We start from the raw sequence: 114,320 nt of genomic DNA on the forward strand, positions 1-114,320 counted from the left end.
TTCGGCGCGACCTTGCATAGCTGTGGCACGCGCTTGGACAGGCGGTCGATATCGTGCATGCCGAATGCAACCTCGCCCTCTTGTGCGGCAGCGAGCAGATGCAGGATGGTGTTGGTCGAGCCACCCATGGCGATATCCAGCGTCATCGCATTTTCGAAGGCTTCGAAGGTGGCGATGCCGCGCGGCAGGGCAGTGGGATCTTCGCCGCCGTACCAGCGGTGACACAGTTCCACCGCCACGCGTCCGGCGCGCAGGAACAGCTGCTCGCGGTCGGCGTGCGTGGCCACAACCGTGCCGTTGCCGGGCAGCGACAGGCCCAGCGCTTCGGTCAGGCAGTTCATCGAGTTGGCGGTGAACATGCCCGAGCACGAGCCGCAGGTGGGGCAGGCGCTGCGCTCGAACTCGGCCACCTTTTCGTCGGAGGCGGTGTCGTCGGCGGCGATCACCATCGCGTCGATCAGGTCGAGCTTGTGCTCGGCCAGCTTGGTCTTGCCGGCTTCCATCGGGCCGCCGGAAACGAACACGGTGGGGATGTTGAGCCGCAGCGCGGCCATCAACATGCCGGGGGTGATCTTGTCGCAATTGGAAATGCACACCAGCGCGTCGGCGCAATGCGCATTGACCATGTATTCGACCGAATCGGCGATGATCTCGCGGCTGGGCAACGAATACAGCATGCCGTCGTGGCCCATCGCGATGCCGTCATCCACGGCGATGGTGTCGAACTCCTTGGCCACGCCGCCGACGCGTTCGATCTCGCGCGCGACCAGCTGACCAAGATCCTTCAGATGCACATGCCCGGGCACGAACTGCGTGAACGAGTTGGCGATGGCGATGATGGGCTTGTGGAAGTCGCCATCGCGCATGCCGGTGGCACGCCACAGGGCGCGGGCGCCGGCCATGTTGCGGCCGTGGGTGGAGGTCTTGGAGCGGTACTCGGGCATGGCGAATTCGACGGCTGATTGGCGAGCGGTGGCTGGCAATTAGAGCGCGTCGTGACTGTTGCTGCTGCAACCGTCACCGCACGCGCAGGGTCCGCACGGTAGCACGCACGCCGGCGTGCACCTGCAGTGCAGCGGCGGGCGCTGCCGGCATGCCGTGCAGTGACCGCTCGTGCGCCATCGCCTCGCGGGGTCCGCACGTGCGCGGCGCCTCTGCCTGTCATGTAATGCGATGTAAACGTATGCGTCCGGGCATGCAGTGGCAGGAGTGCGAACCGGCGCGCAGATCCGGGCGCTGGGGCGCGGCCACCATCGAACCGGACCGCTGCGGCCGAGGGGAGCTGCGCCGGCGAGGATCTTTCCAACGGCACCGCAGGAGGCGCCCCGATGTCCGACCATCCCTCTCCACGCCGCGTACCAGCGGCATCATCTCACTCCACCACGCCACCGGTCGCCGGCGGCATCAGCCGCCGTCGCGTGCTGCAAGGCGCGGCCGGCGCTGCGGTCGTGGCCACCACCGGCTGGGCAGGCCATGCGGCCGCGCAAAGCGCCAGCCTGCCGTTCGCTGGCCTCAACCTGTCCGGTCTGGCCTCCAATAGCTATGTGGAGAACGCCGAGATCGGCACGCATTACCGCGCCATCACTGCCCAGCACGTCGCCGCGGCGGGGAGCTGCCCGCTCTTCCGTCTGCCGACCACTGCCGCGCGCTTCACGCGTGGACAGGGTGCGCCATTGAACGAGAGCTACTGCAGGCAGGTGCAGGACGCGCTGGACAACATCGCTGCGCGCGGCAAGCGCGCCATCGTGGAGTTGCACGATTACATGCGGCTGCCGCAGCGGGTGGCGGCCAAGAGCGGTTATCGGCGCGATGCCAGCGGTGCAGTGGTCGATGCGCGTGGCAACCGTGTCGGCGACCTGGCGGCGGCCGGGTTGTGGGCCGACACCTACCCGCTGCGCAACTTCAATTACGTGGGCTATCTGGACAGTCGCGACCAACTGCTCAAGCTCTACGAATACCGGGTGATCGGCACGCCGGGGTGCACGCTCTACAACGACGCCGGCTTGCCGGATCTGTGGGCGCGTCTCGTCAACCGGTTCAAGCAGCACCCGGCGGTGTTCGGCTGGGGCGTCATGAACGAGCCGTACCAGGGCGCCGAGCGCAACGCCGATGGCAGCGTGCTGTCGATGGCCGCACATTGGCAGAAGACCGCCACCGCCTGCTCCAAGGCCATCATCGACCGCGATCGAAACCATTTCGTGTTCGTGTGTGGCAACGGCTATGCCAGCGCCCGGCGCTGGCAGGACGATTCGATGGGCCTGTTCGACATCCCGGACCCATACGATTGCATCGTGTACGAGGCGCACAACTATCTCGACAGCAATGGCAGCGGGGGCGGTAACTGGATCGGGCCCGGTGGACGCAACGAGGTGATCAAGCCGGATACCGGCATCGACATGGTCAGCCCGTTCATCGAAGCGCTGCAGCAGGCCGGCAAGCGCGGTTATCTGGGCGAGCACGGCTATCCGGCCGGCAATCGCAGCGCGGAGATCGCCACCACGCGCATGCTGGCGCACTTGCAGGCCTACAACATTCCCAGCACGCAGTGGTGCTTCGGCCCCGGGTGGCCGGACGACGACGTGCTTGGCATGAGCCGCGACGTGGGTGCGGACATCCAGGCCAAGGCCAATCTGGCGGCCGTGCAGGCGTTTTTCGACGTGCGCCTGTCCAGCTACGTTCCGCCCCGCTAGCGGGCATCGCCGCCGCTACGGGGAGGTGGCGGCGGTTTACACTGCGGCATGCACATGGACATCCCCTGCCGCGCTGGCTGCGCGGCCTGCTGTATCGCCCCATCCATCAGTTCGGCGATTCCCGGCATGCCGCACGGCAAGCCGGCGGGGGTGCCGTGCGTGCAACTGGACGGGCAGGGCCGCTGCCGCCTGTTCGGCCTGCCGACGCGGCCGGCGGTCTGCACCAGCCTGCGTCCGTCCCAGGACATGTGCGGTGCATCGCGCGCCCAGGCGCTGGCCATGTTGACGGCACTGGAGCACGCCACGCAGCCGTAGCCGCGCGCGCCTGGTACCGTCGCGCCCGCGCCAGACAGGTGCGCCGGTGCTGCGGCTCAGCCGGCGGGTGAGGCGCCCAGGTACTGATCCTTGAGCCGCACGTAATGTTGCGCGGAGTAATGCAGGCTTTCGATTTCCTTGTCGCTGAGCGTGCGCGCCAGGCGTGCAGGATTGCCCAGCCACAACTCGGCTTCGCCCACCACCTTGCCCGGGCCGACCACTGCGCCGGCACCCACAAAGCCATACCGTTTGACCGTTGCGCCATCCAGCACGCAGGCGCCCATGCCGATCAGGCACAGGTCTTCGATGGTGCAGGCATGCAGGATGGTGCCGTGGCCCACGGTGACGTCCTCGCCGATCACGGTGGGGTAGCCGGCCTTGTTGAACGGGCTGTGGTGACTGACGTGGATGATGGTGCCGTCCTGCACGTTGGTACGCGCGCCGATCTGCACATGATTGACGTCGCCGCGAATCACGGTGCCCGGCCAGACCGAGACGTCATCGCCCAGGCTCACCTCGCCGATGATGGTGCAGGCAGGATCGACGTAAACGCGGGCGCCCAGTTGCGGGGTGTGGTGCAAAAAGGAGCGAATCGGGGTCACGGCATCTCCGTCAGGTCAGCGTGCCGCCCACTGCGGACACGCTGCGGATGATACCTGCGCTGCGGTTGCCGCTGCGGCAGCGCACCGGGCTGCAGTCACCAACGCACGGATGCAATGTGTGCGAGGTGGCTGGCAGAGGTGGCCGGGTGGGCCGACGTGCAATGGAGTGTGTCGCGTCGCCAGAGATTCCAAAGCCGCGGGCAGCACGTCACGCGGTGCATCCGGAGACATCGCAGCGCTGGCCAAGTGTGTTGGCGCATTTCCGATAAGCGCACAGCGTTGCGGTCATCGGCCTTGAACCGGCAGCGCAATGGGCTAGCGTGTGCAGGCGGTCGCAAGCCACTGCGCATCGGCGATTGCACGCATCGCTGCACCGCGGTGTAGCCGGTCTCGCACACTGCGCCGTTCAACGGCCACTGCAGTGCCTTCGCCTCAGCCCTCGCTCACCACAGGACATGCCAATGCCTCAGCACACTGCATCGTTTGGGCATTTCGTGCTGGAGCGCATGACGCCGTTTCAGTGGAGGGCCGTGGCGGTGTGCGTGTTGCTGACGATGCTCGACGGCTTCGACGTGATGGCGATGGCGTTCACCGCACCGCACGTGTCGGCAGACTGGCAGCTGTCGGGCAAGCTGCTGGGCATGCTGTTCAGCGCGGGCCTGATCGGCATGGCGCTTGGCGCATTGGGGTTGGCGCCGCTGGCCGACCGCATCGGCCGTCGCGCGCTGACGCTGGCATGTCTGGCCATCCTGACCGTCGGCATGGGCATTTCGGCAGTGGCCAGCACTGCATGGCAGCTCGGGGCGCTACGGCTGCTGACCGGTCTGGGTATCGGCGGTATGTTGGCCTGCGTTGCGGTCACGGCAGGGGAGTTTTCCAGCCCCCGTTGGCGCAACACTGCCATCGTGCTGCAGGTGACCGGCTACCCGGTCGGTGCCACGCTGGGTGGCATGATTGCCGAACTGTTGATGCAGCAGTGGTCGTGGCCCGCGGTGTTCGTGCTCGGGGCGGTGGCATCGTTGCTGTGCGTGCCGTTGGTGCTTGCATTCCTGCCCGAGTCGCTGGAGTTCCTGATCATGCGCAGGCCACCCGATGCCGTCGCGCGCTTCAACGCCGTGCTGGCGCGGATGGGAATGCCGCCGCACGACGCATTGCCGCCGCTACCGCCGCAGTCCGCCACGCAGGCACAAGGCTATCGGGCCCTGTTCGACGCTGCCATGCGGCGGCACACGCTGCTGATCGCGCTTGGCTTTTTCTCGCTGATGTTTGCGTTCTACTTCGTGATCAGCTGGACGCCGAAGCTGCTGGTGACCGCCGGCGCGTCGGCCACGGACGGCGTCACGGGCGGGGTGCTGTTGAATCTTGGTGGCATCGGCGGCGGCTTGCTGTTCAGCGGGTTGGCATCGTGCGTGCGGCTGTCGCGCCTGACGATCGGGTCCCTGTTGCTGATGGGCCTGGCGATGCTGGCCTCCGGCCTGTGCAGTACGCAGTTGAGCTGGGCGTTCGCCGTCGCCTTGCTTACCGGGGCAGCGATGTTCGCTGCGGTGGGCGGCATGTACGCCATTGTTCCGATCGTCTTCAACGCTGCGGTGCGTTCGACTGCGCTGGGCTGGGCGATCGGGGTGGGGCGCTTGGGTGCGATCTTGTCGCCGTTCTGCGCCGGGGTGTTGCTGGACGCCGGATGGTCGCCGGCCATGTTGTATCTGGCCTGCAGCGTGCCGTTGCTGTTGGCCATGGTCGCCGTGCTGGCAATGCGGTTGCCCAACCGCTGAGCGGCCCGTCCACAGCCGCGTCCGGCATCACATCCGGGCCGTTCCTCGACCCGGCCGCGGGCCAAAGAAATCGTGCCATGTGCCGATAACACCGCAGACCGCCAAGTCGTGGCGAACTTTTCCTGGACATTGTGCAGACCAGCGCCGGCATGCTCAGAACCATCGACTCAGATCAACTCCGCCCCGGCATGTACGTCTACAAGCTGCTGGGCGCGTGGGTGCACCATCCGTTCTGGAAGACGTCGTTTCTGGTCGATTCCGACGATGTGGAGAAGATCCATGACAGCCGCATCGAGCAGTTGGTGATCGATACCGCGCGCGGGCTGGATGTGGAGGCGCCCGCGCCCCCTGGCGTGTCCGCCGAACCAGCCGCGCCGCCGAGCCCGGCACCTGCTGCGTCCGAACCGCCGGAGCCTGCCGCCGCGCCGCGTAGCGTGCGCACCAACAGCGTGACCGTCCAGGTCGGCATCGAAGCGGAGGTGGTACGCGCACGCCGCATCTTCGAAGACGGCCGCGACATGGTCGAGGCGATGTTCCGCGATGTGCGGCTGGGGCGCACCGTCGACACAGAAGCGGCCATGCCGCTGGTGGAAGCCATCAACGACTCGGTGCTGCGGCATCCGCAGGCCTTGATCAGCGTGGCACGGCTCAAGACCGCCGACGACTACACCTATCTGCATTCGATGGCCGTGGCCGGGCTGATGAGCGGGTTGGCGCGCCAGCTCGGCCTGCCCGAATCGCAGGTGGTGGAAGCGGCAATGGGCGGCCTGCTGCACGACATGGGCAAGGCGGTGACACCGTTGGAAATTCTCAACAAACCCGGCCGGCTCACCAACGACGAAATGGAGATCATGCGCCAGCATCCGCTGGATGGCCATCGGCTGCTGGTGGCCGGCGGCGTGCAGAACGCGGTGGTGCTGGAAATCGCGCTGCATCACCACGAAAAGATGGATGGCAGCGGCTATCCGAATCAATTGGTGGGCGAGAATATTTCGTTGATGTCGCGCATGGGTGCGGTCTGCGATGTCTACGACGCCATCAGCTCGGACCGCCCTTACAAACGCGGTTGGGATCCTGCCGAATCGCTCAAGCAAATGGCGTCCTGGAAGGGCCATTTCGACCCGGTGGTGTTCCAGGCTTTCGTGCGCCGGCTGGGGATATATCCGGTCGGCTCGCTGGTGCGGCTGGAGTCGCAAAAACTTGCGGTGGTGATCGAACAGACGCCCGATGCGCTGCTCAAGCCCAAGGTGCGCGTGTTCTATTCGGCCAAGTTGCGCAGCCACGTGTTGGTGCAGGACATCGACCTGTCGCGTCCGGACTGTCATGACCGCATCGCGCAGATGGAAAGCCCTGCCGAATGGGGCTTCCGCGATCTGGAAAAGCTCTGGCTGCCCTAGACGGGCTATACAGGCGTTGAATCGGCAGCCGCCGCGGCAATGCGCGCGGTGCGTCATGCGCGCCGATCACCGCGACACTCCTTGCACAGAAGCGCCACGCGCCCATGCGATGTGCTCGTGGTCCTGGCTGCGCCCGCGCCCGCCAGGCCCGCGAGTACACCCCGCTAGCGAACGCGACCATGCTGCGCTGCAGCTTGGCAATGTAGTTATGATCAATAACTATTCCGGAACGCAATCACTTGCCGGCCGGAACCATGTCTCAGCCTTGCCCGGATCACCGTCGCCCCCCGTCAGCCGCAGCGCCGGCCCGACGCTGCAGGCTGCGTGCGTGGCAGGGCGTCGGGGCTGACGCACCCGCGGCGCGTGCACCCGCGGCGTGCCTGTCCACATCGGCAGGCCCGGTGGCGTCTACAATGCGGTGCACGCCGTGGATCGGCGTTGCGGATGCGGCGCATTGCGCGTACCGGTCCGCCCGCTGCCCCCGTCGCGAGAACCGCCATGCCCGTCACCGCTCTTGCTGCACCCTTGCCCGACGCCGTCACCTCGGTGGATCAGGCGCGGCTGCTGCGGTTGCTGGGGTATCGCATCACCCGCACCGAGTTGATGGTGCGGCGGATGTTCCAGGAGTGCGTGGCCGCCTTCGACCTCAAGCCGGTCGACTTCTCGCTGCTGATGCTGGTGGATGGCAACCCCGGCATCAACCAGCGCCAGATCGGCGATGTGCTGCACGTGTCGCCGCCGAATCTGGCGATCGTGGTGGCCAGGCTGGTCAAGCGTCGCCTGCTGCGGCAGGTGCGTGGGCGGCAGGACCGGCGCATGCAGCACCTTTCGCTGACCGCGGCCGGTGCCGCGCTCCTGGCCGCCGCCGAGGCCGAAGTGCTGCGCATGGAACAGCAGCTCAGTGCCGTGCTCGGTTCCAGCGAAGCACCGTTGTTGCGCGCCCTGGACCGTCTGGACCGTCTGGACACGCCGTAACCCGCCTCGGTCGGCGGCCTGCCGCCCGGCAGCCATTCCCAACGAACGTTTCCACTGCACGTGCTGTGCGTCGCGCGGCGCGCGCGCTTGCCTGCCGTCGCTGATGTGGCACGCACCGCTGTTGCTTCCCAACGCTGGAGATATCTGCAGTGATTCGATCATCGGTGATGCGTGGTGCGGGTGTGGCAGCAGGCTGGCGGCTGCGCGCGTTGCTCGGCCTGGCGGCATGCCTGGCAGCGGGTGCGGCGCCTGCGCAAAGTGCGCCACAGAGCGCGGCGCTGACCAATGGCATCAATACCGGGGGCACCAGTTTCCTGGATGGCTTTACCAGCACCACGCCCGGCTTGGCGGTGGTCACCTATCTGCGGCACAACGCGCTGGATGCCATCAAGGACGCACGTGGCAACGATATCCCGGTGTTCGACAACCCGCGGATCGATTCCACCGTGTTGCTGACCCAGTTCGCTTACGTCACGCCCTATCACGTATTCGGCGGCGCGCTCGGCATCACTGCGCTGGTGCCGCTGGTCAATCTGGATGCCTCCTTCGGCCGCAACAGCATTGCCACGCTGCGTGACAATGGCGCCGGCGTGGGTGATGTGACGTTCGGGCCGTATCTGCAAATGCCACCTGTGATCCGCAACGGGCGACCGGTGTTCTCGCAGCGGTTCGAATTCGACGCCGTGGCACCGATTGGCAAGTACGACGGCAATCGCGATCTCAACCAGAGCTCCGGTTACTGGTCGCTCATTCCAAGCTACGCATTCACGGTACTGCCCACGCCCAATTGGGAACTTAGCGCACGCATCAACTACATCTACAACTTTCGCAGCGAGCGCCGTCCGAACTTGCCGCCAGGCTTCGACTTCCGCAATGGTCAGGCAGGCGATGCGGGATGGATCAACTTCGCCACCTCCTGGGAGGTGGCACCGAAGCTGCGGCTGGGCATCAATGCGTATTACCTGACCCAGTTCCGCGACAACCGCACCAACGACCAGCGCGTGCCGGACAGCCGTCAACGCGCGTTCTATGCAGGGCCGGGTGGCGTGTGGCGCTTTGATGCAAACAACATCCTGTTCGCCAACGTCTATCTACCGGTGGAGGTGCGCAATGCCGCGTCCGGCAACAATGTCAATTTCGAGTATGTCCATGTGTTCTAGCGCCGGCACGGCTGGCTCCTTTGGAGGATGGCGATGAATTTGCAGAACAAGACGATCGTGGTGACCGGCGTGGCGTCGGGCATTGGCGCGGAGGTCGCACGGCTGGCGCGGTTTCATGGTGCCAAGGTGATCGGGGTCGATCGCACGCCCGTGCAGATGACCCTGCACGGCTTTCACCAGGCCGATCTCGGCGACCCGGCATCCATCGATGCCCTGGTGAAGGCGTTGCCGGACCACATCGATGCCCTGGCGAACATTGCCGGCGTGCCGGGCACCGCGCCGCTGGATGTGGTGGCGCGGGTGAACTATCTGGGCTTGCGCCATCTGACCCAGGGGTTGCTGCCACGCATCGTGCTGGGCGGTTCCATCATCAATGTCGCCTCGATCCTGGGCGCCGAATGGCCGCAGCGTCTGGATCTGCACAAGCAGCTGGCGGCAACCGACAGCTTCGAAAGCGGCCGCGCGTGGCTGGCGGCGCATCCGGTGGCGCACGACACCTGCTACCAATACTTCAAAGAGGCCTTGATCGTGTGGACCTTGCTGCAATCGCGGCCCTGGTTCGCCGACCACGGCGTGCGCGTGAACAACGTCTCTCCGGGCCCGGTGTTCACCCCGATCCTGGGCGATTTTGCTGCCATGCTCGGCGAGGAACGTGTCAAGGCAGACGCCAAGCGCATGACCCGCCCGGCCTATGCCGATGAAGTGGCCGAGGGCATCGTGTTTCTGGCATCCGACGCAGCCCGCTGGATCAACGGCATCACCCTGCCGATCGATGGCGGGCTGGCTTCCACCACGCTGTAATCCCCACACGTTTTTAGCAGGAGGCTAGACCATGAATGCCCTTACCAGCGCAACCGCCGCTGCGACCGACTCGCCCGCGTGGCATGGCTGCATCTTCAATGGCGACTGGGTGCCCGGTCGCGGTGGCAGCGTGCCCATCCATGAGCCGGCAACCGGCGCCTTGCTGCATGAAGTGGGCAAGGCCGACCTGGCCGATGTCGCCGCTGCCATCGCACAGGCCAAGCAGGCGCAGCGTGCCTGGGCCGCGACACCGCCGCGCGAACGCGCAGCCGTCTTTCATCGTGCTGCGCAGGCGATGCAGGCACGCAGTGCCGAAGCCACGTTGCTGATTGCGCGCGAAACCGGCGGCATCCTGCCCAAGGCCCAGCGCGAGGTGGACGAATCGGTGGTGTTCTACCAGCAGGCTGCCGCAATGCCGTTGCAGGCCAGCGGCCAGATGTTGCCGACCGCATCCGGCCAACTCAGCCTTGCGCGCCGCCTGCCATTGGGCGTGATCGGGGTGATTTCGCCGTTCAATTTCCCATTGATTCTGTCGCTGCGCTCGGTGGCGCCGGCGCTGGCGATGGGCAATGCGGTCATTCTCAAACCCGACCCGCGCACGCCCTACACCGGTGGCGTGATCATCGCGCAGGTGCTCGAAGAAGCCGGCCTGCCCAAGGGCCTGCTGCACGTGTTGCATGGCGATGCGCAGATTGGCCAGGCGCTGGTGGAATCGCCGGATGTCCCGATGATTGCGTTCACCGGCTCCACGGCCGCCGGCCGCCGCATCGGCGAAATTGCCGGCCGCCATCTGAAGAAAGTCTCGCTGGAACTGGGTGGCAACAACGCGGTGATCGTGCTCGACGACGCGGATCTGGACAAGGCTGCCTCGGCGGTCGCGTTCGGCGCCTACATGCACCAGGGCCAGATCTGCATGGCAACCGGGCGTGTGCTGGTGCACCGCAGCGTGGCGCAGGCACTGACCCAACGGCTGGCCGAAAAAGCGCGCCATTTGCCGGTAGGCGACCCGGTCAGCGGCATCGTGGCATTGGGCCCGATCATCGATCAACGCCAGCTGCAGCGCGTCGTCGACATCGTCAACGATAGCGTTGCAGCCGGCGCGGTCGTGGAGGCCGGCGCCACCCATGAAGGCCTGTTCTATGCGCCGACCGTATTGTCCAACGTGCGTCCTGGCATGCGCGCGTTCGACGAAGAAGTGTTCGGCCCGGTGATCAACATCACCGTGTTCGACACCGACGACGACGCTGCCGAGTTGGCCAACCAGGGCGAGTACGGGCTGGCGGCCGGCATCCTGTCGGCATCGGTCTCGCGCGCGCTGGCCCTGGGCGAGAAGTTGCACACCGGCCTGCTGCATATCAACGACCAGACGGTGGCCGACGAAGTCGTCAATCCATTCGGCGGCACCGGTGCGTCGGGCAACGGCACCAGCGTCGGCGGCCCCGCCGATTGGGAGCAGTACACGCACTGGCAATGGCTGACGATCAAGAGCGAAGTGCCGCAGTATCCGTTCTGATCGCAATGGCTTGGGAATGGGGCGGCTGGCTCGGCCTCTCCATCGCTGTATGGATGGCGGTCACGTGCCCGGCCCTTGCCTTGGATTCTTGGTGCGGCGTTGCATCAGTTCTGGATGCAGGCAAAGGCTTCACTGGTCGAGCGCGCGGTGCCCTCGCCACGTGCAGCGTGTCCTGCGATGGTGGGCGGGCAAGGACCCTGCAGCTGGTCTGCAGAACGTTCTCCCTGCTACGCGCGCAGCGAGTGAGCGAAGTCGTTCTGCTGGTCGCTCCTACTGACCGGCCCGAAAGCGCGTCGGCGAGCAACCGGCGTGCCGTGCGAAGTAGCGACTGAAATAGGCGGCGTCGAAAAATCCAAGGCTGGCGGCAATCTGTTGCACGCTCAGGCTGGTGTAACGCAGGGTGCGGCGTGCTTCCAGCATGATCCTGCGCTGCAACAACTGCAGTGCGGAGGCGCCAGCCAGGCGCTGGCATAACGCGTTGAGGTGACCGGGCGTCAACCCGAGTTGATCGGCGTAGCGGGAAATCGGCCAGTGGGCGCGGTAGTGCTGGTCGATCAAGCCTTGATAGGCGCGCAGGTGGCGCAGCGCCGGGTCTGCCTGCGGGCTGATCGCTGCGGCATGCCGGGCCCGCTCCAGTGCCGTACGCGCCATCCAGATGACCAGCTGCGCCGCTGCGGCCTGCGCTGCGAGGTCATCGCCGATCGACCGGCGTGCGTGGTCCTGCGCAATGCTGCCAAACAACACATCCAGCCATTTGCGCGCATGCTGGGCGTGCACAACGGCTGGCGCGGCCATGACCTGTTGCAGTAACGGCGCAGCGTTCAGCGCCGTCCTGACCAGCGGCATGCACATGGTGATGACGTGGCCACGCACTGCCGGGTCGAAGGCAAAGCCATGCACGCAGAGCGGCGGAAGCCACACCACGCTGGCACCGCGCAGGCGTTGGGTGCGCCCATCCAGCTGCAGGGTGGCCGGTCCGCGCTGCACATAGACCAGTTGCGCCAAATCCTCGTGTCGGTGCGGCACGATCTGCCAGTCGTGCAGCCGGCTGCGTGCGGCAATCGATTCCCAATGCAGCAATTCGGCGGCATCGGCGTGTTGCTCGCCGTACAAGCCGAAGGCAGGGACTGCGGCAGTGTCGGGCACGGATGTGGCCATCGTCGAAAAGTCCAAGGACTGCACGCAATCATCCCTTCAACGCAGCGCTTTGGCTACCGACACTGCACGCATCGCCATCCAAGCCAGGAGCAGTGCATGCGAACGCAGGTTGCGATCATCGGCGCCGGACCATCGGGCCTGTTGCTGGGCGAACTGTTGCGGCTCGCCGGCATCGATTGCGTCATCGTCGAGCGGCAGACGCCCCAGCATGTGCTGGCGCGCATCCGCGCCGGGGTATTGGAGCAGGGCAGTGTGGAACTGCTGCAGCGCGCCGGCGTCGGCGAGCGGTTGCAGCGCGAAGGCTTGCTGCATCACGGCTTCGAATTGTCCCTGGACGGTCAGCGCGAGCGTATCGACCTGCTGCGCGGCTGCGGCCGCGGCGTCACCGTTTATGGGCAGACCGAGGTCACCGCCGATCTGATGCATGCGCGCCAGCGCAGCGGGGCACCTACCCATTACAACGCGCAGGACGTGGCCCTGTGCGATGTGGAAGGCACCACGCCTGCAGTGGAGTTCACGCAAGACGGCCAGCGCAGGCGTCTTGACTGCGACTACATCGTCGGCTGCGATGGGTATCACGGCGTCAGCCGTGCCAGCATCCCCGCCGAGCGGCTGCGCCTGTTCGAGCGCGTGTACCCGTTCGGTTGGCTCGGGGTGCTGGCCGATACGCCACCCGTGCACGAAGAACTGGTCTACGCACGTCACCGGCGCGGGTTTGCACTATGTTCGATGCGCTCGCCCACCCGTACGCGCTATTACATCCAGGTGCCGGCCAGCGCGCAGGTGGAGGCCTGGAGCGATCAGGCGTTCTGGGACGAGTTGCGTGCACGGCTCCCGCCTGCGTTGGCGGCGCAACTGGTCACCGGCGCATCGATCGAGAAGAGCATCGCACCGCTGCGCAGTTTCGTCGCCGAGCCGATGCAGTATGGCCGCTTGTTCCTGGCTGGCGATGCTGCGCATATCGTGCCGCCCACCGGCGCCAAGGGCCTGAATCTGGCGCTTGGCGATGTCGGCCTGTTGGCGCAGCTGTTCGAGCGTTGGAAGACAAGCGGCGATGCCGGTGTGCTGGAACAGTATTCGACCTTGGCCTTGCAGCGGGTGTGGAAGGCCGAACGGTTCTCGTGGTGGATGACCACCCTGTTGCACCGCTTCGATGACGAAGACGCATTCACTGCGCGGCTGCACGGAGCGGAGCTGGACTATCTGCTCGGTAGCGAGGCGGGCCGCGCGACGCTGGCGGAAAATTATGCAGGTCTCCCATTGGCCGCGCTATCGGACTGATGGCGCATTGGTGATCGCGAACTAGCAGCCGCCGCGGAGCGGATTTCTAGGTGGATATCCTGGTTCGATGTCGCCTTGGCTGCGCAAGTGCGATGCGTGCGCACACAGCGCTTCCCCAAACCGGCATGAATGATGCGCGTCAGCGCACATGCATTGCTTCCACTGCGGTCATCGCCCGCTCGACCGCGACACCCTGGGTCCATTCTGTACACGGTGCAGCAGCACGCTGGCGCTCACCACATGGGTGATGTTTTTCTCACCAACGGTTGCACAAGTGCCCAGGTGCATGCTCAGGCGGCTAGCGGGCCGGTGAACGGCACCGGTAGGGTGGCGATGACGCGTTAATGCAGCTGTGCGCACGCGCGTCTTCCCCCCGCTCAACGGACACGTTGCTGGCATCCCCGATGAGCGCACTGCCACTCTCCACCCAGGAGTACTCCATGAAGAAATTGCTCTCCCGTGCCTTGTTGCTGGTCATGCTCATCGCACCAATGGCTGCGTTCGCGCAGACCGCGGTAACGGCCAATCCCGATCATCAGAAGATGCTGCTCGGCAGCACCTGGTATGAAACTGCAAACAAGCGGCTGGTCTACGATTTCTGGCGCACCGTGTTCGAGGCTGGCCAGGTGCAGTACGCGCCGATGTACATGGACAAGAACTACATCCAGCACAATCCGAACGTGGCCAATGGGCGCGATGCGTTTATCGCCTTCCTGACCGCGTTCGTGAAGCCGACGCCGGTGCAGCCGCGGGTGCGATTGCCCTTGGTCGCCATTACCGCCGATGGCGATCTGGTCACCCTGGTGTCGGTGCGCACCTTACCCAACCCCAATAAGCCCGGCACCACGTACACCACCACCTGGTTCGACATGTTCCGGATCGAGAAGGGCCTGATCAAGGAACATTGGGACCCGGACACCATCGCCGGACGTGCCAGCACCGGCGGCCAGTAACCACCGCTGCGCACCAGGCTGCGTTGCGTGGCCCTGCGTGTGTCCTCGACGCTCGAAGATGAGCTCATCACAGCGCCCACCTCACACTGGGCGCTGTCGTGTTGCGGCACCAGTGTCAGCTGATGCGGAATCCCATCGTCGCTTCCACTGCTTGCTGCCAGCCGGCGTAGAGCCCTTGGCGCTTGTCGTCGGCCATGGCCGGTTCGAAGCGGCGATCCACGGCCCACTGTTTGGCGATTTCTTCGCGGCTGCCCCAGAACCCAGTCGCAAGCCCTGCCAGATACGCCGCACCCAGCGCAGTGGTTTCCGCGACTTCCGGGCGGAGTACCGGCACATTGAGAATGTCACTCTGGAACTGCGCCATGAAGTCGTTGGCGATGGCACCGCCGTCGGCACGCAGTTCTTTCAGCTCGATGCCGGAATCGCTTTGCATCGCGGTGAGCACGTCGCGGGTCTGGTAGGCCATCGATTCGACTGCTGCACGCACGAAGTGTTCCTTGGTGGTACCACGCGTCAGCCCGAACACCGCGCCGCGGATGTCGCTGCGCCAGTACGGCGCGCCCAGGCCGACGAAGGCCGGCACGATGTACACGCCATCGTTGTCGCCGGCACGCTCGGCATAGGCTTGCGAGTCGCTGGCCTTGCCCAGCATGCGCAAGCCATCGCGCAGCCACTGCACCACCGAGCCGGCAACGAAGATCGCGCCTTCCAGCGCGTATTCGACCTTGCCGTCAATGCCCCAGGCAATCGTGGTCAGCAAACCGGCCTTGGACGCCACCGCCTTGTCGCCGGTATTCATCAGCATGAAACAGCCGGTGCCATAGGTGTTTTTCGCCATGCCCGGTTCGAAGCAGGCCTGGCCGAACAACGCGGCCTGCTGGTCGCCGGCGATGCCGGCGATGGGCACCTGTTCGCCATAGAAGTACTGGGTCTGGGTCATGCCATAGACCTCGCTGGACGAACGCACGTCCGGCAGCATCTGCGCGGGCACGTCCAACATGGCCAGCAGTTCAGCATCCCACTCAAGCGTGTGGATGTTGAACATCATGGTGCGCGAGGCATTGGTGTAGTCGGTGACGTGCACCTTGCCGCCGGTGAGATTCCAGATCAGCCAACTGTCGATGGTGCCGAACGCCAGTTCGCCTTTCTGCGCGCGTTCGCGCGCGCCTTCGACGTGGTCGAGAATCCACTTGACCTTGGTCCCGGAAAAATACGCATCGATCAGCAGGCCGGTCTTCTCGCGCACCATCTGCTCATGCCCGGCCTCCTTGAGCTGGGTGCAGATGTCCTTGGTCTGCCGCGATTGCCACACGATGGCGTTGTAGATCGGCTGGCCGGTGGCCTTGTCCCACACCACCGCGGTCTCGCGCTGGTTGGTGATGCCGATCCCGGCGATCGCGCGCGCATCGATCTGCGCGTTGTTGAGCAGCTCGGTGATGGTGGTATAGACGCTGGTCATGATCTCGCGCGGGTTGTGTTCCACCCAACCCGGCTGCGGAAAGATCTGGCCGAATTCGCGCTGCGCCACGCCGGCCACCTTGCCCTGGCGGTCGAACAACATCGCGCGTGAGCTGGTGGTGCCTTGATCGATCGCAAGGACGTACTGCTTTTCCATCGAAGATTCCTCGAACAATGCCGGCATTGGCGCACGGCGAGAAAGGTCGGTGCAGGCGATGACGCCGCGTGGCCATCAGGGTTTGGCCACAGGTAACCTCACGCGTCGTCAGCGTGATTGTTGGCTTGGCGCAGCACCATCACAGTGGATCGAGCGGTTTGCCGCCGCCCTGCAGATGGCGCACCCGCGCCGGCAGGAATGGCAGGATCAGCCACTGATAGGCCAGCGCGCCGATCGGCCCGCCGATCAACGGGCCAACGATCGGGATCCACCAATAGTTGTCCTTGGCCGGCAACGCGGCCTCGCCCCAGCCGGCGAAATACGCGAACAGGCGCGGGCCGAAGTCGCGCGCCGGGTTCATCGCCCAGGCCTCCAGATAGCCCATCGACGCGCCCAGCGTGGCGACCAGCAAGCCGATCATCAACGCGCCGGAGTTGGCAGTGGGTGCGGCCTCGTTGAACTGCTCGGTGATGGCGAAGATGCCGAAGATCAGGAACGCCGTGATGATGATCTGGTCGACCAGTGCATGCATCGGCGTGACCGCCAGCCCCGGTGCGGTGAAGAACACCCCGGCTGCGCCGCCGGCTTCGCGGGTGAGCTGCTGCACCTGGTTGAAGTGATCGATCACCGGCCCGTACAACTGATAGACGATGGCCGCGCCCAGGAATGCGCCGACCACCTGCGCAAACCAGTAGGGCAATACCTTCTTCCAGGAAAACCCGCGGAATAGCGCCAGCGCCAGCGTGACCGCCGGATTGGCGTGCGTCCCGGACACCGAGCCGGTCACGTAGATCGCCAGTGTCACCGCCAGGCCCCAGGCGATACACACGCCCCAATAGGCGTTTTGATAAGGGCTGGGGTCGTACAGGATGTACATCGCCGCCACCGAATCGCCGAGCGCGATGATGATGAACATCGCGACCGCCTCGGAGATCAACTCACCTACGAGCTGCCGGCTCATGCGTGCATGCCCGCAAGGTCGAAGATGCTGAAAACAGCGTGCAGCGCGCTTGCTCGCGCGCAGCGGTGGTCGGTGATGCTCATCTGGGGTGCCCTCCACGTGACTTGGGTGACGCTGGCTGAAGCGCCGGAATACGTTGCCGGGCGACCCGTCCTCGCCGGCAACGCGGTGTGATCAAGCAGAAACGGCATCGCGTTGCCGGATCGGCTGCGTCTGCAGATAGTCTTCCAGGCGCTGCCGCCCAGCCGCATCAATCCGCAGGCCGAGCTTGCTGCGCCGCCACAGGATATCGTCGGCAGCCACCGCCCATTCGTGTTGACGCAGGTAATCCACCTCGGCCTGGTAGAGGTCCGCACCGAAGTGCGTGCCCAGATCGGCCAGGCTCTGCGCATCGCCAAGCAGTTGTTCGGCGCAGGTGCCGTAGTTGCGCACCAGCCGCTGCGCGGTCGCCGCCGGCAGCCAGGGGCGCGCGCGGCCGACGCGTTCCAGCAGGCTGGCGATATCGCGCTGCTCGCCGCCTGGTAATGCCTCCCCACGTGCGGTCCACGCCGGCTTGCGTGCGCCCAGCGCGTGGGTGAGCCGGTCCACTGCCTCTTCGGCGAGCTTGCGATAGGTGGTCAGCTTGCCGCCGAACACGTTGAGCAATGGCGCACCCTCGGTGACCACTTCCAGCTGGTAGTCGCGGGTCACTTCGGCTGCGTTGTCTTCGGCGTCGTCCAGCAACGGGCGCACGCCGCTGTAATTCCACACCACATCGGCGGGGGAGATCTGCTGCTGGAAATACAGGTTCACCGCATCGCACAGGTACTGCACCTCGGCAGCATCGATCTTCGGCGCGGCGGGGTCGGCTTCGTAGTCCACGTCGGTGGTGCCGATCAAGGTGAAGTCGTGCTCGTAGGGGATGGCGAACACGATGCGCCGGTCCGGTTGCTGGAAGATGTAAGCATGGTCGTGATCGAACAGCTTGGGCACCACGATATGGCTGCCCTTGACCAGCCGCAATGCGTGTTCGTGCGGCACCGAGGCCACGGTGTCCAGGAACGCCACTGCCCAGGGGCCGGCCGCATTGGCGAGCGCGCGCGCCTGCACCGTGCGGCGTCGGCCCTCGCGGTCTTCGAGCTCGGCATACCAGAAGCCGGCATCGCGCCAGGCACCGACACAGCGCGTGCGCGTGTGGATCTTGGCGCCGCGCCTGGCGGCGTCCATCGCGTTGAGCACCACCAGCCGCGCGTCCTGCACCCAGGCGTCCGAATACACGAAGCCGGTGCGCAGCGATTCCTGCAGCGGTGCACCGACCGGGTGCGTCCGCAGCGACAGCCGCCGCGAGCGTGGCAGGCTGCGCTTGCTGCCGCCCAGATGGTCGTACAGGAACAGCCCGGCGCGGATCATCCATGCCGGGCGCAGGTGCGGTTGGTGGGGCAGCAGGAAGCGCAACGGCCAGATGATGTGCGGGGCCAGCCGCAGCAACACTTCGCGCTCGGCCAGTGCCTTGCCGACCAGCGCGAATTCGTACTGCTCCAGATAGCGCAGGCCGCCGTGAATGAGTTTGGTACTGGCGCTGCTGGTATGCGCGGCCAGGTCGTCCTGCTCGCACAGGCACACCGACAAGCCACGCCCGGCCGCATCACGGGCAATGCCGACCCCGTTGATGCCGCCGCCGATTACCAGAAGATCGTACATCTCGCCCATCGGTGCCTCCGTCCGGGCGCGCTGATGAGCGAACCCAAGTTGTCATGTTCGAACATATTCGAACATCGAACCTTGCGGGGGTGTGAAGATGGACAGCTTTAGTATCAGCGGTGACGTAAGCGCGAATCGGCGATGAAAGAACGGATTAAGAGATGGCGTCCCTATCAGGCCGATGGTCTTCGGCGGCTATCGCGTAAAAACGCTCAAAAACGAACATCGAACTCAGGCGGTTGCGTCCGCGTCCGCCAAGTGCACCCGGGTACCGGCCTCGGCCAGGACGCTTGCCAACTCCTGCGGCGGCGGCCGGTCGGTGAACCAGTCGTGCACCTGGGCGAGAGCGCCCAGCCGCACCATGGCGTTGCGACCGAACTTGCTGTGATCGGCGGCCAGCAGCACGTGCCGCGAGTGCTCGATGATGGCCTGCGCCACGCGCACTTCCTGGTAATCGAAATCCAGCAGGGTGCCGTCCAGATCGATACCGGAAATGCCGATCACCCCGAAGTCCACCTTGAACTGGCGGATCAGCTCCACCGTCGCCTCGCCGGTCACGCCTTGGTCGCGCCCGCGCACCACACCGCCGGCCACGATCACCTCGAAACTGGGGTTGGCGCTGAGCATCACCGCCACGTTGAGGTTGTTGGTGATCACGCGCAGCCCGCGGTGCTGCAGCAACGCGCGTGCGACTTCTTCGTTGGTGGTCCCCAGGTTGATGAACAGCGAGGCATCGTCGGGAATGAAACGCGCCACACGTGCGGCGATGTGCTGCTTTTCGTGGGCCTGCAGCGCCTTGCGTGCGGTGTAGGCCAGATTCTCCACGCTGGAGGGCATGCTGACGCCGCCGTGATAGCGGCGCAGCACGCCGGCATCGCAGAGCAAGGTCAGATCGCGCCGGATGGTCTGCGGCGTCACCTCGAAGCGTGTGGCCAAACCTTCGACCTCGGCAAAGCCCTGCTGCCGCACCAGCGCCACCAATTGCTCCTGGCGCGGGTTCAACGCCGGCGCCGGGACCGTCCTGTAGTGAGTCGACTCCATGCGCAGATGATCGCGCATACGCGTGAGGATGCAAACACGGCGGGGTGCACGCTGAGCGCGACAGGGGCTTGCCGGCGAACATCGGCCTGAAGCGGTGCACGCGTGGCGACATGCCGGACGCGCTGCGCTGAGGCTGCACGGTTCTGGAGGCATACGATTACCCGGCAGGCTCGGCCAGGGCTCGGTAAAGATCGCCGCCTTCGGTGTGTGCGTGCTGAAGCGCCAACGAGCAGGTGGCCAGCAACGCGCGGACACGCAGTGGGTCGTGCCGATGAAACGCGGGCGCCGCAAACGCGTTGCTCGCTGAAGCCCAGTATCGACCGCAACCGCCGGACGGTGCGCAGCCGGCCGGATGCCGGCTCAGCCCAGCTTGCTGCGATAGCCGGTGTCGATGCTGATGCTGCCGCCTACCGCACGCGACACGCAGGCACAGAGCTTGCGATTCTCCCGGCGCTGCTCGTCGCTGAAGAACACGTCGCGGTGATCGATATCGGCGGAGCTGTCCAGCACGTCCACCGCGCACAGCCCGCATTCGCCACGGCGGCACTCGGCGATCAGCTCCACCCCGGCGTCGGCCAGTGCGTCCAGCATCGATTCGTTTTCAGCGACCGGCACTTCCAGGCCCAGCCCCGGCAATTTCACCACGAACGCCTGCGCCGGCACCCGCCCGCTATTGCCGAAGGTTTCGAAGTGCAGGCGCGCACGCGGCCGGCCGGCGGCGTGCCAGTGCTGGCGTACCGCCTCGAGCATGCCCAGCGGCCCGCACACATACACCTCGGCATTGGGCGACAGGCGCGCCAGTTCGGCAGCCAGATCCGGCGGGCCGGCGCTGTCGTCGCATTGCAGTTGCAAACGTTCGCCTAGCAGTGCTTCCAGCGTGTCGACATACGCCATTGCGCTGCGCGAGCGGCCGGCGTACAGCAGACGGAACGCGCGGTGGCCACGCGCCAGCCGCTGCGCCATGCCGACGATCGGGGTGATGCCGATGCCGCCGGCAATCAGCAGGATTTCCTCGCCGCTTTCATCCAGCGCGAAGTTGTTGCTGGGCGGCGACATCTCCACCACATCGCCCGGCGCAAGCGTCCACATATGCAGCGAGCCGCCGCGGCTGTCGGGCATTTGCCGCACTGCGATCTGGTAGTACCCGTCGGCACGCGGTTCGCCCACCAGCGAATACGAGCGCACATCGTCGCGACCATGCAGCTGCACACGAAAATCCACATGGCTGCCCACCTCGAAGCTGCGTGCAGCGGCGCCGGGATCGAGCACGATTTCGCGCACGCCCGGGCAGGCGTCGGCAATGCTGACGACGCGGGCACGATGCCACTGGGTGTCTTTACGCATGGAGGGCTCCGGGCAATGAGGTCTGCCGGCCGGCGCCGGCTGTGACGGCGCCGCAATGCGGCGCTGTGAGCGATGAGATGGCTGGCCGCATGCGAAGTGCTTAGCCCACCATGCGCAGCGACAGATCCTGCGCGCGTTGTTCCTGTGCGATCAGGCGGTCGATCACGCGTCGCGCCCACATCCCGCCGGCATCGACGTTGAGGTTGTAGAAAGTGTGATCCGGATGCGCATCGATGGCGCGTTGCTGCGCTTCCAGCACTGCTTCGTCTTCGCCGAACACGCCTGTCACGCCGTCGCGGGTGAGCGTGGTCAGCGACTGGTCGTGCAGCGCGTAGTTGCGCATGAATGCCCAGAAGTAATGGCAGGTGGTGTCGGTTTCGGGCGTGATGGTGTTGAGCACGTAGCCGTTGACGCCCTGGCTGCGATCGCCCTCTGGCGCACCGGTGCCGGCAATGGCCACGCCCACATCGATGGCGATGGTGGAGGGTGCCTCGAAACGTATGATCTGCCAACGATCGACCTTGCCGCGATAGTCCAGATGGCGGGCGATCTGGCTGGCCCAGAACGGCGGCGGGTCGATGTTGCGCATCCAGCGCGACACGATGACGCCGCGATCGCCATGCACCACATCGAAGGGCGCTTCGGCCACTTCGTCCTGGCCGATGCTGGAGCCGTGCACGAAGGTCTCGTGGGTCAGGTCCATCAGGTTGTCCAGCACCAGCCGATAGTCGCACTTGGCATGGATGGTGCGGCCATCGCCGGCCCAGGCCGGGTCGTGCGACCAGTGCAGATCGGGAATCAGGCGCGTATCGGCCTTGGCCGGGTCGCCCGGCCAGATCCATACGTAGCGGTGTTTTTCGGCCACCGGAAAGCTGCGCACGCAGGCCGAGGGATTGATGGTGTCCTGCGAGGGCATGTGCACGCAGCGCCCCTGCGTGTTGTAGACCAGCCCGTGATAGCCGCAGACCACGTCGTCGCCGCGCAGCTTGCCCATCGACAAGGGCACCAGCCGATGCCAGCACGCGTCTTCGAGCGCGACGACCGTACCGGCGGTGGTGCGGTAGACCACCACGTCCAGGTTGCAGAGCTTGCGCGGGCTGAGCACGTGCTTGATCTCATGGTCCCAGGCAACGGCGTACCACGCATTGAGGGGAAACAGCGGCTTGGACTGGGACATGACCGTGACTCCTGGGTGTGTAGGCAACCTGGATGCGACGCGGCGTGCGCCGGCCTGCAGCTAGTTGGCGCGCAACGCAACGCTGGCGTCTGCTTGCAAGCGAAGTTATGTATACACCGGAGACAATGTGGGCGCGCCACGGGGTTGCCGAAATTGTGCGAATATCGATTTAAATCACCGATTATCGGATTGACTGCCCTGCCGGCCGCGCCTACCGTGACCCCACGCTCGCTGTGCTGGAAGGGAACGCAATGGCCGAAATCGTCGCTCTCGCGGAAGCGATATCGCAGTTGATCGCCGATGGCGATTGCGTGGCGATGGAAGGCTTCACCCATCTGATTCCGCATGCGGCCGGGCACGAGGTGATCCGCCAGCACAAGCGCGCGCTGCGGCTGGTGCGCATGACCCCCGACCTGATCTACGACCAGCTGATCGGCGCCGGTTGCGCGGCAGCGCTGCGGTTTTCCTGGGGCGGCAATCCCGGCGTCGGCTCGTTGCACCGGCTGCGCGATGCAGTGGAACACGCCTGGCCGCAGCCGCTGCAGATTCGCGAACACAGCCACGCCGATATGGCCAATGCCTATGTGGCCGGTGCGTCGGGGCTGCCGTTTGCAGTGCTGCGCGGGTATGTCGGTTCGGATCTGCCGCGCGTCAACGACAGCATCAAGTTCCTGCAGTGCCCGTATACCGGCCAAACGCTGGCCACCTCGCCGGCCGTCAACCCCGATGTCACGGTGATCCACGCCCAGCGGGCCGACCGCCGCGGCAACGTGTTGCTCTGGGGCATTCTGGGCGTGCAGAAGGAAGCGGCGCTGGCAGCGCGCAAGGTGATCGTGACGGTGGAAGAGATCGTCGACAGCCTGGACGCGCCGCCCAATGCCTGCATCCTGCCGCGTTGGGTTGTCGATGCGGTCTGCGTTGTCCCTGGTGGCGCGGCGCCCTCGTATGCGCATGGCTACTACGCGCGCGACAATCGGTTCTATCTGGCCTGGGATACGATCGCGCGCGACCGTGCGAAGTTCCAGGCCTGGATCCAGACGCATATTCTCGACACCGACGATTTCGCCGGTTTTCAGCGCGTGTATGCACAGTCCCAGCAGCAGGTGGCCGCATGAGCGCCTACAGCACCAACGAGATGATGACGGTGGCTGCCGCGCGCCGCCTGCCCGATGGCGCAGTGTGTTTTGTCGGTATCGGCTTGCCGTCCACTGCCGCCAACCTGGCTCGGCTGACGCATGCACCGGACGTCACCTTGATTTACGAATCCGGCCCGATCGGTGCGCGCCCGCAGGTGTTGCCACTCTCGATCGGCGACGGCGAGCTGGCCGAAACCGCCGACACCGTGGTCTCCACGCCGGAGATCTTCCGCTACTGGCTGCAGGGCGGGCGCGTGGATGTGGGCTTTCTGGGGGCGGCGCAGATCGATCGGTACGCCAACCTCAACACCACCGTGATTGGCTCCTACGCTGCGCCGAAAACGCGCCTGCCCGGCGCCGGTGGCGCGCCGGAAATTGCCGCCAGCGCCAAGCGGGTGTTCATCATCATGCGCCAATCCGAACGCAGCTTCGTGTCGCGGTTGGACTTCATCACCACGGTCGGGCATCTGGACGGTGGCGATGCGCGCGCGCGCGCCGGCCTCCCCGGCGCCGGCCCGACCGTGGTCGTCACCGACCTGTGCGTGATGGAACCCGACCCCGTGACCCGCGAACTCACCGTGACCTCGCTGCATCCCGGCGCCACGCGCGAGCAGGTCAGCGCGGCGACCGGGTGGCCGATCCGGTTCGCCGCCGACCTTGCACAAACCGCGCCGCCCAGTACCGCCGAGCTGGATGCCTTGCGCGCGCTGCAGGCACGCACCGATGCAGCGCATGGTGTGCAGGCAATGGGAGCCCAGGCATGAGTGAGGTGTACCTGATCGATGGCATCCGCACGCCGATCGGCCGTTACGGTGGCGCCTTGTCCAGCGTGCGCGCCGACGATCTGGGCGCAGTGCCCATCGCCGCATTGCTGGCGCGGCAGTCGCAGCTGGAGCCGGCCGCAATCGACGATGTGTACCTGGGCTGCGCCAACCAGGCCGGCGAAGACAATCGCAATGTCGCGCGTATGAGTCTGTTGCTGGCCGGCCTGCCGTCTTCGGTGCCGGGCAGCACGCTCAATCGCCTGTGCGGCTCGGGCCTGGACGCGATCGGCACGGTAGCGCGCGGCATCCGTGCCGGCGAACTGGATCTTGCCATTGCCGGCGGCGTCGAATCGATGTCGCGCGCGCCGTGGGTGATGGGCAAGGCCGACAGCGCCTTCGCCCGCACCCAGCAGCTGGAAGACACCACCATGGGCTGGCGCTTCATCAATCCGCGCCTGCAGGCGGTCTATGGCACCGAACTGATGGGGGAAACGGCGGAAAACGTGGCGCAGCGGTACGCCATCGCGCGCGAAGACCAGGATGCGTTCGCACTGCGCAGCCAGCAACGCGTGGCGGCGGCGCAGGCAGCCGGTTTCTTCGATGCGGAAATCACCCCGGTGGCCGTGGCAGCGCGCAAGGGCGGCGATGCCTCCACGGTCGAACACGATGAAGCGCCGCGACCCAACACCACCGCCGACATGCTGGCCAAGCTCAAACCGGTGTTCCGCCAGCCCGGCACCGTGACGGCCGGCAATGCCTCCGGTCTCAACGATGGCGCCGCTGCCTTGCTGCTGGCCTCGGCGCAGGCCGTGCAGGCTCACCGGCTGACGCCGCGTGCGCGCGTGCTGGGGTTCGCCTCGGCGGGCGTGGAGCCGGCATACATGGGCATCGGCCCGGTGCCGGCCACGCAGCGCCTGCTGGCGCGCTTGCACCTGCGCATCGCGCAGTTCGATGCGATCGAACTCAATGAAGCCTTCGCTGCGCAGGCGCTGGCCTGCACGCGCGCATTGGGCCTGGCCGACGATGCCGCACACGTCAATGCCAACGGTGGCGCCATTGCGCTCGGGCATCCGCTCGGCATGAGCGGCGCGCGGCTGGCGCTGACCTTGCTGCGGCAGCTGGAGGCGGGCAACGGGCGACTCGGGCTGGCCAGCATGTGCATCGGAGTGGGGCAGGGCGTGGCGTTGGCGATCGAGCGCCTGTGAACCGGCTGTTGCAACCTCCCTCCTCCTTCCCTTGCACCCATGTTGTTCTGGTCGTCTTGTTGCCGACGGAGATTCAAGATGCGCGATCCCACCGCTGACCAACCTGCCATCGCCGACCCGCTGCTCGGCTACCGCCGCAGCCGGCCCGGGACACAGCCGGCCTACCTGCATCCGGCATACGCTTCCACCACATTGCGAGGGCCTACGCGTGATCCGATCGACCTGCCGGTCACGCTGTCGGAAGTCACCGGCCCGCGCCTGGATCGGCTCACGCTGGGCGCGCACGCGGCCGATCTCACTGCGGGGTTCAGTGGCGCGCCGCTGGGCGAGCGCATCATCGTCTCCGGCCGCGTGCTCGACGAAAACGGCAGGCCGGTCCGCCACAGCGTGGTGGAAGTGTGGCAATGCAACGCGGCTGGTCGCTACCAGCACGCTGGCGATCAGCACGATGCACCGCTGGACCCCAACTTCCGCGGCACCGGCCAGGTGCTGACCGATGAGCACGGCCGCTACAGTTTCAAGACCATCAAGCCGGGCGCGTATCCGTGGCGCAATCACTACAACGCCTGGCGGCCGGCGCACATCCATTTTTCGTTGCACGGCGATGGCATCGGGCAGCGGCTGGTCACCCAGATGTATTTCCCCGGCGACCCGCTGCTGGCGCACGACCCCATCTTCAACTGTGTCGACGATGCGCTGGCGCGCGAACGCATGGTGTCCAGTTTCGACTGGGAAAACGCCGTCAGCGAGTACGCGTTGGCCTACCGCTTCGACATCGTCTTGCGCGGTCGCAAGCAAACGGTCTGGGAGTGACACGATGAGCCTGCATGCAACGCCGTCGCAGACCGTCGGCCCGTATTACCGGCTGGGATTGGAGCCGCTGTATCGCCAACAGATCGCACCTGCGCAGGCCGCGGGCACGCATGTGCAGATCAGCGGTTGCATCTTCGATGGCGCCGGCGCGCCAGTGGCCGATGCGGTGCTGGAAGTGTGGCAAGCCGATGCTGCGGGCATCTATGCGCATGTGGCCGACGGTCGCTGCGAGGCCCACGACCCCAGCTTCGACGGCTGGGGCCGCGTGCCCACCGATGCCAACGGGCGTTTTACCTTCAGCACCATCAAGCCGGGCAGGGTGGCGGGCCCGGACGGCAAGCAGCAGGCGGCGCATCTGACGGTGCTGGTCTTCATGCGCGGCCTCTTGCGCGGGGTGTCGACGCGGCTGTATTTCGCCGACGACCCACAGCTGGGCAGCGACCCGATCCTGGCGCTGGTGCCGGCCGAGCGGCGCGCCACCTTGCTGGCCCAGCCGCATCCAGGCGGTGCGTACACGTGGGACATCCACATGCAGGGCGACGCGGAAACGGTGTTCTTCCGCTATTGATCCGCATGCCGATGTTGAAACGCCGTATGCGTAAAGGGACAGCGCTGCATCCTGCCGGCACGCGGCCACGTCCACAGGGCCACAGGCGCAGCTGCACGAGCGCCTGCTGCCGAAACATCGCCAGGGTATCTCCGGCAACAAGCAGTGCGCCGTGACGCCTCACGCACATGCATCCGGGGCAGCGCGCATCGTGGCAGGCAGGCGCACACGTGCACTCGCGTGCACGCAGCGCAAGCACGCATGGCCTCATCCACATCATCCCGGCAGTGCCAGGCGCGCCCGATGCATTGCCCTTTGGTCTAGTTGGCACCTTGGTACATCGGTGCGATGCTGCCGGCTCGCCTAGAGATGCAATGCATGAGTGCGACATCTTCGTTGTTGGGATCCTTGTTCGGCGAGCCTGCGTGCGAGGCCTTGTTCGACGATGCCGCGCGCGTGCAGGCGATGCTGCAGTTCGAATCGGCGCTGGCGCGCGCCCAGGCGCAGTGCGGGGTGATTCCCGCCGAGGCCGCGCAGGCCATTGCCGCTGCCTGCGATGTGCAGCACTACGATCTGGCCGCGTTGGCGCAGGCCACGGCGCTGGCCGGCAATCCCGCCATTCCGCTGGTCAAGGCGCTGACCGCGCAGGTGGCCGCGCACGACAACGCCGCCGCGCGCTGGGTGCACTGGGGTGCCACCAGCCAGGACGTCATCGATACGGGCATGGTGCTGCAGCTGCGCGCCGCTCTCGATCTGCTGCTGCCGCGTCTGCACGCCCTGTGCGCCGATCTGGCGGTGCTGGCCGAACGCGAGCGCAACACCGGCCTGCTCGGTCGCACCCTGCTGCAGCAGGCCGTGCCGGTCACCTTCGGGCTAAAGGTCGCCGGTTGGCTGGACGCCCTGCAGCGTGCGCAGCGGCGCCTGCACGCCTTGCGGCACGATGCCTTGGTGCTGCAGTTCGGCGGCGCGGCCGGCACCCTGGCTTCGTTGCAGGGCCGTGGCCTGGAAGTGGCGCAGGCGCTGGCGAGCGCCCTGGCGTTGCCGCTGCCCGCGCTGCCCTGGCATACCGCGCGCGACCGCATCGTCGAGGTCGGCTGCGCCTTCGGTCTGCTGGCCGGCACGCTGGGCAAGATCGGCGGCGATGTGGTGTTGCTGATGCAAACGGAGGTGGGCGAAGCGTTCGAGCCGGCCGCCGCCGGCAAAGGTGGCTCCTCGGCGATGCCGCACAAGCGCAATCCGGTCTCCAGCGTGGCAGCCGTGGCTGCGGCCACACGCGTACCGGGCCTGGTCGCCACCTTGTTCAGCGCCATGGCGCAGCCGCACGAGCGCGCAGCCGGGCAATGGCATGCCGAGTGGGACACCTTGCCGCAGATCGTCTGCCTCACCGCCGGTAGCCTGGCGCAGATGCAGCTGTGCCTGTCGGGTCTGGAACTGGATCGCCCACGCATGCAGGCGCATCTGGACAGCCACGGCGGGCTGCTCTACGCCGAGGCGGCCGTGTTCGCGCTTGCGCCACACCTGGGCAAGCCGCAGGCGCACGCCCTGGTGGAACAGGCAGCGCTGCGCGCGCAGGCGCAGCAACGGCATTTGCGCGAGGTGCTTGGCGAGCACGCGCAGGTGAGCGCGGTGCTCACGCACGCGCAACTGCAGGCAGTGTTCGATAGCGCAAGTTGGCGCGGCATGTCCTCGGTGTGGATCGACCGCGTGCTGGCTGGATCTTCTTCCTGTTGACGGTGCCTCGATGGCTTATCTCCAGTTGCCCACGCATCGCCTGCACTACCGCCTGGACGGCACCGAAGGACGCCCCTGGCTGACTTTCTGCAATTCGCTGGGCACCGATCTGCACATGTGGGACGTGCAGCTCGAAGCCTTCGCTCCGCACTACCGCATCCTGCGCTACGACCGCCGCGGCCATGGGTATTCGGAGACGCCGCCCGGCCCGTACAGCGTCGCCGACCTGGGTCAGGACGTGCTGGCACTGTGGGACGCGCTGGAGATCGCGCAAAGCGATTTCTGCGGCCTGTCGATCGGCGGGCTCACCGGCCAGTGGCTGGGCCTGCATGCACCGCAGCGCTTGCGCCGGCTGGTGGTGTGCGCCACCGCGCAGAAGATCGGCAGTGCCGCCACCTGGGAAACCCGCATCGAACAGGTGCGCAGCGAAGGCCTTCCGACGCTGATCGATGCCACGCTGCAGCGCTGGTTTACCCCCGAATTTGCCATCAGCCATGCGCAGCGCCTGGACATGATCGCTGCTGCCTTCGTGTCCACTTCGCCTGCCGGCTACATCGCCTGCTGCCAGGCGGTGGCCGATGCGGACTTCCGCGGCGCATTGGACGGGCTAAGCCTGCCGCTGCTGGCGCTGGCCGGCGACGACGACCCGGTGTGCCCGCCGCCTGACCTGCGCGAGATCGCCTATGCCGCGCCGGACGGGCATTACGCCCAGGTGCCCGGCCGCCACATCTGCAACCTGGAATCGCCGGCCGCGTTCAACCAGGCGGTGCTCGGCTTTCTTCAGGGCCAGTGAGCTTTCCCACCTTGCAAGGACACCCCATGCACGAAGACGAACGTTATCAAGCCGGCATGCGCGAACGCCGACGCGTCCTTGGCGATGCGCACGTCGACCGTGCGCTGGCCGCGCGTAGCGAATTCACCGAAGAATTTCAGGACCTGATCACCCGCTACGCCTGGGGCAGCATCTGGACCCGCGACGGCCTGCCGGCCCACACCCGTTCGCTGATCACCCTGTCGATGATGATCGCGCTAGGCCACGACGAAGAATTCAAGCTGCACGTGCGTGCGGCGCGCAACAACGGCGTCACGCCTGCGCAGATCAAGGAAGTGCTGCTGCAGGCGGCGATCTACTGCGGCGTGCCGGCCGCCAACCACGCGTTCGCGCTGGCCAGGCCGATCCTGGAAGAACAAGCGGCCGACGCCGGCGCAGCCTCGGCGGCGCAACCGCGGTAAGAGTGGTCTCCGGGCGGCGGGCAAACCGACTGCGCTCAGCGTCCGGCGCGCGTGTTCGGTACCCGGTGCGGCGGGGACCACTCGTACACTGCGGCGCCTGGTGCGCCGTCCAAAATCGCCTGCCGATTGCGCGCACACGCGTGTTGGTCGTGCTCAACCCACCGCAACCGGAGACATTGCATGCTGCATCGATTGGTCTGCCTGCTGGTGGTGTCATTGGCAACCGCGGCGCTGCACGCACAACCGCAGCCCGGCCCCGGCACCGTGTCGGCGCGGGTGCGTACCGACGATGGCCAGACGCTGACCGTGTGGTCGCGCGTGCCCGCGCAGCCACGTGGCACGATCGTGCTGGTGCACGGCCGCACCTGGAGCGCATTGCCCAACTTCGATTTGCAGGTGCCTGGCGAGCCGCGTGACGCGCGCTCTGTCCTTGCAGCGCTCGCGCAAGCCGGGTTTGCCGCGTATGCGGTGGATCTGCGCGGCTACGGCGGCAGCCCACGCGACCGCACGGGCTGGAATACGCCCGCCCGTGCAGTGGCCGATGTCCGCAATGTGCTGGCCTGGGTCGCGCAGACCCATCCCGGCCTGCCGCCGCCGGCATTGCTGGGCTATTCCAACGGCGCGCGGGTGGCGTTGCTGCTCGCGCAGCAGCAACCGCAGGCGATGTCTGCCCTGGTGTTGTTTGGCTTCCCTGATGACGTGGATGCAGCGCCCGCGCCGGCGGTTCCGGCAGATCGGCCCTTGCGCGCACCCACCACGGCCGCTGCGGCCGGTGAGGACTTCATCACCGCCAATGCGGCACCACCGGGTGTGCGTGCGGCTTACGTCGCCCAGGCGCTGGCAGCGGACCCGGTGCGCACCGACTGGCGCGCCATGGAGCAGTTCGCCTTCCACCCCGAGCAAGTCGCGACGGTGCCGGTCTTGCTGTTGCGCGGCGTCGACGACCCGATCGCCACCCAGGCAGACAACGCGCATCTCTACGCACGCCTGCGCAGCGAAGATCGCAGCTGGGTGACCCTACCGCACGCCGACCACGTGGCCCAGGTCGAAGACAGCCACGCGGCGTGGGTGGATGCGGTAGTGAGCTTTCTGCGCCGGCCGCGCTAGGAGCCGTCAACAAAAGACTGCGCGGCCGTCAGGCGGGCGTGGTCGGTGCCCGGTGCGGCATTGCAACCTCGTGCATTGCGGTTCCTGTGCGTCATCCGCATCCATCTGCCGACTGCTCGCTACGTCTTGTTTGCCGCCTGGGTCGGGACGCGTGCAACAGCAAGTGGCGATCAATTCGAACAGGCCTGGCCTGGCGCTTTGCGATGTGCAGCCTCGCATGCACGTCGGGCACGCGCGCAATGCGTGGACGCGATTGCTTTTGACCTCTGCCAGCCACCACTGCGCCACTAGCGCTTATGCAGCACAGGGGCAGGTCGGATGCCCCGCGAGCGACGCCCGCGCCAACGCAAGGTGCTGCGCTAACTCAGCAAGGTTCCCAGCCGCTGCGCCGCCTGCTTCAGCGGTTCCAGCAACTGCGTTTGCATCGTCTGCAGGCTCACCCGCCCGGCCTGGGCGCCAATGTTGAGCGCGGCGATCACCTCGCCGCGCAGGTTGCGCACCGGCACGGCGATCGAGCGCAGGCCGATTTCCAGTTCCTGATCGGTCAGGCACATGCCTTCGCGGCGCGTGCGCGCCAGCACCTCCAGCAGCGCCGAGGCCTGGGTCACCGTGCGGTCGGTCCGCGGACGCAAGGTGGTGCGTTCCAGATACGCCTGCAAGGTGTCGCCGGGCAGCGCAGCCAGCAACACCCGCCCCATCGATGTGCAGTAGGCCGGCAGCCGCGTCCCCGGGCGCAGCCCGATCGACATGATGCGCACCGTTTCCGACCGCGCAACGTACAGCAGATCGTCGCCATCCAGCACGCCCAGCGAACACGATTCGTGCAGTTGGTCGCGCAGGCCGTCCAGGACCGGCTGTGCGGCCGCGGTCATCGATGAAGACGCCGCGTACGCGCCACCGATGCCCAGCACGCGCGGCAGCAACACGTAGCCACGTCCCTGCTCGCCCACATAGCCCAGCTTGGCCAGCGTATGCAGCACGCGCCGGACGGCTGCGCGCGAGATGCCGGTTTCCAGGCTGATCTGCGACATCGTCACTTCGCGCGCATGCTGTGCGAACACGCTCAGCACCACCAGCCCGCGCCCCAGCGAGGTCATGAAGTCCGGATCGCCCTGGGCGGCGGCGATCTGCTGCATCAGCTCATGCGGCAGGCCGCGATCGCTGCCGGCCGCAACCACGGTGGCGGGACGTTTGCGGCGGCTGGAGGCGGGCTCGGGCATAGGAGTGCGGCAGCGGACAGGTCCGTGCATGGTAAGCGCTCGCGCCATGGCATGCCCCGGCTCACACTCTGTGCGTGGGCATGTAAGCGCTTCACCCTGCTTGCCGCATAATCGCCGCTGGTTTGTGACGGATCGGTGCGCTTAGTCCATGAAAACCCCCAACGGCCTGCAGCCGCTGATCGACGACGGCGTCATCGACGAAGTGTTGCGACCACTGAAGAGCGGCAAGGAAGCATCCGTCTACGTCGTGAGCGCAGGCGCCGAGATCCTGTGCGCCAAGGTCTACAAGGACATGGCGCAGCGCAGTTTCCAGGCGCGCGTGCAGTACCAGGAAGGCCGCAAGGTGCGTGGCAGCCGTCAGGCCCGCGCGATGGGCAAGGCCACCAAGTTCGGCCGCAAGGAAGCCGAAACCGCCTGGAAGAACACCGAAGCCGACGCGCTCTATCAACTGGTGGATGCCGGGGTGCATGTGCCCAAACCGCGCGGTTACTTCCATGGCGTGCTGCTGATGGATCTGGTCACCGATGACGCCGGCCACAGCGCACCGCGGCTGGGCGAGGTGGACCTGGAACCCGAGCAGGCGCGCGCCTTCCACACCAGCCTGATCGGCGATGTGGTCAAGATGCTGTCGCTGGGCCTGGTGCACGGCGATCTGTCCGAATACAACGTGCTGGTTTCGCCCGATGGCCCGGTGGTGATCGACTTTCCGCAGGTGGTCAGTGCCGCTGGCAACAATGCCGCGCGCGACATGCTGCTGCGCGATGTGCACAACCTGCGCGACCGCCTGGGCCGTTTCGCGCCCGAGCTGCTGGACACCCATTACGGCGAAGAGATGTGGGCGCTGTTCGAAAAGGGCGAACTGCGCCCGGACAGCGTGCTCACCGGGCGGTTCAAATTCGACACCCGCCGCGCCGATGTACGCGCCGTCCGTGCCTCGATCGAAGATGCGCGCCAGGAAAACCTCATTCGCCAGCAAGGCCGCGAAGCGGCTGCCGAAGACAACGACTAGGAAGCGCCAACAGGCCGCTGCGCCGGCCGCCAGGCCGCAGCAGCACCGCATTGGTTGCGATGCAGCGCAGCAAATTCACCGCGCACGCTGCAGTCATTGCGACATCGCCGAGCGGCAAATCTGCGCGTGTGCGGCCACTTTCTCCAGCAATTTTGGGCTTTTTTGCGTGCGTGTCCGGCCCACCGGCCTTTTTCGTCGGTACTGGTTAACGATTTGAATAGTGATGGTTCATAACAATCTGGCAAGCTCGACCATCGCTTATCGGAGAGTTCGTCATGTCGTTTGATCCTGATGTCGTGCGTCTGTTCGCCCAGCTTCAAGAGGCGGCGCAGCCGCCCATGGAAACCCTGCCGATCGAAGGCGCGCGCGCGATGATGCGCGCGGTGGGCGCGCAGTTCGGTTTCCCGCGCATCGAGATGGCCGAGGTACGCGATCTGCAGGCCGACGCCGCCACCGGTGCAGTGCCTTTGCGCTTGTACCGCCCCACGGGGGTCGCGGCCGGCCCGGCCCCGACCTGCCTGTTCGTGCACGGCGGCGGCGGTCTGGTGGGCGATCTGGAATCGCATGACGATGTGTGCCGGCAACTGGCGGCGCGTGCTGGCTGTCAGGTGCTGGCGATCCATTACCGTCTGGCCCCCGAGCATCCGGCGCCGGCCGGCGTGGAAGATGTCATCGCGACGTTGCATTGGTTGGTTGCGCACCCGGACACGGTCGGCGCCGATGTGCAGCGCCTTGCCGTCTGCGGCGACAGTATCGGCGGCGCCATGGCCGCGGTTGCCGCACTGGCCGCGCGCGATGCCGGCATCGCCTTGCGTTGCCAGCTGCTGGTCTATCCGCTGACCGACGCGCGCCAGGACAGCGGCGTGTATCCATCGCGCTCGCTCAATGCCGGCCTGCCACCGTTGACTGCGGCAGCGGTGGAATTCTTCAACCGCCATCTGCTGCCGGATATGGCGGTGGCCAATGACTGGCGTGTCTCGCCGATGCTGGCGCCGGATGTCGCCGGCGTTGCGCCTGCGCTGGTCGTGGTCTGCGACCGCGACATGCTGTACGACGAAGGCCGCGCCTATGCCGAGCGCCTGCGTGCGGCGGGAGTGGAGGTCACCCTGCATAGTTTCCCGGGCATGATCCACGGCTTCATCAACATGGGCAGCGTCTTGCGTGCCGCCGGTGAAACGCTGGACCTGGCGGCGTTGACGCTACGCCAGCGCCTGCTGCCCGCGATCGAACGCAGGGCCGCCTGACAGCCTGCGGCAGCCGTGCCGAGGCACGCGCTGCCGCACCTGTGGCGGTGTCACTGCAGCGTCGGGGCGTGTGTCACCGCGTGCGGGCTCGCCTCGCAAAAAGAACACCTGGGTGCAGCCGTGCGCCGGCAGCTGTGTGGGCGCCAAGGGCGCTGTGCACCACGCGAACCGTCACGGTCGTCATCGGTGGCTCGTCGGCAACCCGCAGGTCCTATCGAAACCAGTCAGCATGGCGCCGGGGTCGATTGAACGCAGCGCTTTCAACTTCGCCCTGCATTGGCCCACGCGCACGTGATGCTCAAAAATTGAAGCGGAACGTGGTCATCAGGACGTGGTTTTCCCGATCCACCGTACGCGTGTTGACGAACTGATTCAGGTAACCGACATCGGCGTTGGCAATGGCATTGAATTTCCAGTTGATGCCGACAAACACCCGGTTCTGATCGAGACCGCGTTGTGCGCCCCATCGGGTCTGATCCAGATTGACGAACACTTCGTTGAACGCCACCCACGACAATTGCGGACTGAACCCGCTGGGGCGCACCGCGCGGATCATCTGCCGCACGCGATACCCTTCATCGCTGAAGCCTTCGCGGTGACGCTGTTCCAGGCGCGTGCGGCTGGTAATGGTGATCTCGGCGATCGGATCGAATTGATATTGAAATTGCCCCCACCAGCGATTTTCGCGGTTGGATGGCTGCCCGGCCGGATGGCTGATGATGGTGTCGTAACCCATCCAGACACTGGCCTTGGGATTGAGCCGATAGAACACGGCAGGGCGCAAGATCAGTTGATCGAACTGTTCGCCTTCCTCGCGCCAGCGCGGATGCACATCCATGCTCCAGTACAGGTTTTCGACCGGCAGCTTGCCTTGCGCATAGACGCTCAGCCAGTAACGCCCGTCTTCTTCGGTCCTGGCATGCGCCGGCCAACTGCATGCCAGGGTCAACAGCAGCAGGGCGCAGGCGCTGCGAAACATCGCCGGCAATAACGTGCGAGATGCGTTCATGTGTCGAAATGTGTCGTCGTTGGCAAATCATAGCAATAACGCTTGAGTCCGCTTCGACCGTTCGGTCGGCTCAGGTCGCCTTTGCTCGCCCGCATGTTCGCTAATCGGCACACGCCATCGTTTCGCGATGACTGGCGCGCTCACTGCTGCCTTCAGAGGGATGGATGGCCCGGCGATCGCTGCCGACGGGCAGCGATCGTCGCGTCGATCACGCCACCTGGCTGCGTCGCGCGCGCTCCAGATGCACCAGCAGCAGCGAGATCGCCGCCGGCGTCATGCCGGGAATCCGTTGTGCCTGGCCGATGTGCTGGGGACGCACGCGTTCGAGTTTCTGTTGCACCTCGATCGACAGACCACGCACGCTGGCGTAATCGAACCCTTCGGGGATCGGCGTGGTTTCGTGGCGTTGCTGACGCGCGATATCATCGCGCTGGCGATCCAGATAACCTGCGTACTTGACGCTGATCTCGACCTGCTCGGCCACCTGCGCATCGTCCACGCCCGGGCCCAGGGTGGGCACCCGCATCAAGGTGGCGTAGTTGAGCTCCGGGCGCTTGATCAGATCCAGCACGTTGGTTTCGCGGCTGACCGTCACGCCCAGCGCGTCGGCCACCTCGCGGCCCAGCGCATTGCCCGGTGTGGCCCACAGCGTCGACAACCGCGCGGTTTCGCGTTGCACGGCCTCCTGCTTGGCCGCAAAGCGCGCCCAGCGCGCGTCGTCCACCAGGCCCATCGCACGGCCGACGCCGGTCAGCCGCGCATCGGCATTGTCCTCGCGCAGCTGCAAGCGGTATTCGGCGCGGCTGGTGAACATGCGATACGGCTCGGTGGTGCCGTGGGTAATGAGATCGTCCACCAGCACGCCCAGGTAGGCCTCGTCGCGGCGCGGCGACCACGCCGGCAGCCCCTGCACGTGGCGCGCTGCGTTGAGTCCGGCCAGCAAACCCTGGGCGGCCGCCTCTTCGTAACCGGTAGTGCCGTTGATCTGCCCGGCGAAGAACAGCCCGCCCACCGTCTTGGTCTCCAGCGAGGCCTTGAGCCCGCGCGGGTCGAAGAAGTCGTATTCGATGGCGTAGCCGGGGCGGGTGATGTGCGCGTTCGCAAAGCCGTGGATCGAGCGCACCAGCGCCAGCTGCACATCGAACGGCAGCGAGGTGGAAATACCGTTGGGATAGATCTCGGCCACCTCCAGCCCTTCGGGTTCGACGAAGATCTGGTGGCTGGTCTTCTCGGCAAAACGCACCACCTTGTCTTCGATCGACGGGCAGTAGCGCGGGCCGATGCCTTCGATCTGCCCCGAATACAGCGGCGAGCGGTGCAGCGCGTTGCGAATGATCTCGTGGGTCTGTTCGGTGGTCTGGGTGATCCAGCAGCTGACCTGGCGCGGATGGTCGCTGACCTGGCCCATGAACGACATCACCGGCAATGGGTCGTCGCCGGGTTGCTCGGCCATCACGCCGTAATCGAGGGTGCGCCCGTCGATCCGCGGCGGGGTGCCGGTCTTGAGCCGGTCGATCGCGAACGGGCGCTCGCGCAGGCGCGCGGCCAGCGTGGTGGCCGGCGGGTCGCCCATGCGCCCGGCCGCGTACTGGGTTTCGCCGACATGGATCTTGCCGGCCAGGAACGTACCGGCGGTCAGCACCACCGAAGGCGCTTGGAAACGCAGCCCGGTCTGGGTGATGACGCCGCGCACGCTGTCGGCTTCGGACGTGCCGTTGTGGATGATCAGGTCGTCCACTGCCGCCTGGAAGACGGTCAGGTTGGGCTGGGCCTCGACGATGCAGCGGATCGCAGTGCGGTACAGGTTGCGATCGGCCTGGCAGCGCGTGGCACGCACTGCCGGCCCCTTGGAGGCGTTGAGCGTGCGCCACTGGATGCCGGCCAGATCCGCGGCGCGTGCCATCGCCCCGCCGAGTGCGTCGATCTCCTTGACCAGGTGGCCCTTGCCGATTCCGCCGATGGCCGGGTTACAGCTCATCGCGCCCACCGTCTCGATGTTGTGGGTGAGCAACAAGGTGCGCGCCCCTGTGCGTGCAGACGCCAGGGCGGCCTCGGTGCCGGCATGACCGCCACCGATCACGATGACGTCGTAGCGATAGAAGGAGTCGGACATGGGCGTGGACCAGGAGCGGGAAAAGGAAAACGGCCGCGAAAGTATCGGCTGAAGGGCGGGCGAGGTCACTCGTTCGCTATAAATTGTGATGAAAATCACAATTTACGTAAGTGACCCTCAAGTTGGCATGTTTCGTGCGGATATCCCTACTGCACCCGTCGTGGCATTGCGACATGGGCGCAAAGGCTGGAATTGGAACAGGGGCCAGCCGCGCGTGCGATGGGGTAGCGTAAGGGTCGGTAGTCGGGGGACTGCCGACCCTTATTTTTTAAGGTTTCTGCGAAATGGAGCACGCGCCCGTTCCGCTGCAGCCTGCTTGGCAACCATCGAAACAAAAACAGAAAGCCCCGGCATGCCGGGGCTTTCTGTGTTGTAGGCGCCGATATCCGACAGGGCCGGAACAGGGGGGATCCAGATTTCCCTGTCGGACATCGACATAAGTCGTCAGTGGGGCTGGCCCGGTCAAAAAATGACGTGGCGGGTCACACAGAGCACCTAGCTTGCGGCCAATCGTCAGCTGAACGCAAGCCCCCAATGTCGCCAAGTGTGGGCCAGGTCGCAGTCAGCCTCTCACGGAATCTGTTCGCGTGTGTTGCGCGGCGCGGTTTGCCGCTGGATCTCGCGAATGACGCGCGGCGGCGCGCCGATACGCGGTGGCGGCCGCGACGGCGGCGCGCCGGTTGCCGGCGGGCGATTGGGTTGCTGCGGCCGCGAGCCGCCGGGGCGCTGCCCATTGTTGAACGAGCCGTTCGGGCGCGGCGGACGGTACTGCGGACGGCGATCGTACTGCCGGTAGTAGTAGCCGCCACCACCGCGATAGACCGGATACACAGGGTAGTCGTACAGGCCGATCGACCCGGCGCCATACCCATATGGCAAACCATACGGATTGCCGTAGAAGTACGGGGAGTAGCCGGGCGGATAGCGATACTGCACGGCAGGCGCACCACGGTAATAGCCGCCCGACCCACCGCCGGTGTAGTCGTAGGTTGCGCAGCCGCCCAGGGCCAAGAGCCCGGCGGCGAAGATCAGACGGAATTTCATGGATGGTGCCCTCCTGCAACCATGATGCCACTGTCGAACCGATGCATTGAATCGGTCCTTAATTGTGCGGCATTGCGACGCTTTGTCATCGATCCAGCATGCGCGGCGGCACTGCGTGCGACCCGTGAAGAGGAGGCGATACGTTAATCTTGCAGGCATGATCGAGACGGTCCCCCTTGCCCATTCCGACGTCCTGCAGGCCGCTGCGCGGATTGCGCCGCACTGCGCGCCGACACCGTTGCTGACATCGCACAGTCTGGACGCGCTCAGCAGTGCGCAGTTGTTCTTCAAGGCCGAGCATTTGCAGCGCAGTGGCGCATTCAAGTTCCGCGGTGCCTGCAATGCCGTGTGGTCGCTGCCGGATGAGCTGGCTGCGCATGGTGTGGTCACGCATTCCTCCGGCAACCACGGCGCGGCGCTGGCGCTTGCCGCACGCACGCGCGGCATCGGCTGCCATGTGGTGGTGCCCGAGGGCGCGGTGGCGGCCAAGCTGGCCAATATCTCCCGGAACGGCGCCACGTTGTGGCGTTGCGCGCCGACCATCGCGGCGCGGGAACAGATGTGCGCCGAGGTGCAGGCCGGCAGCGGCGCCACGCTGGTGCACCCGTATACCGATCGTGCAGTGATCGCCGGGCAGGGCACCGCCACGCTGGAGCTGCTGCACCAAAGCGGCGGGCTGGATGTGCTGGTGGCGCCGGTCGGCGGTGGTGGGCTGGCGGCCGGCGCCGCACTGGCGCTGCAATCCTCGCCGGACTGCGAGCTGGTACTGGCCGAGCCGGCCGGCGCAGCCGACACCGCGCGTTCGCTGGCGGCCGGGCAGCGGCTGGTCGATTTCGTGCCGGACACCATTTGCGATGGCCTGCGCGGCACCTTGGGCGCGCCCAACTTCGCAGTGCTGCAGCGCGCCGGGGCACAGGTGATCACGGTGGACGATGCGGCGGTCGTCCAGGCGATGCGGCTGGTCTGGCAGTTGCTCAAGCAAGTGGTCGAGCCGTCTTCGGCGATCGCCCTGGCCGCCGTCCTGGCCCAGCCGGCACGGTTTGCCGGGCGGCGGGTGGGGCTGATCCTGTCCGGCGGCAATGTCGATCTGGATGCCTTGCCTTGGGCCGCGGCGTGAGCAGGCGCTCACGCGGGCTCGGCCTGTGGGGCTGGGGCTGGCGGTTGTGCATGCTGGCGCTGATCTGGCTGGTGGCCGTGGCAGGCTGGATCGTGTGGATCGGCGACCGCGATCAGGCCGCACCGGCCGATGTGATCATCGTGCTGGGTGCGGCCGCCTACGATGCGCGCCCTTCGCCGGTGTTCGAAGAACGCATCCGGCACGCATTGGACCTGTACGCGCAGGGCTACGCGCCGCGGCTGTTGTTCACCGGTGGCTTCGGCAACGGCGCACGCTTTGCCGAATCGCAGGTGGCCCGACGCTACGCGCTGCGCCACGGCATTCCGCCGGAAGCCATCGTGATCGAAACCACCTCGCGCACCACCCGGCAGAACCTGGAACAGGCGCGCACGCTGATGGAGCGGCACGGCCTGCATCGGGCGATCATCGTCAGCGACCCACTGCACATGGCGCGCGCGCTGCGGCTGAGCCAGGAACTGGGTATCGACGCGCTGGCTTCGTCCACGCCGAGCACGCGGTTTCGCAGCTTCCACACCAGCTGGCGCTTCCTGTTACAGGAGGTGTACTACTTCCACCGCGATCTGGTGGTGCAAGGGCCGTGACCGCAGGCCTATGATGCGGCTTTCCCAGCGGGCAGGTTCGAGCATGAGCGAGACCCATCGGCAACACGCCATTGGCCTGGTGCAGGCCTACTACGCAGCATTCAACCGTGGCGATTGGGACGGCATGTTGGCGTTTCTGGCCGAGGACGTCGCCCACGACCTCAATCAAGGTCCGCGCGAAATCGGCCGCAACGCATTCGCCGCGTTCCTGCAGCGCATGAACGACAGCTACCGCGAGCAATTGCGCGATGTGGTCGTCATCGCCAACGACGATGGCACCCGGGTCGGTGCCGAGTACGTGGTGCATGGCGTCTATCACACCACCGACGAAGGCCTGCCGGAGGCCAACGGGCAGACCTATGTGCTGGTGGGCGGTGCGTTCTTCGACGTGCGCGGCGACACGATCACCCGCGTGACCAACTACTACAACCTGCAGGAATGGATTGCGCAGGTATCGCGCTGAGCGCATCGACCAGCGCTGCGTAACAGCGCACCTGGGTGCGATGAAGCGTTATCGACGACGACGCTCGCGCCCGGGTGCGCTTCTACGCGGGTAGGCGGGAATTACAGCAACACGATCCCGACCACCACCAGGATGAAGATGCTCCACTTGAGCACCTGGTACAGCGGGTTGTTGCGTTCCTTCAGCGCCTTGGCCTTGAGGCGGGCGGCGTAGAAATAGCGGAACACGCGATTGATGCCGCCGGTCTTGTCGCCTTCCTGATTGGGCGAGGCGCCGGCCGAGAGCAGGCTGCGGCCGACGAAGCGGTTCACCGCCGCCGCCCAGCGCCAACGCATCGGGCGTTCGATATCGCAGAACAGGATGATGCGGTCCTGGTCGGTGTCGTTGCGCGCGTAATGGATATAGGTCTCGTCGAACATGGTCCACTCGCCATCGCGCCAGCTGTGGCGCTGGCCGTCGACGTCGATGAAGCAACGGTCGTCGTTCGGTGTGGCCAGGCCCAGGTGCAGGCGCATGGAGCCGGCGAACGGGTCGCGGTGCGGGCGAAGTTCGCTGCCCGGCGGCAGCTCGGCGAACATCGCGGCCTTGACCGTGGGAATGGATTTCAGCAAGGCGGTGGTCTGCGGACACAATTCGGCGGCAGACGGATGCGCGGTGCCGTACCACTTCAGATAGAAGCGCTTCCAGCCACGCCGGAAGAACGAATTGAAGCCGATGTCGGTATAGCCTTCGGCAGCGCGGATCTTCTGCATCTGCTGCAACGCCACCGCTTCGTCGCGGATCAGTGGCCAGCTCGCGCGCAGCGGCGCCAGCTCGGGAAATTCCTTGCCCGGGTCGATGAACGGGGTGGTCGGCACCCGCGAACACAGGTACATCAGTGTGTTGATGGGGGCCATGAAGGTGGAATGGTCCAGCAACTGCCGGCTGAGCCGGTGCCGCACGCGACCGCGATAATGGATGTAGAGCGCCGATGCGATGAACAGCGCGATGAGGAGCCACTTCAACATGAGGGAGGCCGATTGGGGGCGGGGGGCCGCAAACGTGAGAGTGGCTGCCAAGAAACGCACGCAGCACTGCTGCGTCGTGCCGGTAGCCACCATCGAACAAGGTAAGCCGCAACGAAGGAAGTGCGGCCGGTCACTTCAGAATTCTAGCAACTGTCACCGCCGAGCCTGACCGCTGAGCAGTGGCATGGGCGCAATACGCTGTGTCTCACCGGCAGTGGATGCGCGCGGACCGGCGTTCTGCACCGCCGTTCAGTCGATGCGGCGGCGGATCGGGATGGCGCTGACCGGCACGCTGGCGACCTCATGCCCGTGTTCGCGGATGGGCGCGCCCGGCGCCGGTGCCCAGGCATGGGCGTAGATCACTTCCCAGGAGCTGGGCAGGGTGCCGTCCGGTCGCCGCAGCGGTTCGTAAGCCGCGCTGGCGGCCGCGAAGCGACCGCGTCCGGTCAGGGTGGCGCGGCGGTTGCTGAGTGCATTGGTTGCCCCCATCGCACGCAGCTCACGCATCAGTGCGGGCAGGTCGTTGTAGGTCAGGGTGAACAGGTCGCGGTCCAGCACCGGGTCGCGGAACCCGGACATCAGCAGGGCATCGCCGAATTGGGCGATCGGCGGAAAGCGGCTGACGTGCGGGGCCGGGTCGGTCTGCGCAAAGGCCTCGCGCAATTCGATCAGCGTTTCCGGGCCGAAGGTGGAGCACAGCAGCAACCCGCCCGGGCGCAGCGCGCGACGGAAACCGGCGAACACGGCCGGCAGGTCTTCCACCCACTGCAGGCACAGATTGCTGAAGATCACATCCACGCTGCCGTCGGCAACCGGTAGCGCGCGCGCATCGGCGCATACCTGCGTGAACGGCTTCCACCAGCCTGCGGCCTTGCGCGCCTGGCGCAGCATCGGCATGGCCTGATCCAGCGCGATCACCTGTGCCTTGGGCCAGCGCTTCTTGATTGCAGCGCTGGCATGGCCGGGGCCGGCGCCGACATCCAGCACCACCTTGGGCACCTGCTCGCCCAGGTAGTCGAGGGATTCGAGCAGGCGGGCTTCCGCTTCGCGTTGAAGCGCGGCGGCGGCGGTATAGGTGCTGGCGGCACGCGCAAAGGCGCGCCGGACGTGGCGGGGATCGAAAGTACTGGTCATGGCAAGGCTATTGTCGCCCCTGGCAGGGGCGGAGGGAATCGATCGGGCGTGCAAGGCGCCGCGCTAGAACGTGCCGGGATAGCTGCCGCCATCGATCAACAGATTCTGTCCGGTGATATAGCCGGCCTGCGCGCTGCACAGAAAGGCGCAGGCCGCGCCGAACTCGTCCGGCTCGCCAAAACGCGCCGCCGGAATGCCCGCACGCTTGCGTTCGGCGACCTCGTCGGCACTGCTGCCCTGTTGCTGCGCGATGGCGGCGAAGTTGCCGCGCAGGCGGTCGGTGGCGAACTGCCCAGGCAACAGGTTGTTAATGGTGACGTTGTCGGCCACGGTGCTGCGCGCAAGCCCGGCGACGAAGCCGGTGAGGCCGGCGCGCGCGCCATTGGACAGGCCAAGGATGTCGATCGGCGCCTTCACCGCGCTGGAGGTGATGTTGACGATGCGGCCGAAGCGGCGTGCGCGCATGCCATCGACGGTGGCGCGGATCAGTTCGATCGGCGCCAGCATGTTGGCGTCCAGCGCGCGCAACCAGTCGGCGCGTTCCCACTGGCGGAAATCGCCCGGCGGCGGGCCGCCCGCGTTGTTGATCAGGATGTCGACCTGCGGACAGGCCGCAAGTGCGGCGCTGCGTCCTTCCGGCGTGGCGATATCGGCAACCACGCTGCGCACCTGGCCAGCGCCGGGCAGTGCGCGCAAGGCGTCGGCGGCGTGCTCCAGTGCCTCACGGCCGCGCGCGGCGATCACCACATTGGCGCCTTCGCCGGCCAATGCACGTGCGCAGCCCAAACCCAGCCCTTTGCTTGCGGCGCAGACCAACGCCCAGCGGCCAGCGATTCCCAGATCCATGCGAGGTGTCCTCGATCAGCGATGTCGCATGATCGACGATCGGCTCATGGTACGGACGCAACGAAGCGTTGCAGCGCCTCGCTCACCTGATCTGCATGACCCAGAAACGGCGCGTGACCACCGCCGGCAATGGTGAGCGCCTGCGCGTGTGGGCTGAGCGCGGCGGCGGCATGCATGCCGGCGGCAGGCACCAGGCGATCGCGTTGCCCGGCGATCCACAGGCTGGGGCGTGCGAGTTGCGGCACGGCGCGGCGCAGATCGGTGCGTTCGAGCAGGGCGAGCCCTTGCTGCAACGCCTCCGGTGCCGGTTCGCCACGCGCGGTGAGCGTCTCGCGCAGGCTGCGCAGTTCGCTGCGTGCATGCGCCGAGCCCAGTGTGTCCAGCGCAAGAAAACGCTCCAGCGTGCCGCGATAGTCGCGCGACAACTCGATCCCGAATTGCACGAACACCTCGCGCTGGACGGCACTCGGCCAATCGTTGCCACGCACGAAACGCGGCGTGGCGGCAATCATCGCCAACCCACGCACCTGCGGCAGGGTGGCGGCCGCATGCAGCGCAAACAGCCCGCCCAGCGACCAGCCGAGCCAGACCGCCGGCGGTGTGGCGGCCGCAATTTCTGCAACCACATAGGGCAATGCCAGCGGCGTGCTGTCGTCGCGACTGAAGCCGTGCCCGGGCAGGTCGACCAGATGTAATTGATAGTGCGGCGCCAGGCGCTCCACCAGCGGTGCGAACACGCCGCCGTGCAGTGCCCAACCGTGCAGGAGAACCAGCGCAGGCCCGTGGCCGATGACATCGATATGCATGCGCGCATTGTCGCCGATTGTGGCGTGCCGGCACGCATGGTGGGATGCGCGCTGGTCATTGGAGGCACGCAGATCCGATGGTGGGTGCAGCGCCCAGGCGTCAATGCGTGGCGGCTGCACGCAGTGCGACGATCTTTGGAGCCAGCAGTGCCCATTGCGCGCGCGCATGGCCGCACCAGTGCCAGCGCGCCGGCCAGTGTCGGCGCCGTGCGCGCCGCGCCTGGATCGCCGCAGCCAGCCAGTCGGGATCGAAGCCGTCCCAGACGCCGGCCACGCTGCGCAGATTGCCGATCAGCACCGGGTGCACTTCGTACAACAACATCGTGCGCACCTGGTCCAGGGTGAAGGGCGAGGCAGCCAGGACGCGCGCGATGCCGTCGTCGTCGCAACTGCCGCTGTCCAGGTACAGCCGCGACAACGCTTCCCACACGCGACGTTGCGCCGCCGTATCCGTGCCAGGTGTCGCCAGTGGCATGTCAGTGGCCGGGTGCGATTGGATGCAGGCGCGCACCGGTTGCACGGCGGGTCCAATGCAGGCGATCCATCCCGCAATGCACGGTCAGCGCGCCGTTGTCGCCTGCCATGCAGCGGCGTCGTGCAATCGCTGCGGTGGCTGAGTGGCCCACGCGTGCTCGCATGCAGGCCAGCCACGCACTGCCGCGTGTCTCAGGCAGAGGCACGCAGCGGCTGCCGACTGACCACGTCGCGCGCCTGCACGATGGCCTCGATCAATGCCTGCACCTGCTGCGGCGTATGCAGCGCAGACAAGGTGACGCGCAAGCGCGCCTTGCCTTCGGGCACGGTGGGCGGACGAATGGCGCCAACCATGAAACCTGCGTGTTCGAGCGCAGCCGACATCGCCATCACGGTTGCTTCCTCGCCGCATAGCAGCGGCTGGATCGGCGTGTCGGAGGCCATCAGTTCGAAGCCGTACTTGCGCGCGCCATCGCGGAAGGCACCGATCAATTCGACCAGGCGCGTACGCCGCCAATCGTCGCGACGCGCCAGGCGCACGGCCGCCAGGGTGGCCGCCACTTGCGCCGGCGGCAGTGCAGTGGTGTAGATGTAGGGGCGCGCAGTTTCTGCCAGATGGCGCACCAACGCCTCTTCGCCCACCACCACCGCGCCGTAGCCACCGAGCGCCTTGCCAAGGGTGACCAACTGCAACGGCACTTCGGCCACGCCCAACCCGGCATCGGCCACGCAACCGCGCCCCTGCGGACCGAGCACGCCGACACCGTGCGCGTCGTCCACATAGAACAGCGCGTGCTGCATGCGTGCCACCAGGCTCAAGGCGCGCAGCGGCGCGACATCGCCATCCATGCTGAAAACGCCGTCGGTGGCCAGCATCGCCGCGCCTTCGGGCGCGCCCTTGAGCTGGCGCATCGCGCCTTCCACGTCCAGGTGCGGATAGCGCCGCAGCCGGCAACCGGCCAGCCGCGTGGCATCGAGCAGGCTGGCGTGATTGAGCCGGTCCTGCACGCAGACGTCGTCTTCTTCGCTGAGTAACGCTTGCTGCACGGCCAGATTGGCGATGAAGCCGCTGCCGAACAGCAACGCCGACGGATAACCCAACCAGTCGGCGATTTCGCGTTCGAGCGTTTCGTGCGCGGTGTGGTGGCCGCAGATCAGATGCGAGGCGGTGGCGCCGGCACCATCGCGGGCAGCGGCATCCTGCAGCGCGGCGACCACTTCGAACTGTTGCGACAGACCCAGGTAGTCGTTGGAACAGAAACCGGTCAGCCAACGGCCATCGATCTCCAGCCGCACGCCATCGCGCCGCCCCACCTGTCGCCGCACCCGCACCCGTTCCTGGGCCACACGCAATTTACGCAGCGACGAAATCCGTTCGTGCAGATCGGGGCGAGCCATGGGGGCGTTCAACGGCAGGGAAGGCCCGCTAGCGTAGCGTGCCGGGCTCGGGGCGCCCAGCCGCCACCGACGACCGGTGCCCGGCGCCGGGTCAGGCGGCGTGCTCGCAGGCCGCGCTGCGGGTGATCTCCGCATGGACGGTGCCGGGATGATCGTGCTCGGCCGCATCCACGGTGATCTGCATCGGGCTCAGGCCCAGGCGCTGGAACAGGGCCTGGTCGCGCTCGGTGTCCGGGTTGCCGGTGGTGAGCAGTTTTTCGCCGTAGAAAATCGAGTTGGCACCGGCCAGGAAGCACAGTGCCTGCAGTTCGTCGCTCATCGCCTCGCGGCCTGCGGACAGGCGCACCATCGATTTCGGCATGGCGATCCGGGCGACGGCGATCATGCGCACGAACTCGAACGGATCCAGCTGCTGGGTGCCATGCAGCGGCGTACCGGGTACCTGCACCAGTTGGTTGATCGGCACCGAATCCGGATGCGCCGGCAGCGTGGCCAGCGCCAGCAGCAGGCCGATGCGGTGTTCGCGGGTTTCGCCCATGCCGACGATGCCGCCGCAGCAGGTCTTCAGGCCGACATCGCGCACATGCTCGAGCGTGTTCAGGCGGTCCTGGTACTGGCGGGTGTGGATGATCGAGTCGTAATAATCCGGCGCGGTGTCCAGATTGTGGTTGTAGTAGTCCAGCCCGGCATCCTTGAGCGCGCGCGCCTGGCCGGCGTCGAGCATGCCGAGCGTGGCGCAGGTTTCCAGGCCCATGGCCTTGACCTCGCGGATCATCGCCGCGACCTTGGGGATGTCGCGCTCCTTGGGCGAGCGCCAGGCCGCGCCCATGCAGAAGCGCGAGGCGCCGGCGGCCTTGGCCTGGCGCGCCTTGGCCACGACCTCTTCGGTCTCCATGAGCTTCTGCGCGCTCACGCCGGTGTGGTAACGCTGCGCCTGCGGGCAGTACGCGCAGTCTTCCGGGCAACCGCCGGTCTTGACCGAGAGCAGGGTGGACACCTGCACTTGCGCCGGGTCGAAGTGCGCGCGATGCACGCTGGCCGCGCGGTGCAGCAGCTCCGGGAACGGCAAATCGAACAGCGCCTGCAGCTCTTTGCGATCCCAGTCATGGCGGACGACAACAGACATCGGAGTTTCCTGACAGTCAGCGGCTTGGAAGCCAGGCAGTCTGGTGAGCATGGAAGAGGCTGTCAACTTCAATCAGGTTCGATCGGTTTACAGATGGCCGCAGCGGGTGCTGCGGCTGTTGCTGCCGAGCCTGTGCCTGGTCTGCGCGGAGGCCGGCACGCCCGATGGCGATCTATGCCCCGCATGCCGCGCCGCCTTGCCCGATCACGGCCATGCCTGCCTGTGCTGCGCCACGCAACTGTTCGTCTCCGACGCGGTGGCGCTATGCGGGCAGTGCCTGCAGCACCCATCACCGCTGCAGCGGGTGCATGCCTGTTTTACCTATCGCTGGCCGGTGGATGGGCTGCTGCGGCGGTTCAAGTTCCATCAGGACCTGGCGGCAGGCCGCCTGCTCAGCGAACTGATGGCCCGGCGCTGCGTGGGGCTGCCGCGCCCGCAGGCGTTGGTGCCGGTAAGCCTGCACCGGCAGCGCCTGCGCCAGCGCGGTTACGACCAGGCGCTGGAGCTGGCCCGACCGCTGGGCCGCGCGCTGCAGCTGCCGTGCCTGCCGTTGCTGCGGCGCGTTCGCGCAACCGCACCGCAATCCGAACTGGACGCGGTCGAGCGGCAGCGCAATCTGCGCGATGCCTTCGAGGCCCGCGGCGCCTTGCCGGCGCATGTGGCCTTGGTGGACGACGTGATGACGACCGGCGCGACACTCCACGCCGCGGCGAAGGCCTTGCGCAAGGCGGGTGTTCAACGGGTGGATGCGTGGGTCTGCGCGCGGGTGCCGTGATCTGGCCTGCCGGCGTCAGGTGCGCGAGGCTTCGCCCTTACCCTCACCCCAACCCCCGCTCTGCGCCCCGGCCCACGCTTGCGGCGCGGGCGCTCCAAGACACGCGCGCCAGTGGCGCGCAAGCCGTGTCTTTTCGCCCCGCAGGAGAGGGGCTCTTTGTCTGACAGCAGAGCGCGCCGAATGGCAATGCGGCTTCGGCGGGTGGACGGCGGAGGACGAGACGAGGAGTAGAGCCATCAAAGATGCGCGCATGCTTCGAACCCTCACCCGTCATCCCAACATCTGGTCTGTAATCGACGGATTCCCGAATCCCGAATCCCGAACCTAACGCCCCGCTACCGCCACGGCGATGCCGACGAAGATCGCCAGGCCGACCCAGTTGTTGTGCAGGAAGGCGCGGAAGCAGGGGCCACGCTCGCGGTGGCGGGCGATGCGGAATTCGTAGGCGACCAGCAGCGCCGCAACGGCCAGACCGGCCCAGTACGCCACACCGAGATCGGCGCGCAGGCCGACCAGCACCAGCGTCGCGGCCATCAGCGCATACAAGATGCCTTGTGCGATCAGATCGAATCTGCCGAACAGGATGGCGGTGGATTTGCTGCCCATGCGGATATCGTCGTCGCGGTCGACCATGGCGTACCAGGTGTCGTAGGCGGTGGCCCACAGGATGTTGGCGGCATACAGCAGCCAGCCCAGCAACGGCACGCCGCCTTGCACGGCGGCGAAGGCCATCGGGATGCCCCAGCCGAACGCCATGCCCAGATAGACCTGCGGCAGGTGGGTATGGCGCTTGAGATAGGGGTAGCTGGCGGCCAGGAACACGCCGGGCACGCTCAGCGCCACGGTGAGCCAGTTGAGCGTGAGCACCAGCGCGAAGGCCACCAGCATCAGTACCACGAAGACCCACAGCGCCTCGCGCCCGGAGACCGCGCCGGTGGCCAGCGGACGCGATTTGGTGCGCTCCACGTGCGGATCCAGCCAGCGGTCGGCGTAATCGTTGATCACGCAGCCGGCCGAGCGGGTCAGCCACACCCCGGCGGTGAACACGAACAGCGTCCACAGCGGCGGCAGGCCATCGGCAGCCAGCCACAACGCCCACCAGGTGGGCCAGAGCAGCAGCAGGCTCCCGATCGGGCGGTCCCCACGGACCAGCTTCCAGTACTGGCCCAATCGCTGCGGCCACGTCAGCGCGCGCGCTGCGGGCAGTTGTTCGACACCATGCTTGCTCATGCGGCAAAGGGTAGCAGCGCGGCTCGGCCGTGGTCATGTGGGCGCGGGGTGGGCGCTGTGCGGGCGGCAATCCTGGCAATGCCCTGCCATCCATGATGGCCGGCTGTCATGGGGTGCGGCTGGCCGCAGCGATCAAGGTTGCGAGCGGCCAGGGCCGGGCGTTGGCGCGGGTGGGCTGCGGCAGGTGGTGCGGTTGCCACGCAGGCTCGGCAGTGCCCGCGCTCAGGCGCGTGCCCAAGCTGACGGTCAGGTGGGGACGTTGAGCAGGCTGCCTCTGGCGACGGCCGCTTGAGATGGCCACACCGCTGCACGTCTGGACCCTGTGCGCTTGAACCTGGGCGTCCGGTGTCGCCCGACGACTGCCCGGGCCGAGAGGCCGGTGTCGTTGCATCTGGAGTGACGCCGTGGCTGGCCAGGTCGCGTGTCGCCCGGCCCCATCACGCGCACGCCGGCTGTTCTGGCATAATGCGCGGCCAGGCGCTCGTAGCTCAGCCGGATAGAGTAGTGGCTTCCGAAGCCATTGGTCGGGGGTTCGAATCCCTCCGGGCGCACCAGTTCAGTTCCAGAGCTTGTGCTGGGATTTAAAAAACCCTCGAGAGATCGGGGGTTTTTTGTTGCCTGTACAGCGAACGGTCCACCCGGAGCCATTGGCATCCAGGCTGATCGGGCATAGATGGGCGCACCTGCCCTCAACGCAGAAGATGGATGCCCCATGCAGTCAAGCGGCTTCATGGAACGCTGCAACGGCAGCGACCAACGCGGCGTCCTGGATATGCGTGGCTTCCGCAGTTTGAGCGACGCGAGCAAACAGACCGCTGCCGCTTGGCTGGTTGCACACAGCCGATAACGACTGCATGGACGCGGCGGGCAAACACCCGCCGGGTTCTGCGATCAACATCATCAGCATGCCTGTCCATTCTCAACTGCGGGAGTGGCATCGCCGGGCGCCAGGGTCTAATGGATGTGCCATTCCTGGAGCAGTACACGCGCCCGCCGCTCGATGAAGCGGTTCGCGTTGGCCTGCGCCTGCTCGGACTCCTGCTTGGCCTCCGCTTCCCCGATGACACCCTCATGCGCTTCGTCAAACTGAGCCATCGCCCACGTGATCGCCGCATCCTGCGCCGCTTTTCCTTCCACATCGTGCATGGAGATGTAGGCCTTCAGTGGCGGCCACATTTCCACACGCCCGGTGAGTTCATTCCTGCTGCGCAGCAGCGTCTCCCTGGACAGCCCCAGGTCGGAATTCCTCAGTGCTTCCAGCAGCAGGCCCAGTGCGGTCTGGTGGTCCTGCGTGTGCATGAGCTTGTGCTTGAGCATCTCGGCAAACGCGGTTTTGGCGTCTCCTCGCACGGCGGGCCCGCGCCCACCCACTTGCGTCATGCCATCCAGGTTGAGCGTCTTGATGGTGTGGTCGCTCAAGAATTGGCCGAAGCTGCTGCGGAATTCGGGTGACCGAATGGCCTCGGCTACCACCTGGTCCAGCAGGGGCATGTCGGCCGATGTGATGGATGCGCCGAAGATCCTGGCATTTTGCATCAGGCCTTGCGTCCATTTCTCGAAACGCTCGCCCAGGTCGGCATCGACACTGCGCAACACGCGCGTGAACTCGGGGACGCGGTTCCACGACGACCCGGCCTGTTGCGCCGCCGGCACGGGCGCGCGTCGTCTCCGCTCGGCCAGCCGCTGTGCCGCGCGCTGTGCCTGGCGCTGCGCGCGCTCCGGGTCGCGGATCTGCAGCAATCGGTCTGCCAGATGATCCGGCACCTTGATATCGCATTGAGCGGGCAGTCGTGCCAGCGACTGTGGAAGAGTCTGCAGGCCCGTGTCGCGCAGGTCCAGCAGTTGCAGCTGGGCCAGATCCCCCACGCTGTCGGGCAGCTGCTGCAGCGCAGTGCAACTTCTCAGCGACAGCTCCGTCAAGCCGCGCAGTTGCCCGATGTCCTCAGGCAAGTGTGCCAGCCGGCGGTTGGATGAGAGGTCGAGTTTTTCCAGCAGATGCAGCTGCGTGAGGCTGCCTGGCAGCTGCTCCAGCTTGGAATTCGATGCCACCTCCAGTGACCTGAGCCCCTGCATGAGGCCGATGTTTTCAGGCAACTGGCGAAAATGCGACGAGTGCGACACGCGCAACTCGCTCAACCGGCTCAGTTCGACGATGCTGTCCGGCAGGCGCGCATAGTGCCCGCGGCCTAGCGCGAGGCCGCGCAGACCCTGCATGCGCCCAAGGTCTGCGGGTAATTCGTCTAACGGGACCATCGCCAATTGAAGGGTTCTGAGATTGGACAGGCGCGTCAACGAGGGCGGCAGCGTCTTCAGGTCCGGCGCGCCAGTGATCTGCAAATGGCGGAGCTGGCGCAGCTGCCCCAGGCTGTCTGGCAGCGACTGAAGCCCGGTATGGAGCAGCGTCAATTTCTGTAGCGCGTCGAGCCGGCCGATCGCGTCAGGTAGCGTCGTGGCAGGCAGGCAATCGACGACAAGTTCGGTGCTGCGGCGGCTCGCTGCACGGCGGATGGCGTCTGCGGCGTTTTGCAGTACTTCCCGCGACATATCTCTCGACCCGTCGTGCAGGTTGTAGCCCGTTCGAACCCGCTCTGCCATCGGTAGGCTTTGCGCAAGCCAATCATCGATGTCGTGCTCGATGCTGCGCGGTGGCGCAGAAGAGGCACCCGCAAGTGCAGCCGGCTGGCCCGACGGACGCAGAGGTGAACGGAAAGGGCTCCCGTGCACTGGGTTTCCAGGCGTCGACGTGCCGGCCGCTGACGTGCTTTCGCGCCGTCGCGGCCGCGCGAGCAGGGGGCTCAACAAGCCCTCTGCGTTCGAAGGTTGCCGTGAAGGACTGTCTTGCGCGGGCGCTTGATCGGCGTTGTCCGTTCGCGGGCGAGAGCGGAGTAGGCGATTGACATTGAACATGGAGATACACCCTGCTTGGTCGGCTGGCTGCGGCGTTCAAGCGTGCAGGCTACTGCGATGCGACTGCCATCGCCGCATCAACGCGAAGAGGCTGCATCGCCTGGCGAATCGGTTTTTGTAGAAGCGCGCCGGTGCTGCATCCCTGCTCACCGACAGCGGTGATTGTTCGGCATTCGATGTCATCGGCTGTCGGCGCGATGTACACGATGGCAACGGGCGATCGATCAGGTGACGCGCCGCATCGTTCGCGACGCAGTCTCCACGCGTATCGCCGGTCTTCATTGTCAGGATGTCGATGCTCGCGGGAGAGCTTCCGGTATCCCGTCGCCTGTTCGCCAAGGCACATGGCTGCAGCGGCGCCGGAACGTGCCTCCAAGCATCTGGAGGCACGTTCATACGAAGGTCGCCGAGCGATACCGCAACGCATCAGCGCGATGCTGCCGCACGTCGTGGCCCATCGACCGGCGTTGCCTCAACGCTTGCCTTCGAGCACCAACGCCGGCGGCAAGACGCCGAAACGAAACCTCGCTGTGGCATGCGCATTATCTGCGACGGATCCGGATATTGCGCAGATTCTGCCGCAGGTCTCCCTCGAAGTTGTCGGCGATGCCTTTGGGGATAATCTGCTTACCCACCGGGACACCGCCGGCGTTTTCCAGCTTCTGGTGGATCTGTCCGTCTTTCTGCTTGTCCAGTTGATATTCTTCGTAGTGCAAGCCCGCCAGGACGGGCGTCTTGAGAATTTCAACCGATTTACTGATGGCGGTGCCGCCCACGTAGCCTTTTGCGAACTCAGCGGCGCTCGGCCGTTCGGCGGCGGTTTTACCGCCACCTTTGGCGACGCCCTTTGCCGTTCCCTTTGCAGTTCCCTTGGCCGCGCCCTCGGCTGCTCCCTTGGCCGCGGCTTCGGCCACTCCCTTGGCCAGGCCCTTGGCCCCGATTCTGGCCGTGGGGCCGCCGACCGCTCCAACCACCGCCCCGGCCATATTGATGCCGGCCAGCTTCAAGGCCAGCGACATGTCGCCACCTTGAATCGCGGTGTCGACCACCTGCGCTGCCTGCGCCTCGCTCTCCAATGCAATCGACGCCGCATCGGCAATTTCGCCGATGATGGGGATCCCGTTCAATGCGCTGAGCCCCACGGACATCCAGTCCAGGATCTTGCTGTCCCACTTGAGGAACTCGTGCAGGCCCTGTTGGAACGTGCCGACATCCTTTTTGGGCTTCTTGATCGCCGGCGGATCGTCCTTGCCCACCAGCATGTCCGCGACAGCCTTTTGCTGATCGGGCGAGCTCGCCTCGTGCGTGGCCGGCGTGTCCACGGTCTTGTTGGCTGCACTCATGTGGTCATAGAACTGCCGGAAATCGTCCTGGCTGATCTTGCCCGAATCGACGACATGGCCGCCGCCGAAGAAGTGATGGGGCTTCTTGTAGCCGGTGATGGAGTTGTTCAACAAGCCGAACAGCAGCGGGTCGGCCAACAACTGCGTCGCGGCCTGCTTGACGGCCGGGTCGGCCTTGTCGTCCTTGGAGATCGCGTCGAGCTTGTCGCGCGTGATTTCCTTGCCGTCGCCGTAGAACGCGTCCTGATGACTGTTGATGGTGTCCAGCGTCTTCTGCTCGTCCGCGGTCAGGTGCATCTCGGAGGTGGATTTCTGCAGGAAATCCGGCGTGCTCATCGAGCCCGAATCCCCTGCAAATTCCTTCCACTCGTCCGGATGATCGCGAAAATATTGAGCAGCCGCGATCACCTGCGGCGGGCACTTGCCGGTCTTGCTGTCGCCATCGACGATCTTGGCGAATTCGTCCTCGCTCAGGTTGCCGGGCAGATAGTCGGAATAGCGATACAGCTCGCGCAGGGCATCGCTTTTGGTCATGACCGACGCCTTGGTTTTGTCGGGGCTGTCGGATGCGATGTAGTTCTGCGTGTAGCTCTTTGCCTGCTTGTCGTTGTATTCGGCGATCTGCGGATGGTAGTACGAGAAGTCTGTGAGGTCCTGCGCCTTGATCTTGCCGCCGCACTTGCCGTCCTTCTGCGAGCCGATGGCGAAGAACAACCGCGGATCCTTCTGCAATCCTTGCAGCGCTTTCTTCAAGTCAGGCTGCGTCGACGGGTCGTTGATCTTGGCGTCCAGCTGATCGAAGGACAGCGAGTCGACCTGGTCCTTGTGCCGATCCAGAACCGAAACAATCTCCAGTTCGGATTGATTGAGCTGGCCCTCGTTCCAGGTGACCGTCGAGCCCTCCGCCGCCGGCGGCGGGTTGGACCCCTTGATATTCTTGGGGTTGAACTCGTCGTTCTTCCCGCCCAGTTCCTTGACCTGCGGATGTGAATCAGAGAAATCCCAAAGATCCTGTGCGCTGATCTTGCCGCCGCACTTGCCGTCTCCCTGGGAACCGATCGCAAAGAACAAGCGCGGGTCCTGTTTCAGACCCTGCAATGCAGCCTTCAGGTCGGCGGGCGTGGAAGGGTCGTTGATCTTGTCGTCGAGATTCTTGTACTCGAGCGGCATCTGGTCCTTGTGCGCATTCAGCGTCGAAACGATCTGAAGCTCCGACTTGGTCAGCGTGCCATCGTTCCAGGTCACCGTCGAACCTTCCAGCGCCGGCGGCGCATCCTTCCCCTTGATGTGCTTGGGATCGAAGTCGTAGCCCAGCGATGGCCAGGAGGTGCGCTTTTCGATCGGCTGGGTGGCTTGATCGTCCGATGCGGAGGACGGGGTGCTGGCATCGCCGCTTGGCGTGTTTGCCGGTGCATCGGCCGACGCATTGCTTGCTGTACTCGTTGGCGTGTTGGTTTGGAGGGCCGCCAGCAACTGGTAGATCAGCAGGAAGATGTCGTCCATCGTCGATGGCAGGTCGGAGCCGTCCTTGGACGAATCGGACCCAAGCAGCTCCGATGAAGACGACTCGTTGAAAGAGGTGCCCAGCAGTTGGCTGGGGTTGCTCCCGGTAGAAAGCGTGTTGAGCGACATAGAGGCGGCCTCGCGAATGACAGAATTGGCAGAGCACCTTCGTATAAGTTAATTCTTATACGGCCGCACGGATGCGCCCATGCGGTGTAGACGTATGTTGCCAATCTGCGCAAGGTGCACCCTGGCCGACGAACTATTTTGGCGAAAAAAGCGCAAAAATCGGCCCGTCGATGCGTTGCCTGCCGGTGCTGCTTGGCGCCGATAGTTGAGCGGCGATCGTTCCTGCTGTGGGCCGGCGCAATCATGTACATCGCTACGATACGTGCTTGGAGATGCAGATCATCGCGGTGTTCCGGCGGCGTGTGCAGCGATCACCAGCGTTCCGTCACGCGGCGGCCGAACCCCTCAGTTTTGGAATTGTGAGGGCTGTTCTGACTGCAGCCCTGGAGTTGCTGAGAAACCAGGGGATGTCATGGAACCTGGTTGCATGACATTTCTTTTATTGCCTGGCTGGAGCCGTGAATCACGGCCATGAAACGTGTTGGGATCATCTGGGTTGCCAGATGGGGCTTGCACCGAATCAACGCGCCGGCCAACGCTGGAGCTGACACGGATGAAGTGCGCGGATAGTTAATATCTCGGTAATTCGCTTACGTCAGTAGACCGCCTGGACGCGAAATTGCCGGCGGTGCCTGCAGGCGTATTTATCAGTCTTGGTTCCTTCGCCAGGTCAGGGGCGCTGTCCTTCTGATTGTGTCCGTTTTATTAAGGTGTGGCGCAGGTTTTGGTTGGGCAATTTACCGGCACCCCACTTCGTGTATAGCGCAGGTGGTTCGCCCCGCTTCGCTTGGGCGCGCATTTATGGGCAAGACAATGTGCCGCGCGCTGCTGGCGCGCCGCAACCCATCGAATTTCCTCACGGAGTACTTCAGATGACGTTGGAATCGCACAATCAACAAACAGCGAATACCGCTTTTTTTATCGGCCTGAGCGCATGCCTTGGGCTACCTGGTGAGCTTGCGCAGCGGCTCGGCGAAGGCGAGACCATTCTGGGCCCTGCCGGCATGCTGTGCCGCGTCCACACGCACAGGGGCAGCCAGACGCATTGATGGCCTTCCCTGAAGTGATCTTGCCCCTGGCGGCACGCGAGCTTGGAGGCGAGGAGGTGGTGATGCTGCTGTCGCTGCAGGAGCAACTGCTGACCGAGTATGGCTGGCGGCTCACGCTGTCGGATCTCGGCTTGCTCTGCGTTTGCCCGCTGTTGCTGGTGCGCACGCCTGAAGAGGTGGCCGCTGCACTGGACCGTGGGCAGGTGGTTGCCCGCGTCGTGCTGGACGCGCTGGCGACGCAGGTCGATACGGCCAAGGAGGTGGCCTCATGAAACTCTCCAGCGATATCGGCACCGCTGCCAGTCGCGGCGCAGCCTCGCATCCTCCCGTCCAACCAACGCAGGCCGAAGACGTTGCTGCCCCGCGGGAAGAACGCGCACCCACTGGCCCGCTTGCGGGCCTGGCCTCTTCCAGCGCGGCGCTGCGTGGTCGTCGCGCATCATTGGCCGGTCGCGCCAGTCCTCATGCAGATGAAGAAGGGGCCATGCTCGGCGGCTCGCATCGGTCCGACTCGTCGCAGTCGTCGCAAGCTTCGGACGCAACGTTTTACACCGCGCAGGTCGTGTCCCCTGCCCGGGAAATCGACACACCGGATGTGCCTGCCGCCGCGGCGACCTATGCCGAACGCAGCACGGCGGCGGCCGCCGAGGTGAAAGCGCAGCTACGTGCCCGTCTGTACGCTCTGCCATTTGCTGCGCCCTCGGAAGAGCAGACGGCCCTGCAGGCCAGCTATCTGGAATGGGCTGACGCGCGCGTGCAGGAACGCATCAATGCCTTCGGGCCGGATGCCGGGTACCAGGCTGTCGGTGACATGAAGACAGCGGGCACGAAAGCGGCATTGCCGATTGCCTACGAATGCCTACGGTCGTTCATTATCGGTGCGATGCGTAATCCGGTCGGTCTTGCCACGGGTGCGGCCTATGCGTCCCGGCGCCCGGCCGACGCGGAGGAGCTGAGTACGGCGATGGTTGCAGGTGTCGCGGCGGGGTCTGCGTCCTATACCAGCGATACGTTGTTGATCCCGGCAATGGACCGGCGCGCGCGCGTTTCCAACCTGCCGAGGTTTCAGGCCATCGACCCCAAAATCCTGGTGCCCGATCCACCACCGGTCATTCTGGAAATCACTGCCGAGGGCAAGCGCTTCACGCGTCCGGGCGAGAACAATGCGCCGACGCTTGCCGACCTCAAGGCGCAGACCTACGACCGCCGCCTGGGCATCACGCAGCGCCAATCGACCCTGGACGACAAGTCACTGGATACCTTGTTGCTCAAGCCAGTGATCAACGCAGGGTTCAACGCCGCGCGCCGGACTGGTGGTGAACCGGGCTTACTGACGCCTGTCGGCCAGTGGGGGTTGAGCGCGCTGGCCATTGGCGGCGCCGGGGTCGTGCAGAAGGCACTGCTGGAAACAGGCAAAGCCGTGGCACGGACCGGCCAAATGCGTGTCCCGGATCTGGTTGGCGGAGAGCAACGGCTGAACCTGTTTGCGTTGGCGTTGCCCGACAAAGCGCGCCGGCCTGCACAATGGTCCGACGCCGTGCATTTCCCGCCTAGCTATTTGCTGGACACCGGAAAGGAAGCGTTGGCGTTGGCAAGGCAGGGCTTCAACAGCGCAAACGCCGTCGCCACCACGGCACGCGACCTGTTGACCCGCCACATGCTGAGCAACGTCATGGCCAGCTTCGGCTCGATGGGGGCCGGGCGCATCATCACAGCGCCGTTGCGTGGGGGGAGCCACATCCGTGTTGCTGGCGAAGCCGTCAATTCCACGGCTGTGGTCGTGCAGCAGGCCGTGCAAACCCTGTTCAACGATACGTTCTGGAATGCGCTCAAGGCCAAGAACGGCGCCAATACCTCCCAGGCGGCGCGCCTGGACAACGAGCGTGCCGCGCTTGCAGCCGAGCATCAACGCACCATCGAACGAACCCTCGAGGCCCTGGCCGAGCCCGTGGACCAGGCGATCGCCAGGCTCTCGGGGCCGACACCTGCCGAGGCAGAGCGTGCCATGGAGGAGGGGATGCGCGCCGCGCCTGGCCCTGGGCCGCTTGGCCAGACACTGCGTACTGCGCTGCAGACATTGCGTACGGAGATCGGCACGCAGTCCGTTTCGATCGCGACCATCGATGCGGTACGCACTGCACTGCGCGAGGGGTGGAGTCAAACCTTTAGCGGCGTCCCCCGCGACGCGGCCACGCAGGCGCTGGATGGCCAGCTGCAAACGCTCAAGCGTGCACTGCATGACAGCGAAGCACTTCGCCAGTGGCAGAGCGGGCGAGCATGAGCGCTCAGCTGCCGCGTTGATACTCAGGAGTGTTGTACACCGCCGCCACAGACGTCGCTGTCGTCGCGTCTGTGGCTTGGTGGTGTCTGGCAGCTTAGCCATTACCAGCAATGATGGAACACCACGGCCTCATGCCTCGACCTGCGCAGGTCGCTCACTGCACGAGGCAGGCATTGCATCTGCGACTCGATGGCGTCGCCGCTCCGGAACGCGTCGACCTTGACGCGCACGTCAAGCACCGGAAAGAACTCGCCAGCAAGGCGGTCGTGTCCCTCGTCAGCGCCAACAGCACCGGTGCAACAGCTGCCGTCGCGGATGTGCACGGTGTAGACCATGCGTCTGCGCCTGCCTTTGTTCTGTGCAGTGTAGGCCATCGCGGTGAGCCGGCACGACAGACCTGCGATCTCCCGCCAAACCTATATCGGGGAGCAAGCCAGCGCAGATGCAGGCGTGTCAGGCTTCGACATGGCAAGTGGGTTTCACTCAGCGCCACCGGCGCCATCGGGCAGAGGAGTGCCAGGCCGGTGGAGTTGGCCGGCAAGCTAGGTTGCTGTGCCATGGCGAATGGGCGCCGCTGCGGCCGTGATTGAGGCTTCGGCAAGCTGCCAACAAGCCTGTATCAGGCGCGTAACCACAGATAGTTGCCCGTCGCGATTCCTTCGAACATCTCGTCGTGCGCCACGAAGATATTGTTGTTCCAGTAGCGGCCATGCTCGGCGTAGTGGGCAAGCAGATCGCAGATCCACGCCCCATCCACGTCGTCGTCCAGCGGTACCCGCACAATCAGCACGATAACGCCGTCATCGTTCAGTCCAAGCTGTGCTTGGTCCTGCGCATACACCGAGAGATTGGCTTCGAGCAGAAGCCTGAAAACGGTCAATGTCCGCCCGGCAGGTGGTAACCCGTAGGCGATGCGCAGATACAGTGCTTCTTCCTTTACGTCGTCTTCGGGCTGTGGGGTCGGCAGGTGCAGATAGACCTCAAAGCCCTCCACCCAAAGCACACGCCGATTCAGCACCGACTCCACATCCGGCAAGTCCAGTGCCTCGCACATCTGTCGAACGATGGTTTCGAATCGCGCGCTGCTCATCTCTGGAGAGACATGCACAGGACCCCCTACAAGCCCTGCGCATGCCCGAGCCCATTACTGGCCAACGAGCTGCTTAGCGTTGTCGCCCGCCTTGCCGATGAACTTGTTGAGTGCCACGTTGAAGTCCAGATCGTTTTTGAGCATCGTGATCTTGTTGTTCATGGACTTCTGAGCCTCGTCCGAGGCTGCCATGTCGCCGAGTAGCGAATCCATCTGGCCGTTTGCACCAGAGAGTGCAGCAGCGCCGGAAATTCCATTGGACAAACCACCGGTGAAGCCATCCATGCCTTGGCCAACACGGGACCTCCACGAGCTTACTTCAGGAAAAATTTGCATACCAGTACTCCTTCGTAGTGAGCATGTAATGGTGCGCCTATCGGCGCGTTTTACTTGGTCCGAGCGACCAAGAAATCGATTTACGGCATGCTTGCGATGTGCGCGACGATGTTGCGCGCGGCCGTGATGCCGTCATACAAGACGTTGAAGTCGTTGCGCGCGACCTGGTCGCTCGCTGCAGACCAGTGCACGCGAATCTGTTGCGCAGTGGCATCCAGCGCCGTCTCCACGTTGCGCAGCCGCTCGCCGGACAGATCCATCGCCTTGGTCTGCAGAATCTTGCTCATATCCTGAGTGACCGCATCGGTCATTGCATCGAACATGGTGTGATCTCTCATTGCGCCGCTTGCTGCGGCAGGGATGTCATGTGCTTGGTGCCATCCGGCGTTTCGACATAGTGCAGGCCATCGGCGAGCAATGCCGCGTCGTAATTGTCCGGTGGTTTGATGGACGGGTCTTGCTGGCTGATCTCTACGTGCAGCGCGCGGACCTCCGGGCCCAGGTCGCTGCGGACGTCGGCAATCCGGCGGCTTGCGCGTTCTGCGTAGTCGCTGCTGCCGGAAACCGAGAAAACGCCATTGCCCTCGTAACGGACGGTGAGGGCGGGGTCGGCCAGGGTGTCGCGCAGCGTCGCCACGACCTCGTCCACCACCGCCACGTTGACGGCAACGCCTGGGTGATAGCGATGCACCTGCGCACGCAAGCGTGCGGCATCGGCGCTGCTGGGGACCAGGCCTTCGATCAGCACGCGCGTGCCGACCTGTTCTGCGTGCGCTTCGCGGAAGCCCAGCTGCTTCAATAAGGCTTTGGCCTGATTGAGGGTATTTTCCGGATGCTGCCGGGTGGCCGCATCGGACAGAAACGCCGGCTGCAACGAGGGGAGCAACGCTGCGGCGGCAAGCGCTAGCACGGCGCCCACCGCAGTACGCAAGACTTTGCGCCTGGACGTGCGCGGCGCCGGCGGCGGTGCTGGGGAAAGCAGCCGCTCCAGCAGCGCCACATCGTCCGGCCAATCGGCAGCAGCATCGCCAACGCATAGCACCAGCGGGCCGAAGCGGACCGGCTGAAATGCAACAAAGAACGTTTCTTGCACCGTGTCGCTGCTATAGCGGATCTGACCATCTTGGTCTACCTCGATAATGAGTGAGCAACCAGGCCAATCGTCTATTCGGATATCGGTTTGTGGATCGCTCCCCAGGGTGTAGCGACCTTGCGCCAAATCTAATCGTGCGCCTGCGTGGGTTCCTGTCAGTACGCGAAGCTGCATGGTCATGGGCGAACCTCCTGAGCCGCCGGTTGTGGTTGCTCAATCAGCAGTGTGTTCAGACGTGTGATGGCATGTGTACGGTCGATGCGTCTGCGCGGTTTTTCCGCATTCAGCAGGATCAGTGGAAGCAGGAGATGAAAATTGCGTAGCGCTGGCACCGGCTCCAACTCCGATGGCATCAACTCCAGTAATCGGGTCCGCAAGGCCAGCAGGTTTTCCGCCGCAGTGGCCTTGTCGTACGCGCGTAGATGCTCGCGCATCAATCTCCAGATCGTTGCGGTCAAGGGGGCGACGGCAGGATGCGAAACGCCGACGGCGCGCAGCTCGACAAGCGCAGCAGCCAGCGCGTGGCGCTTGGCCACTGGATCGGCGTCGCGCCTGGTCACGTAGCGATCGACAATCGCGTCGATGCACGTGCGGATGCTGTCGCTCAATTGCGCTGGAGCGGCGCTGTGCCATGGACCGGCCTGCGGATCGTCGGTATGCGTGCTGCGGTCACCGCCGTGCTGGTCGCCCTGGCCATGCTCCCGGCTCTGGGCCGGCGTGATCGCCACGCTCACCCGTCCGCGCAGTGCGCACTCGCGTTTGGCTTCGATCTCTTCCTGCTCGTTGGCGTCGAATTCATCCTCCTGGCCGTCCAGCGACCGGATCCCGCGGCGTCGCCTGCGCGGTGGAGCAGGGCGCAGACGCGGTGCTCGTGCCGCAATGTCGGTAGGCGACCCCGCGCTGGTGCCTGCCGCATCGGCATGATGATCGCCATGGTGATGCGAGCCGCCATGCTCGATGGAAACCGAGGGCCGCAAGGTGCCGGGCGAGATGCGACGGATCATGGGAACGCCGCCTGCATCAATGCCTGGCCGAACTGCATGATGGCCGAGGCACCCCACGGCGCCGTCACGGCAATGGCGGCCACCACCACCACCAGCTTGAGCGCGAACGAGATCGATGCATCCTGCAGCGACATCACCGCCTGGACGAAGGCGATCAGCAGCCCGGCCAACGCGGCGACACCGACCACCGGCAAGGACACCTTGAGGCAGAGCAGCAAGGCTTCGGAGGTGAATCGCACTAGATCGTCATGGTCCATGGCGTCACCGATAGCTCAGAACCAGGCCGTGAATCAGCATCGACCAGCCGTCCATGGCGACAAACAACAGCAGCTTGAACGGGATCGCCACATTGGTCGGTGTGACCTGTGAAAGGCCCATCGCCATCAGCGCGTTGGCCACCACCAGGTCGATGACGATAAACACCAGATACAACAGAAACCCGATACGGAAGGCTTCGGTCAATTCGCTGAGCGTGAATGCCGGTGCCAAGACCAGCAAGTCGTCCGACTTGAGCGTGGCGGCTTTGTCCTTGGGCCAGATCTGCTGTGCAGAACGCATGAAAAACGCCTTTTCGCGCTCGCGTGTGTGTTTGAGGAGGAACTGCCGAAACGGCTCGCGGCAGGCGTCGAGCAGCACCACCACGCGGCTGTTATCCGACCCGGCGCCGTAGTTCTGTGCGGCCTTGAACGCCTCCATGCCCACCGGGGCCATCACAAAGCACGACACCAGCAATGCAACGCCATTGAGGACCATGTTGGGCGGCACCTGCTGTACCCCGATCGCATTGCGCAGCAGGCCGAGCACGACCACGATCTTGGTGTAGGAGGTGACCACCATCGCTGCGAAGGGCAGCAAGCCCAGCATGATGACCACCAGCAGCAGCGAGCCGACGTCAGGCATCTGCATGCGTGCTCTCCGACATGCTGAGGATCTGCACACCCAGATGTTCGCCAACTGCCAGCAGCCTGCCGGTGCCGATGGTCTGGCCGTAAACGACCAGGCGGATGTCGGCTTGATCGACCGGCACCGACAACTCCAGGATCTGCCCGGGCTGTAAACCCGACAAGGTCGATAGAGACAGCGCAAGTTGATCCACTTCCAGCTGCACCGGCAGTTCCAGTTCTGCCACGTTGCTGGTGGACGGCGCGACTTCCGGCTCAAACGTATCGTGCTGCATGGTGGGGCTGGCCTCCAGGATCATCTGTTGCAGGTTCAAGCGCACCGGCGCGCGCAATACCGCGCCTCCGGCGATACCCCAGAGCACATCGCCGCTGGTCACCGCAGCCGAGGCCGTGCAATGCAGCAAGACATCGCCAGGCCGCAGCGACTGCAGCAATGCCGCCGATGCGGTGCGCCCGCCGATGCGCAGGCGCGTGTTGACGCGCAGTGCAGCCAGCCAGGCTGGCAGCTGCGCGGGCGGCGCAAGTCCGCCGACTGCGGCCTGCAACGTGGCCAGCAGCGACGCGCTCGCCGTCACCGCAACGGCATCGAGATCGCCCAGTGTCATGCCGATGCCGTGGCAGTCGTCTGGCTCTGCATCGCGCTCGAAGGCGATCACCTCGGCAGCGCCCAGGCCGAGCGGCGCAAATGCGCCCAGGCGATCGGCCAGCAGCATTCCCGCGATCGAAACGCGTAGTGCGTCGTCGTCCTCGTTCAATAGCAACGCCAGGCCGTCGCGCGCGGTAATTCGCAAATCCATCTGGCCGGCATCCAGCTGCAGGCGCAGGCGGGCCGCATCGTTGGGCCAGATGCGACGGCAATGCGTGGCAAAGCCGCATTGGCGTGCTGCGCGTGGGTCGCCGAACACTCTGCCCAGCTGGGCGCGCTCGGCCGCAACGCGCGTCAATGCCTGAGAGAGTGCACGTGCCGGTGGAGTCTGGCTCTGCTCGGTTAGCAAGATGGAGTTCCTCCAAATGGCTTTCTGTCGCCAGTGCCGCGTTAGACAACCTCGATGCTGATCTGGAGCGTGCTACTCAGCGTGGACGTCAGTGCAGCCTCCAGGCGCTGCCTTCCGCACCAAAGTACCTCGCGCGCATCTGGCGAACTGGTATTGAAGCGAAGCGATAGCTGGTCCGGCGAAAGCCGCAAAAACAACGTCGTCTGTGCGACGACCTCTTGGTCGATATCCAGCCATGCTTCCCAGCTCCCTGCGCTGCGCACCGGTTGGGCATTGCAGAACTCGGCCACCCGCAGCGCGATGCGGTCGATCGCCATTTGGGCGCGTTGCGTGCGTATCCACTCGGTCGCAATCTGTCGCCCCACTGCGCCATCGTCGTTGCCTTGGGACGGCTCTTGGTGTTTCGTCACCTCGATACGTAAGGGCGGGTCGGTTTGCACGGGCACGCTGTCATGCGCGTCGGTGAAGCCCTCCTCGGCATCAGGCTCCGGCCGATCCTCGTCGCACTGCGGTGGCAACACCATGCAGGGAAGCGCGAGCTGTGCGCTGCGCAAGCGCTGGCGCAGTTGCAGGAAGCTGGAGCGCAGCGCCGACCGGGCCGGCGTGGCTGGAGCCGCCGGCCGCTGCAGTGCGCCGCTGACCGGCAGGATGCGCACATGGCGGAGGGGCGGCTTGCGCATCACGCCACCACTCTACCGATCGGCTGCAGCTGCACCTCCGAACCCAGCTCCTGGAACGAATAGACCTGCAGCCAGGTCAGCCGTGCTTCGATCATGCGGCGCACATATCTGCGCACGTCCATCGACGCGACCACCGCCAGCGGATGCTGCGCATGGTCGCCGACGATGCGTTCCACCTGTTCGACAAGCTGGTTCGCCTGCTCGGGCGGAAGTGCCAGGAAATTGCCGGCCGCGGTCGCGCGAATCGATTGCCTGATCAGTTGTTCGACAGCATGGTCGAGCATTACCGCGGGCAGCTGCCCGGTGCCTGCGGTTGCGGTATGCGCCAGATAACGGCCCAGATCGCAGCGCACATATTCGGTCAACATCAGAAGATCCTTTTCCTTCGGCCCCCAGACCACCAGACTCTCCAGGATGCTCTTGATATTGCGCACCGGAATCCTTTCTTCCAGAAGACGCCGCAACACATCGGCTATGCGCTGGGCGGGCATCGCCTTGTTGACCTCCGCAACCAGCCCGGGATAGTCCACGGCCACCTGCTCCAGCATCCACTGCGTCTCCTGGATGCCGACGAACAAGTGCGCCCGTGCATGCAGGGGTGCGATGGCCTGCCGGGCCAGTGCGGCCTGCATGTCGTCGGTGTTCTCCAGTTCGGCGCGTGTCTCGGGGACATCGTGGATCAACACTTCGTATTGCATGCCTTGCAGCGACTCGGTCTGCCATATCGCGATCCCGGGAAACGGCAAGCCCAGCAGTTCGACCAATTGCCGCCGCTCGCTTTCGATCGCCTGATCCAGCCGCGCGGGGTCGAGCAGAGCGGCCAGCTGCGGCGACAGCCGCATCGACAAAGGGGAGGCGAAATCCGGGGCGTTTTTGCGGATATGTGGCGCCTCGCCTTTGGCACCTTTACGGCTCGCCGAAGGCAACTTGCGCTGATCGGTGCCGCTGATGTCGCGTTGCTTGCGCCAGATCGTATAGCCGCCGGCGCCGACGGCCGCTGCCAGCAGCAGGAACAGCACGGCCGGAAAGCCGGGGACAAACGCAAAGCAGGCCAGCAGCACGCTCGCTGCCATCAGGGCCCGCGCGTTGCTGGTGAGCTGACGGCCGATATCGAGCCCGAGCGAGCTGAGCCTGGTCTCGTTTTCGTTGGCCACGCGGGTGATCATGACGCCGGCGGCCACCGATATCAGCAGTGAGGCGATCTGCGACACCATCGCATCGCCCACCGACAGGATCGCAAAGCGGTTGGCGGCGTCGCCGGCCGTCATGCCGTGGTAGGTCACGCCGACCACGATACCGGCCAGGATGTTGACCATGGTAATCACCAGGCCGGCGATCGCATCACCCTTGACGAATTTCATGGCGCCATCCATGCCGCCGTGCAGTTGGCTTTCCATGGCCAGCCGCGCGCGTTTGCGGCGTGCCTCATCTGCGGTCAGGTTGCCGCCACGCAGGTCGGCATCGATACTCATCTGCTTGCCGGGCATTGCGTCCAACGTAAAGCGCGCACCGACCTCGGCAACGCGTTCGGAACCCTTTGCGATCACGATGAACTGCACGGTGGTGATGATCAGGAAAACCACCAGGCCCACCACCAGATTGCCGCCGACCACCAGCTCGCCGAAGCTCTCGATGATATGGCCCGCCTCGGCATGCAGCAGGATCGACTTCGTCGAGGCGATATTCAATGACAACCGCAGTAGCGTGGTGAACAGCAGCAGGGAAGGAAACGACGAGAGCGAGATCGAGTCGGGCACATACATCGTGACCATCAACAGCACCACGCTCAGGGTGATGTTGATGCCCAGCAACGTATCGATCATGGGCGTTGGCAGCGGCAGGATCATCAGCCCGATGACCGCCACCACCAGGGCGGCGATGGCCACTTCGCCGCTATAAGCGAAATACCTTGTCGCTCGCACGCGGTCTCCTAGCATGGCAGGGCTCCATCGCCGTCGCCGTGGTCGCGACCGAGTTCATCGACCCAGCGCAACACCACCGCAACCGTTTCGAACAGTGGCTCGGGGATTGCATCGCCCAATTCAACCTGATACAGCGCACGCGCCAGTGGCGGATTGGCAACGATCGGAATGCCCTGGTTATGCGCGAAAGCGCGCAGTTCCAGTGCGCCGTCGTCCTCGCCCTTGGCAACGACCTGCGGCAAGCCGAAGTCGTCGGGCTCGTAGGCCAGCGCCACTGCGTAATGGGTCGGGTTGACCACCATCACCTTGGCCTTGGCCACGCGCTCGCGCGGGTCGCCGAAGACCAGCTCCTTGGCGAATTCCTTGCGCTTGCCCTTGATTTCGGGGTCGCCCTCGCTTTCCTTGAATTCGCGCTTCTGCTCGTCCTTGCTCATTCGCTTGTCGCGGATGAACAGCCAGCGCTGCACGCTCCAGTCTGCAGCGCCGACCAGGACGAACAGCAGCACGCCCAGTGCGAAGAGCATGCCCAGGGTGCGCCAGGCAATTTGCGCAACATCAAGCGGTGTCTCGTAGGCAAGCCCAATGATCATCGGCATGAGCGCGCGGATACCGACCCACAGCACCACGCCGATCAAGATGGCCTTGATGATCAACTTCAGCAAGTTGATGAGGCTTCGCAACGAAAAGAGTTTCTTGACCCCGGTTGCGGGATTGAGGGAATCGAACTTGGGCGCCACCGGCTTGAGCGAGGCATTCAGGCCAGTCTGGAACGCACCGCCCGCCATACCGGCCACCAGGCAGGCAGCCAGGAACGGCAGCATCAACAGCAATCCCTGGATGCCGATATGGCCGAGTGCGCGGTTGATGGCCGCTGCATCGCGTGTATGTTCGGAAAAATCGAAGCCGATCGTCATCAATGCACGCATGTGATCGGAGAAGTAAACGCCGGCCGATTTCATCACCAATAACGCGCCGAAGAGCACCGCCGCTGCCGTGACGTCCGGGCTGACCGGAACTTCCCCGTCCTTGCGCGCATCCCGCAGTTTCTTCTCGGTCGGCTTCTCGGTTTTTTCTTCCGACATTGCCTTCTCCTTCCGCGATCGCTGCGCCCCCGATTGTGGGCAGCTGTGGTGGAGCGATCCGTTTTCCAGGCGAATGTGTGGATGGCCTGGCGAAGCCGGAATGATTTGTTCGCCAGCGAATTCCGATATTCGCTTCCGAAAGGATCCGGCCGGCGTGGCGCGCGTAGCGTTCCCCACGTGTACGGTCCGCATGCCATTAAAAACGAGGTGCAGTGTGGAGAAGATTCAATGTCCCGGGTCGGTCGTGAGTGGGCTCATCGAACTGATCACGGTCGGACTCACCCATGAAAAGATTCAGGACGCTGCCGCTGTGCTGGCCGCAGTCCGTGTCCTGCGGCCGGAGCTGAAGGCGCTGGACACCTTCGATGCATGGATTTCGATCAAACGCGGCAATTACGTGGAAGGTGCGCGCCTGTTGCGCGAACTGGAGAGCGACGCCGGCTCCAAGCCGCTGTGCAGGGCCTTGTACGCCTGCTGCCTGTTCGCGATGGGGGACCCGTCGTGGCATGGCGTTGCAGACGGGCTGATCGAAGAAGACGCCGATGCCGATGCGGTGGCCCTGGTCAAGGCGCTGTCCGGGCGAAGCACCCCAACGTCCGCGCCGGCGGAAGTACCGGTCGAAGCTTCAGCACCGATGGAAGTTCCGAATTCGCAGTACCTGCGCGCCTGAGTGACGCCAGTCCCGACCCCATAGGAGTATGCGATGACGCTCATTCCTCCTGTCCAAGCGATTGCCGGCACCAGTGCTGCCGCGACCCAAGCGCTGTCGCCGGTAGCGACGCCCAACCAAGCGCTGGTGAATCGCTTTCAAGCGCTGATGCAATCCTCCAGCCCCTTGCCGCCCGCCATGCAGCGCGTAGGCAACCCGAGCATGATGAGCCGGGTGGTCGATGTGCAGAACGATGGCGTGCGTACCATCGCCGAGCATATCGATGCCTTCAGCATGCAGGCACCGACCATGGGGCTGCAGGAAATGGCAGCGCAGCAGATCAAGTTGATGCACGAGCTGACCATGGTCGGCTTCAACCTCAATGTCAGCGTGGGCGTGGCGCAATCGGGAAAGAACGCCGTGCAGACGCTGGTGAAGAACCAGTAGCATGCGCGCGCCGAGATGCCTGGTGGTGCTGCTGGTGGCGCTGCTGCTGTCTGCGTGCAGTCAGCAGCTGTACTCCGGGCTCACCGAAAATGATGCCAACGACATGCTCGAGGTGTTGCTGCATGCGGGCGTGGATGCGTCCAAGGTCACGCCAGACGACGGCAAGACCTGGGCGGTGAACGCACCGCACGATCAGGTGTCCTATTCGCTGGAGGTGCTGCGCGCGCATGGTTTGCCGCATGAGCGGCACGCCAATCTCGGCGAGATGTTCAAGAAGGACGGGCTGATCTCGACACCCACCGAAGAGCGCGTACGTTTCATCTATGGTGTGTCGCAGCAGCTATCGCAGACCTTGTCGAATATCGATGGGGTGATCTCGGCCGATGTGGAAATCGTGCTGCCCAACAACGACCCGCTTTCCACCTCGGTAAAACCGTCCAGCGCTGCGGTGTTCATCAAGTTCCGCGTCGGTAGCGATCTGACCAGCCTGGTGCCCAACATCAAGACGTTGGTCATGCACAGCGTGGAGGGACTCACCTACGAAAACGTCAGCGTCACGCTGGTGCCGGGCGGAGCGGAGAGCGATGCGCAGTTCACCGCATCGGCACCGCCGAGACCTTCGCCATGGCCGTGGCTGGCCGGGTGTGCGTTGGCGTTGTGCCTGGCGGGCGCGGCGGCGCTGTACTGGTGGCCAAACCCACAGGCGGGCCGGTGGGGCGGCTGGCAGCGCCTGCGCGAGTTGACGAAAGGCAAAGCCGGGTGAGCGCGGGATGGACGACACGCGGATCGACAATGCGGCACGCTGTGTTCAGCGCTGGACGGACGCGTTGGCGCAACTGGCAGAGTCCTTGGACGCCGCACGGGTGGCGCATTGGCTTGGCCCGGTGGCAGCGTCGGGCTGGGCAGCGGCGCCCGTCCACCGTCGTATGCGGGTAATCCAGGCGTGGTCTGGATGGTCGGAATTGTCGCCGTCTGCACTCGGCCTGCATGCGAACCAACTTGCCCTGCTGATGCCCGCGCGATTGGCCAAGGTCCTGATCGCGCGGGCGTTGTTCTCGCGCGGGTTGGCGGTGCGTCGTTGTATCGAGCGCGAACGTCTGGACTGGCTCGAACAGTGTGTGGGGCCGGCCGTGCTTGAGCATGTGCGCCAGAACGCGTCGGCCGGCCTCCCCGTGCCCCTGTTGCCACGCGATGCCGATCAGGCGGCGTGGGTCGGCGACGGTTGGCGTCGGATGCAGGCCGATGGCGTCTGGTCCAACCCGGTTGTTGCCAAGCTGCTGGCGCTGTCCTTGCCGTTGGGCGCCGCGCAGGTGGCCACCGTCGCAGCAGACGGTGCGAGCGATGCCTTCCTGACCGCGCTTCCCACCCTGATACCGGAGGCGTCATGCGTCTGTGGTTGAGGTCAACGCCCGATGCGATCGGTCTGGATTGCGATGTCATTCCGCGCGAGGCGCTGGCCTCGGTGTTGGCGCTGGACGCTGCCACTGCCGAGGTGCACGCACGCTGCGAACAGGCCCTGAGCCAGGCGCAGACACGTGCACAGACGCTGGTCGACGAGGCCCAGCAGCAGGCCGAGGCGATCCTGCACGATGCGCGCCAGAAGGCCGAGCGCAGCGCACGCCTGGGATATGCAGCCGGCCTGCGACGTCAGCTCGATGAGTGGAACGAATCGGGCCTGCGCCATGCCTTTGCCGCCGAAGCGGCCGCGCAGCGGTCACGCGAGCGTCTGGCCGAGATTGTGGCGCGCACCTGCGAGCACATCATCCTCGGACACGATCCTGCGGCGCTGTATGCGCGTGCGGCGCAGGCCTTGGAAGGTGCCCTGGACGAGGCCAAAGCCCTGCGGGTGAGCGTGCACCCCGACGCGGTGGACGCTGCGCGGCGCGCCTTCGATGCGGCCGCCACCGAGGCGGGCTGGACCCTGCAGGTCGAGCTATGCGGCGATGCCGACCTGGCCGTGGGCGCCTGCGTGTGCGAATGGGATACGGGCGTGTTCGAGACCGATCTGCGCGATCAGCTGCGCAGTCTGCGGCGCGTCATTCGCCGCGTGTTGGCCGCACCCCAGGAGCCGGCGGATGCTGGCTGAGACGCCCCTGCTGGAGACAACGCTCGAACGCGAACTGGCCACGCTCGCGGTCGGTCGTCGTTATGGCAAGGTGGTCGAAGTCGTCGGCACCATGCTCAAGGTGGCCGGCGTGCAGGTCAGCCTGGGCGAGGTGTGCGAGTTGCGCCAACGCGATGGCAGCTTGTTGCAGCGGGCCGAAGTGGTGGGCTTCAGTCGCGATCTGGCGTTGCTGGCGCCGTTCGGGGAACTGATCGGGCTGTCGCGCGAGACGCGCGTGATCGGATTGGGGCGCCCGTTGGCGGTGCCTGTGGGACCGGCCTTGCTGGGGCGCGTGCTCGACGGCCTGGGCGAGCCATCGGACGGGCAAGGAGCCATCGCCTGCGACACCTGGGTGCCGATCCAGGCGCAGGCACCGGACCCGATGCGTCGGCGGCTGATCGAACACCCCATGCCGACCGGCGTGCGGATCGTGGATGGCCTGATGACGCTGGGCGAGGGCCAGCGCATGGGCATCTTCGCCGCAGCAGGCGTCGGCAAGAGCACCTTGATGGGAATGTTCGCGCGCGGGACGCAGTGCGATGTCAACGTGATCGTGCTGATCGGCGAGCGCGGGCGCGAGGTGCGGGAGTTCATCGAGCTGATTCTCGGCGCCGATGGTCTGGCACGCAGCGTCGTGGTCTGCGCAACCTCCGATCGCTCATCGATCGAGCGCGCGAAGGCCGCCTACGTCGGCACCGCCATCGCCGAGTATTTCCGGGATCGGGGCCTGCGCGTGCTGCTGATGATGGACTCGCTGACGCGCTTTGCCCGCGCGCAACGCGAGATCGGTCTGGCCGCCGGCGAGCCGCCCACGCGCCGCGGCTTTCCGCCATCGGTGTTCGCCGAGTTGCCGCGCCTGCTCGAACGCGCGGGCATGGGCGAGAGCGGGTCGATCACCGCGTTCTACACCGTGCTGGCCGAGGACGATACCGGCAGCGATCCGATCGCCGAAGAAGTGCGCGGCATCCTCGATGGGCACCTGATTCTCTCTCGCGAGATCGCGGCCAAGAACCAGTACCCGGCAATCGACGTGCTGGCCAGCCTGAGCCGGGTGATGAGCCAGATCGTCCCGTCCGACCACTCCCAGGCCGCGGGCCGGTTGCGGCGCCTGCTCGCCAAGTACAACGAGGTGGAAACCCTGGTGCAGGTGGGCGAATACCGTCAGGGAAGCGATGCCGTTGCCGACGAAGCGATCGACAGGATCGATGCGATCCGCGACTTTCTCAGCCAACCGACCGACCAGCTCAGTGCCTACGAAAGTACGCTGGACCTGCTGGCCAGCGTGACCGACGATGCGTGAGCCTGCTTACACCTGGTCGGTGCTGCACCAGCTCAAGGCACGCCGCTGCGAGCGCATGCAGGAACGCCTGAGTGACTGCAGGCGTGCGTTGGAACACTGCGACCGCGAACTTGCCAGGTGCAGACAGGAGGCAGAGGCCTGCACCACACGCTTGGCCAACTGCGATGCGGCACTGATGGACAAAACCGGCGTGGGGGGTTCGATCGATATCGATACGATCCTGCAGCACGAACGCTTCCGCACCGTGCTGCTGGAGGCCTGTCGTGCTGCCGAGCAGGCGCAGGCAGCGGCGGATCAGTCGTTGCAGAGCGCCCGCGATGAGCTCGCGTCCGTGCAGCAGGCACTGAGCAAGCTGCAGGCACAGGCGCAGGTATACGCAGACAAGGCCGCCAGTGCGCGCCGCGCCCGACAGGCGCAACGCGACGCAGCGGAGGAAGAAGACGCGATCGAGGCACTGGTCGCGCTGCGTTCGCACCGCGCCGCACATGGGGGCGCCCGATGAACGACGCCACCGATGCCTTGCTGGCCATTTCCTCGCAGGGCGTGTCGCTGTTGACCCTGCTGGCACTGTGCGGGGTGCGCGTGTTCGTGATGTTCATCGTGCTACCGGCAACAGCGCAGGACAGTCTTCCTGGAATCGCGCGCAATGGCGTCATCTACGTCCTGAGCTCGTTCATCGCCTATGGGCAGCCGGCCGATGCGCTGGCGAAGATCCAGGCGGCGGGCCTGGTCGGTGTGGCGTTGAAGGAGGCGTTCGTCGGCCTGCTGATCGGATTTGCCGCATCGACGGTGTTCTGGATCGCCGAGAGCGTTGGCCTGCTGATCGACGACCTTGCCGGTTACAACAACGTGCAGATGACCAACCCGCTCAGCGGCCAGCAAAGCACGCCGGTGTCCACGGTGCTGCTGCAACTGGCCATCGTGTCGTTCTACGCATTGGGTGGCATGCTGATGTTGCTCGGCGCGCTGTTCGAATCGTTTCGCTGGTGGCCGCTGACCCAGCTTGGGCCGAACATGGGGGCGGTTGCCGAATCGTTCGTGATCCAGCAATCCGACAGCATGATGGCCGCCGTCGTCAAACTGTCCGCACCGGTGATGCTGGTGCTTGTGCTGGTGGATCTTGCGATCGGCCTGGTGGCGCGAGCGGCCGACAAACTCGAACCGTCGAACTTGAGTCAGCCAATCCGTGGGGTGCTGGCGTTGTTGCTGCTCGCCTTGCTGACCAGCGTCTTCATCGCGCAATTCGGCGAAGCACTCGGTTTCCTGCATTTCCAGCAGCAATTGCACGATGCCGCCAACCTGGCTGGCAAGGGAGGCGCGAGGCACTGATCTTTATTGAGACATTCCCGGCTTTGCACTTCCTACACTGGTCGCTACCGACTTTTTCACTTGCCTAGCAGAGGGAACGCCATGGCTCCTGCCTGTACCACCGCCCACCGCCGACGTGCTCCATTGGCCGCCGTACTGATGCTCAGCCTGCTGCCGCTGTTGTCGCCACATGCCGACGCCGCCCAGGTCCCGTGGCATTCGCGCACGTTCAAATACGTCGCCGACAACAAGGATCTCAAAGAAGTGCTGCGTGATTTGTCCGCCAGCCAGTCCATCGCCACCTGGATCTCGCCAGAGGTGACCGGCACCCTGAGCGGCAAATTCGAAACCTCCCCGCAGAAATTCCTCGACGATCTGGCGGCCACCTACGGCTTTGTCTGGTACTACGACGGTGCCGTGCTCAGGATCTGGGGTGCGAACGAATCCAAGAGCGCGACCTTGAGCCTGGGAACTGCATCGACGAAGTCACTGCGCGACGCACTTGCACGCATGCGCCTGGACGATCCGCGCTTCCCGGTGCGTTACGACGAGGCCGCGCATGTGGCGGTGGTCTCCGGGCCGCCAGGGTATGTGGATACCGTTTCGGCGATTGCCAAGCAGGTCGAGCAGGGCGCGCGTCAGCGCGATGCCACCGAAGTGCAGGTGTTCCAGCTGCATTATGCGCAAGCGGCCGACCACACGACGCGCATTGGCGGCCAGGATGTGCAGATTCCCGGCATGGCCAGCCTGTTGCGCAGCATGTACGGCGCACGCGGCGCGCCGGTCGCGGCGATACCCGGGCCTAGCGCCAACTTTGGCCGGGTACAGCCCATCGGCGGTGGGTCCTCCAACACATTCGGCAATGCCGCACAGGGTCAAGGTGGCGGAGCCAGCGGCATCCTCGGGCTGCCTTCGTCCTGGTTCGGGGGCGCCTCGTCGTCCGATCGCGTGCCGGTCAGCCCGCCGTTGCCCGGCAGTGGAGCTGCTGCGGCTGTGGGGTCGCCGGCCAGCGTATGGCCGGAGCTCAGCAAGGCACGGCGCGACGAGTCCACTCCGATCGACGTCGGTGGTGGCGCAGAGCTGGCCTCCGATGCGCCGGTGATCGAAGCCGATCCGCGTACCAATGCCATCCTGATCCGCGATCGACCGGAGCGGATGCAGAGCTATGGCACCCTGATTCAACAGCTGGACAACCGGCCCAAGTTGCTGCAGATCGATGCCACCATCATCGAGGTCCGCGATGGCGCCATGCAGGATCTCGGTGTCGACTGGCGCTTCCACAGCCAGCACACGGACATACAGACCGGCAACGGCAGTGGCAGTCAGTTGGGCTTCAACGGCGCATTGAGCGGCGCCGCCACCGATGGCGCGACCACGCCGGCTGGGGGCACCTTGACGGCCGTGCTGGGAGACGCCGGACGCTACCTGATGACGCGCGTGTCGGCGTTGGAGACGACCAACAAGGCCAAGATCGTGTCTTCGCCCCAGGTTGCGACGCTGGACAACGTCGAAGCGGTCATGGACCACAAGCAACAGGCATTCGTCCGGGTCAGCGGATACGCATCGGCCGATCTTTATAACCTCTCTGCCGGGGTGTCGTTGCGGGTCCTGCCCAGCGTGGTGCCGGGCTCGCCGAACGGTCAGATGCGTCTGGATGTGCGTATCGAGGATGGCCAGCTCGGATCCAACACCGTGGACGGCATTCCGGTCATTACCTCCAGCGAGATCACGACTCAGGCGTTCGTCAATGAAGGCCAAAGCCTGCTGATTGCAGGATACGCCTACGATGCCGACGAAACCGATCTGAATGCGGTACCGGGCCTGTCGAAGATTCCATTGGTCGGTAATCTGTTCAAGCACCGCCAAAAAAGCGGGACCCGCATGCAACGGCTGTTTCTGCTGACTCCGCATGTGGTGTCGCCCTGATGGTTTGCGAACGCCATCGCTAGGCGATGAGGGGCTTGCTGCGATCGCCTGACATTCGGCGCATGCCATTGGCCCAATACTGCCGGGATTGTTTGGGAAAGGATCAAACGGGCCATGCAATTGGCGCGTATGCGTATTGACCCGGAGCGCCTGAAGCCACCGCCTGGATGATCATCGGGCGGTGCCCGGAATCAGCATGTGTCACTCGCACATGCTGGTTCTTATGCGTTGCCGGAGCCTGACCTGGCGATCACATGGCAGGCTTGTCGCCTGCGAAAGACAAGTTTTTTGCAGTCAGCTCGGTATCTGCGGTAGACGCTAAGAGGGCGAAGCGGCATCCAAGCCTTCAGCGGGCGGCGGTTGCGCGCAATCGTGTCAAAAAGTGCTGGGCCGGCAGCAGTGTGCATGGCCGGTACGTGGGCGCGGCAGGCTCTAGTGGAGCGACGTGGCGTGATGGTGTGCGGTTGAACATCCAACCAACGTCACGCCGGCAGTGGAGACCCAGTTGAGAAGGCGTGTGCCGGAAGAAAATCCGGATATTTCGTCTGCGTTGAAGCCGGAACGGCTCTGCTCGCATGCCGATGGCTATATGTCAGGCACCTGCGGCGCGAAAGCTGACAAGCGCGCCTGAAGTGGGTAGCGAATGTTTGCGGTGACAGCAACCAAGGCACCTGCAGGCTGACGCATGAAGCGGCAACCTGCAGGCCGTGGCCGGTAGGGGCGACCAGCAGTTTTTTACTGCATCGATCCGGTGTCGCTGGCCAGGCTGGTGCCGAGGCCGCCACCAAAGCCACCGCCGAACCCGCCGCCGAAGCCACCACCATTCTGCGACTGGAGAATGTCTCCGACGATATTCATGAGCATCTGGGTGTATGGCGAGGGGGAACCATTGGGCTGCCCGGCCTGCTGCGAATTGCCGCCTTGACCACCAGAGTCACCACCCTGGCCCTGACCCTGGTCGGCATTGTTGCTCTGCTGAAGCAGGGCCATGATGAGCTGGGTCAGCAGCTGGTCCAGCTGCTTTTCCGAGATGCCTTGGTTGCCCTGGTTCGAACCGGGTTGCGAGTTCTGGCTGGGATCGACCTGCAAGAAGGACGAGTTGGCGCCGATCTGTGTGTTCAAAGAATTCATCATGACGATTCCTCTCTGATTAACTGGGATTTGTCTTTGTATCAACCGCCGTGCCTAGACGGCGGTGGCTGCGGGGCGGGTTTTGCGCCCCGATCGAACAGTAGAAGCGGCAACCCATTATCGTCAGAAAGTTTGCGAAATCGCGCTTGTCCGCGCGAAGAGCGCAAGTGAAAAAATGTTCTAGGATCGATAAGTAAATCCGCGCGGCATTGTTGAAAAAAGGTTTTTTCGCTTGCCTGTTAAGTGTTTCGTCGGTCCTGAGTAAATCGCGTACAGGTGGCGTTATGTTGCCGCCGTCGAGCGTCGTGGGTCGTTGTGTGCCGGCGCTCTACTCACCTGGAGACCTGTATTCAATCGAGATCGAGGTAACGACACATGATCAATTCAACGATCGCATGCAAGTATGTCGATAAAACATCCAATTGGCAGTGGGAGGCCTCGTCCGGGCTTTCGCCAAAGCGGCGCATGCGCGCGCAATGGTCCGGACGTGGTCGTCGGGCAGGGGCTGGTCCGCAGCGCATTTTGTTTGCGGCAGCGCTGGCATGCGCGGCGCCTTTCGCACGTGCGGATTGCTTCGAAGAAGCTGCCGGATATCAGCATGTCAACCCTTGGGTGCTGCGGGCCATTGCCTGGCAGGAATCGCGAGGTCGCGCCGACGCGATCCATCGCAACAACAACGGTACGGTGGATTACGGAAAGATGCAGATCAACTCCATCCACCTGCGGCGGCTATCCGGCTATGGAATCTCCAAGGACGCGTTGATGCAGCCGTGCGTCAGCGTGTATGTGGCAGCTTGGAGGTTGCGCGAGATGACCAATAAATATGGAAATACCTGGGCTGCAGTAGGCGCCTACCATTCCGAAACGCCGGGAGAGCGCGATAAATATGCGCATGCCATTCATTCGATTCTGCTAAGGCGCGGTGTGATTGATGAATAGCGGGTGTGCCACTGCAGGAGGGCGTAGGCGCAGCCCGATGTGCGCGGGGATTCCCTGGGGTGATAACGTAGGATCGTACAAAGCGGCGGCGCCCCGCGACGGAGTCATCCGCAGAAAATAGCGCGGTGACCATGCTGTCGCGCATACGGTGACTGAAATGGCGATCGCCACAGCAGCATCCGTCATCATGGGTCGACAAGGTGCATAGCGCGGCTGGAGACCTGTGGTGCAGAGACCCGCTAGCCGCGACCTGAGCTGAGAATTGGCATACGCAGCCTAGCTTTCGATCAATCCCTGCTGTCCGCCGCCGGTCGGTTTGTTAGGACGTGCTGGAGGCTGCGCATGGGGCCACCACACAGCTGTTGCACACGCACTGCCGTTGAACCGGCAGTGCGTGTGCGACCACCAGGTGCTGCACTCGCCGAGGGCTGCGCTATAGCCGTCGCCAGGCGCGGCCACGCTCACTCAGTTCGCGTGCGAGCGGCCTCGGCTTCGCGCACCGCCGCTGCAGCCTGCCAGGTGCCGGCGATGACCTTGTACTGCATGCCGGCAGCCATGCCCGCCAACGTATTGGAGAGCAGCGCGCTGCGTGCTGGCGACAAACCGAGCCAGGTGCCAATCATGTTGACTGCTGTACCGAATGCGATGTTGGAGTTGATGGCGGCCGTGCGCGCGACAGAATGATCCATGACCCGCTCATAATCCTCGCGCTTGGCCTTCCAGGTTGGTTCCCAGATCTGCTGCGTCCCGGCTTCGTCGGCTTCGTGTTGGGTGACATTGAGCCAGTCGGCTGTCTCCAGACCGACATTCAAGGCCGCGTTCACCGCCGCTTGCTGAAAGACGACCCTGGTCGCCTCTCCCATATTGAAGGGCGACATCAGTCCTGCCCAGCGCTGCCTGGCCGATGCAAAGTCTGGTGCCTCCAGCTCGTTCGACGCCAGGTTGGTCAGGACGTTGGCCATGCCGTAAAACCTGCCTGCACTGGTGACGTGGGGATCGCTGACGCCACCGTTGGTCGGTGACCGCATTCCCACCATGCGGAATGTCGCCTGGATGACGTCGCGGGCCGCAGCATAAGGGGCGACCTTGAGCTCACTGGCCAGCAGCCTGGCCGCCATCTCCGGTCGGCCAGAAGCCTTGCCCGCAGCGCCGATGGCGATATTGCTCAAGATGCCGGTCAGCGCGAGCCGGGTGACCAGATCCGAGTAATGTTGTTGCTCGCTCCTCTTGTGATGACGTTCGTCTTCGGACAGCGCTTCCCACTGTTCAAGATTCAGATTGTGAAAACCTCGGGCGGCGGCATCCGGATTGCGGTTTTCGCGGTTGCGCCGCAGCGTATGCAGGGCCAGATGCAGCGTGCCCGACACCGCCTGCATGGCAACGACTGCTTCGGGTGGGAGCTGGCGAAACGCGGCAAACAGCGCTTCGCCGATCAACTCGCGCACGAACGTGGTCGGTCCCACGGAGGTGGTCTGGTGCACGAGATGTCCCAGCGCAGCGCCCAGGTATTGTTTGTCGAAGCTGATCGGTATGACACCGCGCGCCGCAGCTGCGACCGCTGTCGCGGCGGGTCCAAGGAGGGTGGTGACTCCATGTGTTGCACCTGCGCGGACCGACGCCGCCAGTGCGCCCAAGCGCGCAGTGCCTGTCGCAGTGGTGGATGCATGCGCTTGGGAGCCATGTTGTGCAGCGTGTTCCTGGGGAAGTGATGGCAAAGCCGACGGTTCCAAGGAGTCTTTAGCGTCGTAGAACTGCTCGCTGCTGCTCTCTTCCCCACGCAGCGGAGCATGCGGCTGCGGACTTCCATAGGGGGACAGATCTGCGTCGTTGGCGGTTTCATATCCGCTGTCGCTTCCTGTGCTATTGCGTCGTCCCGAAGGTCTGGGCGGCAGGGCGGAGAGGGGAGAATCGATCCTGGGCGTCGATGTATCGTCGCGTCGTTGTGCCGGTATCTCGATCACAATATCGCCGCTTGTGGCTTGCGGTTGCTGGGAGGTACTGGCTGAAGAGATCTTCGTCACGGCTTGTCCTCGCGTTGGGGGGATATCGGCATGCTCTCGCCCAGGCTTGCGGGGCGATTGATCGATAGCGCCGGACGATGGGTACCTCATCAAGAAGGGCGTGGCGGCGAGGGGCTTGATTGCAGCGTGGGGATCGCGATCGGCAGCCAGACGCGTGGACCGGACAATCATGCGTGACGTGCGGCACGCCGACCCGGCAAGGTGCATATGCTGCGCTCAGCTGCCCGTGCAACCAGAGCGTGACTTCTTCGCTCGCAATCGATGCGCCCAGGCGTCCCTGCTATCCACGGCCACCCTGCGTGGTATGTGTCATCGTCGTCGGCGAGCTTGAAGTTCGCATGAATCCACAGAATCTTGACGGGCGCTTGGCGAAACGATCATTCCACATCCGAACAATCAATTCGTCTGTGCTGGCCAAATATGTTTGCTGCCGCGGCCGTCCTTGCAGGGACGAAGACGTGCGCGTGTGCCAGCGCTGCGACATGTGTTGGTTGAAGGGCGTTGTTGCCCGCGCGGAGCGATGGCGCAATGACGGGGTAGATTGGTAGAGCGATCGCCCAGGACGCGTGGTATGGCTTGGAGAGCAGATGGCAGCATTTCCGAGCACCAAGATCGCGAAGCCAACAAGGTGCAACCGCACCAAGGCTGCAGTCGGCCGTTTGAGCCGCGTTTTCCCTGCCACCACTGCGATCTCTGTTTCTGTGCATGCCCTGATTCGCATGCCAGCCACACGCTGCCGAACCCTGCGGACCGGGGCGAGCCGGGCTGGATGAGGGAATCGAGTGGCTGCGTCGGTCCGTGGCCAGTCCGCGGTCGAGCGATTGCATTGCTGCGATCATGGAAAATTGCAGCAGCGGTTGGCTATTTTTCCAGGCCTTGCAATTACGGTGACGCGCCTGGGAGTTGCCGGGAACTCGAACGGGCTGACTTACGAATCTGCCGGTAAGTCATGGAGATCGAAAGCCGAACTGCGCAAGGCGAGTTTGATCGGTTTGCTGCCGGACTCAAGACATAATCCCGTGCTGCTGTGGGAAGCAAACCATACGTATACCTTCAGCAGTGCCGTGCAATGGGCGAAAGGATCCAGGCAACGTTGCACCCGATTGGTGCGGCTCAGCCTGTCGCTACGCGGGTTATCCGCGTCGCTGGTCATGAGCCCAGTTGCCTGGACGCTGCTGGCGTAAAAGCCAGAGATCAGCTCGACAATCCTAAAAATCGGCGCCGTGTGCTTGGGATTGGGCTCTTTCCGTAAGCACCAAGAGATTCAAAGCATTCGGCCCGCCGCAAGATGAGTGCGACGGGCCGAATGCCGTTTAAGGGTCACAGGTTTTGGAGGGGCGCTTCGCGCATCGCTAGATGACGTGCCGCGATGCCATCGCCGCAAAGGTTGGCAGCCGCCGAGGCAGATGCCAACCTCCAGATCAGATCAAAGCATGTCCGGCGGCGGGGCGGTGGCCTTGGAGTGCTGCTTGCCGCGTGCATGTTCGATGGCAGTGCGCAGTTTGCGCGCAGCTCCGGTCACGGCAGAGGCCGTCGTTTCGGCGCTGTTGGTAGCCGCGATCGGCGGCAGGCCGGCGACGTGCGCCTCGATGCTGCAGGTTCGATCCGCCGCGCCGCCGCGCTGGCCGTTCTCATCACGCAAATGCACTTCCACACGGGTGATGTCGCTGGCGAAATGGGCCAGCTGGGCGGTGCAGGTCTTTTCGACATGCGCCACAACGGACGGATCGTGTGGCACGTGCTTGTCGGTCTGGATCTGAATCTGCATAGAGGATCTCCTTCGCGGTCATCCGCTGCGTCTGCCGCAGCGGTGGCTCGATTCTGCGTCAGCGGCGTGTTGTCGCAAAGTGACAACGCGGCATGCCCATTCATGCGCGGGTTGGCTGAGTGGGCGCGCAGGTCCTTGGCAAAGCGCGGCGCGCGCTGGTTGGCGTTCTGCGCCGCTGAGCCGAGACCCGGTCCGCCTGCGGCCATGATGGCGTGACTGCGCCTTGGTTGCTGCGAAGCAGCAGGATGCCTGCGGCATGTGGGTCTGCTCCGCGCTATCGATCAGATCTTGCACTGTAAACGTCGTTGTACTTGCCGACAGTGTCCTCCCGGTCCTGTCCGAGTCTGTGAGTCATCGCGGCTGGGTTGCCTGCGGACGCGGCGCATTGCGTGCCGGTCGGTACGCTTGCGTCCGCATGAATCGACACCGCGGCGGTGATTGGCCCGATAGGAAGGTGCCTTAAAATGCCGGCACCGCGCGGTCCCGCGCTTGTGCGATGTCTGCCTGTGTCCGAATTTCGATCCGCGTCTGCCCGTTCGAGCGTGTTGCTGCGTGTGCTGCTGTGCTGCGCCTTGTGGCTTGTCCATGTGGGTGCTTTCGCCCAGGAAGAAGACACGCTGTTGGAGACAGCTCAGACGCAGTTGGACAATGCACAAAAGTCGCTGGACACAGCCGATGCCGCATTGGAAAAGGCCGACGACGAGCAGCTGCGTAAGCTGATTGACCAAGTGACAACGGCGCAGCGGCAGGTACAGGACCTGGCGCGCGAGCTGGATCCGCCACTCAAGCAAATCAGTTCACAGCTGGCCGGATTGGGGGATGCCCAAAGCGGCGAAGCGAGCGATCTGAAAAAACAGCGGGAAGCGCTAAAAAAAGAGCAGAGCGCGCTGGATGCAGAATTCAAACGCGCCAATCTTCTGGATTCCAAAGCGCGTGATCTGGCCGATCGACTTGAGCAAAAGCGCGCACAACTGTTCAGCGTGCAGATGTCCACGCGTGTGGCATCTCCTCTATCGCCGGCTCTCTGGAACCAGATTTCACAGCAATGGCCGGATGACCGCGCGCGTTTGCGAGCTTTGTATGATGAGGCAGCGCAGCTCCTGCGGAGTGGGACGGCCGCCAATGGTGTGGGCAGCCTGCTGACTGGCGCGCTGATCGCACTACTGTTGGCATTTCCGCTGCGCATTTTCCTGCGACATCTCGGTCGTCGCTATGCCGCCTCACGTGCGCCTGGGGGCCGTTTGCGCCGCTCCGGATTGGCCCTGTGGTTTCTGTTGATCGGAACGCTCAGTCTTGGCATCGCGGCATGGGTCCTCGTCGAAACGGTTCGTGCCATTGCTCAGGTGCCGGCCGATCTGGATCAATTGCTGAGTGCTTTTGTCATTATCAGTTTCGTCGCTGCGTTTATCGGCTCGCTGAGCGCCAGCTTGTTGATGAAGCACCAGCCCACCTGGCGGTTGTTTCCACTGGATGACGCGACCGTCGATCGCCTGAGGCTGCATTGCTTGGCGACCGCGGCGGTGAGCTGGTTCAGCGGTATGGCGATGAAGCTCAACGAGGTGGCGCACACGAGCGATGCCGCAACCACTGCCACCGACGCAATTGCTGCGCTGTTGTATGCCGGTTTGATCCTGTCAGCCCTGGCTGGCCTGAGTCTGTCGCTGCGTGCACGCGCTGCGAGCGCCGGGCAAGCCAATGTCGACAGCAGCGAGCCACCACCTGTGGTGTCGCGAGGTGGCGGTTTCATCGTGCTGATCCGCCTGCTCGGGCATGTTGCGGTGATTGTGTCGCTGTTGGCTGCCCTGTTCGGCTATATCAATCTGTCGCTGTTTATCGCCCGGCAGATCATCTGGATCACGCTGATCTGCAGCCTGCTCGGGTTACTGGTGGTGTTCGCCGACGACCTGCTGACCTGGATCTTCAACCCGGACGGACGCTTTAGCCGTGCGCTGTCGCATGCCTCTGGTGCCGGCAGCGGGCGCCTGGTGCAACTGGGCCTGTTGCTGTCTGCAGTGGTGCGTGTCCTATTGATTCTGCTGGGCATTGCCGCATTGGTCACGCCTTATGGGGCCAACCTGTCCGCCGTGACCGGCTGGGCCGAAAACGTCTCGCACGGTATCAAAATCGGCAATGAGCTGACGATCACGCCGGCGGCGGTGGTGCGTGCGTTGCTCGTCTCCGTCCTAGGACTGGTCGTGGTCCATGTGGTGCAGAAGTGGCTGCTCAACACCTATCTGCCCAAGACCGAACTGGATGCGGGAGCGCGGAATTCGATCAGCACGGTGGCGCGCTATCTGGGCTGGTTGATCGTGGTGGTGTGGGGGCTCACGGCGCTGGGTCTGGATTTGAAGCGGTTGGCGCTGGTGTTGAGCGCACTGTCGGTGGGCATTGGTTTTGGTCTGCAGGCGATTACGCAGAACTTCGTGTCCGGGTTGATCTTGCTGGCCGAGCGTCCGGTGAAGATCGGCGATTGGGTGCGTATCGGCGATCAGGAAGGCGACGTGCGCAAGATCAGCGTGCGAGCGACCGAAATCCAGGTGGGCGACCGCTCCACGTTGATCGTGCCCAACTCGGAGTTGATCACCAAGAGCGTGCGCAACATGACGCTGTCCAATCCGATGGGCCGTGTGCAGTTGCAGTTCTCGGTGCCGCTGGAAACCGACGTGGCCAGGGTGCGCGACATGTTGCTGGCCTTGTTCGCCGAGCACGAGAAGGTGCTGGCCGAACCGGCGCCATCGGTGTTCATCGATTCGCTGGCCGGCGGGCACGTCAATTTCAACTCGTTCGCCTACGTGAGCAGTCCGCGCGATTCGTATGGCGTGCGCAGCCAGCTGTTCTTCGCGCTGCTGCAGCGCATGGCGACGGTGGGCATTGCGTTGCAGTCGCCGCAGGAGATCCGCTTCAGTCGTGCAGGGGCCGCCGTGGCACGCGAGGCCGGAGATGGTGCGCCTGCGTCGGATGACTGAGCTGGCGAGGTCGGCGAGGGCTGCGCAGCGGCAAGTCGGTCGGCTTGCGCTGATTGCACAACCATGCCCGACCATCGATGGACGCATGTCGGCACATCAGGAGCGATCCGCCACCGGGATGTCCTTGACCAAGGCCAGGTCGTCCACGCTGACGTCTTCGGTGTAATCCAGCCAGGCACGAATCTCCAGGTCTTCCACCGCATGTTCCAGGCCCACCGGCATGCGGATGCGCCCGGCGGCGTCGGGCACGACCCATTGCTGTGCCAGCACGACCTTACGTTCGGAGGACACCGCTTCCACCCAGAACGCGCGCGTGGGCCGGCGCTTGGCGTAGAGCTCGAGCATGTAGCGGCCGGCATCGGTCTTACGCGCCGCCTGGGTGAGCATGATCGGCTGACGCACGCGCGGACGCGGGCCCTGCTGGGTGGCTTCCAGCGGCGCGTCGACGGCGATGCCGCGGGTAAGGTCCGGGTCGCGATACAGCTTCATGCTCTGGTGGCGGTCCACCACCAGCGCACACCAGTGGCCATCGGCCGAGCCGTCTTCGAACGCCGTGCAGCGGTCCACATAGGCCAGCGTGCCCTTGGAATGCGTGCGGTCGAACTGGCGCGAGGTGTTTTCCAGGTACACCGTTTTCAGGTTGGTGTCCTTGTCGTATTCCAGCAGCACCGGTGGGCGCACCTGTTGCACGCCGACCACCACATCGCCATTGCCATTGATGCGCAGCATGCGCGTACTGCGCCCGGTCCACAGCGTGCGCGCGTAGGCCAGGTAGCGCGGATAGTCCTTGCCGCTGTCGCGGCTGGCGGCCGCGCTGGCACTGGGTGGGGCATCGCGGGCCAGCAACGAGCGGCCAAAGCCCAGCGTGCGCATGCCTGGTTCCAGCAACTGCAGCAGCGTAGCGCCCGAATCGAGCGTGCTACCTGCGCGCGTGAGGACCTGTTGTGGCGCGATGTCCTTGCCCAGGAACAACAGCAGGTTCTCGCGCTTCTGCTTGGCCAGCACGTCGCTCAGGTCGTTGGGCATGGCCAGATGATCGGAGGCGATGACGATGATGGTGTTTTTGCCATACCGGCTGCTGCGGATGCGCGCGACCAGTTCGCCGATCAAACGGTCGCTGCATTTGATTGCATGCAGCAGACCGATATCGCCCAGTGCGCTGTCGTACTGCTGGCCCTTGCACGCCAGTGGCAGGTGGCCGGCCGGATGGTGGGTGTCCATGGTCAGCGTGGTCAGCATGAAGGGTTGGCCGGCACGCGACAGCGTCTGGAAGGTATCCCAGGCGTCGTCCAGCAGGACATCGTCGTGCACGCCCCATGCAGAAAAATGCTTTGGCGCGACACCCTGGTCGTGGAAATGGTGCACGTCATGCACCACGTCGAAGCCATGGCTGGACAGGAAACGGCCCTTGCCGGCAAAGCTGGCATCGGCACCGCCCACGTAATGATTGCGGTAGCCCTGATCCTTGAGGTAATCGCCCAGGCAGCGCGCTTCGGGCAGGAACATGCCCATGCGGTCCATGCTGTTCTCGTCGCCTGGCGCGGTGGTGAGCGGCACGCCACACATCGAGGCGACCATGCCGGCGATGGTCCAGCCGCTGCCTTCGGTGGAGGCGAGATTGCGTACGTCCACCGCTTCGGTCGCAAGCGCGCGCAGATTGGGCATCAGGCCCGGAAACACCTGTTCGTCGAAGTAGGTGCGCTCCAGGCTTTCGCCATAGATCCAGACGATGTTCTTGCGCTTGTGCAGCGGTTGCTGCGGCACCTGGTATTCCGGCACCACGGTGGCGTAATCGACCGGGCGCAGCTGGTAGTACAGGCGCTTGCCATCGCGATACAGCGGGCTTGCGGCGATGCCGACCAACAACATGCCCACAAAGCCTGCGAACACGGCGCCGCCACCACGCGGACGCTGGAAGCGGCGTACCCGCACCAGCAACAGCGGGCTCAGCGAGAGCAACAGCATGCCGACGAAAACCGCGATATAGCCGGAAAAGTCGCTGACGCCGGCGCCGTCCATGTCGGCGCGCAGGTGATACAGCGTGGCTGCATTGATACCGTCGCCGCTGAGCCGGTCGACCAATCCCCAGGCGCTGAGCAGCAGCAGAAAGAGCGACAACAGGCCAGCCTTGAGCCATGCCAGACGCGGAGAAGCGACCAACAGCCACAGCAATAGCAACAACGAAACCAACAACATCCAATGCATGCGCAGCGTCCGTGGGGAATGATGCGAGCGCGTACCGGACGCCTTGCTCGCCATGTCCTGTGCGCCACCTGCAATGTGACACCCGGATGACGGACTATGCCGCGCCGAAGCTGACTGAAATGTTTGTTGGAGACAGATCCGGCCTGACCTCCGGCCAGCATCGCCGGACAGCGGCGACGCATCCGTGCGCACCAACCAGCGCGAAGATGCTGAAACGCTGGTGGCGTCAGATGCCTTGCGCCCACGCGTGATAGTGGTTGTGCTCGCTGCAGCGCTGCTGCACGCAGCGAGCAGGGGTGGGGACACCGTGGTGTGCGCAGGACGCCTGCAATCCGCTGCATCGAGCACGTTGCAAGACGCACGAACGGAACTGGCGCTTTTCTTGCACCGTTCGCTGCGTGTCGTGCACGCATGCAATGCGGAGATCACAGGCGCTACCCCTGACGCGCAATCGCTCACACCTGCCTGCGCGGTTGAACGGACTGTCGACACGATAAGAAGCAGTCGTCACTGAACGTGGACAGCGCGCAGCAACCGTCGCTTACACGTCACATGCCGGTTCCGGCCGCGCCCGCCGGGTGCGTGCGGCGCGGTCTTGTCAGGGGCACTTGTTCGCAGGCTGGTGACTGACGCAGACCCAATGCCTGCCCGCAGGGCACCAAGGCGCCCACCTGCGGCAACCAGCCCTAACGGCTAGCGGTGCCCACGCTCTTCGCGCGCACGCACGCGGCGGTCGAACAGCAGCGCACTGACCACGATGCCCAGCCCCAGCACGACCCCGAGCAGGAACAGCACCATCGCAATAGCCGGGTAGCCCCATAGCTTCAAGCCGGTTTCGATGCGCATCATCTGCGCCGACGCCATGATCAGCGCAGCCGTGACGATGCCCGCCGCCACGCGGTTGGCGATCTTCTGCAGGCTTTCCATCAGGTGCGATTCTTCCAGCCCGGTGACGCGCATCTGCAGGCGGTTTTCCGCAGCCAGCGACAGAATCTCGGACATGCGGCGCGGTCCTTCGCGCACCAGGTGCTGCAGTTCCATCGCCTCGCTGGCCAGGTTGGCCGCGGACAGGGATTTCTTCAGGCGCGCGCGCATCACGTGCTGCAGATGGCGCTCGACGATGCGGCGGGTATCCAGCGTGGGCGACAACGCGCGGCACACGCCTTCCAGATTCAGCAAGGTCTTGCCGAGCAGGCTCAACTCCGGCGGCGTCCGCAAGCCGGTCGAGGTGGCGATGCGCACCAGATCCAGCACCACCCGGCCTTCGGAGGTGGCATCGTGCGCTGCGTAGCGCGCGATCATCTGCCCGGTTTCGCGCTGGTAGCGTTCTTCGTCGTAATCCTCCAGCCGCGTGCTCAGCGCAATGGTCTCTTCGGCCACTTCCTCGCCGCGCCCATCGACCGCGGCAAACAGCAACTTGAGCAGGCGCTCGCGCAGGCGCGGCGGCACATGCGCCACCATGCCCAGGTCGAAGATGGCCAGACGCCCATCCTGCAGCACCCGCAAATTGCCCGGATGCGGGTCGGCATGGATTTCGCCATGCACGAACATCTGGTCCAGATACCCCTTGACCAGTTCCGCGGCCAGCTCGTCCATCGGCTGTTCGGTGCGGCGAAGACCGGAGATCTTGTCCACGCGCACGCCTTCGGCCAGCTGCATGGTCAGCACCTTGCGGCTGCTCAGGTCCCACACCGGTTGCGGCACCCACAGCAAGGGGAACGGCTTGAGGTGCTTGCCGAAGCGCGCCAGGGTTTCGGCTTCGTCTTCGTAGTTGAGCTCGGCGCGCAGGGTCTTGCCGAATTCGCCCAGCCAGTCGGCAAAGCGCACACGCCGGCCAATGCCGGTGAGACGGTCGGCGGCAGTGGCGAAGCTCTTGAGCACGTCCAGATCCGAACGCACCTGCGCGGCCACTTCGGGCTTCTGCACCTTGATCGCCACCGGCGTGCCGTCGCGCAGCGCAGCGCGGTGCACCTGCGCCAGCGAGGCGCAGCCCAACGGGACCGGGTCGAAGAACGAGAACGCCTTGTTGACCGAGACCCCGAGCTCTTCCTCGATGATCTGGCGGATGCGCTCCACCGGCACCGAGCTGGTGTTCTCCTGCATGCGCTCCAGCGCGGTGGCAAATTCCGGCGGCACGATGTCCGGCCGGGTCGACAGCATCTGGCCCAGTTTGACGAAGGTGGGCCCGAGCGATTCCAGGTCGGAGACGAACTGGTCCGGGGTGCCTTCTGCGGGCACTTCGTATTCGTTGATGGCCGCCGGGTCCAGGTTCATGCCAGCGAACACGCCCGAGCCGCGATAGCGCAACAGCAAGCGCAGGATCTGCGTGCGCCGGCTCATGCCGCCAACCACGGCATGATCTGCCGGGCTTGCGGCCGGGGCGCGGTGCGGGTCGTTGTGACTCAAGGCCATCTCCGGGGGCGTCATGCAGGCGGCGAGTGTGGCCAGCGACGGGTCGTCGCGTAGTGAATCCGCGCGCTCCCGCACACCGCAGGCAAACCTGCCCAAGGCGAGTACGAACGGCCGCAAGCGCAGGCGCTGCGGTGCCTGCATCGCTCTGCCAACAGCGTGCAACGACCGCGCAATGGCCGCTCATCACCCCACGCGGGTGCGGGATCGGCGAGAATTCGCGACCACCCCAGAAGGACCTTGCGCATGGCCGGTGCCAGCCTGTTCACCCTGCTCGACGACATCGCCACACTGCTGGACGACGTTTCCATCCTGACCAAGGTTGCGGCCAAGAAGACCGCAGGCGTGTTGGGCGACGATCTGGCGCTCAATGCGCAGCAGGTCACCGGCGTCACGGCCGACCGCGAATTGCCGGTGGTGTGGGCGGTAGCCAAGGGCTCGCTGGTCAACAAGATGATCCTGGTGCCGGCGGCGTTGGCGATCAGCGCGCTGGAAGCGTGGCTGCGCGGGCGCGGCTACAACGTCCCGTTGGTGATGCCGCTGATGATGATCGGTGGCGCCTACCTGTGCTTCGAGGGCGTGGAAAAGCTGGCGCACAAGTTCCTGCACAACGATGAGCAAGAAGCGCAGCGGCATGCCGAACGTACCCGCGCGCTGGCCGACCAGAACGTGGACGTGGTGGCGCTGGAAAAGGACAAGGTGAAGGGCGCGATCCGCACCGATTTCATCCTCTCGGCCGAGATCATCGTGCTCTCGCTGGGCGTGGTCTCGGAGGTGTCCTTCGGGCAGCAGGTGGCGGTGCTGGTGGCCATTGCGCTGGCGATGACCATCGGCGTCTACGGCGTGGTCGCCGCGATCGTGAAGCTGGACGACCTGGGCCTGTACCTGACCAAGAAGGGCGCCGCGCTGGCGGCCCTGGGCCGCGGCATCCTGGTGGCGGCACCGTGGTTGATGAAGTTCCTGTCGGTGGCCGGCACGCTGGCGATGTTCCTGGTCGGCGGCGGCATCCTGGTGCACAACATCCCGGCGCTGCATCACCTGGTGGTGGATCTGGCCAAGTCGGCCGGCGGCATGGGCTGGCTGGTCGAAGCGCTGGGCAACATGCTGGTTGGCGTGGTCGCCGGTGCCGTCGTGCTGGGCGCGGTGATGCTGTTTCAGAAGCTGCGCGGAGCCAAGCCCGCGCATTGATGCATGGCGCGCCGCCAGACCAGCCAGCACGGTACACGCCGCTTAGCGATTGCCCGGGTGCACGGTGCGTTCGCCGACGATCGCCGCTAATCGGCGTTGATCACCCGGTTCTTGCCAGCCGCCTTGGCGTCGTACATGGCGCGGTCGGCGCGGCGGATGACCTCGTCCTGGGTCTCGTCGGTCCCGCGTAGCGCCACGCCGGCGCTGAAGCTGATGAACACGCGCACGTCGTCATGCAGCAGCGAGCGCTGCGACAATGCACGTTGCAGGCGGATCACTGCCGCGCTGGCTTCGAAGATGGTCGAGTCCGGCAGCAGCAGCACGAATTCCTCGCCGCCGAAGCGGGCGATGGCATCGGTGGTGCGCAGCACCGCCTTGGCCACCTCCACCGTGTGGCGCAGCGCGGCGTCGCCACCGGCATGGCCGTGGGTCTCGTTGAGGCGGCGGAAGTCGTCCAGGTCCAGCATTGCCACGCATAGGGGCTGGCCACTGCGCTGGGTGCGCACGGCTTCACGCTGGAACAATTCTTCGAAGCCGCGCCGGTTGAGCGCGCCGGTCAGTTGGTCTTCGCGCACCAGGCCGGCGACGTCCCTGAGCTCCTGTTCGAGCAAGGCGATGCGCTGTTCGGAATCTTCCACCTGCCGGCGTGCCGCGAGCAGTTCGTCGCGCGCTGCCAGGGCCTGTGCCTGTACGCCGGCGGTGTCCTGCAGCAGGTCCTGCAGCAGCCGGTTGAGGTCGGGGATGCCGCGCGCCTCGCCGATCGCCTGCGAATAGCCGGCAACGCGGTCGTGGTATTGCCCGGTGCTGGTGGCCATGCCGTCCAGCCGGTCGACGAAGGACACCATCATTTCGCGCATGGCGGTCTTGGACTCGGCGATGCCCTGCTTGAGCAGACCCTGCTTGTAGGTCACCTCGCGCAGGGTGCCGCGTGCCTGTTCGATGGAACTGACATCCAGCGGGCCGGAAATCAGTTGCCGCACCACCGAGATCTGGCCCTGCAACCAGCTGCGATCGTCCAGGAGTTCGCCGACGTTCTCCAGCAATAGGTCGAACAGGCCCAGTAACAGGTTCTGTTGTTCGCTGGCATCTTCGGCGCGCAGGCCGATCTGGTGGCTGAGTTCGCGCAGGCGTTGTTCCAGCGTGATCAGCTCGTGTCCGGGGCGCCAGTGGCGCAGCGCCGATGCCAGCGTTTGCGCCTCTTCGGCCAGCTCCGGGCTGCGTTGCAACAGCGTGGCCAGGGCATTGCCCAGCGCGTGGCGCAGCAGATCGCGCAGCTGCTCGGCTTCCGTGCGGCCTTCGGCCAGCGAATCGCCGATATCGATGGTGCGGATGTATTTGTCGATGAGCTGGCGCAAGGCACGGCCATAGCCGGGCCAATCGCCGGCCGCGTACGCCGCGCTCAGGCGCACGCCCATGTCGCCGAGCTCGCCATGCAGGCTGGCGATGCCTTCAGCGAACGCGAGCAGCAGCGCTTCGGGATGCGCGGCATGTGAGAACAGCCGTATCAGCAATGCAGTGGCAGCGGCCGGATCGTGTGCGCCGGACTTGGCCTTGGCCGGCACCAGCTGGTGCGCGGCCAGGCCATGACCGCTGCGCTCGCCATTGATCACCGTCGGCAGGGCAGCGGCAGGGCGCGCGGTGTCCGTGCCGCCCCAGGGCAACAGGCGGCGCAGCCCGCCACGGGGGCGGCTTGGGTGTTCGGGCTGGTCTGCCATGCGCCAGGGTCTCGAGAGGTCTTGTGCTAACGCTCGATATCGGCCCATGGAGGGGGCGCTTGAGCAAGCCGGGCCGTAGCGCGCGGCAACGGCATGCAGGCCGGGCGCGAAGCATGGTCGCCAGGCCCGAAACAAGGCATTGATGAACCGGTTACCCGGATGAGGGCGAACGCGGCCGGAAGTTCCCGCATTCGGTGCATGTCACGGCCAACGCACCGAGACGGGGATGTCATCGCACTGCAATGTGGCGCTTATGCCTTGAGGCGTGCGCAACTGCGCGTAAAGGAATGTGGGCTGTCGCAGAAAAGTCAGCACGTGTTCACGCATATTTTATTTGGTCGGGGTGTAGATTCCTCTGCAAGGGCGACGTGGAGTACGCGCGTTGCCCACGCTCCTCACTCGTAGCAAGTCGTCTGGCTGAATCGGCAGACGGCGGTTTTCGCTTCGCCGTTTTTCCGTCTCCACCCACATTACGACGGATGTTTCGATGGTTGCCATGATGCCGCTTCACGCTACTACCGCACGCTTAGAGCGCAGCACGCTGCTCCCGACTCTGAAAAAGAGCGGGCGCCCGCGCGATGCGCGTGGCCGCTTCATCCGTCACCACGAGCGCTTGCCGGTCTCGTTGGCAGACACGCGCGGTGCCTTGTTCGTGGTGTCGGAAATGGCGGACTTCATCAAGGCCGGCGGGTTGGGCGATGTGGCGGCCGCGTTGCCGCGCGCGCTGCGCCACCGCTACGACGTACGTGTGCTGATCCCTGGCTACCGCGCCGTGCTCGAGCGTGCGGGCAAGGTGGAGATCGTGGGCCGCGTGTTGGCGCATGCCGCGCTGCCGGCCTGCGACATCGGCCGCATCGTGCAATCGGACGGGCTGCCGATCTACATCCTGCTGTCCAAGGAGTTGTTCGAACGCGACGGCTCGCCCTATGTGAGCACCAGCGGTTCGGAGTTCGAGGACAACGCGATCCGCTTTGCCACCTTGTCGCATGCCGCCGCGCAGATTGCGGCCGGCCACGCCGGCCTGGGCTGGAAACCGCGCCTGCTGCATCTCAACGACTGGCCCTGCGCGCTGGCGGCCGGCTATGTGCGCTGGTCCGGCGGCACCACGCCGTGCCTGCTGACCATCCATAACCTGGCCTACCAGGGCCTGGTGCCGTATTCGATGGCTGCCGCGCTGGGCATCCCTGCCGAGCGAGTGGCCGAGCTGGAGTTCTATGGGCAGATGTCGTTCCTGCGCGGCGGCATCGTCAATGCCGACCACGTCAACACGGTCAGCGTCAGCTACGCCAAGCAGATCACCGGCCCGGCACAGGGCTGCGGCCTGGACCGGCTGTTGGCCGGTCGCGCTGCCAAGGGCGCGCTCACCGGCATCGTCAACGGCATCGACGCCAGCTGGGATCCGCGCACCGATGAATACCTGGATTCGCACTTCAGCGTGAACCAGTGGCAGGGCCGGCAGGCCAATGCAGCGCAGGTGCGCAAGGCATTCGGGCTGCGCGAGAGCACCGGCCCGCTGTTTGCGGTGGTGTCGCGGCTGGTGCATCAGAAGGGCCTGGACCTGATTTGCGAGGTGGCCCCGCAGATCGTGGCCGCTGGCGGCCAGATCGCGGTGATCGGCGGCGGCGAGCCGGAGATCGAACGGCAGGTGGCCGAGCTGACCAGGCGCTATCCCGGCCAGGTGGGCGCCTTCATCGGCTTCGAGGAAGGCCTGGCGCGGCGCATGTTCGCCGGTGCCGACTTCCTGCTGATGCCCTCGCGCTTCGAGCCCTGCGGCCTGAGCCAGATGTATGCGCAGCGCTTCGGCTGCCTGCCGATCGCGCATGCGACCGGCGGGCTGATCGACACCGTGGACGATGGCGTGACCGGCTTCCTGTTCCAGCACGCCAGCGTCGAAGCGCTGCGCCGCTGCCTGGAGCGCGCCTTCCGCACCTTCCGCCTGCCCAGCCTGCTGTCTGCGATGCGGCGCGCGGCCATGCTGCGTCCCAGCGGTTGGGACGTGGCAGGCAAGAAATACCTCTCGCTCTACGAACACACCGCCGCAACCGCGCCCGCGCTCGCGACGGTGTCATGAGCGAACGGCAGGGCGGGCAGGAGCAGCGCACGGAAGCAGACGGCATGACCACGGAAGGGATCTCGGAAACGTCGCAGACCCTGCAAGCCCTGGCCAACGGCTTGCAGGCCGATGCCTTTGCGGTGCTTGGACCGAAACCGCTGGCCGATGGCCGCCGTCAGGTGCGCGTGTTGGCACCGGGCGCCGAGGCGATGGGCTTGATCGACCCGCGCGGCAAGCTGCTCGCGCGCATGCAGGCCAGCGCCATCGATGGCGTCTTCGAAGGCATCCTGGCGGCCGATGGGCCGTACCGGCTGCGCATCGTGTGGCCAGACAGGGTGCAGGAGGTCGAAGACCCGTACGCGTTCGCGGCCACGCTGGACGAATCGCTGCTGCTGCAGATCGCTGCCGGCGATGGCCAGGCCGTGCGTCGTGCGCTGGGCGCGCAGCATGTCCACTGTGGCGATGTGCCAGGCGTGCGCTTTGCGGTGTGGGCACCCCATGCCCAACGCGTGGCGGTGGTTGGCGACTTCAACGGCTGGGACGTGCGGCGGCATCCGATGCGGCAGCGCATCGGTGGCTTTTGGGAACTCTTCCTGCCGCGCGTGGAAGCCGGCGCCCGGTACAAATATGCCGTCACCGCAGCCGATGGGCGGGTGCTGCTCAAGGCCGACCCGGTGGCCCGGCAAACCGAATTGCCGCCGGCAACCGCTTCGGTGGTGCCCAGCGCCGCCGCATTCGCCTGGACCGATGCGGCCTGGATGGCCAACCGCGACCCCGGCGCCGTGCCGGCGCCGCTGTCGATCTACGAGGTGCATGCCGCCTCCTGGCGCCGCGACGGACACAACCAACCGCTGGACTGGCCAACGCTGGCCGAGCAGTTGATTCCTTACGTACAGCAGCTCGGCTTCACGCATATCGAATTGCTGCCGATCACCGAACACCCGTTCGGCGGTTCCTGGGGCTATCAGCCGCTGGGCCTGTATGCGCCCACCGCGCGCCATGGCAGCCCGGACGGCTTTGCGCAGTTCGTCGATGCCTGTCACCGCGCCGGGATCGGCGTGATCCTGGATTGGGTCAGCGCGCACTTTCCCGATGACGCGCACGGCCTGGCCCAGTTCGACGGCGCCGCGCTGTACGAGCATGCCGACCCGCGCGAAGGCATGCATCGCGACTGGAATACGCTGATCTACAACTACGGTCGGCCGGAAGTGACCGCTTACCTGCTGGGCAGCGCGCTGGAATGGATCGAGCATTACCACCTCGACGGCCTGCGCGTGGATGCGGTGGCCTCGATGCTGTATCGCGACTACGGCCGCGCCGAAGGCGAGTGGGTGCCCAACGCGCATGGCGGCCGCGAGAATCTGGAGGCGGTCGCGTTCCTGCGCCAGCTCAACCGCGAAATCGCCACCCAGTTCCCCGGCGTGCTCACCATTGCCGAAGAATCGACCGCCTGGCCGGGCGTGACCGCCGCGATCAGCGATGGCGGCCTGGGCTTCACCCACAAATGGAACATGGGCTGGATGCACGACACGCTGGGCTACATGCAGCGCGATCCGGCCGAACGTGCGCAGCACCATAGCCAGCTCACCTTCGGGCTGGTGTACGCCTTCGACGAACGCTTCGTGTTGCCGCTCTCGCACGATGAAGTGGTGCACGGCACCGGTGGCCTGCTCGGGCAGATGCCGGGCGATGACTGGCGCCGCTTTGCCAACCTGCGCGCCTACCTGGCGCTGATGTGGGCGCACCCGGGCGACAAACTGCTGTTCATGGGCGCCGAGTTCGGCCAATGGGCCGACTGGAATCACGACCAGTCGCTGGACTGGCATCTGCTGGACGGCGTGCGCCATCGTGGCATGCAGCAACTGGTGGGCGATCTCAACGCCGCACTGCGCCGCACGCCGGCGCTGTATCGCGGCAGCCATCGCGCCGACGGCTTCGACTGGAGCGTGGCCGACGATGCGCGCAACAGCGTGCTGGCGTTCGTCCGCCACGATCCTGCCGGCGGCGCACCGTTGCTGGCAGTGAGCAACCTGACCCCGCAACCGCATCACGACTATCACGTGGGGGTGCCGCGTGCCGGCCTCTGGCGCGAGATCCTCAACACCGACAGTGCCCATTACGGCGGCAGCAACCTCGGTAACAGCGGTCGCCTGGCGACCGAGCCGGTGGGCATGCATGGGCATGCGCAACGTCTGCGCCTGACCCTACCGCCGCTGGCCACGATCTATCTGCAAGCGGAGAAATAACGATGAACCAGCGCAATGCAATCACACCGGCCTGGGGCGCCTGGCCGGCGGGTGAAGGACAGGTGCGCTTTGCGCTCTGGGCTCCAGCAGCCAAGAGCGTGGACGTGGTCTTCGACGACGGCGCGCGCCGCGCGCTGCAGGCGGGACAGGACGGTTTTTTCAGCGCCGTCATCGACTGCGCTGCCAATGCGCGTTACCGCTACAGCGTCGACGGCGCTGAGCCGGTCCCGGACCCGGCCTCGCGCTGGCAGCCCGAAGGCGTGCACGGCCGCAGCGCGGTACAGCCGACCGACGGCTATGCCTGGCAAAACGCCCAGTGGCAGGGACGGCCGTGGGACGAGGCAGTGATCTACGAAGTGCATGTCGGCACCTGCGGCGGCTATGCCGGTGTGCAGGCGCAACTGCCGCAGCTGGCGGCGATGGGCATCACCGCCATCGAACTGATGCCGTTGAGCGCGTTTCCCGGCGCGCACAACTGGGGCTACGACGGCGTGCTGCCGTATGCACCGGTGGAGGCGTATGGCACACCGGACGAACTGAAGGCGCTGATCGATGCCGCGCACGGGCATGGCCTGATGGTGTTGCTGGATGTGGTCTACAACCACTTCGGCCCGGACGGCAATTACCTGCACAGCTATGCCGCGCCGTTCTTCAACGAGGACAAGCCCACCCCGTGGGGCGCGGCGATCGATTTCCGCAAGCCGCCGGTGCAGCGGTATTTTCTCGACAACGCGCTGATGTGGCTGCACGAATACGGTTTCGACGGCCTGCGCCTGGATGCGGTGCATGCGATATCGCCCAACGCGTTCCTGGATACCTTGCGCGAGACCGTCGAGGCCAGCCTGCCGGCCGGGCGGCATGTGCATCTGGTGCTGGAAAATGAGGCCAATCAGGCCTCGCAACTGCAGCGTGGCTATACCGCGCAGTGGGATGACGACTTCCATAACGCGCTGCATGTGCTGCTCACTGGCGAAGAGGAAGGCTATTACGCCGCGTTCGCCGACAAGCCGACCGAGCACCTGGCGCGCGTGCTGGGCGAAGGGTTCGCCTATCAGGGCGAGCCGGACCCGCGCGGGCATGTGCGGGGCGAACCCAGTGGCGCCTTGCCGCCGCACAAATTCGTGGTGTTTGCGCAGAATCACGACCAGATCGGCAACCGCGCCCGCGGCGAGCGGCTGAGCGTGCTGGTGTCGCCGCAACGCTTGCGCGCGGCCTTGGCGCTGACCGCATTGACGCCGATGATTCCGCTGTTTTTCATGGGCGAACCGTGGGGCGCCAAGCAACCGTTCCTGTTCTTCACCGACTTCGGCCCACCGTTGGACGATGCGGTGCGCGAAGGCCGCCGCAAGGAGTTCGCGCACTTCGCCGCATTTGCCGATGAAGCCCAGCGCGCCACCATTCCCGATCCGAACAGCCATACCACGTTCGCGGCATCGCGTGCGCCGATCGCTGACGCCGCGCATGGCGACGGCGCGCAGTGGGCAAGCTGGTTCACGGCGCTGCTGGACGTGCGTCGTCGCTGGCTGGTGCCGGGCCTGGCGCAAGCGCGCGCCGTGCGTGCCAGCGTGCTTGCCGATGGCGCGGTGGCCGCCACCTGGGAGCTGCCGGGCGGGCTGTGGCATATCGCCTTCAATGTCGGCACCCAGCCGGTGCCGTTGCCGCCGCTGCGCGGACGCGTGGCGCATGTCGAAAACGTGGCTGCCGATGCGCGGGAACTACCGGTCGATGGCTTCATCGCCTGGCACGAGGCGCAGGCATGAGTACGCGCGATCCGGGCGGGCATGATCTCAACACCCTGGCCGCCGCGGCCGGGGTGATGGTGGATTGGGTGGATGCCAGCGACCAGCCGCGGCAGGTCTCCGAGCAATCGGTGCATGCGGTGCTCAGCGCGCTGGAACTGCCGGCCGCCACCGCGGCGCAGCGCACCGACAGCCTGCGCCGCTGCCAGGCGCAGGCCGACGAGCCGGCGCCGTTGCTGACGGTGCAGGTGGGTCAGCCGCTGCCGTTGCGCGTGGCGGCACACGCCAGTGGCCGCTGGAGCGACGACAGCGGCGCCAGCGAAGACGTGCGTGCCGATGCGCAAGGGCGCCTGCGCGCGCCGCAGCGTTTCGGTTACTGGACGCTGCAGATCGGCGCGATTACCCAGCAGGTGGCCGTGGCGCCGCCACGTTGCTTCAGTGTGGCCGATGCCTGTGGCCAGCCATCGCCGCGTGCCTGGGGCATGGCGCTGCAGGTGTATTCGGCACGCAGCCTGGATGACGGCGGTATCGGCGATGCCGCCGGCACGGTGGAATGGTTGCGGCACGCGGCCTTGGCCGGCGCCGACGCCCTGGCATTGAGTCCGGTGCACGCCGCGCGCCCGGTGAGCGGCGGCTACAGCCCGTATTCGCCCAGCGATCGGCGCTTTCTCGATCCCTTGCATGCCGCGCCGGTGCGCATCCTGGGCGAACTGGCGCTGGATGCCATCAACGCGGTGCCCGGCCTGCGCGAACGTTTCGATGGCTTGCATAACGCTGCATTGATCGATTGGCAGGCCTCGGCGCACGCCAAGTGGGAATTGCTGCGCCAGTTGTACACGCGCGTTTCGCCCGATCATGCCGATCTCGTCGCCTTCCGCAACGCAGGCGGCGCGGCGCTGGAGGGCTTTGCACGCTTTGCTGCGCAGGATTTCGGCGACAACGATCCGCAGCTGCATGTGTTCACGCAATGGCTGGCGGCGCGCAGCTGGTCCGATGCGCAGCGCGAGGCGCACGAGCGCGGCATGAAGATCGGTTTGATCGCCGATCTGGCGGTGGGCTTCGACCCCAACGGCGCCGAAGCCGCAGCGGCGGCCGACACCGTATTGCGCGGGCTGGTGCTGGGCGCGCCGCCGGATGCCTTCAATGCCGATGGCCAGCATTGGGGCATCGGGGCGTATTCGCCCACGGCGCTGCGGCGCAGCGGCTACGCGCCGTATATCGCGCTGCTGCGTGCGGTGCTGCGCGACCGCGGCGGCATCCGCATCGACCACATCCTGGGCCTGATGCGGCTATGGGTGGTCCCCGATGGCGCCAGCTCCAATGAAGGTGCGTATCTGGCTTATCCGCTGCACGATCTGCTCAACCTGCTGGCGCTGGAATCGTGGCGGCACCGGGCGATCGTCATCGGCGAGGACCTGGGCGTGGTGCCGCCGGGCATCCGCGAAGAACTCTCGCAGCGTGGAGTGATGGGCATCGATGTGTTGATGTTCACCCGCGACGACGATGGCGCATTCGTCTCGCCGGCGCTGTGGCGGCCGGATGCGATCGCCACCACCACCACGCACGACCTGCCCACGCTCACCGGCTGGCGCACCGGCCGCGATATCGAATGGCGGCGCAAGCTGGAATTGATCCAGCCCGCGCAGGCCAGCGACGATGCCGCCGCGCGCAACAAGGACGTGGCACGGCTGGATGCCGCTGTCGAACTTGCCGGCCTGAGCAGTGCGCACGACCCGCTGCTGGGCGCATTGCGCTTCACCGCCACCAGTGTCTCGCCGCTGGCCTTGTTGCCGGTGGAAGACGCGCTGGCCCTGGACGAACAACCCAACCTGCCGGGCACCGTCGAAGTGCATCCCAACTGGCGTCGACGCCTGCCCGATCCCTTGCCGCATGCGCGCCTGCATTCGGCGCTGCACGGCTTTGCCGAGGCGCGTCGCGTCGCGGCCGTTTCGGAACCGCATCCATGATCGATCTTCGCGCCACCGCCCGCCTGCAGCTGCATGCCGGCTTCACCCTGCACGATGCGCTCGCGCAGGTGCCGTACTACGCAGGCCTGGGTATCAGTCACCTGTACCTGTCGCCGATCGGCACGGCCGTGCCGGGCTCCACCCACGGCTACGACAACATCGACCCCACCGCGGTCAATCCCGAACTGGGCGGCGAAGACGCCCTGGTGGCGCTCTCGCAGGCCGCGCGCGAACACGGCATGGGTCTGATCGCCGACATCGTACCCAACCACATGGCCACGCATGCGCAGAACGCGTGGTGGTGGGATGTGCTGCGCAATGGCCGCAGCGCCAGGCACGCCGACTGGTTCGACATCGACTGGCGCGCGCCCGGGCGCGACGGCAAGCTGTGGCTGGCGGTGCTGGATCGCCCGTATGCGACAGCGCTGGCCGAAGGCCTGATCACGCTGGTGATCGAAAACGACGGCAGCGCGGCGTTGGCGCATTACGACCAGCGTTACCCGATTCGTCCGCAGACGCTGGACATCCCCGAGAAAGCCGCACGTGCGCAGTGGCTGCGCGACTACAACGACGGCGCCAAACGCGGCGACGGCCGCCTGCACAAGTTGATCGAACGCCAGCCGTATCGCCTGAACTGGTGGCGCGTGGGCAACGACATGCTCAACTACCGCCGCTTCTTCGATATCACCTCGCTGGTGGCCTTGCGGGTGGAATTGCCGGCGGTGTTCGACGCGGTGCACGCGTTGCCGCTGCGGCTGGTGGCCGAAGGCCATCTGGACGGCTTGCGCATCGACCACGTGGACGGGCTGACCGACCCCACCGGCTATGTGCGCAAGCTGCGCAGCCGGCTGGATGCGGCCGGCCGCACGCGTGGGCTCAAGCCCGGCACGCTGGGCCTGTACCTGGAAAAGATCCTCGCACCGGGCGAGCACCTGCCAGCCGACTGGCCGTGCGATGGCACCACCGGTTACGACTTCATGGACCAGGTGGGCGGCGTGCTGCACGATGCGGCCGGCTTCCGGCCATTGGCGCGTGCCTGGCAGAAGGTGAGCGGGCGCAGCGGCGATTTCGCGCAGGAAGAACGCACCGCCCGCGACGAAATCCTGCGTGGCCCGCTGCAGAGCGAATTCAATCGCGCCGTGGGTGCGTTGTCGGCGTTGGCGCGGCTGGATCCGCCCACGCGCGAGTTCAGCCCGCAGATGCTGGCGCGCGGCTTGTGCGTGCTGCTGCGCTGGTTCCCGGTGTACCGCACCTATGCCGGCGCCAAGGGCATCACCGGCAGCGAAGCGGAGCGATTGCACGCTACCTCCGCAAAGGCGCGCGAGGGGATGCCGGAATCGATCGTGGCGGCCGTGGATGCGATCGAGCGGTGGTTGCTCGACGATGCCGGCGCAGACCGTGCGCAGATCGCCTTGCGGCGCATCCTGCGCCGTCGCGTGGAGCAGCTGTCCGCACCGCTCAATGCCAAGTCGGTGGAGGACACCGCGTTCTACCGGCACGGCGTGCTGCTGTCGCGCAACGAGGTCGGCAGCCACCCGACCCATTTCGCCAACGAATCGGCCGAGTTCCACGCGCAGAATCTCGAGCGTGCCAAGCATTACCCGCGCGCGTTGCTGGCCACCGCCACCCACGACCACAAGCGTGGCGAAGACCTGCGCATGCGGCTGGCGGTGTTGTCCGAGCAACCGCGCTGGTGGGTCGAGCAGAGTGCCCAGTTCGATGCGCTGGCCGACGCGCTGGAATCGCCGGCCCTGGCCGGGGGCGACCAGCAGATGTTGTGGCAGACCCTGGTGGCGGCGTGGCCGATCGGCCTGGGCGCCGACCAGACCGAGCCGCTTGCCGGCTACGCCGAGCGCATCGCGCAATGGCTGCTCAAGGCGGTGCGCGAAGCCAAGCTGCACACCAGCTGGACCGACGGCTCGCCGGCCTATGAGCACGCCGTGCAGGCCACCGTGGAGCAGGTGCTGTGCAGCCGCGCCGGGCTGCCGCTGCGGCGCGCGCTGTTGCGCGCAAGCAACTACATCGCCGCCGCCGGCGCGCGCAACAGCCTGGTGCAAACCACCTTGCGCCTGACCGTGCCCGGCGTGCCCGACCTGTACCAGGGGACCGAAGGCTGGGATCTGTCGTTGGTGGATCCGGACAACCGCCGCCCGGTGGATTACGTCCAGCGCCAGCAGTGGCTGCAGCAGGCGCGCGACTTCTCCGGGTTGCTGCGCAGCTGGCGCGATGGCGCGGTCAAGGCGCGCCTGACGACGCTGTTGCTGCAGTTGCGCCGCGAATTTCCAGCGCTATTTGCGAAGGGCGACTACCAACCCTTGAACGTGGCGGTCGGCGGCGATGCACAGGCGCTGGCATTCCGTCGCCAGTATCGCGGTCAGTCGCTGGTGGTGGCCGTCACGCGGCTGGGCGCCGGCGTCGAAGGCGATGGCGATCTGCCGTTGCTGGTGGCGCCTGCCACCTGGGGTCAGGCGTCGTTGGCATTGGGCGAGGGCACATACCGTAATGTGCTCGATGGCAGCACGCTGCAGTCGCAGCGCGGCCGCGTGGCGCTATCCACGCTGTTTGCACGTGCGCCGGTGGCAGTGTTGTTGTCCCAAGAAAATTGACCCCTGAGAGAAACGTACGCAATGAATGACATGGAACGGCAGGCGCGGCTTGCCCAGTTGGCACGGGAGATTTGGGAGGCGGAGGGCCGCCCGGACGGGCACGCGGACCGCCATTGGGCCATGGCCGAGCGGTTGGTGGAGGCCGAGGAGCGCGCCGCCGAACAGGCCGCCGAATACGCGGCCACCCCGATCGCTGCACGCCAGTAACGGCGCGTCTGGCAGCGTGCATGGGCCGGCCTGCTGCGCGCCGGCCCGTGTGCTGCGGACTGCGCCGCCAGTGCAAAATCGCGCACCGTTTGCGTTCACCGTTCTAAGGAGTCACCGATGGCCACTCGCAAGTTCACCCAGCGCTCGCGCATTCGCGAAGGCCGTCCCAACCCGCTCGGTGCCACCTGGGATGGGTTGGGCGTCAACTTCGCGCTGTATTCGCGCAATGCCACCCGGGTGGAGCTGTGTCTGTTCGACGAACGTGGCCGCGAACAGGAGCGCATTGCGCTCCCCGAATACACCGACGAGGTCTGGCACGGTTATCTGCCCGACGCACGGCCCGGCCAGTTGTATGGCTACCGCGTGCACGGGCCATATGCGCCCGATGCCGGGCACCGCTTCAACCACAACAAATTGCTGCTGGACCCGTACGCCAAGCAGATCGTTGGCGAACTCAAATGGGCGCCGCACCTGTTCGGCTACATCATCGGCCATCGCGACAAGGACCTGAGCTTCGACCGCCGCGACAGCGCCGCGTTCATGCCCAAATCCGCCGTGATCGACCCGGCCTTCACCTGGGGCCAGGACCGCCCGCCGCAGACGCCCTGGAACCGCACGGTGATCTACGAAGCGCACGTGCGCGGGCTGAGCATGCTGCATCCGGCGGTGCCGCCGGAAGAGCGCGGCACCTTTTCGGCGCTGAAGACCGACGAATTGATCGACCACATCAGTTCGCTCGGCGTCACCGCCGTGGAATTGCTGCCGGTGCATGCGTTCGTGGACGATCAATATCTGCTGGAAAAAGGCCTGCGCAATTACTGGGGCTACAACACGCTGGGCTTTTTTGCCCCGCAGGCGCGTTACATGTCCACGCGCACGGTGGCCGAGTTCAAGCAGATGGTGGCGCGCCTGCATCACGCCGGCCTGGAAGTGCTGCTGGACGTGGTCTACAACCACACTGCCGAAGGCAACGAGCTCGGGCCCACGCTCTCGTTCAAGGGCATCGACAACGCCAGCTATTATCGCCTGGCCGACGATCGCCGCTTCTACATCAACGACACCGGCACCGGTAACACCTTCGACCTCACCAATGTCGGCGCGCTGCGCATGGTGATGGATTCGCTGCGTTACTGGGTGCAGGAGATGCACGTGGACGGCTTCCGTTTCGATCTGGCCAGCATCCTGGGCCGCGAACGCTATGGCTTCGATCCGTCCGGCAGTTTCCTGGATGCGGTGCGCCAGGATCCGGTGCTCAGCCAGACCAAGCTGATCGCCGAGCCGTGGGATATCGGCCCCGGCGGTTATCAGGTGGGCAATTTCCCGCCCGGCTGGGTGGAATGGAACGACAAGTTCCGCGACAACGTGCGCGCGTTCTGGCGCGGCGACAGCGGCCAGCTGGCCGAGTTGGCCACGCGCCTCACCGGCTCTGCGGACCTGTTCAATCACAGCGGCCGCCGCCCCACCGCATCGGTCAATTTCGTCACCGCGCATGACGGCTTCACCCTGCGCGATCTGGTCAGCTACGAAACCAAGCATAACCTCGCCAATGGCGAAGACGGCAGGGACGGCAGCGACCACAACATCTCTTCTAACTATGGCGTGGAAGGCGAGACCAACGACCCGGCGATCAAGCAGCTGCGTCGCCAGCAGATGCGCAACCTGCTCGCCACCTTGCTGTTGTCGCAGGGCACGCCGATGCTGCTGGCCGGCGATGAGTTCGGCCACAGCCAGAACGGCAACAACAACGCGTATTGCCAGGACAACGAGCTGACCTGGATCGACTGGACCGCTGCCACCAAGGCTGCCGCCGCCGACCAGGCCGCATTCGTGCGCCGGTTGATTCGTATTCGGCAGCGCTACCCGCTGTTGCATCGTGCGCGTTTCTTCGACGGCAAGTTCGACGAAGCGCTGGGCCTGAAGGATCTGACCTGGCTGGCGCCCAACGGCACCGAGATGGATGAAGCCGCCTGGCACGACCCGGAAGCGCGCGCATTGATGCTGCGTCTGGATGGCCGCTCGCCGACCACCGGCCTGCGCGAGATTGCCGCCAACGTGACCTTGCTGATGCTGATCAATGCCGCCTCTACCGCGGTGTCGTTTACGCTGCCGGCCATGCATGACGAACATTGGCGCGTGCTGGTGGACACCGCGCGCCACGGCGGCCGTGTGGTGGCCGGTGGCAGCGAATGGAAGGCCCCGGCGCATTCGCTGACGCTATTGGCGGTGGAGCGCGATCGCATCGTCAGCAGTGCGCGGATCGTCTCCGAAGGCGCGCGCTGATGGCGAGGATGGCCTGATGGATGTCTTGTTGGCAGGGGCGACCGGCCTGGTCGGCAGGCACGTGCTGCAGCAATTGCTGGGCGATACGCGCTGCACCGGCGTGGTGGCGATGACGCGGCGGCCGCTGGCGCAGATCCATCCCAAGTTGCGCAATCAGGTGATCGACTTCGAACGGCTCGAGCACTGGACGGCACCGCGCATGGAAGCGGCCATCTGTGCGTTGGGGAGCACGATGAAACAGGCCGGCTCGCGCGATGCGTTCTATCGTATCGACCACGATTACCCGCTGGCCATCGCGCGCGCCGCCTGCGCACAAGGTACCTCGGTGTTCGTGCTGAACTCGGCGGCCGGCGCCAACGCGCAGTCGCGCATCTTCTACAGCCGCGTCAAGGGCGAACTGGAGCGCGATCTGCGCCAGATCGGTTTCCCCTCGCTCACCTTCGTACGCCCCGGCCTGATCGGCGGCGAACGCGAAGAGCGCCGCACCGGCGAGCACATCGGCAGCGTCGTCCTTGGCGCGCTCGGCCCGCTCCTGCCACGTCGTTTTCGCATCAATCCGGCCGAACGGATTGCCGCGGCGATGGTGTCAGCTGCGCTGGCACCGGCACGGGGTGAGCACAGCATCGAGGCGGCGGAGTTGGCTGGCTAACGGGATCTCGTCGCTTCGGCGTGGGGACATCGGATACAGGCGAAACGCCGCCGTGTCGTCGAGCGTGACTGCGCGCGAGGACGCGTTACCGATGCAGCTGGGTCGCGCGCAGGCACGCTCCTACGAGTCCGCGAGCAGCCGATCGGTATCTCCGTCAGCAGAGATGGTGCTTACACGCCCAGCGACTGCCCGCCATCCACGGCCAACACTTGCCCGGTGATCCAACTCGCCTGTGGCGATGCCAGAAACAACGCGGCATCGGCAACATGCTGCACCTGTCCGAAGCCGCCGAACGGGATGCTGTCGCGGATGCGTGCGTAGAGCTCCGGCTCCTCGCGGCTGCGTTTGTCCCACAGACCACCTGGAAATTCGATCGAGCCAGGCGAGATCGCATTGACGCGGATGCGCTCGCGCGCCAGCTCTGCAGCCAGGGTGCTGGTGTAGTAATTGAGCGCGGCCTTGGCGGTGGAATAGGCGATCGCGCGCGGGGTGGGGCGTTGCGCATTGATCGAACTGATGTTGAGGATCACCGCAGCCGCGCTGCGGCGCAGATACGGCAACGCGGCGCGGTTGCAGCGCACTGCGGCCATCAGGTCGACATCCAGGCCCGCCTGCCAGCTTGCATCGTCGTTGCCATGGCCAAAGCCGGAAGCATTGTTGATGACCACGTCCAGGCCGTCCAGCGCCTGTGCTGCAGCGTGCACGTAGGCATCGATCTGCGTGGCGTCTGCCAGGTCGCAAGGCAGTGTATGCACCGGGGTGCCATGCGCTGCCAGTGCGTCTGCTGCGTGTGCAAGACCGGCGGCATTGCGTGCGCAGATCGAAACCTGCGCGCCATGACGCACGAAGCCTTCTGCGATCGCCAGGCCAATGCCACGGCTGCCGCCAGCGATCAGCACGCGTTGCGGACGAACTGCGGTGTTTGACATGGCGGCTGCTCGGTTTGGATGGCCGTATTATCCGATAGCCGCGGGCCACGGGGTCGCCACGCGTATCGCAAGTGCGGCACGGACGACGATCGCCCTGCATGTTTGCGCTGCACCGGACCATTGGCCTCAGCCGTTTGCATCGCCGCATTGCGCAGCGCCGCAGAAAACAGACATGCGCAAACGCACGCGGAACCGCCGCGTACGGTGGCGATCGCTGTCATATCGCTGCCATGGACGATCGGCGCTGCATGCCCCGCCTGCCTCATCACTGCCGGCGATCAGCTCATGCGTTTTTGCTTGCCCGGCGCTAACCAAACGTTTACACATCGGCGGCGCGCTGCGGGCACAACGTGCGGGTCATTCAGCGGGATTTGCACATGGAAACCCATATCACCGTGATCGGCGCCGGCTTCTGCGGCACCGCGCTGGTCCGTGCGCTGGCGCAGACGGCCGATGCGCAGGTACGCATCACCCTGGTCGGCGTGGCCGAGACCTTTGGCAGCGGGATCGCCTACGGCGCAGCGCGGCCAGAGCATCTGCTCAACGTGCGTGCCAAGGACCTGGGCATCGACGCACAGGCGCCCGGTGCCTTTGCCGATACGCTGCACCTGGGCGAGAGCGGGCGGCTGGAATTCCTGCCGCGGCTGGCGTACGGCGACTATCTGCGCAGCGAACTGGATGCAGCAGTGAGCAGTGCGCAGGCGTCGGTCATGCGGCTGTCGCAGGAAGCGGTGGCGGTGGAGCGCGTGCGCAAGGGGTTCCGCGTGTTTCTGGCCAATGGCGATGCCTTCCAGAGCGATCGCGTGGTGCTGGCGGTCGGCGCACTGCAACCGCAGGCGCTGGCGGGTATCGGCCCGCGCTTGAGCGTGCATCCGCGTTACATCGGGTGGCCGTGGCAGGGCGACGCATTGGCGCGGCTGTCGCCGGACGACGATGTGCTGATCGTCGGTACCGGGTTGACCATGGTGGACGTGGCGCTGACCTTGCACACACGAGGGCATCGCGGCCGCCTGCTGGCGATTTCGCGGCGCGGACTGGCACCGCAGGCGCATCTGCGCCAGCCCGGCGCGCCATTGGAATTGCCGCCGCATCTGCAGCGTGCGCTCAAGGACGCCGACCTGCGTGGCCTGCTGCGCGGAGTGCGTCAGCTCAGTGCGGTGGTCGACGATTGGCGTCGCGTGGTGGATGCGCTGCGCCCGCATCTGCAGCCGCTGTGGCAGCGCCTGGAACTTCCCCAGCGTGCACGCTTTTTGCGGCACCTGCGCCCGTACTGGGAAGTGGCGCGCCATCGCGTGGCGCCCGGTGCGGCCGAACAGCTGGCGCAACTGCAGGCATCGGGCCAGTTGCAGATTGTCTCTGCGCGCTTGCTGCGGGCGCGCTGGGTGCCAGATGGCGTGGAGGCGGTGATCCGCCCGCGTGGTGCTGCCGACGCGCAGACCGGTCATTACGATGCGGTAATTCGCGCTACCGGGCTGGATACCGACATCGATCGCACCAGCGATCCCTTGATCGCCGGCATGCGCGAAGCCGGTCTGTTGCGGGCCGATCCCTTGGGCCTGGGCGTGGACACCGATGCGCAGTTGCGCGTCCGTGACAGCGCCGGTCAGATCGTGCCGGGACTGTATTGCGTCGGGCCGCTCTTGCGGGGGCGTTACTGGGAAATCACCGCCGTGCCCGAGTTGCGCGTGGCCACGCGTGCATTGGCCGACCGCTTGTTGCTGGGCGCAACGCCGGCATTACAGCCCACGCCCGAGCACGTGCCGCGCGAGGTCAACGCGCGGTTGTAGATGTGGTAATTGACGAGATCTTTGACGATCTTGACCTGCGCATCGCGCCGCCCGCGCATGCGCAGTGATGGCCGACCTCTGGATCTGTGCGCGGCGTCCGCCGGCGAGCGCACTCATGCCGCGCGATGCGTAGTGCCGCGCGCTCATGCAGGCCGAACTGGGTCATGTTGGCGGTCCTGGGCGCATGCAAGCCCAGGCCGTCGCATCCATTTCCCCGCCTGGAGTCCGCCATGCCACGTCTTGTTTCTGCCGCGCTGTTCGCCACGCTGTGCGCGTGTGCGCTGCCTGCCCTGGCCACCGAATCGCTGAACAACCGCGCCGAAGTTCTCGCTGCCCTGGACGCCGGCTACGACGTCAGTGTGAGCACCGACCTTGCACGTTGCACGCCCGAAGAAGGCACGCCGGCCACGCAGACCCGCGGCGGCCGCCACATCGACGCCTATCGCATCACCGCCGACGGTACCGTGGCCTTTTCCGATGCGCATTTTACCGTGGCCAACGACGGCAAGCCGATCCAGCAATTCATGCGCTACCAGCTGCGCCCGGATGACACGCTGCGCTTCACCACCTACATGTACGACTTGCCGGGCCTGCAGCAACGCGGGCCGGTGCTGGCGTATCAATGCAAGATCAATGCAGGCGTGCGCTTCCATGCCGATTGAGCACGGCTGACAAGCCGTTTGCTGACCCTGTCGGCCAGCTCTTGCGGTTGCGTGTAGCCGGCGACATCGGTAGCGGTGGCGTGCCACCTGCGCAGACGCCCATCAACGTCAGCGTGGCGTGTCATTCACTTAGTTGCTGTCGTGTCGTCTTGGTGACGGTTGCTGTCCACGGCGACAGCGATCGCAGCAGGACCCGCACCGCCGGCCTGCCAACCGCCGCCCAGCGCCTTGAAGGTCGCAACCGCGCTGCGCGCCGCGTCGGTACGCGCCTGCACCTGCGCGTCGGAGGCGCGTAGCAGGCTGTCGTCGGCGTTGAGCACTTCGATCAGGCTCACCGTGCCTTTTTCGTAGGCCAGCGCAGAGGCGCCGCGTGCCTTGCCGAGTGCATCCACGCCCTGCGTCAGCACCGCTGCCTGCTGCTCGCGTTTGATCAGTGCGGTGAATGCGTTTTCGACGTCTTCGGTGGCGCGCAATACCGCAAGGCGATAAGCCGCCAATTGTTCGGCTTGCTGGCCTTTGGCCTGTGCGATCTGTGCGTTGATGCGGCCGAAGTCGAACAGCCGCCAGCGCAGGCCGAGTACGCCGGACGACTGCGCGGCGTCGCCGGTAAACAGGTTCGCACCGGAGATGGCGGTGGCGCTGCCAAGCAGGCCGCTCAGCGAAAACTTGGGGTAGTACTCGGCCATCGCCACGCCGATACGCGCATTGGAGGCGGCCAGCCGACGCTCGGCCACGATCAGGTCGGGCCGGCGCCGTAGCAGGTCGCCGGGGGTGCCGCTGCCGGCGATCTGGGGGGCTGGCGGAATGGGTTTGGTCGCCGACAGCTCGGCACGGTGCGTGCCGGGCGGCACGCCAAGCATCACGTCCAGCGCGTTCATTGCCGCAACCAGGCCGGCTTCCAGAGGCGGCACGCCGGCCTGCGCCTGCGCGAGTGCGCCCTGGGCCTGCTGCAGTTGCAGCTCGGCGGCAAGGCCTTTGCCGTGCAGCAGCGTCACCATCGAAACCAGCCCTTGCTGGGTGGCGACCTGGCGCTGCGCCATGTCCAGCCGCGCCTGCAAGCCGCGGACGCTGATGTAGATATCGGCGGTCTGCGCGGCCACCGCCAGACGGGTGGCCGCGGCGCCGGCTTCGGTGGCCTGGTAGTCGGCCAAGGCCGCCTGGCGGCCGCGGCGCAGGCCCCCGAACAGATCCAGCTCCCAGCTGGCGCCCAGGTTGGCTTCGTACACGCTGGCATGGCGGTCGAAGTTGGGCGTGCTGTTGAGCACCTGGCCCAGTGGGGTTTCCAGCGATTGGTAGGCACGCGTGGCGCTGCCGCTCACGTTGCCCGCCGGTAGCAGCGCGGCAGTGGCGGCGGTCAGCCCGGCGCGCGCCTGGGCCACGCGTGCGCCGGCCTGGGCCAGGTCCAGGTTTTGCGCCAGCGCCGCATTGATGTAGCGGCTCAGGTCGGGATCGTTGAAGCCGTCCCACCAGGTCGACAGGTCGGCTGGCACTGCGGCCTGGCGCTGCGCGATATCCGCTTGGCCGATGTAGCGGTCCGGCAGCGGCACCTCCGGCCGGGCGTAGTCGGGACCAACCGCGCAACCTGTGACGAGGCTGGCGGCAACGAACACTGCGAGGGTGCGGAGTGACGACATGGGCGGGGCCGGAATGACGAGTGGTAAGTGACTATAATACGAAATAGTCACTTTTGTAAGTCGGCAACGACGGCGCTAAGCTGTCGCGATGAGCAAAGCATCCAACTATCCCGTGTCGGGCCGCGGCCCGGCCGACCATGACGTTCGCGACCAGATCGTGGTGGCCGCCACCGAGCATTTCAGCCGCTACGGCTACGAAAAGACGGCCGTGTCCGACCTGGCAAGGGAGATCGGTTTTTCCAAGGCCTACATCTACAAGTTCTTCGAATCCAAGCAGGCCATCGGCGAGATGATCTGCTCGCATTGCCTGGGGGAGATCGAGGCCGAGGTGCTGGCTGCGGTGTCTGCCGCGGCGTCGCCGCCAGAGAAATTGCGTAGCCTTTTCAAGGCGATTATCGAGGCGAGCCTGCGGCTGTACTCGCGCGAGCGCAAGTTGTACGAGATCGCCACGTCGGCCGCGACCGAGCGCTGGCCGCCCGTCATTGCGTACGAGGGCCACATCCAGGCACTGCTGCAGGACATTCTGGTGCAAGGGCGCCAGAACGGTGACTTCGAGCGCAAGACGCCGCTGGACGAACTGACCCAGGCCACCTATCTGGTGATGCGCCCCTACATCAATCCGGTGCTGCTGCAGCACAGCCTGGATCATGCCGGCGACGTGCCGCTGCTGTTGTCCAGCCTGGTATTGCGAAGCCTGTCGCCGTAAAAAGATGTTTGTGACTATTGACTGATTTAGTCACAAGTCTCAGGATGCGAGCCTTCATCCGATCGCTCCGGGATTGCCATGCGTCGCCGCCGCCTTGTCGCTTTTACCTTCCTCTGTGTCTTGCCGCTGGCGCTGAGCGCCTGCGGCGGCAAGGCGCAGCCCGATCCACGGACCGCCGCGCCGCGGGTGCGGGTTGCCACGGCTGGCGATGCCAGCGCTGCGGTGCGCACCTTCTCCGGCACGGTAGCGGCGCGCGTGCAGAGCGACCTGGGGTTCCGGGTGGCCGGCAAGGTGTCCGAGCGGCTGGTCGATGCCGGGCAGAGCGTCAAGCGCGGGCAACCGCTGATGCGTATCGACCCGGTGGATCTGCAACTGGCTGCGCGTGCGCAGCAGGACACGGTGGCCGCCGCGCGCGCCCGGGCGCAGCAGACCGCCGAAGATGAAGCCCGGTACCGCGACCTGCGCGGTACCGGCGCCATCTCGGCTTCGGCCTACGACCAGATCAAGGCCGCCGCCGATGCGGCCAGGGCGCAGCTGAGCGCCGCCCAGGCCCAGGCTGACGTGGCGCGCAACGCCAACCGCTACACCGACCTGGCGGCCGACGCCGACGGCGTGGTGATGGAAACGCTGGTCGAGCCGGGCCAGGTGGTTGCGGCCGGGCAGCCGGTGGTGCGGCTGGCGCACGCCGGCCCGCGCGAAGCGGTGATCCAGCTGCCGGAAACCCTGCGCCCGCAGGTCGGCTCGGTGGCCCAAGCCACGCTGTTCGGCAACGCCGCCGTCACCGTGCCGGCCACCTTGCGCCAGCTGTCCGAGAGCGCCGACCGGCTCACCCGCACCTTCGAGGCACGCTACGTGCTGGACGGCGCGCTCGCACAGGCACCGCTCGGCACCACGGTCAGCGTGCGCGTCCCCGGCGGCACCGCCTCCGGGAACCAGGCCGGCCTGCAGGTACCGCTGGCCGCGCTGTTCGACGCCGGCAAGGGGCCGGGCGTGTGGGTGATTGCCGGCAACCCGACCAGGGTGAGCTGGCGGCCGGTGACGGTGCTGGGCCTGGACGATGACCACGCCAACGTGGCCGGCAAGTTGGCACGCGGCGAGCGCATCGTGGCGTTGGGGGCGCATCTGTTGCGCGAAGGCGAGCAGGTACGCATTGCCGGCGAAGGCGTGGCCGGTAGCAGCGCGGCCACTGCTGGCAGCACCGCCAAGGCGGCAGGAGCGCAGCCGTGAGCGAGGGCCGGTTCAATCTCTCGGCGCTTGCCGTGCGCGAGCGCTCCATCACGCTGTTTCTGATCTTCCTGATCTCGCTGGCCGGCCTGGTGGCGTTTCTCAAGCTCGGTCGTGCCGAGGACCCGGCATTCACCATCAAGGTGATGACGATCGTGACCGCCTGGCCCGGTGCCACGCCGCAGGAAATGCAGGACCAGGTGGCCGAGAAACTCGAAAAGCGCATGCAGGAATTGCGCTGGTACGACCGTACCGAAACCTACACGCGTCCGGGTCTTGCGTTTACGACGCTGACCTTGATGGACAGTACTCCGCCTGGGGAGGTGCAGGAGCAGTTCTATCAGGCGCGCAAGAAGGCCGGCGATGAAGTGGCCAACTTGCCGGCCGGCGTGATCGGGCCGCTGATCAACGACGAATATGCCGACGTCACCTTTGCGCTGTTCGCGCTCAAGGCAAAGGGCGAGCCGCAGCGCTTGCTGGCACGCGATGCCGAGACCCTGCGCCAGCGCATCCTGCACGTGCCGGGCGTCAAGAAGGTCAACATCATCGGCGAGCAACCCGAGCGCATCTTTGTCGAGTTCTCGCATGAGCGTCTGGCCACGCTGGGGGTCAGTCCGCAGGACGTGTTTGCCGCACTCAACGCGCAAAACGCGTTGAATGCGGCCGGCTCGGTGGAAACGCGCGGGCCACAGGTGTTCATTCGCCTGGATGGTGCGCTCGATAGCCTGCAGAAGATCCGCGACACCCCGTTGGTCGTGCAGGGCCGCACGCTGAAATTGTCCGATATCGCCACCGTCAAACGCGGCTACGAAGATCCGTCCACCTTCATGATCCGCAGCGGCGGCGAACCGGCGTTGTTGCTGGGCATCATCATGCGCGATGGCTGGAATGGCCTGGATCTGGGCAAATCGCTCGACGCCGAAGTGGGGGCGATCAATGCCGAACTGCCGCTGGGCATGCGTCTGAGCAAGGTCACCGACCAGGCCGTCAACATCGATGCGTCGGTCGGCGAGTTCATGACCAAGTTTTTCGTCGCGTTGCTGGTGGTGATGCTGGTGTGCTTCGTCAGCATGGGCTGGCGCGTGGGCATCGTGGTGGCGGCAGCCGTGCCGCTGACGCTGGCAGCAGTGTTCGTGGTGATGCTGGCGACTGGCAAGAATTTCGACCGAATCACGCTGGGCTCGCTGATCCTGGCGCTGGGCTTGCTGGTCGACGACGCCATCATCGCCATCGAGATGATGGTGGTGAAAATGGAAGAAGGCTATAGCCGCGTTGCCGCCTCGGCGTATGCCTGGAGCCACACCGCCGCACCGATGTTGTCCGGCACCCTGGTCACCGCGGTGGGCTTCATGCCGAACGGATTTGCTGCTTCCACGGCCGGCGAATACACCAGCAACATGTTCTGGATCGTGGGCATTGCGTTGATCGTGTCGTGGGTGGTGGCGGTGGTGTTCACGCCGTATTGGGGCGTGAAGATGCTTCCCGACCTGAAGAAAGTCGAAGGCGGCCACGCAGCGATCTACAACACGCCGCGCTACAACCGCTTCCGCCAGGCGCTGGGTCGCGTCATTGCCCGCAAGTGGCTGGTCGCAGGGTCCGTGGTGGGGCTGTTCGTGCTGGCGGTCGTGGGCATGGGCATGGTCAAGAAGCA

The 114,320-nt window shown here is 65.5% G+C and carries 97 protein-coding genes, 1 tRNA gene, 1 other RNA gene and 2 pseudogenes (2 of these 101 running past the window's edge); 55 read left to right on the top strand and 46 right to left on the bottom strand.

All coding sequences use genetic code 11. The annotated features are described in order from the left end of the window. Positions 1–944: the 5' portion of a dihydroxy-acid dehydratase gene (ilvD, locus tag ACCQ16_RS01700; RefSeq protein WP_008577983.1), read on the bottom strand. It extends 895 nt beyond the left edge of the window; only the first 944 of its 1,839 coding nucleotides appear in the window; its start codon is at positions 942–944; its stop codon lies off the left edge, out of view. A 384-nt stretch (positions 945–1,328) separates the two neighbouring features. Here ilvD and ACCQ16_RS01705 point away from each other — a divergent pair, with 384 nt between their 5' ends. Next, positions 1,329–2,690, top strand: a complete 1,362-nt coding sequence (locus ACCQ16_RS01705; protein WP_055026836.1) for a glycoside hydrolase family 5 protein — start codon at positions 1,329–1,331, stop codon at positions 2,688–2,690. Between the two features lie 126 nt (positions 2,691–2,816). Beyond that, entirely contained in the window at positions 2,817–3,005 is a 189-nt protein-coding gene (locus ACCQ16_RS01710) for a hypothetical protein (RefSeq protein ID WP_031420773.1), read from the top strand. A gap of 56 nt (positions 3,006–3,061) precedes the next feature. Here ACCQ16_RS01710 and ACCQ16_RS01715 read toward each other — a convergent pair whose 3' ends face one another. Both ACCQ16_RS01715 and ACCQ16_RS01720 read right to left on the bottom strand, forming a co-directional pair. Beyond that, positions 3,062–3,607: a gamma carbonic anhydrase family protein gene (locus ACCQ16_RS01715; RefSeq protein ID WP_008577979.1), complete on the bottom strand. Its 546-nt coding sequence runs from the start codon at positions 3,605–3,607 to the stop codon at positions 3,062–3,064. Next, positions 3,604–3,828 (bottom strand): annotated as a pseudogene (locus ACCQ16_RS01720) (hypothetical protein). The gene ACCQ16_RS01715 and the pseudogene ACCQ16_RS01720 overlap by 4 nt, the downstream one beginning before the upstream one ends. Before the next feature lie 240 nt (positions 3,829–4,068). Here ACCQ16_RS01720 and ACCQ16_RS01725 point away from each other — a divergent pair. The 6 genes from ACCQ16_RS01725 (at position 4,069) to ACCQ16_RS01750 (ending at position 11,225) form a co-directional block, all read left to right on the top strand. After that, the gene (locus ACCQ16_RS01725; protein WP_136733351.1) at positions 4,069–5,379 is read left to right on the top strand and encodes an MFS transporter; all 1,311 of its coding nucleotides are present in this window, start codon (positions 4,069–4,071) and stop codon (positions 5,377–5,379) included. Positions 5,380–5,528: 149 nt separating this feature from the next. Next, positions 5,529–6,776: a cyclic di-GMP phosphodiesterase gene (locus tag ACCQ16_RS01730; RefSeq protein WP_011346055.1), complete on the top strand. Its 1,248-nt coding sequence runs from the start codon at positions 5,529–5,531 to the stop codon at positions 6,774–6,776. A 444-nt stretch (positions 6,777–7,220) separates the two neighbouring features. Next, a complete protein-coding gene (locus ACCQ16_RS01735; RefSeq protein ID WP_011346056.1) occupies positions 7,221–7,751 on the top strand; it encodes a MarR family winged helix-turn-helix transcriptional regulator in 531 nt (176 codons plus the stop codon). 167 nt (positions 7,752–7,918) lie between these two features. After that, complete coding sequence (locus ACCQ16_RS01740; RefSeq protein WP_008577975.1) at positions 7,919–8,911, top strand: SphA family protein; 993 nt, start codon at positions 7,919–7,921, stop codon at positions 8,909–8,911. Positions 8,912–8,944: 33 nt separating this feature from the next. Continuing rightward, positions 8,945–9,712, top strand: a complete 768-nt coding sequence (locus ACCQ16_RS01745) for a coniferyl-alcohol dehydrogenase (protein WP_011346058.1) — start codon at positions 8,945–8,947, stop codon at positions 9,710–9,712. 31 nt (positions 9,713–9,743) lie between these two features. Continuing rightward, a complete protein-coding gene (locus ACCQ16_RS01750) occupies positions 9,744–11,225 on the top strand; it encodes a benzaldehyde dehydrogenase (protein ID WP_218211661.1) in 1,482 nt (493 codons plus the stop codon). A 270-nt stretch (positions 11,226–11,495) separates the two neighbouring features. Here ACCQ16_RS01750 and ACCQ16_RS01755 read toward each other — a convergent pair whose 3' ends face one another. After that, entirely contained in the window at positions 11,496–12,383 is an 888-nt protein-coding gene (locus tag ACCQ16_RS01755; protein WP_014089100.1) for a helix-turn-helix domain-containing protein, read from the bottom strand. 96 nt (positions 12,384–12,479) lie between these two features. On the opposite strand from ACCQ16_RS01755, the gene pobA reads away from it, so the two are divergent. Then, positions 12,480–13,664 carry a 4-hydroxybenzoate 3-monooxygenase gene (pobA, locus tag ACCQ16_RS01760; protein ID WP_122273399.1) on the top strand — a complete coding sequence of 395 codons (1,185 nt, stop codon included), beginning with the start codon at positions 12,480–12,482 and terminating at the stop codon, positions 13,662–13,664. Between the two features lie 440 nt (positions 13,665–14,104). Continuing rightward, positions 14,105–14,617, top strand: coding sequence for a nuclear transport factor 2 family protein (locus tag ACCQ16_RS01765; protein ID WP_014089102.1), 513 nt, complete (start codon positions 14,105–14,107; stop codon positions 14,615–14,617). Between the two features lie 115 nt (positions 14,618–14,732). Here the strand turns inward: ACCQ16_RS01765 and glpK are convergent, their stop codons facing one another. From glpK to ACCQ16_RS01795, 6 genes are all read right to left on the bottom strand, one after another. Further along, positions 14,733–16,232 carry a glycerol kinase GlpK gene (gene glpK / locus ACCQ16_RS01770; RefSeq protein ID WP_065627929.1) on the bottom strand — a complete coding sequence of 500 codons (1,500 nt, stop codon included), beginning with the start codon at positions 16,230–16,232 and terminating at the stop codon, positions 14,733–14,735. A gap of 139 nt (positions 16,233–16,371) precedes the next feature. After that, entirely contained in the window at positions 16,372–17,193 is an 822-nt protein-coding gene (locus tag ACCQ16_RS01775; protein WP_014089103.1) for an MIP/aquaporin family protein, read from the bottom strand. A gap of 174 nt (positions 17,194–17,367) precedes the next feature. Continuing rightward, complete coding sequence (gene glpD, locus ACCQ16_RS01780) at positions 17,368–18,882, bottom strand: glycerol-3-phosphate dehydrogenase (protein WP_014089104.1); 1,515 nt, start codon at positions 18,880–18,882, stop codon at positions 17,368–17,370. Between the two features lie 222 nt (positions 18,883–19,104). After that, positions 19,105–19,932 (bottom strand): DeoR/GlpR family DNA-binding transcription regulator, encoded by an 828-nt coding sequence (locus ACCQ16_RS01785; protein WP_277573019.1) that lies wholly within the window; start codon positions 19,930–19,932, stop codon positions 19,105–19,107. Between the two features lie 342 nt (positions 19,933–20,274). Beyond that, complete coding sequence (locus ACCQ16_RS01790; protein WP_011346067.1) at positions 20,275–21,258, bottom strand: PDR/VanB family oxidoreductase; 984 nt, start codon at positions 21,256–21,258, stop codon at positions 20,275–20,277. Positions 21,259–21,358: 100 nt separating this feature from the next. Next, a complete protein-coding gene (locus ACCQ16_RS01795; RefSeq protein ID WP_008577962.1) occupies positions 21,359–22,435 on the bottom strand; it encodes an aromatic ring-hydroxylating dioxygenase subunit alpha in 1,077 nt (358 codons plus the stop codon). A 251-nt stretch (positions 22,436–22,686) separates the two neighbouring features. On the opposite strand from ACCQ16_RS01795, the gene ACCQ16_RS01800 reads away from it, so the two are divergent. From ACCQ16_RS01800 to ACCQ16_RS01845, 10 genes are all read left to right on the top strand, one after another. After that, positions 22,687–23,550: a CoA transferase subunit A gene (locus ACCQ16_RS01800; RefSeq protein ID WP_372380182.1), complete on the top strand. Its 864-nt coding sequence runs from the start codon at positions 22,687–22,689 to the stop codon at positions 23,548–23,550. Continuing rightward, positions 23,547–24,335, top strand: a complete 789-nt coding sequence (locus tag ACCQ16_RS01805; protein ID WP_338334685.1) for a CoA-transferase subunit beta — start codon at positions 23,547–23,549, stop codon at positions 24,333–24,335. The genes ACCQ16_RS01800 and ACCQ16_RS01805 overlap by 4 nt, the downstream gene beginning before the upstream one ends. Continuing rightward, positions 24,332–25,540, top strand: coding sequence for a 3-oxoadipyl-CoA thiolase (gene pcaF, locus ACCQ16_RS01810; RefSeq protein ID WP_008577959.1), 1,209 nt, complete (start codon positions 24,332–24,334; stop codon positions 25,538–25,540). The genes ACCQ16_RS01805 and pcaF overlap by 4 nt, the downstream gene beginning before the upstream one ends. A 78-nt stretch (positions 25,541–25,618) precedes the next feature. Beyond that, the gene (gene pcaH / locus ACCQ16_RS01815; protein WP_014089110.1) at positions 25,619–26,353 is read left to right on the top strand and encodes a protocatechuate 3,4-dioxygenase subunit beta; all 735 of its coding nucleotides are present in this window, start codon (positions 25,619–25,621) and stop codon (positions 26,351–26,353) included. 4 nt (positions 26,354–26,357) lie between these two features. Further along, positions 26,358–26,921 carry a protocatechuate 3,4-dioxygenase subunit alpha gene (gene pcaG, locus ACCQ16_RS01820; RefSeq protein WP_014089111.1) on the top strand — a complete coding sequence of 188 codons (564 nt, stop codon included), beginning with the start codon at positions 26,358–26,360 and terminating at the stop codon, positions 26,919–26,921. A 357-nt stretch (positions 26,922–27,278) separates the two neighbouring features. Beyond that, positions 27,279–28,631, top strand: a complete 1,353-nt coding sequence (locus tag ACCQ16_RS01825; protein ID WP_372380183.1) for a 3-carboxy-cis,cis-muconate cycloisomerase — start codon at positions 27,279–27,281, stop codon at positions 28,629–28,631. A gap of 10 nt (positions 28,632–28,641) precedes the next feature. Beyond that, a complete protein-coding gene (gene pcaD / locus ACCQ16_RS01830; protein ID WP_029818393.1) occupies positions 28,642–29,424 on the top strand; it encodes a 3-oxoadipate enol-lactonase in 783 nt (260 codons plus the stop codon). Positions 29,425–29,450: 26 nt separating this feature from the next. Further along, a complete protein-coding gene (gene pcaC, locus ACCQ16_RS01835) occupies positions 29,451–29,864 on the top strand; it encodes a 4-carboxymuconolactone decarboxylase (RefSeq protein ID WP_008578104.1) in 414 nt (137 codons plus the stop codon). Positions 29,865–30,044: 180 nt separating this feature from the next. After that, positions 30,045–30,971, top strand: coding sequence for an alpha/beta hydrolase (locus ACCQ16_RS01840; RefSeq protein WP_127171875.1), 927 nt, complete (start codon positions 30,045–30,047; stop codon positions 30,969–30,971). Positions 30,972–31,031: 60 nt separating this feature from the next. Continuing rightward, positions 31,032–31,106, top strand: a non-coding RNA gene (locus ACCQ16_RS01845) — sX9 sRNA. Positions 31,107–31,330: 224 nt separating this feature from the next. Here ACCQ16_RS01845 and ACCQ16_RS01850 read toward each other — a convergent pair. Further along, entirely contained in the window at positions 31,331–32,191 is an 861-nt protein-coding gene (locus tag ACCQ16_RS01850) for an IclR family transcriptional regulator domain-containing protein (RefSeq protein ID WP_014089115.1), read from the bottom strand. A gap of 148 nt (positions 32,192–32,339) precedes the next feature. Between ACCQ16_RS01850 and ACCQ16_RS01855 the strand changes: the two genes are divergently transcribed. Beyond that, positions 32,340–33,200: a PA4780 family RIO1-like protein kinase gene (locus ACCQ16_RS01855; protein WP_372380184.1), complete on the top strand. Its 861-nt coding sequence runs from the start codon at positions 32,340–32,342 to the stop codon at positions 33,198–33,200. A 275-nt stretch (positions 33,201–33,475) separates the two neighbouring features. Continuing rightward, positions 33,476–34,444: an alpha/beta hydrolase gene (locus ACCQ16_RS01860; protein ID WP_029818396.1), complete on the top strand. Its 969-nt coding sequence runs from the start codon at positions 33,476–33,478 to the stop codon at positions 34,442–34,444. 298 nt (positions 34,445–34,742) lie between these two features. Here ACCQ16_RS01860 and ACCQ16_RS01865 read toward each other — a convergent pair whose 3' ends face one another. The 4 genes from ACCQ16_RS01865 to ACCQ16_RS01880 all read right to left on the bottom strand — a co-directional run bounded on the left by ACCQ16_RS01865 (position 34,743) and on the right by ACCQ16_RS01880 (position 38,610). Continuing rightward, positions 34,743–35,423 (bottom strand): DUF2490 domain-containing protein, encoded by a 681-nt coding sequence (locus ACCQ16_RS01865; RefSeq protein WP_031420787.1) that lies wholly within the window; start codon positions 35,421–35,423, stop codon positions 34,743–34,745. A gap of 238 nt (positions 35,424–35,661) precedes the next feature. After that, positions 35,662–37,566, bottom strand: coding sequence for a tRNA uridine-5-carboxymethylaminomethyl(34) synthesis enzyme MnmG (mnmG, locus tag ACCQ16_RS01870; protein ID WP_372380185.1), 1,905 nt, complete (start codon positions 37,564–37,566; stop codon positions 35,662–35,664). 261 nt (positions 37,567–37,827) lie between these two features. Further along, entirely contained in the window at positions 37,828–38,004 is a 177-nt protein-coding gene (locus ACCQ16_RS01875) for a hypothetical protein (protein ID WP_011346080.1), read from the bottom strand. Positions 38,005–38,136: 132 nt separating this feature from the next. After that, positions 38,137–38,610 (bottom strand): hypothetical protein, encoded by a 474-nt coding sequence (locus tag ACCQ16_RS01880; protein ID WP_005912746.1) that lies wholly within the window; start codon positions 38,608–38,610, stop codon positions 38,137–38,139. A 157-nt stretch (positions 38,611–38,767) separates the two neighbouring features. Between ACCQ16_RS01880 and ACCQ16_RS01885 the strand changes: the two genes are divergently transcribed. From ACCQ16_RS01885 to ACCQ16_RS01895, 3 genes are read left to right on the top strand one after another with little or no spacing between them, the layout of a single operon-like run. After that, a complete protein-coding gene (locus ACCQ16_RS01885) occupies positions 38,768–39,727 on the top strand; it encodes a pyridoxal-phosphate dependent enzyme (protein WP_008578111.1) in 960 nt (319 codons plus the stop codon). Beyond that, complete coding sequence (locus ACCQ16_RS01890) at positions 39,712–40,329, top strand: YdcF family protein (protein WP_005912742.1); 618 nt, start codon at positions 39,712–39,714, stop codon at positions 40,327–40,329. Before ACCQ16_RS01885 ends, ACCQ16_RS01890 begins: the two co-directional genes overlap by 16 nt. Positions 40,330–40,372: 43 nt before the next feature. After that, positions 40,373–40,792 carry a ketosteroid isomerase-related protein gene (locus tag ACCQ16_RS01895; RefSeq protein ID WP_005912741.1) on the top strand — a complete coding sequence of 140 codons (420 nt, stop codon included), beginning with the start codon at positions 40,373–40,375 and terminating at the stop codon, positions 40,790–40,792. Positions 40,793–40,893: 101 nt separating this feature from the next. Here the strand turns inward: ACCQ16_RS01895 and lpxO are convergent, their stop codons facing one another. From lpxO to bioB, 7 genes are all read right to left on the bottom strand, one after another. Next, a complete protein-coding gene (gene lpxO, locus ACCQ16_RS01900) occupies positions 40,894–41,799 on the bottom strand; it encodes a lipid A hydroxylase LpxO (RefSeq protein ID WP_008578114.1) in 906 nt (301 codons plus the stop codon). A gap of 249 nt (positions 41,800–42,048) precedes the next feature. After that, positions 42,049–42,933: a malonyl-ACP O-methyltransferase BioC gene (bioC, locus tag ACCQ16_RS01905; RefSeq protein ID WP_029818399.1), complete on the bottom strand. Its 885-nt coding sequence runs from the start codon at positions 42,931–42,933 to the stop codon at positions 42,049–42,051. A 63-nt stretch (positions 42,934–42,996) separates the two neighbouring features. Continuing rightward, positions 42,997–43,779 (bottom strand): SDR family oxidoreductase, encoded by a 783-nt coding sequence (locus tag ACCQ16_RS01910; RefSeq protein WP_218496766.1) that lies wholly within the window; start codon positions 43,777–43,779, stop codon positions 42,997–42,999. 44 nt (positions 43,780–43,823) lie between these two features. Continuing rightward, positions 43,824–44,585 carry a pimeloyl-ACP methyl ester esterase BioH gene (gene bioH / locus ACCQ16_RS01915; protein WP_014089124.1) on the bottom strand — a complete coding sequence of 254 codons (762 nt, stop codon included), beginning with the start codon at positions 44,583–44,585 and terminating at the stop codon, positions 43,824–43,826. A 100-nt stretch (positions 44,586–44,685) separates the two neighbouring features. Further along, positions 44,686–45,060, bottom strand: a complete 375-nt coding sequence (locus ACCQ16_RS01920; RefSeq protein WP_051370094.1) for a DUF7079 family protein — start codon at positions 45,058–45,060, stop codon at positions 44,686–44,688. A gap of 191 nt (positions 45,061–45,251) precedes the next feature. Next, entirely contained in the window at positions 45,252–46,625 is a 1,374-nt protein-coding gene (gene bioF / locus ACCQ16_RS01925) for an 8-amino-7-oxononanoate synthase (protein ID WP_372380186.1), read from the bottom strand. Then, entirely contained in the window at positions 46,549–47,583 is a 1,035-nt protein-coding gene (gene bioB, locus ACCQ16_RS01930; protein WP_277575284.1) for a biotin synthase BioB, read from the bottom strand. Before bioB ends, bioF begins: the two co-directional genes overlap by 77 nt. Positions 47,584–47,632: 49 nt before the next feature. On the opposite strand from bioB, the gene ACCQ16_RS01935 reads away from it, so the two are divergent. Then, positions 47,633–48,358: a ComF family protein gene (locus tag ACCQ16_RS01935; protein ID WP_011346085.1), complete on the top strand. Its 726-nt coding sequence runs from the start codon at positions 47,633–47,635 to the stop codon at positions 48,356–48,358. A gap of 324 nt (positions 48,359–48,682) precedes the next feature. On the opposite strand, the gene ubiA is transcribed toward ACCQ16_RS01935, so the two are convergent. Further along, positions 48,683–49,588: a 4-hydroxybenzoate octaprenyltransferase gene (gene ubiA / locus ACCQ16_RS01940; RefSeq protein WP_218489608.1), complete on the bottom strand. Its 906-nt coding sequence runs from the start codon at positions 49,586–49,588 to the stop codon at positions 48,683–48,685. Positions 49,589–50,065: 477 nt separating this feature from the next. Here ubiA and ACCQ16_RS01945 point away from each other — a divergent pair. Continuing rightward, positions 50,066–50,142, top strand: a tRNA-Arg gene (locus tag ACCQ16_RS01945). A 164-nt stretch (positions 50,143–50,306) separates the two neighbouring features. Here ACCQ16_RS01945 and ACCQ16_RS01950 read toward each other — a convergent pair. From ACCQ16_RS01950 to ACCQ16_RS01960, 3 genes are all read right to left on the bottom strand, one after another. Then, the gene (locus ACCQ16_RS01950; RefSeq protein ID WP_011346088.1) at positions 50,307–50,495 is read right to left on the bottom strand and encodes a hypothetical protein; all 189 of its coding nucleotides are present in this window, start codon (positions 50,493–50,495) and stop codon (positions 50,307–50,309) included. A 47-nt stretch (positions 50,496–50,542) separates the two neighbouring features. Further along, entirely contained in the window at positions 50,543–51,994 is a 1,452-nt protein-coding gene (gene xopAE / locus ACCQ16_RS01955; protein WP_031420794.1) for a type III secretion system effector XopAE, read from the bottom strand. A 1,043-nt stretch (positions 51,995–53,037) separates the two neighbouring features. Continuing rightward, positions 53,038–55,470 (bottom strand): HrpF/NolX family T3SS translocon protein, encoded by a 2,433-nt coding sequence (locus tag ACCQ16_RS01960; RefSeq protein ID WP_372380187.1) that lies wholly within the window; start codon positions 55,468–55,470, stop codon positions 53,038–53,040. 872 nt (positions 55,471–56,342) lie between these two features. Here ACCQ16_RS01960 and hap3 point away from each other — a divergent pair. Together hap3 and xopF1 are read left to right on the top strand one after the other, a co-directional pair. Then, a pseudogene (gene hap3, locus ACCQ16_RS01965) lies at positions 56,343–56,791 on the top strand (Hpa3 family type III secretion system protein). Continuing rightward, positions 56,788–58,800, top strand: coding sequence for a type III secretion system effector XopF1 (gene xopF1, locus ACCQ16_RS01970; protein WP_372380188.1), 2,013 nt, complete (start codon positions 56,788–56,790; stop codon positions 58,798–58,800). Before hap3 ends, xopF1 begins: the two are co-directional and overlap by 4 nt. Positions 58,801–58,901: 101 nt before the next feature. On the opposite strand, the gene ACCQ16_RS01975 is transcribed toward xopF1, so the two are convergent. The 12 genes from ACCQ16_RS01975 to sctU all read right to left on the bottom strand — a co-directional run bounded on the left by ACCQ16_RS01975 (position 58,902) and on the right by sctU (position 67,904). After that, complete coding sequence (locus ACCQ16_RS01975; RefSeq protein ID WP_071117736.1) at positions 58,902–59,135, bottom strand: hypothetical protein; 234 nt, start codon at positions 59,133–59,135, stop codon at positions 58,902–58,904. A 284-nt stretch (positions 59,136–59,419) separates the two neighbouring features. Beyond that, positions 59,420–59,890, bottom strand: a complete 471-nt coding sequence (locus ACCQ16_RS01980; protein ID WP_008575425.1) for a CesT family type III secretion system chaperone — start codon at positions 59,888–59,890, stop codon at positions 59,420–59,422. A gap of 54 nt (positions 59,891–59,944) precedes the next feature. Next, positions 59,945–60,226: an HrpE family protein gene (hrpE, locus tag ACCQ16_RS01985; protein ID WP_139790233.1), complete on the bottom strand. Its 282-nt coding sequence runs from the start codon at positions 60,224–60,226 to the stop codon at positions 59,945–59,947. Positions 60,227–60,306: 80 nt separating this feature from the next. Beyond that, complete coding sequence (gene hrpD6, locus ACCQ16_RS01990; protein ID WP_031420799.1) at positions 60,307–60,549, bottom strand: Hrp regulator HrpD6; 243 nt, start codon at positions 60,547–60,549, stop codon at positions 60,307–60,309. Between the two features lie 11 nt (positions 60,550–60,560). Next, complete coding sequence (gene hrpD5 / locus ACCQ16_RS01995) at positions 60,561–61,499, bottom strand: HrpD5 family protein (protein ID WP_029818413.1); 939 nt, start codon at positions 61,497–61,499, stop codon at positions 60,561–60,563. Further along, the gene (locus ACCQ16_RS02000; protein WP_277573012.1) at positions 61,496–62,323 is read right to left on the bottom strand and encodes a 4-hydroxyphenylacetate catabolism regulator HpaA; all 828 of its coding nucleotides are present in this window, start codon (positions 62,321–62,323) and stop codon (positions 61,496–61,498) included. The genes hrpD5 and ACCQ16_RS02000 overlap by 4 nt, the downstream gene beginning before the upstream one ends. After that, positions 62,320–62,580, bottom strand: a complete 261-nt coding sequence (gene sctS, locus ACCQ16_RS02005; RefSeq protein ID WP_008575435.1) for a type III secretion system export apparatus subunit SctS — start codon at positions 62,578–62,580, stop codon at positions 62,320–62,322. The genes ACCQ16_RS02000 and sctS overlap by 4 nt, the downstream gene beginning before the upstream one ends. Positions 62,581–62,584: 4 nt before the next feature. Continuing rightward, positions 62,585–63,229 carry a type III secretion system export apparatus subunit SctR gene (sctR, locus tag ACCQ16_RS02010; RefSeq protein ID WP_003485742.1) on the bottom strand — a complete coding sequence of 215 codons (645 nt, stop codon included), beginning with the start codon at positions 63,227–63,229 and terminating at the stop codon, positions 62,585–62,587. Further along, positions 63,216–64,169, bottom strand: a complete 954-nt coding sequence (gene sctQ, locus ACCQ16_RS02015; RefSeq protein ID WP_277573075.1) for a type III secretion system cytoplasmic ring protein SctQ — start codon at positions 64,167–64,169, stop codon at positions 63,216–63,218. The genes sctR and sctQ overlap by 14 nt, the downstream gene beginning before the upstream one ends. 92 nt (positions 64,170–64,261) lie before the next feature. Continuing rightward, positions 64,262–64,900 (bottom strand): type III secretion system protein SctP, encoded by a 639-nt coding sequence (gene sctP / locus ACCQ16_RS02020; protein ID WP_277573011.1) that lies wholly within the window; start codon positions 64,898–64,900, stop codon positions 64,262–64,264. Continuing rightward, positions 64,900–66,837 carry an FHIPEP family type III secretion protein gene (locus ACCQ16_RS02025; RefSeq protein ID WP_051370095.1) on the bottom strand — a complete coding sequence of 646 codons (1,938 nt, stop codon included), beginning with the start codon at positions 66,835–66,837 and terminating at the stop codon, positions 64,900–64,902. The genes sctP and ACCQ16_RS02025 overlap by 1 nt, the downstream gene beginning before the upstream one ends. Further along, entirely contained in the window at positions 66,831–67,904 is a 1,074-nt protein-coding gene (sctU, locus tag ACCQ16_RS02030; RefSeq protein ID WP_014089139.1) for a type III secretion system export apparatus subunit SctU, read from the bottom strand. Before sctU ends, ACCQ16_RS02025 begins: the two co-directional genes overlap by 7 nt. A 214-nt stretch (positions 67,905–68,118) precedes the next feature. On the opposite strand from sctU, the gene ACCQ16_RS02035 reads away from it, so the two are divergent. From ACCQ16_RS02035 to sctC, 9 genes are all read left to right on the top strand, one after another. Next, the gene (locus ACCQ16_RS02035) at positions 68,119–68,574 is read left to right on the top strand and encodes an HrpB1 family type III secretion system apparatus protein (RefSeq protein ID WP_071117730.1); all 456 of its coding nucleotides are present in this window, start codon (positions 68,119–68,121) and stop codon (positions 68,572–68,574) included. 33 nt (positions 68,575–68,607) lie between these two features. Further along, positions 68,608–69,000 carry a type III secretion protein HrpB2 gene (locus ACCQ16_RS02040; RefSeq protein ID WP_008575450.1) on the top strand — a complete coding sequence of 131 codons (393 nt, stop codon included), beginning with the start codon at positions 68,608–68,610 and terminating at the stop codon, positions 68,998–69,000. 1 nt (position 69,001) lies between these two features. Beyond that, positions 69,002–69,763, top strand: coding sequence for a type III secretion system inner membrane ring lipoprotein SctJ (sctJ, locus tag ACCQ16_RS02045; protein ID WP_031420805.1), 762 nt, complete (start codon positions 69,002–69,004; stop codon positions 69,761–69,763). A gap of 7 nt (positions 69,764–69,770) precedes the next feature. Continuing rightward, the gene (locus ACCQ16_RS02050) at positions 69,771–70,400 is read left to right on the top strand and encodes a type III secretion protein HrpB4 (RefSeq protein ID WP_031420806.1); all 630 of its coding nucleotides are present in this window, start codon (positions 69,771–69,773) and stop codon (positions 70,398–70,400) included. Next, a complete protein-coding gene (gene sctL / locus ACCQ16_RS02055) occupies positions 70,385–71,086 on the top strand; it encodes a type III secretion system stator protein SctL (protein WP_031420807.1) in 702 nt (233 codons plus the stop codon). Before ACCQ16_RS02050 ends, sctL begins: the two co-directional genes overlap by 16 nt. Next, entirely contained in the window at positions 71,076–72,404 is a 1,329-nt protein-coding gene (gene sctN, locus ACCQ16_RS02060; protein WP_057682066.1) for a type III secretion system ATPase SctN, read from the top strand. Before sctL ends, sctN begins: the two co-directional genes overlap by 11 nt. After that, positions 72,397–72,906 (top strand): type III secretion protein HrpB7, encoded by a 510-nt coding sequence (locus tag ACCQ16_RS02065; RefSeq protein WP_218490906.1) that lies wholly within the window; start codon positions 72,397–72,399, stop codon positions 72,904–72,906. Before sctN ends, ACCQ16_RS02065 begins: the two co-directional genes overlap by 8 nt. After that, positions 72,903–73,733 (top strand): type III secretion system export apparatus subunit SctT, encoded by an 831-nt coding sequence (gene sctT, locus ACCQ16_RS02070; RefSeq protein WP_014089146.1) that lies wholly within the window; start codon positions 72,903–72,905, stop codon positions 73,731–73,733. The genes ACCQ16_RS02065 and sctT overlap by 4 nt, the downstream gene beginning before the upstream one ends. A gap of 81 nt (positions 73,734–73,814) precedes the next feature. Further along, positions 73,815–75,638: a type III secretion system outer membrane ring subunit SctC gene (gene sctC / locus ACCQ16_RS02075; RefSeq protein WP_277573009.1), complete on the top strand. Its 1,824-nt coding sequence runs from the start codon at positions 73,815–73,817 to the stop codon at positions 75,636–75,638. Between the two features lie 735 nt (positions 75,639–76,373). On the opposite strand, the gene xopA is transcribed toward sctC, so the two are convergent. Continuing rightward, a complete protein-coding gene (xopA, locus tag ACCQ16_RS02080; RefSeq protein WP_029818428.1) occupies positions 76,374–76,769 on the bottom strand; it encodes a XopA/Hpa1 family type III secretion system protein in 396 nt (131 codons plus the stop codon). 375 nt (positions 76,770–77,144) lie between these two features. Here xopA and ACCQ16_RS02085 point away from each other — a divergent pair, with 375 nt between their 5' ends. Next, positions 77,145–77,708, top strand: a complete 564-nt coding sequence (locus tag ACCQ16_RS02085) for a lytic transglycosylase domain-containing protein (protein ID WP_277573008.1) — start codon at positions 77,145–77,147, stop codon at positions 77,706–77,708. A gap of 461 nt (positions 77,709–78,169) precedes the next feature. On the opposite strand, the gene ACCQ16_RS02090 is transcribed toward ACCQ16_RS02085, so the two are convergent. After that, on the bottom strand, positions 78,170–79,729 hold the full coding sequence (locus ACCQ16_RS02090; protein WP_372380189.1) for a hypothetical protein: 1,560 nt from the start codon (positions 79,727–79,729) through the stop codon (positions 78,170–78,172). Between the two features lie 782 nt (positions 79,730–80,511). Here ACCQ16_RS02090 and ACCQ16_RS02095 point away from each other — a divergent pair. Continuing rightward, positions 80,512–80,913, top strand: coding sequence for a hypothetical protein (locus tag ACCQ16_RS02095; protein WP_218550857.1), 402 nt, complete (start codon positions 80,512–80,514; stop codon positions 80,911–80,913). A gap of 242 nt (positions 80,914–81,155) precedes the next feature. Here ACCQ16_RS02095 and ACCQ16_RS02100 read toward each other — a convergent pair whose 3' ends face one another. After that, a complete protein-coding gene (locus ACCQ16_RS02100) occupies positions 81,156–81,497 on the bottom strand; it encodes an HPF/RaiA family ribosome-associated protein (RefSeq protein ID WP_007974834.1) in 342 nt (113 codons plus the stop codon). A gap of 464 nt (positions 81,498–81,961) precedes the next feature. Between ACCQ16_RS02100 and ACCQ16_RS02105 the strand changes: the two genes are divergently transcribed. Continuing rightward, entirely contained in the window at positions 81,962–84,463 is a 2,502-nt protein-coding gene (locus ACCQ16_RS02105; protein ID WP_372380190.1) for a DUF3772 domain-containing protein, read from the top strand. A gap of 96 nt (positions 84,464–84,559) precedes the next feature. Here the strand turns inward: ACCQ16_RS02105 and ACCQ16_RS02110 are convergent, their stop codons facing one another. Together ACCQ16_RS02110 and ACCQ16_RS02115 are read right to left on the bottom strand one after the other, a co-directional pair. Further along, positions 84,560–86,668 carry a phosphoglycerol transferase I gene (locus ACCQ16_RS02110; RefSeq protein ID WP_031420811.1) on the bottom strand — a complete coding sequence of 703 codons (2,109 nt, stop codon included), beginning with the start codon at positions 86,666–86,668 and terminating at the stop codon, positions 84,560–84,562. A 693-nt stretch (positions 86,669–87,361) separates the two neighbouring features. Further along, on the bottom strand, positions 87,362–89,080 hold the full coding sequence (locus tag ACCQ16_RS02115; RefSeq protein WP_033478989.1) for an ABC1 kinase family protein: 1,719 nt from the start codon (positions 89,078–89,080) through the stop codon (positions 87,362–87,364). A gap of 243 nt (positions 89,081–89,323) precedes the next feature. Between ACCQ16_RS02115 and ACCQ16_RS02120 the strand changes: the two genes are divergently transcribed. Continuing rightward, entirely contained in the window at positions 89,324–90,265 is a 942-nt protein-coding gene (locus ACCQ16_RS02120) for a DUF808 domain-containing protein (RefSeq protein ID WP_007967773.1), read from the top strand. Between the two features lie 86 nt (positions 90,266–90,351). Here the strand turns inward: ACCQ16_RS02120 and ACCQ16_RS02125 are convergent, their stop codons facing one another. Next, complete coding sequence (locus ACCQ16_RS02125; RefSeq protein WP_008575488.1) at positions 90,352–91,980, bottom strand: GGDEF domain-containing protein; 1,629 nt, start codon at positions 91,978–91,980, stop codon at positions 90,352–90,354. 487 nt (positions 91,981–92,467) lie between these two features. Between ACCQ16_RS02125 and glgA the strand changes: the two genes are divergently transcribed. The 8 genes from glgA (at position 92,468) to ACCQ16_RS02165 (ending at position 105,727) form a co-directional block, all read left to right on the top strand. Continuing rightward, positions 92,468–94,051: a glycogen synthase GlgA gene (glgA, locus tag ACCQ16_RS02130; RefSeq protein WP_008575489.1), complete on the top strand. Its 1,584-nt coding sequence runs from the start codon at positions 92,468–92,470 to the stop codon at positions 94,049–94,051. After that, positions 94,048–96,279, top strand: a complete 2,232-nt coding sequence (locus ACCQ16_RS02135) for a 1,4-alpha-glucan branching enzyme (RefSeq protein ID WP_277573005.1) — start codon at positions 94,048–94,050, stop codon at positions 96,277–96,279. The genes glgA and ACCQ16_RS02135 overlap by 4 nt, the downstream gene beginning before the upstream one ends. Before the next feature lie 2 nt (positions 96,280–96,281). Next, entirely contained in the window at positions 96,282–98,039 is a 1,758-nt protein-coding gene (gene treZ, locus ACCQ16_RS02140; protein ID WP_277573004.1) for a malto-oligosyltrehalose trehalohydrolase, read from the top strand. Beyond that, a complete protein-coding gene (locus ACCQ16_RS02145) occupies positions 98,036–99,985 on the top strand; it encodes a 4-alpha-glucanotransferase (protein ID WP_277573003.1) in 1,950 nt (649 codons plus the stop codon). The genes treZ and ACCQ16_RS02145 overlap by 4 nt, the downstream gene beginning before the upstream one ends. Beyond that, on the top strand, positions 99,982–102,591 hold the full coding sequence (gene treY / locus ACCQ16_RS02150) for a malto-oligosyltrehalose synthase (RefSeq protein ID WP_277573002.1): 2,610 nt from the start codon (positions 99,982–99,984) through the stop codon (positions 102,589–102,591). The genes ACCQ16_RS02145 and treY overlap by 4 nt, the downstream gene beginning before the upstream one ends. Positions 102,592–102,612: 21 nt before the next feature. Beyond that, on the top strand, positions 102,613–102,798 hold the full coding sequence (locus ACCQ16_RS02155; protein ID WP_008575499.1) for a DUF2934 domain-containing protein: 186 nt from the start codon (positions 102,613–102,615) through the stop codon (positions 102,796–102,798). A gap of 117 nt (positions 102,799–102,915) precedes the next feature. Then, positions 102,916–105,078 (top strand): glycogen debranching protein GlgX, encoded by a 2,163-nt coding sequence (glgX, locus tag ACCQ16_RS02160; RefSeq protein ID WP_008575501.1) that lies wholly within the window; start codon positions 102,916–102,918, stop codon positions 105,076–105,078. A gap of 16 nt (positions 105,079–105,094) precedes the next feature. Further along, a complete protein-coding gene (locus ACCQ16_RS02165; protein WP_029818445.1) occupies positions 105,095–105,727 on the top strand; it encodes an NAD(P)H-binding protein in 633 nt (210 codons plus the stop codon). A 170-nt stretch (positions 105,728–105,897) separates the two neighbouring features. Here the strand turns inward: ACCQ16_RS02165 and ACCQ16_RS02170 are convergent, their stop codons facing one another. Further along, positions 105,898–106,656, bottom strand: a complete 759-nt coding sequence (locus ACCQ16_RS02170; protein WP_277573001.1) for an SDR family NAD(P)-dependent oxidoreductase — start codon at positions 106,654–106,656, stop codon at positions 105,898–105,900. Positions 106,657–107,033: 377 nt separating this feature from the next. Here ACCQ16_RS02170 and ACCQ16_RS02175 point away from each other — a divergent pair, with 377 nt between their 5' ends. Together ACCQ16_RS02175 and ACCQ16_RS02180 are read left to right on the top strand one after the other, a co-directional pair. Next, positions 107,034–108,443, top strand: a complete 1,410-nt coding sequence (locus ACCQ16_RS02175) for an FAD/NAD(P)-binding protein (protein ID WP_008575506.1) — start codon at positions 107,034–107,036, stop codon at positions 108,441–108,443. A gap of 230 nt (positions 108,444–108,673) precedes the next feature. Beyond that, the gene (locus ACCQ16_RS02180) at positions 108,674–109,105 is read left to right on the top strand and encodes a VirK family protein (RefSeq protein ID WP_277572999.1); all 432 of its coding nucleotides are present in this window, start codon (positions 108,674–108,676) and stop codon (positions 109,103–109,105) included. A gap of 125 nt (positions 109,106–109,230) precedes the next feature. Here ACCQ16_RS02180 and ACCQ16_RS02185 read toward each other — a convergent pair whose 3' ends face one another. After that, entirely contained in the window at positions 109,231–110,739 is a 1,509-nt protein-coding gene (locus ACCQ16_RS02185; RefSeq protein WP_372380191.1) for an efflux transporter outer membrane subunit, read from the bottom strand. A gap of 88 nt (positions 110,740–110,827) precedes the next feature. Between ACCQ16_RS02185 and ACCQ16_RS02190 the strand changes: the two genes are divergently transcribed. The 3 genes from ACCQ16_RS02190 to ACCQ16_RS02200 all read left to right on the top strand — a co-directional run. Continuing rightward, positions 110,828–111,445, top strand: coding sequence for a TetR/AcrR family transcriptional regulator (locus ACCQ16_RS02190; protein ID WP_008575513.1), 618 nt, complete (start codon positions 110,828–110,830; stop codon positions 111,443–111,445). 78 nt (positions 111,446–111,523) lie between these two features. Next, on the top strand, positions 111,524–112,672 hold the full coding sequence (locus tag ACCQ16_RS02195) for an efflux RND transporter periplasmic adaptor subunit (protein ID WP_014089164.1): 1,149 nt from the start codon (positions 111,524–111,526) through the stop codon (positions 112,670–112,672). Continuing rightward, positions 112,669–114,320 carry the 5' portion of an efflux RND transporter permease subunit gene (locus tag ACCQ16_RS02200; protein WP_277572997.1) on the top strand. It continues 1,447 nt past the right edge of the window, so 1,652 of the gene's 3,099 nt are visible here — the first part of the coding sequence; its start codon is at positions 112,669–112,671; the stop codon falls past the right edge of the window. The genes ACCQ16_RS02195 and ACCQ16_RS02200 overlap by 4 nt, the downstream gene beginning before the upstream one ends.

Origin of the sequence: Xanthomonas sp. NCPPB 1062, from assembly GCF_041481705.2 — a bacterium.
In the GTDB taxonomy this organism is placed as follows: Bacteria; Pseudomonadota; Gammaproteobacteria; order Xanthomonadales; family Xanthomonadaceae; genus Xanthomonas; species Xanthomonas euvesicatoria.

Excerpts from the sequence above, each read along its gene's own strand:
- ACCQ16_RS01840 (WP_127171875.1), top strand. The coding sequence starts at position 30,045 with ATGCTGCATCGATTGGTCTGCCTGCTGGTGGTGTCATTGGCAACCGCG.
- sctU (WP_014089139.1), bottom strand. The coding sequence starts at position 67,904 with ATGTCGGAAGAAAAAACCGAGAAGCCGACCGAGAAGAAACTGCGGGAT.
- ACCQ16_RS01730 (WP_011346055.1), top strand. The coding sequence starts at position 5,529 with ATGCTCAGAACCATCGACTCAGATCAACTCCGCCCCGGCATGTACGTC.
- ACCQ16_RS02170 (WP_277573001.1), bottom strand. The coding sequence starts at position 106,656 with ATGTCAAACACCGCAGTTCGTCCGCAACGCGTGCTGATCGCTGGCGGC.
- sctJ (WP_031420805.1), top strand. The coding sequence starts at position 69,002 with ATGCGCGCGCCGAGATGCCTGGTGGTGCTGCTGGTGGCGCTGCTGCTG.
- ACCQ16_RS01980 (WP_008575425.1), bottom strand. The coding sequence starts at position 59,890 with ATGAGCAGCGCGCGATTCGAAACCATCGTTCGACAGATGTGCGAGGCA.
- ACCQ16_RS02110 (WP_031420811.1), bottom strand. The coding sequence starts at position 86,668 with ATGCATTGGATGTTGTTGGTTTCGTTGTTGCTATTGCTGTGGCTGTTG.
- ACCQ16_RS02065 (WP_218490906.1), top strand. The coding sequence starts at position 72,397 with ATGCGTGAGCCTGCTTACACCTGGTCGGTGCTGCACCAGCTCAAGGCA.
- ACCQ16_RS02190 (WP_008575513.1), top strand. The coding sequence starts at position 110,828 with ATGAGCAAAGCATCCAACTATCCCGTGTCGGGCCGCGGCCCGGCCGAC.
- ACCQ16_RS02185 (WP_372380191.1), bottom strand. The coding sequence starts at position 110,739 with ATGTCGTCACTCCGCACCCTCGCAGTGTTCGTTGCCGCCAGCCTCGTC.
- ACCQ16_RS01910 (WP_218496766.1), bottom strand. The coding sequence starts at position 43,779 with ATGGATCTGGGAATCGCTGGCCGCTGGGCGTTGGTCTGCGCCGCAAGC.
- ACCQ16_RS01710 (WP_031420773.1), top strand. The coding sequence starts at position 2,817 with ATGCCGCACGGCAAGCCGGCGGGGGTGCCGTGCGTGCAACTGGACGGG.
- ACCQ16_RS01790 (WP_011346067.1), bottom strand. The coding sequence starts at position 21,258 with ATGCGTAAAGACACCCAGTGGCATCGTGCCCGCGTCGTCAGCATTGCC.
- ubiA (WP_218489608.1), bottom strand. The coding sequence starts at position 49,588 with ATGAGCAAGCATGGTGTCGAACAACTGCCCGCAGCGCGCGCGCTGACG.
- bioC (WP_029818399.1), bottom strand. The coding sequence starts at position 42,933 with ATGACCAGTACTTTCGATCCCCGCCACGTCCGGCGCGCCTTTGCGCGT.
- ACCQ16_RS01805 (WP_338334685.1), top strand. The coding sequence starts at position 23,547 with ATGAGCGCCTACAGCACCAACGAGATGATGACGGTGGCTGCCGCGCGC.
- ACCQ16_RS01725 (WP_136733351.1), top strand. The coding sequence starts at position 4,069 with ATGCCTCAGCACACTGCATCGTTTGGGCATTTCGTGCTGGAGCGCATG.
- ACCQ16_RS02120 (WP_007967773.1), top strand. The coding sequence starts at position 89,324 with ATGGCCGGTGCCAGCCTGTTCACCCTGCTCGACGACATCGCCACACTG.
- ACCQ16_RS02000 (WP_277573012.1), bottom strand. The coding sequence starts at position 62,323 with ATGATCCGTCGCATCTCGCCCGGCACCTTGCGGCCCTCGGTTTCCATC.
- ACCQ16_RS02100 (WP_007974834.1), bottom strand. The coding sequence starts at position 81,497 with ATGCAGATTCAGATCCAGACCGACAAGCACGTGCCACACGATCCGTCC.
- xopA (WP_029818428.1), bottom strand. The coding sequence starts at position 76,769 with ATGAATTCTTTGAACACACAGATCGGCGCCAACTCGTCCTTCTTGCAG.
- bioH (WP_014089124.1), bottom strand. The coding sequence starts at position 44,585 with ATGCATATCGATGTCATCGGCCACGGGCCTGCGCTGGTTCTCCTGCAC.
- lpxO (WP_008578114.1), bottom strand. The coding sequence starts at position 41,799 with ATGTTGAAGTGGCTCCTCATCGCGCTGTTCATCGCATCGGCGCTCTAC.
- sctS (WP_008575435.1), bottom strand. The coding sequence starts at position 62,580 with ATGGACCATGACGATCTAGTGCGATTCACCTCCGAAGCCTTGCTGCTC.
- ACCQ16_RS01825 (WP_372380183.1), top strand. The coding sequence starts at position 27,279 with ATGAGTGCGACATCTTCGTTGTTGGGATCCTTGTTCGGCGAGCCTGCG.
- ACCQ16_RS01740 (WP_008577975.1), top strand. The coding sequence starts at position 7,919 with ATGCGTGGTGCGGGTGTGGCAGCAGGCTGGCGGCTGCGCGCGTTGCTC.
- ACCQ16_RS01745 (WP_011346058.1), top strand. The coding sequence starts at position 8,945 with ATGAATTTGCAGAACAAGACGATCGTGGTGACCGGCGTGGCGTCGGGC.
- sctL (WP_031420807.1), top strand. The coding sequence starts at position 70,385 with ATGCGTCTGTGGTTGAGGTCAACGCCCGATGCGATCGGTCTGGATTGC.
- sctN (WP_057682066.1), top strand. The coding sequence starts at position 71,076 with ATGCTGGCTGAGACGCCCCTGCTGGAGACAACGCTCGAACGCGAACTG.
- bioB (WP_277575284.1), bottom strand. The coding sequence starts at position 47,583 with ATGTCTGTTGTCGTCCGCCATGACTGGGATCGCAAAGAGCTGCAGGCG.
- pcaD (WP_029818393.1), top strand. The coding sequence starts at position 28,642 with ATGGCTTATCTCCAGTTGCCCACGCATCGCCTGCACTACCGCCTGGAC.
- ACCQ16_RS02135 (WP_277573005.1), top strand. The coding sequence starts at position 94,048 with ATGAGCGAACGGCAGGGCGGGCAGGAGCAGCGCACGGAAGCAGACGGC.
- ACCQ16_RS02165 (WP_029818445.1), top strand. The coding sequence starts at position 105,095 with ATGGATGTCTTGTTGGCAGGGGCGACCGGCCTGGTCGGCAGGCACGTG.
- ACCQ16_RS01850 (WP_014089115.1), bottom strand. The coding sequence starts at position 32,191 with ATGCCCGAGCCCGCCTCCAGCCGCCGCAAACGTCCCGCCACCGTGGTT.
- ACCQ16_RS01885 (WP_008578111.1), top strand. The coding sequence starts at position 38,768 with ATGATCGAGACGGTCCCCCTTGCCCATTCCGACGTCCTGCAGGCCGCT.
- ACCQ16_RS02085 (WP_277573008.1), top strand. The coding sequence starts at position 77,145 with ATGATCAATTCAACGATCGCATGCAAGTATGTCGATAAAACATCCAAT.
- ACCQ16_RS01705 (WP_055026836.1), top strand. The coding sequence starts at position 1,329 with ATGTCCGACCATCCCTCTCCACGCCGCGTACCAGCGGCATCATCTCAC.
- treY (WP_277573002.1), top strand. The coding sequence starts at position 99,982 with ATGATCGATCTTCGCGCCACCGCCCGCCTGCAGCTGCATGCCGGCTTC.
- ACCQ16_RS02175 (WP_008575506.1), top strand. The coding sequence starts at position 107,034 with ATGGAAACCCATATCACCGTGATCGGCGCCGGCTTCTGCGGCACCGCG.
- xopF1 (WP_372380188.1), top strand. The coding sequence starts at position 56,788 with ATGAAACTCTCCAGCGATATCGGCACCGCTGCCAGTCGCGGCGCAGCC.
- mnmG (WP_372380185.1), bottom strand. The coding sequence starts at position 37,566 with ATGTCCGACTCCTTCTATCGCTACGACGTCATCGTGATCGGTGGCGGT.
- ACCQ16_RS01735 (WP_011346056.1), top strand. The coding sequence starts at position 7,221 with ATGCGGCGCATTGCGCGTACCGGTCCGCCCGCTGCCCCCGTCGCGAGA.
- ACCQ16_RS01960 (WP_372380187.1), bottom strand. The coding sequence starts at position 55,470 with ATGTCGCTCAACACGCTTTCTACCGGGAGCAACCCCAGCCAACTGCTG.
- pobA (WP_122273399.1), top strand. The coding sequence starts at position 12,480 with ATGCGAACGCAGGTTGCGATCATCGGCGCCGGACCATCGGGCCTGTTG.
- glgX (WP_008575501.1), top strand. The coding sequence starts at position 102,916 with ATGGCCACTCGCAAGTTCACCCAGCGCTCGCGCATTCGCGAAGGCCGT.
- ACCQ16_RS01875 (WP_011346080.1), bottom strand. The coding sequence starts at position 38,004 with ATGTCGATGTCCGACAGGGAAATCTGGATCCCCCCTGTTCCGGCCCTG.
- pcaG (WP_014089111.1), top strand. The coding sequence starts at position 26,358 with ATGAGCCTGCATGCAACGCCGTCGCAGACCGTCGGCCCGTATTACCGG.
- bioF (WP_372380186.1), bottom strand. The coding sequence starts at position 46,625 with ATGCGGCCGAGCACGATCATCCCGGCACCGTCCATGCGGAGATCACCC.
- ACCQ16_RS02145 (WP_277573003.1), top strand. The coding sequence starts at position 98,036 with ATGAGTACGCGCGATCCGGGCGGGCATGATCTCAACACCCTGGCCGCC.
- hrpE (WP_139790233.1), bottom strand. The coding sequence starts at position 60,226 with ATGCAAATTTTTCCTGAAGTAAGCTCGTGGAGGTCCCGTGTTGGCCAA.
- hrpD6 (WP_031420799.1), bottom strand. The coding sequence starts at position 60,549 with ATGTTCGATGCAATGACCGATGCGGTCACTCAGGATATGAGCAAGATT.
- ACCQ16_RS01795 (WP_008577962.1), bottom strand. The coding sequence starts at position 22,435 with ATGTCCCAGTCCAAGCCGCTGTTTCCCCTCAATGCGTGGTACGCCGTT.
- ACCQ16_RS02040 (WP_008575450.1), top strand. The coding sequence starts at position 68,608 with ATGACGCTCATTCCTCCTGTCCAAGCGATTGCCGGCACCAGTGCTGCC.
- ACCQ16_RS01895 (WP_005912741.1), top strand. The coding sequence starts at position 40,373 with ATGAGCGAGACCCATCGGCAACACGCCATTGGCCTGGTGCAGGCCTAC.
- ACCQ16_RS02155 (WP_008575499.1), top strand. The coding sequence starts at position 102,613 with ATGAATGACATGGAACGGCAGGCGCGGCTTGCCCAGTTGGCACGGGAG.
- ACCQ16_RS01920 (WP_051370094.1), bottom strand. The coding sequence starts at position 45,060 with ATGCCACTGGCGACACCTGGCACGGATACGGCGGCGCAACGTCGCGTG.
- sctT (WP_014089146.1), top strand. The coding sequence starts at position 72,903 with ATGAACGACGCCACCGATGCCTTGCTGGCCATTTCCTCGCAGGGCGTG.
- ACCQ16_RS01785 (WP_277573019.1), bottom strand. The coding sequence starts at position 19,932 with ATGCGCGATCATCTGCGCATGGAGTCGACTCACTACAGGACGGTCCCG.
- ACCQ16_RS02125 (WP_008575488.1), bottom strand. The coding sequence starts at position 91,980 with ATGGCAGACCAGCCCGAACACCCAAGCCGCCCCCGTGGCGGGCTGCGC.
- glgA (WP_008575489.1), top strand. The coding sequence starts at position 92,468 with ATGGTTGCCATGATGCCGCTTCACGCTACTACCGCACGCTTAGAGCGC.
- ACCQ16_RS01750 (WP_218211661.1), top strand. The coding sequence starts at position 9,744 with ATGAATGCCCTTACCAGCGCAACCGCCGCTGCGACCGACTCGCCCGCG.
- sctR (WP_003485742.1), bottom strand. The coding sequence starts at position 63,229 with ATGCAGATGCCTGACGTCGGCTCGCTGCTGCTGGTGGTCATCATGCTG.
- ACCQ16_RS02180 (WP_277572999.1), top strand. The coding sequence starts at position 108,674 with ATGCCACGTCTTGTTTCTGCCGCGCTGTTCGCCACGCTGTGCGCGTGT.
- ACCQ16_RS01855 (WP_372380184.1), top strand. The coding sequence starts at position 32,340 with ATGAAAACCCCCAACGGCCTGCAGCCGCTGATCGACGACGGCGTCATC.
- ACCQ16_RS01755 (WP_014089100.1), bottom strand. The coding sequence starts at position 12,383 with ATGGCCACATCCGTGCCCGACACTGCCGCAGTCCCTGCCTTCGGCTTG.
- ACCQ16_RS01860 (WP_029818396.1), top strand. The coding sequence starts at position 33,476 with ATGTCGTTTGATCCTGATGTCGTGCGTCTGTTCGCCCAGCTTCAAGAG.
- ACCQ16_RS01975 (WP_071117736.1), bottom strand. The coding sequence starts at position 59,135 with ATGGTCTACACCGTGCACATCCGCGACGGCAGCTGTTGCACCGGTGCT.
- ACCQ16_RS01765 (WP_014089102.1), top strand. The coding sequence starts at position 14,105 with ATGAAGAAATTGCTCTCCCGTGCCTTGTTGCTGGTCATGCTCATCGCA.
- ACCQ16_RS02115 (WP_033478989.1), bottom strand. The coding sequence starts at position 89,080 with ATGGCCTTGAGTCACAACGACCCGCACCGCGCCCCGGCCGCAAGCCCG.
- glpK (WP_065627929.1), bottom strand. The coding sequence starts at position 16,232 with ATGGAAAAGCAGTACGTCCTTGCGATCGATCAAGGCACCACCAGCTCA.
- ACCQ16_RS01880 (WP_005912746.1), bottom strand. The coding sequence starts at position 38,610 with ATGAAATTCCGTCTGATCTTCGCCGCCGGGCTCTTGGCCCTGGGCGGC.
- ACCQ16_RS02025 (WP_051370095.1), bottom strand. The coding sequence starts at position 66,837 with ATGCTAGGAGACCGCGTGCGAGCGACAAGGTATTTCGCTTATAGCGGC.
- ACCQ16_RS01865 (WP_031420787.1), bottom strand. The coding sequence starts at position 35,423 with ATGTTTCGCAGCGCCTGCGCCCTGCTGCTGTTGACCCTGGCATGCAGT.
- ACCQ16_RS02105 (WP_372380190.1), top strand. The coding sequence starts at position 81,962 with ATGCCGGCACCGCGCGGTCCCGCGCTTGTGCGATGTCTGCCTGTGTCC.
- hrpD5 (WP_029818413.1), bottom strand. The coding sequence starts at position 61,499 with ATGACCATGCAGCTTCGCGTACTGACAGGAACCCACGCAGGCGCACGA.
- ACCQ16_RS01935 (WP_011346085.1), top strand. The coding sequence starts at position 47,633 with ATGGAAGAGGCTGTCAACTTCAATCAGGTTCGATCGGTTTACAGATGG.
- glpD (WP_014089104.1), bottom strand. The coding sequence starts at position 18,882 with ATGGGCGAGATGTACGATCTTCTGGTAATCGGCGGCGGCATCAACGGG.
- sctP (WP_277573011.1), bottom strand. The coding sequence starts at position 64,900 with ATGCGCAAGCCGCCCCTCCGCCATGTGCGCATCCTGCCGGTCAGCGGC.
- treZ (WP_277573004.1), top strand. The coding sequence starts at position 96,282 with ATGAACCAGCGCAATGCAATCACACCGGCCTGGGGCGCCTGGCCGGCG.
- pcaF (WP_008577959.1), top strand. The coding sequence starts at position 24,332 with ATGAGTGAGGTGTACCTGATCGATGGCATCCGCACGCCGATCGGCCGT.
- ACCQ16_RS01775 (WP_014089103.1), bottom strand. The coding sequence starts at position 17,193 with ATGAGCCGGCAGCTCGTAGGTGAGTTGATCTCCGAGGCGGTCGCGATG.
- ACCQ16_RS01800 (WP_372380182.1), top strand. The coding sequence starts at position 22,687 with ATGGCCGAAATCGTCGCTCTCGCGGAAGCGATATCGCAGTTGATCGCC.
- ACCQ16_RS01950 (WP_011346088.1), bottom strand. The coding sequence starts at position 50,495 with ATGCTGATGATGTTGATCGCAGAACCCGGCGGGTGTTTGCCCGCCGCG.
- ACCQ16_RS02050 (WP_031420806.1), top strand. The coding sequence starts at position 69,771 with ATGGACGACACGCGGATCGACAATGCGGCACGCTGTGTTCAGCGCTGG.
- pcaH (WP_014089110.1), top strand. The coding sequence starts at position 25,619 with ATGCGCGATCCCACCGCTGACCAACCTGCCATCGCCGACCCGCTGCTC.
- pcaC (WP_008578104.1), top strand. The coding sequence starts at position 29,451 with ATGCACGAAGACGAACGTTATCAAGCCGGCATGCGCGAACGCCGACGC.
- sctC (WP_277573009.1), top strand. The coding sequence starts at position 73,815 with ATGGCTCCTGCCTGTACCACCGCCCACCGCCGACGTGCTCCATTGGCC.
- ACCQ16_RS02195 (WP_014089164.1), top strand. The coding sequence starts at position 111,524 with ATGCGTCGCCGCCGCCTTGTCGCTTTTACCTTCCTCTGTGTCTTGCCG.